Raw genomic sequence first — 115,343 nt, 5'->3', positions numbered from 1 at the left:
ACATCCTGAAATTGATGTGGCGGTCGAGCTTAATTCTGATGAAGATGTATTGGCCTCTGACGAATTGTACGAATTGAATCATGACGAGTTGAATCATCATCAAGGGGCATTTGAGTTCAAGCTGTAAATCCAGTTATTTGCGGCTGAGCTTTATGATGCTTTTGACCTGTCAACAGCCCCTAAATCAAACGAAGCTTTTGATTTTAAAGTACTAATATCGTACTATCATGGGATAGGAACAGCTACTATATAGCTGTTCTATAGATTTGCCTGTACACTCAATTTAAATTTCAATAAATGGCATAAGGATCTTGACTGTGCGCGGAATAAAGGGATGTTTTTTTAAAACAGTGCTCTGTGCCGCTACCTTATTAATTATCTTTTTGTCCAGTGTGCAAGCCGCCAAGCCTTTATGGACTTTTGCCCCGCAAACACCAATCGATCTTACAGTATATAAAGGCAGCAATGCGCAGGTCATCTACACGGTGAAAAATCAATCGACCAGTCCTAAAAATCTGGTGATGAAACAGATTCCAGGAATATCGCAAAGCCAACCCTGCCAGCTTCCTGCTAATGGAACCTGTACATTAATCCTTAACATCAATGGTTCTACTCTGCAAGGTGACGTGCTTGGAGGACCTATTTTATGCCAGCAAGGTAATAACTTGATGTGTTACAGGCCGAGTGAGACTGATGAGTTACGTATTCGTCTGACAAATCAACCGCCATCTCCACCGCCACCACCACCTCCACCGCCTGCTTATTACACCGTGATTCCCTTGGCTGGTGCTAACGGAGTCATTGATCCAGTAGTGGATCAAGTGGTTCTTTCCGGATCAAATATAGCGTTTACTGCAACCCCGGATGCCAATTTTTTAGTCGATCAATGGTTACTGGATGGTAATGTCGTTCAAAATGGCGGTACCAGTTATCAGCTCATTAATATTCAGGCCAATCATACTGTAGAGGTAATTTTTACTCCCGTAAAATACACCATCACACCTTCGGCGGGGACGAACGGAGCCATTTCTCCTGCAGTGCCTCAGTTGGTTAATTACGGATCCAGTATTTCGTTTACCGCAACTCCCGATGCTTATTTTGGCGTTGATCAATGGCTACTTGATGGGAACGTAGTTCAAAATGGCGGCACCACCTACCAGTTGAACACAGTTCAAGCCGATCACACGATTGAGGTGACTTTTAATCAGACCACATTGTCTCCATTAACCTCAAATCTGACCTTATCCATCAACAGTCCCTTACCCACATCTGATCCGGCATTAACCCTTACTCCACGCATCATCCGAATTCGGAATACAGGAAGTATAACTGCTACAAATCTTCAGGTGAGCTCAACCGCATTTCCATCAGGATCTTCAATATCGAGTAATACCTGTACTGGCACTCTGATCTCGAATGCAACCTGCGACATCACGATTACTCCTGGAGCTACTGCAAGTCCTGATGCCACTGCCATTTCTTGCAATACATCACCTGGAAGAACCCCTGTGCCTACTGTAGTGACGGTCAGTGCGGATAATGCCACACCAATCGACATTAATGTATTGATATTGGGCTATGGTTGTATTTATCAGGGAGGATATTTATTCACAGTAGATAATACTACTTCAAATACGGGGAGTATTGGCGGGAAAGTGGCAGCATTACTCGATGAGCCATTCCCATATGCGTGGGCGACATTATTCAACGACACCCTGGCAAACAGTCTTCTGGATGGATTAACCAATTCCAATTCTCTTGTAACTCCAGTTGGTCAATATCCAGCGGCGCAAATCTGTCTCAATAAGATAGACCAAGGATATACAGATTGGTATCTGCCCGCGATTTGTGAGTTGGGTCGTTATGTAGGTATTAATACCAATGCTGGCTGTGGGAATTTCAGACCCAACTTATACGCAACACTGTCTTTGAAAAATTTAGGTGGTTTTGTGACTTCTATTTATTGGAGTTCATCCGAGTATGTTCTTAATGCTCAATTCAGCGCCTGGGCGCAGTACTTTGGCTTTGGAGACCAGTTTTTCAACAGTAAGACCATCAGTAGTAGCGTACGGTGTATTCGGGTTTTTGTCCCTTAAGCTGGTGTTTACTGTATATTGAGGCAGCTTGGCTGCCTCAATATAATTGACAGGACTTTTCTTTTTATCCTTTAATCGAACAGACTGAGTATGAAATCAATGACATTATCTTTGTTTATCTGCTGTGATTCTTGAGCTGACCGTGCCTTGTATTCAACACAATCCTGATCCAGGTTGCGATCGCTGACAACCAGACGATGCGGTATACCAATTAAATCGTTGTCAGCAAAGAGAACGCCAGGTCTTTCATTGCGATCATCCAATAAGACGTCCAAACCTGAATTAGAACACTGTTGGTATAAATACTCTGCATACTCAGATACCTTCTGGGATCTTTGCCCATTTATCGGGATAATGACCAGTTGGAATGGGGCAATGGCTTGGGGCCAGATAATGCCATGTTCATCGTGGTGTTGTTCTATCGCGGCTGCAACCACACGACTAATCCCTAATCCATAACATCCCATCAGCATGGTCTGTAATTGTCCTTGTTCATTAAGTACTGCTGCATTCATGGCTTTGGCGTATTTGTCGCCTAACTGGAATACATGTCCAACCTCTATACCACGGCATGAGTGCAGCTTGCCTTTTCCATCCGGACTTGCATCGCCTTCTTTTACATTGCGTAAATCAAAGGCTTCAGTGCAAGTGGCATCTCTATCCCAGGCTGCGTGGATGTAATGTTTGTCTGTCTGATTGGCACCACAGATGAATGAGCTCATGGCCAAGGCATGGTGATCGGCAATCACGGGTATACTCAGATTCACTGGTCCCAGGGAACCAACCGGAGCATTAAGGGATTTCTGGATCGTTTCTTCATCGATGAAAATCAAAGGTGAGTGCACCATCGGGTGTTTTATTGCCTTCACTTCATTGAGTTCGTCGTCACCTCTTAAAACCAAAGCGACCATAGGATGATCTGTACCTTGGACAATTAATGTTTTAATTGTTTCTTTAGCATCGACTTTTAAAAATTGCGCTACATCCGCTATGGTTTTTTGATTTGGCGTATCAACCAGTTCCATCGATTTGCTTGTAATACCGTTTGTTTTAGCCGGTATTAAACTGGTGGCTTGTTCAATGTTTGCCGCATAATCACTGCTGTCGCTATAAAATATTAAATCTTCGCCTGAATCGGCCAGTACCTGAAATTCGTGGGATGCAGAGCCACCAATAGCTCCAGTATCTGCTTCTACAGCGCGGAATTTTAAGCCCATACGATTAAATATCCGGCTGTAGGCCTGATACATGTTTTCATAGGTAGCCTGCAAACTTTCCATACTCAAATGAAAAGAGTAGGCATCTTTCATAATGAACTCTCGAGCGCGCATAACACCGAATCGTGGTCTGATTTCATCACGAAATTTAGTCTGAATTTGATAAAAATTAGCAGGAAGTTGTTTGTAGGAGCGAAGTTCGTTGCGCATAATATCGGTGATTACTTCCTCATGCGTTGGGCCAAAGCAATACTCCCGTTCATTGCTGTCGCGCATGGTCAGTAATTGACCGCCAAAAGTCTCCCATCGGCCTGTTTCTTGCCATAATTCTGCAGGTTGTACCGCTGGCATCAAGACCTCCATGGCATGAGTTTTGTTCATTTCTTCGCGAACAATATTTTCAATTTTACGCAGTACTTTAAGACCTAATGGCATCCATGTGTAAAGGCCGGAGCCTAGCTTACGAATCATACCTGCTCTGAGCATTAGTTGATGGGATGTGATTTCAGCATCACTTGGCGTCTCTTTTTGGGTCGCTAAAAACCATTGGGATGCACGCATTTCAGCTCCTGGAGTAGTCTAAATTCTATTTGGTGGGTTATTATATACTTATCATGAGATAATTGGCGATATCTATTAGGAATACTGATGAATACCCTGGGATTAATTCATACTTTTTGCAAGGTCGCACAATGTGCCAATTTTAGTGCGGCAGCTAAGGTTTTGAATGTTTCTGCTGCGGCAGTCAGTAAACAAATCAGTTTATTGGAATCCAGCCTCGGGGTAATGCTTCTGCATCGTACAACACGACAGGTATCGCTTACCGAGATCGGTGAAACATACTACCGTGAAGCTCAAAGGGTCCTGCTTGCTGTGGATAAAGCCAATGGGGTGGTTGCTGATGCGAAACAGGAGCCTACCGGTTTATTAAGAGTGAAAAGCTCACGATATTTTGCTGATAAGTACATTCTTCCCCGACTGAAGGAATACAGGAATCGTTACCCTCAGGTTACTATTGATATACAAATTGCGGAACACATTCCCAATCTTTTGGAAGAGGATTTGGATGTGGTCTTTGGTATGTCAGCGCAGGTTGCTTCCAATTCAGTTCAAAAGAAAATAACCTCTACCCGTTATGTCTTTTGTGCGTCGCCAACCTACCTGAACTTAAACAAACATCCTTGCACACCCTCGGACTTATTAAATCATGATTACATCACTCATACCATGAGAAAGCCTAATGATGCCTGGACTTTTCCTACTGGTGAAACGGTGTATCTTATGCCAGTTTTATATCTGAATGATGCTCAGGCTATGCTGGATTGTGCGATTAATGGTTTGGGAATTGTTGCCTTACACCATTATCAGGTAGCGGATTCTTTAGCGTGTGGACAATTGGAAGAGGTTTTGACCCATTTTCGAATGCCAAAGATTCCCGTATTTCTCTATTATCATCCTGGACGTTATATGCAACCTAAAGTGAGAACCTGGGTTGATTTTATGAGTCAGGGGTTGCCTGAAGAGTTGTAATAGTAACAGGTGTTTTTTCTCGTATTGATAAGACGAAATCAATAGTGTTCGACTTTCATGTTGAGACTTTGTATTAAATATTGGGTTGTATTGGAACGAATAATCAATAATGAAAAATCAATGTTTAAATGGAGTTCAGGAAGGTTATAGGATTGATTCACTCTCCAGCATGACTTGAATTGGCAATTATTTTCCTGGGTTACAGTGGGTTTGTTAATCGGTTTGGGATGTACAGTCAATTTATGCGTCTTAATCGCCTGCAGTTCTTTATCAAAAAACAAATTCATGGGTTCCCATGCTGCATGAGAGTAGTACTTTTGAACCTGTTCAATATCTGCTTGTGTGTCTTGATAGCTTGCAGTTAATGACTCCATTAAGACGTGCTCTGTCCATTGTGTTACGGCTGTGTCACTTAAATGATTGTTTGAGCTGTAACTAGCTGTGGACGAAATCAGGGTGAACAGCAGTGCACAATGAAGGGCAAATTTGAATAACATTGTCCAATTCCTTTTGTTAAATAAATAACTTACCTAAATAATAGTTTGAGTAAAAATTAATATCCAGGATGCAATTAAAAAAATGGTGCGATCAGTGGCCAGGTGCTGTGAACGAATTTTTAATATATTGCAAAGACGTCATATTGTCACTTTCACAAAACCTGGGTAACTAGGTGTTAAAAGCAACGAGAATGTAGTTGGTTATTGCGGAGGCTGTTTTAATCTGAATTCAGCAGTTCAAGGCATGAGGAATGTCCGTTCGCTGAATTCAGATCAAAGAGTACTGTTTTCTGAGATTATGCACTCAGTTTAGCTTGTTGAAGAATGCTTTCGCATTTCTCAACTAATATTTGTTCTTCCATGCCTTCCAGTTTAATTAGTTCAGACGCAAAGTTTTTATAATTGACTTTACCACTGTTGACATCGTATACGGCGCCAACGATACCAACCTCTTCGTTGCTTATCATCGTCTTTAAAATATCGCTTTGTGAGTATATGTTGTGCAGTGTATTGGCAATATTCAGCTCAGTCACTCGAGTAACGAACGATGTATTATGGCCAGTGCGATTTTCAGTTGTTTGAGTTTCAGCCTGAATTGCTGGCTTAATTTTTGAAAGCAACTGGGTAATGTGTCCTTTTTCGATGTTATCGCATGCAGATTGGATTGCGCCGCATCGGGTGTGTCCAAGAACGACGATTAATTTAGCACCAACTACATTACAGGCGTATTCGATACTGGCAAGAACGTCATCATTGATGACATTTCCTGCAATTCGGACACAAAATATATCCCCGAAACTCATATCAAAAATAGTTTCCACAGGAACGCGAGAATCAATACAGCCCAGGACAACCGCAATTGGATGCTGCATTTTTGCTGTATGTTTTATGTCGATTCGATTTGACCTGTGTATGCGCGTGTCATGCAGGAAGCGTTGGTTGCCCTCATGCAAGATATTAAGCACCTCTGCTGGCGACAGGTTGGATTGAACATCGTAAGTAGTGACATTAATAAAATCAATGTAGTTATGAATTTTATAATGATCTTTAAAACCGGTCATGTTTAATGCGATATGTTTACTGGGTGCCATATCTTCTTTGTATTCTTTTAAGAATTCCAGAATTTCCTTATCTATGTATTGGGTATATCGGGCATCGATAATCAATTGAGCGTGTTTGGGTATGGAATTCAGTTCGGCTACCAAAGCTGCCTTGTTGAGAAAAGTCATTTGTTGAGGAAGAATAATCCGGCTGGTTATGCCATTGGGGTATATTTCTTTGATAATGTCTATCCGTGTCTGGCTGTTTGATTTTAAGATATAAAACAGAGAGATGGATAAACCGATCAGGATTCCTGCCAGCAAATTAAAGGCAATAATGCTGATTACTGTTACTATAAAAGGGATAAAGCGATCACTTCCCTGGGAGTATATATTACGGTAAATGGAGGGTTTGTTCAGTTTGTATCCGGTATAAATCAGGATGGCGGCAAGTGATGAAAGCGGAATTTTGTTTAATGCTCCTGGTACCAACATTACGGCAAACAAGATAAAAGTACCGTGTAAAATTGTTGACATTTTTGTTTTGGAACCGGCCTGAATATTAATAGATGTTCTTACAATTACCGAAGTAATCGGGATGCCTCCAATAAGGCCAGCAGACATGTTACCCACTCCTTGCGCAATTAATTCGCGATTGGTAGAGGCATGCAATCTTCTTTTATCGATACGTTCTCCTGCTTTTAAATTCAGCAGGGATTCCAATGATGCGACTATTCCTATGATTAATGCATACAGATACACTTTGGGTTCTGTCCAGGAAGACCATTGTGGGTATTGAAGCTGGCTAAAAAATTCATACAGCCCGGTTGTTTCTGGAATGTTCACCAACTGGGGTGAGTTTTGTACCAGGGGAGAGTCAAGCCATTGAAACAGATCGTTTAGAAAAACTCCCGCAACTACCACGACGATCGGGGCTGGAATTTCTTTTAAGAGTTTTATTTTTGTGTATTCGAAGTAAATTAAAATGGACATGGATATTGCGGTAATCAGCATAGCCCCAGTATTAATATGATTCGATAAAGCCAGAAGAGGGCTGAGGGTAATGACGTCTGCAGTCTCCAATAGGTGAGTTTTCAGTTCATCAAAATCAGATGAAAGGGTAAATGCCAAGGGTAATTGTTTGATTATTAATAAAATTCCCACCGCGCAAAGTAAGCCCTGAACAACATTTGTAGGGACGTAATCGGCTACAAAACCCGCTTTAAAACTGCCGATGATGACTTGCAATACACCTGCTAATAGCAGTGCGAGTAAAAAGGAATTAAAATCACCAATTTGAGCTATTGCAGTGACTACAACGGCCGCCATACCAGCAGCAGGTCCACTGACACTTATATGTGAGCCACTGATACAGCCAACGACTATACCGCCGATAATCCCACTTAAAATTCCAGAAAATAGCGGAGCACCAGATGCGAGTGCGATACCCAGGCATAAGGGAATAGCCACGAGAAATACAACGATGGCAGCAACAAAATCAAATTTGAAGTAGCGTTTAGTGTATACACGAAATTTACGCGGATTTATAATTGTTCTATTGATCATCGAAAAGTTCCTGTATCTAATTATAAGCATAAGATTGGGCAAACCAGTCCATTTTATTCGAGGTAATTTGACTACTCATCAAATTGAACACAACTTCATGTACAGCAGGGGTAGGTCGGGCCTTGGCTCGACAATTCCTTATATACAGTCGAAATCAGAATAGTCAACACACACTTTGTATCAGTTAGTCCATTTCAGTCATCACAGGGTATTAAACGAATGCTATGATGATTCATTATGGTTAGCTTGTGCAAATCATATACTATACATTATGTAATATATTTGTAAAGAATGTTACGTATTTTTTTCTTAGGCAGATAAGCAACATTTCTCACACTCTATTACAGTTCTCCCAGACTAAATCTGAGCACAGATTTTTCAAATAATTTCGCTCTGCTCCCTCTCCCGCGCTAGGAGTTTGATGAGTATGAAGATGCTTTTTCGCGGGACGAGGGTTGGGGAGAGGGAATGGAACAATCTATGTTAAGGCCACAAGCCTGCAATTTAGATACAAGTACCTGTTCCTGCTATTAATAGGGCTGTACTTGATGAATCGTGTCGCTGGCATTATTCTCCTTTTTAGGCGCTATTGCCTTGGTATATGCTAGCGACGTTAGGATTATGATTATGCTCAGTCTTCCAGAATCTCAAATTCTTCTGTTTTAAAAACCTCCATCTCTGAACTGTGGTTGGAAGTGATTAACTCCTGCTCAAGATTTTTAAAATTCCACATACTTTGATCCATCAACTGACTTGGTTTTAAACTTTGCAGTGCATGGAGAATATTGCTCGGCACTTTAGGATTTTCTTCGGCCAGTTGATCAATTAAACGCGCTACTTTTTTACGCATCAGATTTTCCTGAGAACCACAAAGGTTACACGGAATGATGGGGAATTCCTGTTCTCCAGCAAAGGTGATAATGTCCTTTTCCTGCACGTAGCACATTGGGCGAATGACTATATGTTTTTTGTTATCACTCAATAATTTGGGGGGCATGGAGCGTATATCGCCATTATATAATATGGACATCATTAAAGTGCGAATCATATCGTCACGATGATGCCCCAGGGCAATCTTATTAAACCCATGTTCCTCTGCGTAGCGGTAAATAATGCCACGGCGTAATCGTGAACAAAGTGAACAATAAGTTTTACCTTCAGGAACTTTTTCCTTGACAATGCTGTAGGTATCACGTGTCAGTATTTCATGTGGAATACTTCGGTCAGCCAGCCATTGACGAAGTATCGAATCATTCCATCCAGGTTGTGCCTGATCGAGGGTAAAAGCGAATAGCTCAAATTTGTTGCCTGACCGGCGTCGTAACTGATCCAGTATGGTCAGCATGGTAAATGAATCTTTACCACCGGACAAACAGACCATTACGCGGTCTCCTCGCTGAATCATGTTAAAATCAGCGATGGCTTTTCCGGTATAGTGCAATAATTTCTTTTCTACTAATATGGGATTGGACGACATATAACAACCTAATCAAATTATTTAGTGGTAGCGCTAGATACTGAAGCTATTCCATTAACCCGTGTAGTCGCTAACCATGAGTTGACCAGCTCAATATCATTTACATTTAAAGTGCCGGCGAGATATTTTAAAGTTAACATAGCATTAATCAAATCGTACTGATCTTTTGCCAATTGTTCCTGAGCCTCAAACAATTTTTGTTGGGCATTCACTACATCCACCATGGTTCGGGTACCGACTTCAAATTGTGCTTCAGTACTTTCCAGGGAGTTCTGTTGTGAAATAATGGTTTGTCTGTCGGCTTTGACTTTACTGATTCCATCCGTAATTGTATTGAATGCGATACGACTGTTTACAACGACGTCTCTGTAGGTTTGCTCCAGCTGTTCACTGCTCGATTGAAAACCATATTGTGCTTGTCGTGTTTGAGATTGTACCAGCCCGCCCTGGAAGACCGGAAAATTCATTGCCAACGCGACATTGGCCTGTGTTTGCTTTGTTGGCGCAAAGAACGAGGTGCTGTCTACAGTATTATGAGTCTGAGCCGCGTTAGTCTGGATGGAAAACACAGGCCAGTTACCAGCCGTTAATGATTTTACATTCTCCTTTGCGACCTCAAGACTGTATTTGGCAGCATATAATTTATAGTTCTGTCTCAGACCTGTATCAATCCATTGATCCACATTGTTGGGTTCAGGTTTTATTAATGGAATTTTACTATCGCGAAGAGGGGCCAATGACTCGTAAACGTGGTTTGTGAGTTTTCGTAAATTTTCACTTTGGTTGATCTGATTGTTACGAGCTGAAATCACGGTTGCAACGGATTGATCATAAGCTGCTTTGGCTTCGTAAACCGAAGTTATGGCATCCAAACCTACCTGAAAGCGTTGAGTTGCTTGGTCAAACTGCCTTTTATTTGCCCGTTTTTTTGCTTCAGCAAAATCCAGAGTGTCTTTGGCAAATAATACATCAAAATAGGCTTTTGCAGTTCTGAGTATCAGATTTTGTGCGGCATCATTAAAATTAGCCTGCGCAGCTTTTACAGAAGCTTTTGCTTGCGCCACTTTGGCCCATGCCTGGTAGTTAAATACTGCCTGGGATGCGGTAACTTGCCAGAGTGTATTGCCATAGGCAAGGTTCGTGCTAAGTCCACCCGCTTGTACGAGCTGAAGATTACGACCGAGTTGACCGTTTATTCCCACTTGAGGAAAAAGTGCAGCTCGAGCCTGGGGGATCGCTTCTGTACTGGACATGTAGGTATCATAAGCATTTTTGAATACGGTATCGTTCTCAAGAGCCTGTTGATAAATATCCATTAGATCGGTTGCATGAGTATGCGCAGACAGACCTAGAGTTAATATACAGAACAGCAACGATCTCTTCATTCGAGCTTTCCCTAGAATACAAATTCTTTTGGTTTTAATTGATCTACAAGCTGAGGAATATCGGTTTCAAAAAGCAGAGCTTCTGTCCAGATATCGTTATGATCAAGATTATATAAACGAGCCTGCATTATAGGCGATTTACCTTCTATAGTGAATAACGCTCCACCCGGCAATATCTGTAGTCTGTGCGTTTCAGTTACTTGTTCTATCGCTCCGGTAAACACCATAACGTCATAGGGTGCGCTTTCCAGCCATCCACGGCATGCATCACCTGTATGTAATTCAACATTTGTACAGTTATGGGCTTCCAACTTCTGTTTGGCATACTGCGTGAATTCAGGATAACAATCGATACTGATTACTTTTTTACATAACTTGCTCAACATTGCAGTAAAAAAACCAGTTCCAGTTCCAACTTCCAGCACTGTTTCGTGACCTTTCAGGTTCAGACCCTGTAAAATTAATCCCTCTTCCAGAGGTGTTAACATTTTTTGGCCATGTGCCAAGGGAATCTGCATGTCTGAATAGGCAAAATGAGTATACAGTTCTGGTACGAATTCATGACGAGGAATGAGATCATACAAATCAAGTATGGATTCGTTTAAAACATCGCCAGTTCTTAATTGTTGTTTGACCATATTAATGCGTGCGCTTTGATTGCTCATTTCTTCTACCGAGTTAATTATCTTTGATAGGTTAAAACTTTGGGCCAATTTTAGCAAGAATTCATCTTATGTGCTAAGCATTAATGTCTTAAAATGAAAGTTCTTATTTTTCTTATCGGTATTTCATGGTGACTATGTCTAAAATTTGTTATTATTTATAACTTTGTCAACAGCCATTGGAGAGAATAGTGCTTGAGCGATTTATTAATCATCTGCAAACTGAACTGGATGGTCTTAAAAATGAAGGTTTATTTAAATCAGAACGCATTATTTCCAGTCAGCAACAAGCTGACGTAAAAGTAAATGAAAAGGAAGTAATCAATCTTTGCGCTAATAATTATTTAGGTTTGGCGAATGATCCTGTGCTTATTGCTGAAGGACAAAAAGCTCTTGAACAATACGGTTATGGTATGGCCTCCGTTCGTTTTATCTGCGGAACTCAAACTCCTCATAAAGTGCTGGAAGAGAAGATAAGCCAGTTTTTGAGTAAAGAAGATACTATTTTATATTCATCCTGTTTTGATGCCAATACCGGCCTTTTTGAAACCTTGCTGGGCGAAGAGGACGCAATAATCAGTGATGCATTAAACCATGCCAGCATTATCGATGGGATCCGATTGTGTAAGGCCGCACGATATCGCTATGCGAATAATGATATGCGCGCGTTGGAAGAACAATTGATCGCGGCTAAAAATGCGCGTTTTCGTTTGATTGCTACAGACGGTGTTTTTTCAATGGACGGTATACTGGCCAATCTACCTGCAATTTGTGACTTGGCAGATAAATACGATGCCATGGTGATGGTTGATGATTCCCATGCTGTTGGATTTATGGGGGCGACAGGAAGAGGAACTCCTGAGCATTTTGGTGTGACTGATCGTATTGATATTGTTACAGGTACGCTTGGCAAAGCCTTGGGGGGTGCTTCAGGCGGATACACTTCCGCAAATAAGGTCATTGTCGAATGGTTGCGTCAACGCTCCAGACCTTATCTGTTTTCCAATACTTTAGCGCCTGTTATAGCCCATACTTCATCCGTAGTGTTGGATAAATTAACTCAAAGTAATTCTTTGGCTGAAAAATTAAAACGCAACAGCCACTATTTCCGGAAAGGAATGACTGAATTGGGATTCAAATTGATTCCCGGCGAACACCCTATTATTCCTGTGATGCTTGGTGATGCCAGTTTGGCAGGGCGTATAGCCAATCGATTGTTGGAATTGGGTATTTATGTTGTTGGATTTTCTTATCCAGTTGTGCCAAAAGGTTTAGCCCGAATTCGAACACAGATGTCAGCCGCTCTTGAATTGCCTCATTTAGACAAGGCATTGCATGCATTTGAAACGGTTGGAAAGGAATTTTCCGTAATTTAATTGGATACTCCAGGACAAAAAGAGACGTTGAATATCATGAATAAAACCGCTCCTGTTGTTTTCAAGCAGGATTAAATTAACTCATTATTATTCTGAGGTACTGAATGAAATCGCTAGTCAAAGCTAAAAGAGAACCCGGAATTTGGATGCAGGATGTACCAGTTCCAGAATACGGTGTAAATGACGTATTAATTAAAATTAAAAAAACGGCAATTTGTGGCACAGACATTCATATTTATAAATGGGATGACTGGGCTCAGGCTACAATTCCTGTGCCTATGACCGTTGGCCATGAATTTTATGGTGAAATTGTTGAAGTGGGTAAGGAAGTTCAAGGCCTAAAAGTTGGTCAAAGGGTTTCGGGTGAAGGTCATATAACCTGTGGCTTTTGCCGTAATTGTCGTGCTGGCAAGAGGCATTTATGCCGTAATACCTTGGGTGTTGGTGTCAACAGGCCAGGATGTTTTGCCGAATATCTGGCTATTCCAGCTACAAACGTTATTGCACTTCCCGATAATATTACAGGTGATCAGGCTTCAATACTGGATCCGCTGGGTAATGCAGCGCATTGCGCCCTGGCATTTGATGTGGTGGGTGAGGATGTATTAATTACCGGCGCTGGCCCAATCGGCATCATGGCTGTAGCAATAGTAAAACACATTGGTGCCCGGCATATAGTCATTACTGATGTGAATGATTATCGTCTGGATCTGGCCCGAAAAATGGGTGCCACTCGCGCAGTGAATGTGAGCAATGAAAAACTGGATGATGTTATTGCCGAGTTAGGTATGGTGGAAGGTTTTGATATTGGTCTGGAAATGTCAGGTAATCCTGCCGCCTTGAATGATATGATGAGAACAATGAACCATGGAGGGCATGTTGCTATCCTGGGGATTCCTCCGCAGGCAACTCCAGTTGATTGGAATCAGGTCATTTTTAAGGGTTTGGTAATTAAAGGAATCTATGGTCGAGAAATGTATGAAACCTGGTATAAAATGATAGCCATGCTACAAAGTGGATTAACTATTGAACCGGTAATGACTCATCATTTTCCGGTAGAACAGTATGAACATGCGTTTCAAATTATGGCATCAGGTCAGTCAGGAAAAGTAATTCTTGATTGGTAATTGAGCCAGATTAAAAGAGGGTTGGAGTATTATGGCACAGTATATTTTCACCATGAATCGGGTGAGCAAAATTGTTGAAAATCAACGATTTATTTTAAAAGATATTTCATTAAGTTTTTACCCTGGGGCTAAAATTGGGGTATTGGGATTAAATGGTTCGGGTAAATCTACTTTATTGCGAATCATGGCGGGCGTTGACACGCAGTTTGAAGGTGAGGCAAGACCTCAACCTGGAATTCGAATTGGGTACCTGGAGCAAGAACCGCAACTTCATCTGGAAAAAACTGTTCGAGAAGTAGTGGAAGAAGGTGTTGCTGAAATCAAAGATAAATTGGCGCGTTTTGATGCGATCAGCATGCGTTTTGCTGAGCCAATGAGTGATGATGAAATGAATACTCTGCTCGCTGAGCAGGGTGAGTTGCAAAATGAAATTGAAGCGTGCGGTGGCTGGGATCTGGATAGAAAACTGGATATTGCTGCTGATGCGCTGAGATTGCCTGAATGGGATGCGATAGTTGGCAAGCTTTCTGGAGGGGAGAGAAGACGGGTGGCTTTATGCCGTTTGTTGCTTTCCAATCCTGATATGTTATTGCTTGATGAACCGACTAACCATTTAGATGCAGAAAGTGTTGCCTGGTTGGAACATTATCTTGAAGGATTCCCAGGTACTGTAGTAGCGATTACCCATGATCGATATTTTCTGGATAATGCAGCAGAATGGATACTTGAGCTGGATAGGGGTGAAGGTATTCCCTACAAAGGTAATTATACTTCCTGGCTTGAACAGAAAGAAGAACGTTTGAATATGGAGAAAAAACAGGAAGATTCACACCAACGCGCAATAAAAGCCGAGTTGGAGTGGGTTCGAACTTCTCCAAAAGGACGACATGCCAAGAATAAGGCTCGACTTGCCCGATTTGAAGAAATGAATTCCAAAGAGTTTCAAAAACGTAATGAAACCAATGAAATTTATATTCCACCAGGTGAGCGTCTTGGCGATTTGGTGTTGGAAGGTGAAAAAATTTGTAAAGCCTTTGGAGACCGTATTCTTATTGATAATCTGGATTTTGTTCTTCCAAAAGGCGGTGTATTGGGCATTATTGGACCTAATGGTGCAGGTAAGTCAACCTTTTTGAAAATGATCACGGGTCAGGAAGAGCCTGATAGCGGCACCATACGCGTCGGAGAAACCGTGCAAATGGCTTATGTGGATCAGATGCGCGATGACTTGAATGCTAACAACTCAGTCTGGCAGGAAATTTCTGATGGTCATGACATCATGCAAGTGGGTAGTTTCCAAATGCCTTCCCGTGCTTATGTTGGGCGATTTAACTTTAAGGGAACGGATCAACAGAAGAAAATGTCCCAATTGTCCGGTGGAGAACGCAATCGGGTGCATCTGGCCAAATTATTGAAAAGTGGTGGTAATGTATTGTTACTTGATGAACCGAGTAATGATTTGGATGTGGAAACTTTAAGAGCTTTGGAAGAAGCAATACTCAATTTTCCGGGTTGCGCTATTGTTATTTCGCATGATAGATGGTTTTTAGATAGAATTTGTACTCACTTGATGGCTTTTGAAGGAGATTCACAAATTACCTTCTTTGAAGGAAACTACAGTGACTATGAAGCCGATAGGAAAAAACGTTTGGGTGATGAGGCAACTCGACCATCGCGGATTAAATACAGACGACTTAAAGATTGATCTTATACCCGCTCAGATGAGCGGGTATACTGTATTTTAAGTTTATCCATCATTCAGGATTATTTGAATTAATTTTTGAATGATTTGGGATTATATAATGGAGAGTAAAATTAAATGAAAAAGCTGTTTTGGTTTGGCATGCTCTTATGCCTTGGTCTCACGTCCTGTGTTGAATACGACGAATCTACATTAATTACCGATGATGCGGGCTATGTGCATAGAACAACCCATTATTTAAGAGACAAGCGGGGACGTGATTATTTTCCAATGCAAATTAAAGCACCTGGAGAGCGTTTGTTTGTCTTCGATCCTAAAGCCTCTGCATGGGCTGCATACGATGAAGAAGGAAACAGGGTCATGACAGGAAGTGGTTCTGCTGGGGTTGATGTGTGTGAGGAAAACTCTAATCAATCGTGCAGAACAATTACCGGTACGTTCCGTGTTTATAATAAACATGGTGCTGAATGTCGTTCTGGAGAATATCCTGTAGACACCAAAGGCGGTGCAAAAATGCCTTATTGCATGTACTTCTATCAGGGATTCACCATTCATGCTGCTTACGAAGTTCCTGATCACCCATCCAGCCATGGTTGTGTGCGCGTTCTTCCCAGTGCTGCAAAATGGTTGAATGAAGAATTTATGCGAATTGGAACCAAGGTCATTATTCTTGCGTATCCAGATCAAAATGGTGTGAATAAGCCAGCGGTAGTAAACCGTTAATTTATTTAGTATCAATAAATTAGGTTTTGTTGGCGGTTATGACTTTGATGCAATGCGCCTTGTTTCCGAGCGAACATCACGTTTTGTATGTTATTCTCGCCAACCGTTTAATCCCTCACTATCGACACCTGATATTATTTAATGCAAGCCTGTATGCTTGCAAACAGGGTGCTTTTTTCTCAAGCACTCTAAATCGAAGTTCAGCTAGTGCTCGTAAAATCCTGGTTGCGAGCAACTGTCTCTTGAACACATCTTGCCCATGACTAGCGGATTTGATCGTAGAACCAGGATGGCCGTGCTAAAACACGGGATCCCGCGGTCACAGCCGCGGGAATTCGCATGATATGTGAGTGCATGCTGCATTTCGAAATCCCGCGGCGAAGACCGCGGGATCCATAAAGTAAAACCGGACTGGTTTGTGAAGATGTGTATAAGATTCAGCTGCGAGCAACCAGGCTTAACTTATCGAATACCCGCGGCGAAGACCGCGGGATCCATAAAGTAAAACCGAACTGGTTTGTGACGATGTGTATAAGATTCAGCTGCGAGCAACCAGGCTTAACTTATCGAATTCCCGCGGCGAAGACCGCGGGATCCATAAAGTAAAACCGGACTGGTTTGTGAAGATGTGTATAAGATTCAGCTGCGAGCAACCAGGCTTAATTTATCGAATTCCCGCGGCGAAGACCGCGGGATCCATAAAGTAAAACCGGACTGGTTTGTGACGATGTGTATAAGATTCAGCTGCGAGCAACCAGGCTTAACTTATCGAATTCCCGCGGCGAAGACCGCGGGATCCATAAAGTAAAACCGGACTGATTTGTGAAGATGTGTATAAGATTCAGCTGCGAGTAACCAGGCTTAACTTATCGAATTCCCGCGGCGAGGACCGCGGGATCCATAAAGTAAAATCGGACTGGTTTGTGAAGATGTGTATAAGATTCAGTTACGAGCAACCAGGCTTAACTTATCGAAATCCCGCGGCGAAGACCGCGGGATCCATAAAGTAAAACCGGACTGGTTTGTGAAGATGTGTATAAGTTTCAGTTGCGAGCAACCAGGCTTAACTTACCGAATTCCCGCGGAGAAGACCGCGGGATCCATAAAGTAAAATCGAACTGGTTTGTGAAGATGTGTATAAGTTTCAGTTGCGAGCAACCAGGCTTAACTTATCGAATTCCCGCGGCGAAGACCGCGGGATCCATGTTGGTGGACTAGCAGCTTAAAAAATTGGATCTCTTGGCCATTGCCGCGGGAATTCGGTTGAGATTTATTTAACCATAGCAACTGCTTATTAATGAAACATATTTGATACAAACAATGCTTTTGATGGGAGAACAGTATTATAAAAGCTTAGGGAGTTGTGCATTAAGCACAGTACCTGAGAAGTTAATTTTTCGTGCGAAACACTCTATGGCAGGCTGTGCCCAAAGGAGTAATGCAGGGTCAATAGACCCTGAATTTATGCTTCAATTTTTATTTTAAGATCCACGACATTAGCGTTGATGTTCACAAATCCTGTAGTGAATGGGACGGAAGCGTTATTTACCATAACCCGGTTCTGAATAGAAGGATAGGAGAATACATGTCCATAAAGCAGTTCGACTGTAGTATTGGCATTGACATGATAGTCTCCAATCAATCCAAGGAAATATTGGGTATCTGAAGGAAAAACAATGGTTCTTAAACTGTCATGTTCAGGCCCATCATCAATCATCCCTGCCAGAGTGATTCCCAATTTCTCAGAAAATTGATTGCGTATTGCAGCTAGATAAGCATAGGATTTGCTGAAATGCATTTCAAAGACAAAGTTACTGAATGGAGGAGGGGCTGCTGTATTGAAAAAACGGGCATATTGATTCACATTCCATTCAGTTTGAAACACTTGAAGATTTATCAGCCAGGTAGGATTGAAAATATGAACATAACTTGCAATCGTGGTTGCTGGCATACTGAAATTGAATGTCAGATTGTTACTATAATTCGAGCCAAGAACACTATAGCCCGTAGTTTTTTGTACAATTCTTGAATAATAAGTCAAACCAAAAAAGTTGGTTTGATTGATGATGTACGTGGCTCCGAGGTTATAACCTAACCCAAAACTGTGAGTTTTATTAACGAGGTTAGAATAGGTTAACGGTCCTGTAGGAAAAGCCCAGTTTATTTCATTATTGAGCAGAAAATTTAAATTTAAACCGCCGCCTAACTGAAGTTTGTCACTGAAGGCGTAGGACATTTTGGGACTAACGTCTACATCATTAAGATAATTTTGCGTAACTGCATATTTTGTAAAGGCATTGTTGCCCCAATTCAGATTTGAATTGAACGGCTCTGTTACATCCAGAGCAAAAACGGTTTTATCATTGAACCGTTTGGCAATACGTCCATAGGGTAAAAGAGTATAAGTTCGTGAATGACCAACACCCGTATCGTATTGAAAGGTATTAAAATTAAGCGCGCTGCCTTTAAATGTTAAGTCACTATAAAAACCAGTTCCACCTAGAATCAAACTTTGATCTTTGATTTTAAACAATTCGGAGGGATTGTTATAACTGATACCTGCAAAGTACTGTATTACGTTTGCATGTGCACTTAATGCCAGAACGCACAAAACTCCTGTAGATAATTTCCTCATAATGTTCCTGTCATCAGAGCAGCATCCAATGTACAGGATGCTGCTTGTTTAATGTCTAGTTTGTTGACCCTGGTGTTGCATTTGTTCCTGATCCAGGATTTTGCAGATTGGAGTCATTGTTTGTTGTGGTCGGTACTGTGTCTGTATTTGCCGGTGCAGTTGGCGTAGTCGTGTTTCCAGGAGTGACCGTAACCGAGTTGGAGTTTGTAGGGGTAGAATTTGTGGTGGATGGATTAACTTGTGTTTCTGAATTGGCAGGTATTGTACCCTGATTTACAGTCGTTGGTGTGGTGGATGTATTGGCTGGATTCGATGTAGCATTAGCATCATTAGATTGTTGCGTAGTGGCAGATGTTCTTGGAGTAGCAATCATTTGAGTGATGCCCAGATCCCCTGAAACTTTACGGCCTATGGTCACATTCACGTTGAGTAATTGCGTCACTTTTTCTTTGCTGTTTTGGTAGACTACTTGTAAAGGCAGGGTAATTTTCCATTCATTTGCAGTTGCTTCAGTCACTTGTGCCTGACCATCCAGTTGACTGCTTACGGTTAAATTTTGTGTTTTAATGGCATCCACATTTCCTGATTTTTGTAATGCGGTATTAAATCCTTGCCATCCCTGATCGGTAAAACATGCTTGCAACTTTTGAAGCTGGGCATCCAGTGAGGCCGGATCAAAATCAAATGCTTGAGTCACTGCCTGTTCAGACCAGGTTAACACCAGAGTTTGGTCTATAACTTTGGTTTCAGCAGGAATTTTATAATCACAATTGATAGGTTGGGAAGTTTGTTGCTGCTCAACCGGTGCCTGTTGAGTTGTTTGGGAATCTCCATTTTGAGCTGGTTGCTGGGAAGTGGATTGCCCAGGCTGGGTAACTTGGGTTTGACTGTTTTGATTTTGTTGTACGTTTTGAGCTGGTTGCTGATTGGTGGTTTGCACCTGCGATGTCGGTTGATTACTTGGGTTCGTCTGAGTAGTTGGTGTGTTTTGATTCACCGCAGGCGTTTGGTTTGCTGTCACAGCGCTATTGGTTGTATCTGGAGTTTGTGGCTGTACCGCTTGTTGGGTTGCTTCCGCATGTAATTGAGTACATAAAAGTGTACACAAAGCACCCCACAGCATCGTTTTCTTCATGAATTATACTCCTTAATTAGTATCTAACAATTCTGCGATAATAAGCGCCGCTAGTCTAGCAGTTTTTTGTTCTTGATCCAGTGGTGGAGAAAGTTCTGCAATGTCCAGACTGATTACTTTACCGCTTTGTATAATGTATTTCAGGAGAGGAAGTATTTGCCATGGAGTGAGTCCCAAGGGTTGTGGCGCACTGACCCCTGGTGCATAGCACTCGGCAAATACATCAAGACAAACAGTCAGATAAATGTGATCCAGATTAAGCATAAAATCATCTAGAAAGGCGATTTGCCAGGCTTGACTTTGTTCATTGAGATCTTCTGCTGAGAGACAGTGGACATTCAATTCATTGGCACGATTGAAGAGAGAAGGGGTGTTGCCAAACTTTTGAATTCCGATGCAGCAGTATTCAAAAGGTTGTTTATTTGCTTTGCAGTGTTCTGCAATTTGCGAAAATGGTGTGCCAGAATTACCGGGTTGGCCTGACTGACAAGGACGAAGATCAAAATGAGCATCAAAATTAATGATGCCTAATTTAGAATAATGGCGCGATAAACCCTGAAAATGGGCCCAGGCAATTTCATGTCCTCCACCCAAGGCAATGGTTTTATGTCCTTGCTTAATACAACGATGGATTAATTCAGAAAATTGAGTTTGAGCAGACTCCAGATCATCATTGACGCAGAGGATATTCCCCAGATCGATAAAATGATGATCGTAGGGGCAAGGTAATTTCGCCAGGTGTTGTTTCAACTGGTCGGGTCCAAATTGTGCTCCTGGTCTGCCAAGATTTCTTTTGATTCCAGCATCACTGGCAAAGCCAAGAAAAATGGTTTTTTTGTCCTCGGTAATCAGTTCGTTTTCATCATTTAAAAATTTAATTTTTTGAAAGAAACGTTCTTCATTGACCGTATCCTTTCTTCCTTGCCAAAGAGAGGGATTTGCTCTTTGATAATTCGGTAGATCTTCAAACATCTACTGCTCCTATGTATTAAATTTATGCCAAGTTAGTTCAATGTCTGGTATTATCTGCGCATATCGTCGAATAGTGAATGAGGATCGCGTGTTTATTATTACTGGTGGAGGAAGTGGCATAGGTAAAGCTTTGGCTTTGAATCTGGCTGAACGCGGTAAATCAGTATTGATAGTAGGCCGACGTGAGTCATTGTTAAAGGAGACGGCTGCCGCATCTGCTTTGATTAAATATGTCTGTGCTGATGTATCCACCAGTGAAGGCCGTGAAATAATTAGAGTCCATTTGAATAATATACCGCAAATAAGTGCTTTGGTTAATAATGCTGGAACACTGGAGCCGCTGGTTCCTATTCAGGATATTCAATTAGCCGATTGGCATCGAACCTTTGCAACAAATCTGGATGCTCCTCTTTTTTTACCGCAATTATTCATCGATAAATTACAACATGGCCGTGTGTTAAATATAGGTTCCGGAGCCGCATATTTTCCAATAAAAGGGTGGACCGCCTATTGCGTCTCCAAAGCAGCGTTGTCTATGCTGACTCGATGTTGCCAACTCGAAACAGACTCGATTTCCTTTGCCAGCGTCATGCCAGGAATTATTGATACGGAAATGCAGGTAATTGCCAGAAATGGCTCCAATATGGACCCAGAGCAAGTTCATTTTTATCAACGCCTAAAACAACACAATCGATTAATTTCTCCAGAGACAGTCGCAGAATTTTTAACCTGGCTTTTATTGGACATTGATAAGGAGACCTATGTCTCTAAAGAATGGGATATCTATGAATCATCGCATCATGCGTCCTGGCTTAAACCACCTCATCAAGTTCTTCATTGGGATTTCTAATGTTTGCCTGCGATAAATTATTAGTGAATGCAACAACGATTACTGCCCAGGGATTGCCTTTACATAATCAGGCGATTGCGATTCAAAATGGCCGGATAAAATGGTGCGGTTCTATGGACGATCTGCCCACTGAATTTATTGAACGAGCAGGCCAACGAGAAGATTGTTCGGGTAAAGTAATCACTCCCGGCCTGATTGACTGTCATACTCATCTGGTTTATGCCGGAAGCAGAGCTTCCGAATTTCAAATGAAGCTTGAAGGGGTGAGTTATGCCGACATTTCCAAATCTGGTGGCGGAATCCTGTCTACAGTAACGCAAACTCGTGCGGCTTCAGAAGAAGAGCTAATTCAGCAATCCTTACCCAGAATATGCGCTCTAAAAAATGAAGGAGTGACTACCGTTGAAATCAAGTCTGGGTATGGTCTGGATTTGGTTAATGAGATGAAAATGCTTAAAGTCGCCAGACGTTTGGGTGAGCTAAGCGGATTGCGTGTAAAAACCACTTTTTTAGGTGCCCATGCGATAGGCCCGGAATATAAGGGAAACAGCCAGGCTTATGTCGATCATCTTTGCCAGGAGATGTTACCAGCAATCACTGAAACGGGATTGGTTGATGCTGTCGATGTTTTTTGTGAATCGATTGCTTTTTCATTAAAACAGACGGAACAGATATTTGCAGCGGCACGTGCATTAAATCTACCGATAAAATGTCATGCAGAACAATTATCCAACCTGGGTGCAAGTATTTTGGCCGCAAACTCAGGCGCATTATCCTGCGATCATCTTGAGTTTCTTGATGAAGCTGGGGCTGCTGCCATGGCAAAATCAGACACCGTAGCCGTTTTGCTTCCGGGGGCGTTTTATTTTTTACGTGAAAAGAGAAAACCTCCTGTTGACTTATTGCGACAAGCAGGTGTTCGTATGGCCATCGCTACTGATTCCAATCCAGGCTCCTCCCCTACGACATCTTTATTGCTAATGATGAGTATGGCCTGCCAGTTTTTTGGAATGTCCATACCTGAAGTCTTGTCTGCCGTCACTACTCAAGCGGCAAAAGCTTTGGGTCTGGAACATGAAACAGGCCTTATTGAGCAGGGTAAGGCAGCAGATTTAGTATTATGGTCTATAACTGATAGTGCATCTCTTTGTTATTATTTTGCATACCCACTTCCCCATAGGACCATGATCGCGGGTGAGTGGTTATCCAATAAAAATATTGATCAGGAGTTAAATAATGATTAATCGAATGAAACGGATAATTAAAACGGGGTTGATTTTAGGCCTTACAGTCAATTCATTGATGGCTTACTCCATCACTCCTATAGTGATTAAACAGGAAACCGCGCAATACATTCTTGATATTAAATATCCTCAGGGTTTTAAATCACCCACAGTGAATGCGTCGATAAAAGAATTTATTGCCAACACTCAAAAAAGCTTTATGGGCGAATTATCAGAAGATGCATCCACTCCTGCTGATGCTCCAGGTAAAACAGGACTCAACATTACTTATTCAGTACCTTATAAAACGCCAACAGCCTTGAGTATTCGTTTTAATATATCCATTTTTCATAAAGGTGCAGCACATCCTTCAAATACGGTTGTCGTGAAAAATTATGTCAATGGAAAAAGCATGAACCTGGCTGATTTATTTGTATCAGGGGCTGATTATTTGACGCCTATTTCCGCTTTGGCTAAAAAGGACATTACCAAAAAGAATATTTCTGATGAACAGTGGATCTCGGAGGGAACCAAACCTACCGCTGAAAACTACTCAGTCTGGTTTTTTACCCATAAAGGCATAGCCGTTATCTTTAACAGCTATCAGGTTGCTGCATACGTTTATGGCGAACAAACTGTAACGATTCCATTGTCATTAATTTCCAGGTTGGTTAAATCTGAAATTGCGCAGTCAGTGTGGGGGAATTAATGTCTGATACCCCTTTTATAGCCGCGGATCAGCAGGTAGCAGAATTAACGCTGAGAGTTATTTTTCTGGCAATAATACTTACTGTTTTATTAGCAATGTCTAACGCTTATCTTGCACTCAAATTAGGTATTTTAACATCAGCATCCATTCCTGCTGCCATTATTTCGATGGGGATTTTGCGCTTTTTTAAGAATTCCACCATTCTTGAAAACAATGCAGTGCAAACTGCTGCTTCTGCCGGTGAGGCGGTTGCTGGCGGTATTGTCTATACAATTCCTGCCCTGATTATTATTGGATTTTGGAACCATTTTGATTATCTGACCAATTTCTTTATTGCTGCCTGCGGCGGCATATTGGGGGTTCTATTCTCAATTCCACTGCGTCGAATTTTAGTAAACGATCACTCTTTAAAATTTCCTGAGGGGCGTGCGATTGCTGAAGTATTGAAATCTTCTGCAGAAAAAGCCGGTATAAAGGATATTTTTATTGGTGGTGCTGTAGGCGCGGTTATAGAATTGCTGCAGATTGGATTTAAACTGGTAGCCAATAGTTGGGGTTATTGGTTTGTAGTAAAAAGGTCCTTGTTCGGACTGGGTGCCGGCTTCTCTGCAACCATGATAGGCGCCGGGTATCTTGTTGGACATGATATGGCCATCAGTATTTTTCTTGGGGCTGTTCTGTCCTGGTTGGTTGCTTTACCCGTAGTCAGCCAGTTTTACCCAGATTTTATAACTCAATATCCTCCAGAGCAGGCGACTACCTTATTATGGAATAGTGAAATGCGCTATTTGGGTATTGGTGCCATGTTGTTTGCAGGAATGTGGACTTTTGTTAAATTAATAAAACCTCTTACCAAAAGCATTAGGGGTTCACTAAGCGCTTTTATTGCGAAGAATAAAGCGGATAAAGAGGTTCTGCGTACAGATAAAGACATCCCTTTGCCTTTTATTTTTATGGGCATAGGAACCGTTGCTGCCATTTTGTTTTTATTTTTTCAGTTTATCTTTCCCTTAGGCCAGGCAGGTCTTGATAACACCTATTCTCCCACCATTGTTTTTTTTGGCGTGGTTTATGTTTTGGTTATTGGATTTTTGTTTTCCGTTATCACTGCCTATTTCTCTGGAATGGTCGGTGTGACAGCAAGCCCTGGCAGCTCGGTAGTTATTTCTGGAATGTTGTTTGCCGCGTGGTTACTGTTAACCGCCATTGATCATGTGTTACCTCTTCCTTTAAGTACTCACCAAATCCAGGCTGCAGAAGCGATTACCATTATTATCGGTTCGGTCGTGACGGGCATTGCAGCAATTGCCAACGACAATACTCAAGATCTGAAAGTAGGGCAATTAGTTGGCGCAACACCCTGGCGGCAGCAAGTAATGTTATTACTGGGAGTAGCCGTTTCAGCTTTAGTTATTCCGCCAGTAATGCAATTATTGTTTAATGTGTATGGAATCGCTGGAGTGATGCCTCATCCGGGTATGGACGTCACTCAGACATTGCCGGCTCCTACTGCAGCATTGATGGCGGCAATTACCGAAGCTGTTTTTAGAAATTCATTGCCATGGAATATGATGTTCTTGGGGGCTTTAATCATTTTATTTGTTATCGTTTTGGAGCGTATATTTAATTTTAAGCGTTATTTGAATTTATCTATTTTGGGAATAGCCATTGGAATGTATTTGCCTTTGTCTTCCTCATTCCCATTATTCATAGGCGGAATGATTGCATTATTTGTGCAAAAACGGTTACAGCGAATGAAGAAAGATCACGAAGAAACGATAACCCGAAAACAAAAAGGCACCTTAATCGCCTGCGGTCTAGTTGCTGGCTCAGCAATAATGGATGTAGTACTCGCCATACCGTTTTCCATTTTCCATAGTCCTGATGCATTGCAATTGGTAGGGCCAGAGTGGAAAGACAAAAGTGTCTATTTAGGGGTGGTCATTACATTTGTTCTGGCATGGTGGATCAGTCAAAGAGTATGCAAACATAAAATCTGAACGCAGGGTGTTGATTTAATATGATGGCATAAAATAGCATTCAGCAGGTAATCAGAACTTATAAAAAATGATAAGATCAAACTTAAACGTGTATAAGGATCCCTTTTTTGTGTACGACCAGGCTCGGCAGTTAGTTTTGTTTAAAAAGATTATTATAGTTTTTTGGGCTATCTGGTGGTTTTTAGCGTTTTGGACTGATTTCATTGGTATGTTCGCGCATATGAAGCTGATTCAGAAAAGCTGGGCTCCGGATGCTAATTACCCATTTCTTGTCGACTCTTTAAAAATGTACCAGGTTTCAGCTCTGATTCCCCAGATATGTTTTGCCGGAATTATGATCTGGACTTTCATCTCTTCAATCGCATTTATCTGGACTTGCTGTGCTTTGAATCAGGATACCCGACGATGGATGAACAGAGCAAATACAGCTTTTATCATTTCCCTCTCTTTTTGGTTAGCGATGTTTCTTGCTGATCAATTGATTATGAAGTTTGATCTGGAAGAAAATCATATGGTACAAGGAGGTTTTCAATTATTAACTTATCTGGCTCTCTATATTTTGCCTTCAGACGCTAAAAGCGATTGATTGTTTAGTCTAGTGTGCTTGGAATTCGTTTGAGATGCGAGTACATGCTGCATTTCGAATTTTCGCAGTTGTGGCCGTGGAGTCGTGAACTGGTTTTTCGATGATGTGTAGAAGATTTAGTCGTCCGAGTTTGACAATGGTTCATACCCCTCCTAGATTTAAAATAACATTGAACGGGGTGCTTTGTAATGAAACTGTGTGTGGCTATCTTATTCTTATGTGGTTCTCTTTTTGTGTATAGTGCTCCAGTATATGTTGGAGTAATTCCTTTTGCCCCTCCATTTTCTACTTCCACGGATGGTGGTAAAAGTTTTTATGGATTTCACATTGATTTAATGAATGCTCTTTGTAAGCGGATTAAATTGAAATGCATGTATAAAGCGACAAAATTATCCGATCAAATACAATTACTGAATCAAGGCACTGTTGATTTGATCTTTTCGCCAACTCCAATAGAAACAACAAGCACAGGAAATTATATTTACAGCTTGCCGTATTTAAATAGTGATGCTCAATTTGTGACATTAAGTACCAATGACACGCTTAATGAGGTCAAAGATATCAAAAATCTGACTATAGGTGTTTTAACGAACACATTATATTATCCTTTTATAAATACTCAATTTAGTACAAAGGATACAATCAAACAGTTCTCAGCCATGTCCGAGATGATTACTGCATTGGTCAATCATGATGTTGATGTCATTATTATGAACAATAATTTGGCCAGATATTTAATTATAAATCATATGAACACATTTAAACTGGTAGGGGATCACATCGCAATAGGTAATGGTTATGGTTTATTAGCTCTGAAAAAGAATAAGAAATTGATCAATAAAATCAATTCAGCTTTATTACAAATGGTCTCTGATGGTTCCTATCTTGCTATTTATAACACCTTTTTCAGTCGCGATATGAAATAAATTATCGATTGGTCTGCTAGAATAATGCATCCATGATTCACATTGAAGCATCTCCATTGATGGCTTTTGGGGTAGATATGAGGCAGCTTCGCTGCCTCAAAAAGGTTAACGTGTTTAAGGAGTAAATGCTCGAATACATCTGACGTAATTACTCAGGGTCTTACCGTCATAATACTGGTCTCCCCAGCCAAAGTATTGCACCCAGGCACTGTAGATAGCATTGCCTGTATACTCCGAAGAACTCCAGTATTTGACATTGGCTAAACCGCCCAAACTTTTCAAATAAAGTGTTGTATACAAATTGGGTCTGTTCGATCCACAGCCTGCATTCGTATTAATACCTACATAGCGTCCCAATTCACAAATCGCTGGCAAGTACCAGTCAGTAAATCCCTGGTCGCTCTTGTTGAGACAGGATTGTGCTGCTGGATATTGACCTACTGGGCTTGCAAGAACATTGGTATTGCTTAAGCCATCGAGGAGACTGTTTGCTGCGGTGTCATTGTATCCTCCTGACCACAGATAGGTTGGACCTGGCTCATCGCTTAATGCTGCAACTTTCCCGCCTATACTGCCCATATTAGAAGTATTATCGTCTACAGAAAACACATATCCTCCCTGATAAACGCAACCATGTCCTAACACCAGAACATTAATATTAGCAGATGGTGCAGTATCGGAAGAGACAGTCACTATAGTCGGTACAGGGGTGGAGCCCGGTGAGGTGTTGCATGGAATATTACTTGCATTAGCACTGGCAGTGCTTCCGGGAGTAATCGTAATGTCGCAGGTTGCTGCTGGGTTAAGAGTGCCCGTGCAGGTATTACTGGTTATTGATGTGCCTGCAGGAAAAGCGGAAGAACTTACCTGAAGATTACTTGCAGGTATAGAGCCGGTATTTTCTATGCGAATAATCCGCGCAGTTCCTGTCAATGAGGGATCTGAGGCGGGATAAGGACTGTTAATCGACAGAGTGAGACCGTCAATCATCGGCGACAAAGTAGCCTGACTGAAAGTCACTGCAATTGTATGATTGGCATTTATATCACTCAATTGGTAGCTGGTGCCGCCATATTGTACTGCGTTGCCATCCAATAACCACTCATTGACCCCAAAGCTGGTATTAGGATTGGCGGTAAACGATAGGCTTGTTCCCTCATTCACTACTTGTGGTGTTTCTGGCGTTATAGTGCCATTAGCATCTGAGGAGGGTGTAATCGTATATTGCTGCACAGGCGGTTGTTCAATCAGATGAATATTTAAAGCATCTGCTGTGCTTGGTCCCTGGCACTTTAATTTATTAGCCAGCTTACATAATATAGGGCCACCTTGCACATCGCCTTGTAAAGTAGAACCGTCTATGATGAGCTTCAGTGTACAGGTTCCTTGGGATGGAGCTTTACAGGGTTCGCTTTGGGTGATGCCTGTAATAGGTTTCATCACCAGATTTTTACTGGTGGAAGTGTAGTTCGTGATAAGATAACTAACTTGAGCTGTTTCCCCTCTTGATATAGTAAGTTCAGTTGGTGTTTGCGGTGTAAAGGTCCACAAACGATTGGCTGCTTGAACACTTGACAGCATCAAACAGGTGAGAACCGATATGAGTATTGCATACTTAATATAATGTCGTTGAATTCTTTGCATAGTCATAATCCTTATGCTTAATAGTGTTGAAATGAATATCAAGGCCATCCTTGCGACATCCGATAAATAGCCTGTCCCCAGCGCACAGTATCTCGCACGCATTTAACTTCATAACCTTATGTCAATTCGGTTGTGATGTTGATACTTTTACATCTAACATTGTTTTGCTATGTTCATTCCTCCACTTTAACCTAATCATTTCTGATATGGCTAAATCAAGCAAAGAAATCAGGTTTAAAAAGACAGCACTATTAACCTTAGTTTCTAATGAGTTTAATAGCAAGTCATTGACCAAGTGTCTCGGGCATGATCTGTCTCCAGCTAATGAGGCAGCTGTGCTGCCTCAATCTATGGCTGAAAGCTTAAGGAATAAACGTCCGAATACACCTGACACTGGCACCGATGTTTTTAGCGTTGAAAAACTGGTCTCCCCAGATAAAGGACTGCATCCAGGCACTTAACGTGGGATTGCCGCTATACTCGGAAGAACTCCAATAGAAGACATTCGCAAACCCCCCTAAACTGTTTAAGCGTAGGGTTATGTATAAGTTGGGTAGGTTCACCGCACATCCCGCATTTGTATTTATTCCTACATAGCGTCCCAACTCACAAATCGCTGGCAAGAACCAATCAGTGAATCCCTGGTCATTTTTGTTGACACAGGTTTGCGCCGCTGGATATTGACCTGGAGGAGCTGCAAGAGCATTGGTATTACTAAATCCATCATTGAGGCTGTCCGCTGTCGTGTTAACGCTTGAGTCAGACCAATGATAGTCTGGCCACTGCTCATCGGTCAATGCTGCTACTTTCCCACCGATACTACCCAAATTAGAAGTAGTATTGTCCACAGAGAACAAATAACCACCCTGATAAATGCACCCATAGCCCAGGATCAGTACGTTAATGTCGGTTGGTGAGGCGTTATCCGCACTCACCGTCACTACAGTCGGCACAGGGGTGCTCCCTGGTGAGGTATTACACGCGATGTTCGTGGTATTGGCACTCGCAGTGCCTCCTGGAGTAATCGTGATGTCGCAGGTTGCATGTGCATTGAGTGTGCCCGAACAGGTATTATTCGTTATTGACGATCCTGCAGGAAATGCGGTGGAGTTCACCTGAAGATTTAGAGCAGGAATATTCCCAGTATTCTCAATACGGATGATGCGCGGAGTGAGTGGCAGGGGTGGATCTAAAGCAGGGCTGTTGATGGATAAGGTCAGATTAGAAGTTAACGGGGATAATGTGGTCTGATTAAAGGTTACTTCAATGGTATGATTGCCCTGAATATTACTTAATTGGTAGACCGTACCGCCATTTTGGACTACGTTACCATCCAGAAACCATTGATCGACGCTAAAATTGGCATTTGGACTTGCAGTAAAGGATATCGAGGATCCTGCATTGACTGCCTGTGGCACTGCTGGAGAAATGGTGCCATTAGCATTTGCTGAGGGTGTAATCGTATATTGCTGCACTGGAGGCTGTTCTGTCAGGTGAATACGTAACCCATCTGTCTGACTTGGGGAGTAGCACATCAAGCTATTACCTCGTTGGCATAAAATAGGGCCACCGATCACGTCTCCTAGTAAGGCGGAACCATTCACGTTAAGCGTCAGAGTACAGATTCCATGAGCAACAAGCTCGCAGGGTTTGACCTGACTTACGCCTGCGACGGGTTTCATCAAGAGGTATTTGGGCTTTGATGAGTGATTGCGAACCGTGTAAATAACTTGCGTGCTATTCCCTTTCGCTATAGTGATGTCAGTGAGAGATTGTGGTGCAAATGTCCATACGGGCTTGGATGCTTTTACACTCGGTAACAGCAGGCAAGAGAATAGGAGGGTTAGCAAGATGTTTCTAAAAATATGCCGTTGCTTTTTTGTCATGGTTTTAAGTCCTTATACTCCAAAAGTTAGATTCAATAATACAACAATGGCATAAAAATGATTCAGGGCTAATCCCGAACTCAAGGTTTGCTCAGAAGTGCGACTTTATTGCCTATCAATCAGTACACTCATAATCAACTTTCATTGCTTTTTAGTCTGGGTGAGGGGCATGTCGTTTGTGCCGATACCTGTACTTATTTGATTGAACATATAATAATAAGCTGGAACTCGTATGGAACACAATTTACTTCTTTGGAAATGGGGTTTAACTCCTTTTATGGAGATTGGTCTGACATTCACAAGCGCAATAATAATCGGTTTACAGAACCAGGGGATGGTTATGAAAGTTATGGTAATTGGCGGTACTGGATTAATTGGCTCTGCAGTGGTTGCAGAATTAAAAACGCGTCATGAAGTCATTTGTGTGGGTCATTCCAGTGGTCAATACACAGTCAATATTGAAGAGCCTGATTCCATTAAAGCACTTTACCAGAAGGTGGGACGAGTCGATGCGGTAGTTCTGAGCACGGGGCGAGTGTCATTTCTTGGTTTATCTGAAATGACTGCCAGCGATTTTTATGTGGGATTAAACAGCAAGCTGATGGGGCAAGTGAATTGTGTCTTAATCGGCTTAAATTATATGAATGATTCGGGATCGTTTACCCTTACAAGCGGGATTTTAAATCACGATCCTATTGCTGCCGGAACTTCTGCTGCAATGGTTAATGGTGGCATCGATGGATTTGTTACGGCTGCAGCAATCGAAATGCCCAGAGGCATTCGAATCAATGCTGTAAGTCCAACGGTAGTAACGGAAGCATTGGATGTCTATGGACCTTATTTTCGAGGCTTTGAACCCGTTCCAGTTCAGCGGGTAGCTCATGCATTTAGTAAAAGTGTTGAGGGATTACAAACGGGCAAGATTTACCAAGCCCGATAATAACGGCATACTGATTGAGTGGGGCGCTCTCCGTCAGACAATCATGAAGGGATCATTGTTGGGATCAGTATTGAGATTATATTCAGCTCTTTTTGCAATATCATCACGTACTGATTCACCAAACAGTCGTGAAATGGTATAGAGACTCATGTCAATGCCTGCTGAAATTCCAGATGAGGTAATGATCTTGCCATCATCTACCCAGCGAGCTTTCTTAATCCATTGTACGTATTGGCTTTGTTTACTTACCCAGTCAAAGGCTAATTTGTTTGTTGTTGCCCTATGCCCATCCAGTACTCCTGCTTTGGCAAGCAAGGCTGCCCCTGTACAGACTGATAAAATCATTTCAGCTTGTTCGCAACGATGTTGGAGCCAATGGATTAACAGTTCATTATGGATTTCTGTTCGTGTTCCTATCCCTCCAGGAATGAGCAGAAGATGTAAATGAGGTGCTTCCTGCCAGCTGTAATCTGAGAGAACTGATTGACCTTGTGCTGATTTAACCAATCCTTTGTGTTCGGAAATTAATATACTGTTCAGCTGATTAGGAAGCATTCCGAACATCTCCAGCGGCCCAAATACATCCAGTGTCTCAAAGTTGTGAAACAGCACTATTCCCAGATTTTTAACTGATGTTGTTTGTGGGTTCATAAGCCAATCCTGATTTGTGTAAAGTCCTATTGGGCATTCAATTTATTGAATACCAAACCAATCAACGTTATCTCCGCTACTCCAACGATCATTATTTTTATAAGCCGAGATTTTATCGGCACAAAGTTGAGTGAAGGTATCCCCTGCATGAATATCTATACCGTTAAAGCCCACAAGTTGGCAAATACTATCCGATAATTCTGTTTATTCATTATAGACCTGGTTGATATGGCAGAGATAGATATTGGGATAAGCTGATAAAGTTATTGTTGATTAAACAACGTTCTAAATTATTTATTATGGTTTTCCCGAACTGAATGGAAGCACGGCTTGTTCAAATTATTCCAATCTACTCCCTCTCCCGCGCCGGGAATTTGAGGCAAAGTGATGATGCCCTTTCGCGGGACGAGGGTTGGGGAGAGGGAAGGCTTCTAATGTTTACTGATAATGAATTTTGGTCTCGATTAGAACAATTGCTTACAGGCATTGTTCATTGCGAACAAAAATCAGTAAATTACGAGCTTGCTGCCTTAACACAGATTGTCCCATTCCCTCTCCCCAGCCCTCGTCCCGCGAAAAGGCATCGTTGTATTATTCAAATTCCCGGCGCGGGAGAGGGAGTAGATTGGAGTAATTTGAACAAGCTGTGCTTTCATTGAGTCTGAAAAAAACATAATACCATTTTAGGGACATTTATCTGCGCTGCTCCAACAATCATTATTTTTATAAGCCGAGATTTTATCGGAATGAAGTTGAGTGAAGATATCGCGACATTGGTTTGTATGCCGTTGAAGGCCTCAGGTTGGCAAATGCTGTTCGATAATTCTGTTTATTGGTTATCTTGGGATAGGCTGATAAAGCTATCTGTTCATTAAGCATCGTTCCTATATTTTATTATGGTTTTCCCGAACTGAATGGAAGCACGGCTTGTTCAAATTATTCCAATCTACTCCCTCTCCCGCGCCGGGAATTTGAGGCAAAGTGATGATGCCCTTTCGCGGGACGAGGGTTGGGGAGAGGGAAGGCTTCTAATGTTTACTGATAATGAATTTTGGTCTCGATTAGAACAATTGCTTACAGGCATTGTTCATTGCGAACAAAAATCAGTAAATTACGAGCTTGTTGCCTTAACACAGATTGTCCCATTCCCTCTCCCCAGCCCTCGTCCCGCGAAAAGGCATCGTTGTATTATTCAAATTCCCGGCGCGGGAGAGGGAGTAATTTGAACAAGCCGTGCTTCCATTCAGTTCGGGAACATCATAATAAAACTTTAGGGACATTGCCTATTGGGAAGCATTATTTTTTGGGAGGAATGTAGCCATGTTTTATCTTCCATGAGGCGTGCGATCATCATACTGCTTACGCTATTGCCTGTTACATTGATCATTGTTGCGAGCGGGTCAATGATAATGCTGATGGCAGCGACAGCTATTAATACGGAGGGAGGAAAACCATAAACATTCAAGATCAATAATTCCCCAAGCATTCCTCCGCTGGGTATTGCGCCCATAACTGTACCCACCAGTAGGGATATGCCTAATGCGGTGAGAATAACTGGTAAGCTCGAAAAATTTAAATGAAAAATCCCAAACAAAAAGGCAATTTTAAACATTCCGCCAATTACTGAACCGTCTTTATGGATGAGGGTACCAAGAGGAACTGCAGTTTCATAAATTTCGGGGGCTACCTTCATTTGTTTTGTCGCTGCTAAATTTGCAGGGATACTGGCAGCGCTGCTGCATGTAGCTAAGGCAGTAATCATCGGTAAAAAGACGTTAGACCAGAATAGTTTGATACCTGGCATTTTTCCAGACAAATAGGCATAAAAGGAAAAGAACACTAAAAAATAGATTAAGCCCGATGCATAATACAATACGGTGATACGAAGGTAACTGTCCAGCAATTGCGTTCCCAACTCACTGACCATTACCGCGAAATAAGCAAAAAATCCAATGGGGGCGTAATACATAATAAGCCCAAAAAACCGCATGAATATTTCTTCACCTGATTGTAAAAAGGATTTAAAAGCCGTGCCTTTTTCTTTAGAGCTGGACACAGCAAGACCGACAAAAATTGAAAACACGATCAATGCAAGAATGTGTTTGTGCGATAACAGATCAGAGAAATCAGATACGGTGAATATATTGGCAATTTGGTCGGAAAAACGGATCGTTTCCACTTTTTCTGGCATAACCAGTTGCAAAGTTACCCCTTCAGCAGGAGGGAATAATTGAACAGTCAGCATCGCATACAGGGCAGCCATGAGTCCTGTAAAAAGAAATACCAGAGCCATATAAACAATGAGTGACTTAAGTTTCTCAATGGAACCTGCACGAGCAATTGCAGACGAGACGCTAAAGAAAATCAGTGGGACTATTGCGGTAAAAATTAAATTAAGAAAAACATCACCAAGAGGTTTTAACTTCTGTGCAGTGTCATAATCAAGACAGGAGCCTGTAAAACCACCCAATGTAACGGATAGAAGCAAAATAATGGGGAATGCATAGGCTTTTACGGTTTTGTGCTGGGTCATCACCTGTCAGGGCTTCCTTTCGTTTTATGAAAACCATGCATTGCCCAAGAGAATCTTGAACCATGCATGGATTTAGTCATTATAAGGTTTCAATCCTGATTTTATGCTGTAACAGTTTGTCTTTGGCAATTTGAGCTTGAGCCAATTTTTCTTGTTCCTTGGCAATAATTTCTGCAGGAGCCTTATCAGTAAATTTGGGATTATTCAATTTGCCCTGAGCAAGAGCAATATCTTTATCCAGCTTGGCTACTTCTTTTGCCAGTCGAACTAATTCAGCTTCCTTATCAATTAAATTGGCCATGGGAATGAGTAATTCAATTTCCCCTAAAACAGCCGTTGCTGAAACCGGGATTTTTTCATCTGCCGCCAAATAATGAATATCCGTCACTTTACTTAATGCTTTAAGCGTTTGCTTATATTTCTCTACGCGCTGTTCTAGTGCAGGAGTTATATTACGAATGGATAACGGGATTAATTTGGCAGGTGAAATAGACATTTCACTTCGAATAGTTCGAATCGCCTGAATTGCTGCTTTGAGCCAATCCAGTTCTTCTTCAATGGTGTCGTTGATAAATTGCTCATCGACCTGAGGATAGCTGCTTAGCATAATGCTATTCCCATTTTCATTGGTAAATTTGGTTGTTCTATGCCAAATTTCTTCTGTAATAAAAGGCATTAACGGATGCAGTAGTTTCAATATCTGATCAAGAACGTGGATGAGCGTTCTTCGCGTTCCTCTTTTCAGAGCACTCAGTGCATTTTCATCCTGTAAAACCGGTTTGGATAACTCCAGATACCAGTCACAATACTCATGCCATACGAATTCATAAAGAGTATTCGCCAATAAATCAAACCGATAGGTTTCAAAATAATGGTGTACTTTCCCTATCGTTCGTTGCAGACGTGAGAGTATCCATTGATCGGCAGGACTGTATTGGAAGGCGCCGTCACCAAAATCAATGTGTTCTTCATCGATATTGAGCAGCACATAGCGGGCAGCATTCCATATTTTGTTACAGAAGTTTCTATAGCCTTCAACGCGGCCTACGTCAAAACGAACGTTACGCCCGGTCGACGCAAGGGAGCAATAGGTAAAACGTAAAGCATCCGTACCGTAGGCATTGATGCCTTCTGGGAATTCTTTTCGAGTCGCTTTAATTATTTTGTCACGCACTGAAGTGAGCATGAGATTGGAAGTTCGTTTCGCAACCAGAGACTCAATGTCTATTCCATCGATTATATCCAGCGGATCAAGGACATTTCCCTTGGATTTGGACATCTTGTGTCCTTCGCTGTCTCGAATTAATCCAGTAATAAAGATGTCTTTAAAGGGAATTTTTCCTGTAAATTTCAAGCCCATCATGATCATACGAGCGACCCAGAAAAATATAATATCAAATCCCGTCACCAGTACTGACGTAGGGTAGAACTGCTCCAGTTCTGGAGTGCGTTCCGGCCAGCCTAGAGTAGAAAAAGGCCACAGTGCAGATGAAAACCAGGTATCGAGAACATCTTCATCCTGTTTCAGGGGGGTGGCATCATCTATTTTGTATTTAAAACGAACATCGTTTTCACTGTACCCTACATAAATGTTTCCATGGTTATCGTACCAGGCAGGTATTCTGTGTCCCCACCACAATTGACGACTGATACACCAGTCTTCAATATTATCCATCCATTGATAATAGGTTTTAGTCCAGGTCTCAGGTATAAAGCGAATATCTCCCTTTTTAACTGCAGCTATGGCGGGTTCAGCTAATGGTTTCGTTTTTACATACCATTGATCGGTTAATAGAGGCTCAATAACAACATTGGATTTTTCACCGCGTGGAACTTTTAATTGATGCGGTTCTGTTTTAACCAATGCCCCTGTTTCCTCCAGATCTTTAATAATTTGTTCTCGGGCAACAAACCGGTCCATGCCCTGATATTTTAATGGGGCATTTTTATTAATTGTTGCCTTTTTTGTTAAAATATTGATGAGCGGTAATTGATGGCGTTTGCCTACTTCATGATCATTAAAATCATGTGCCGGTGTGATTTTGACGCAACCACTACCGAATTCTTTATCGACATACTCATCGGCGATAACGGGTATGGTTCTATCGCAAAGCGGGAGATGAACCTGCTTGCCAACCAAATGCTTGAATCGAGGATCATCAGGGTGAACTGCAACAGCGGAGTCACCAAGAAGGGTCTCAGGTCGCGTGGTTGCTACCACGACAAATTCATTGGAATCGACTACTGGATAACGAATATGCCATAGAGAACCTTCTTCATCTTCAGACAGTACTTCGAGATCAGAAACTGCAGTACCGAGTTTGGGATCCCAGTTTACCAGGCGAGTACCCCGGTAGATTAATCCTTCATCATGGAGCTGAACAAATACTTTCTGAACGGCTGCAGACAAACCTTCATCCATAGTGAATCGTTCACGACTCCAATCCACGGAATCGCCCAAGCGTCTCATCTGCTGGGTAATCGTGTTGCCTGATTCATTCTTCCATTTCCAAACGCAATCCAGAAACTCTTCTCTAGTGAGATCTTTTCTGGAAATTCCTTGGGCCTCTAATTGGCGCTCAACGACCAGTTGAGTTGAAATTCCGGCATGATCAGTCCCCGGCTGCCATAGAGTTTTGTCTCCAAGCATACGATGATAACGAGTTAATGCATCCATAATGGTGTGTTGAAAACCATGTCCCATATGCAAGCTGCCTGTAACATTGGGAGGAGGTAGCATAATGCTAAAGCGTTTTCCATCACCTCGGGGTTGAAAGTAATTTTGACTTTCCCATTTCTTATAGGAAGCCTGTTCTATGGCTTCGGGGGAATAGGTTTTTTCCATGTTTGAGCCTGTACTGGTAAAACGAAGAATATTATCACAGACTAAGGGAGTATGGCCAATATTACGGCGGATAACGTGAGGTTCAAACAGTAGATTTTCGAGTAGAACAGTGCCATCGATATTGACGACACTGTTTTATGTAGTGCTCTAGTTCACTTCAGCCGGCTCATCAGGCTTATGACGATGATCTTCTGCAATATAGGTGTACATAGTTGGAACGACAAACAGAGTAAATCCGGTACCAATCAAGAGTCCAGTTGCAATCACCAGGCCTATATCGAATCGGCTGACCGCACCAGCTCCAGTCGCAATAAGAAGGGGCACAACACCAAAAACCATTGCTGCAGTAGTCATTAATATTGGTCTTAATCTGATTGCGGCGGCCTCTTCTACAGCAGCCCGTTTATCCAGATTTTTTTCTCGCTGAAGATGGTTTGCAAAGTCAACAATCAGAATACCGTGTTTACTGATAAGGCCTATTAAGGTAATCAATCCCACTTGGGTATAAATGTTGATGGTTGCCAGGCCTAAATTCAGTGGAATTAATGCTCCACAGATGGACATGGGCACGCTGATCAAGACAATTAAAGGATCACGGAAGCTTTCATACTGAGCGGAAAGCACTAAAAAGATGATGACGATTGCAAACAGGAATGCAAATATCAGAGCACTTCCTTCCTGCATGAATTGCCTTGATTCACCGCCGTAGTCATAGGTAAATCCTTTGGGTAAAGTTTCATCCGCTGCTTTTTGTAAAAATTGAAGTCCATCCCCCAGAGTTTTTCCAGGCATCATAACCGCTTGAATGGTGGCAGAATTTAATTGCTGGAAGTGTGTTGCCGCATTGGGTTGCGTTTTTTCAACCGGAGTTACTACAGTGGAAAGAGGAACCATAGTACCGTTTGCTGTTTTAACGTAGATCTGTCCTAATTGCTCCGGCGTTAAGCGATATTTTCTATCCAGTTGAGGTATAACCTGATAACTTCGTCCCTCCAGGTTAAAATAATTAATGTAGTTGCCTGAGAGTGCGCTGGTTAAACTGCTCCCTATGGCACGCATATCCAATCCCATTTCTGAAGCTTTGGCGCGATTGATTAAGTATTCAACCTGAGGTTGATTAAACTTGAGTGAGTTATCAATATAGATAAACAACCCGCTTTTTTTAGCACGCTCTGTTAGTTTATTCGAGACATCAAATAAACTTTGGAAGTCATTTGTGGTTTTTATAACAAACTGAACGGCTGGACCGCCGCCTCCGCCAGGAAGGGGAGGGGGAACTATGGCGAACGCATTTAATCCCGCAATACTGGATAATTTATCCTGCAGTGGTTGCTTTAAAGCAAATTGGTTGGTTGATCTTTGATCCCATGGTTTCAGAACCATACCTGAAATGGGTTGAGCCATATTTACGGTAAAATAGTTCTCTGTTTCAGGAAAACTCTTGTAGATTTCATCAAAAGGTTTGGTAAATGCTTCGATGTAATTGAGTGTTGCTGATTGAGGTGCTACTGCCATGACAAAAAAGAACCCTTGATCTTCGTCTGGAGCAGTTTCAGCAGAGGTATTGGTATACAAGTACGGCAGCATTAACAAGATGACCGCAGCAAAAACAAGCATAATCGATCGGGTATTTAATAAACTATGTAGCGCATTCTGATATTTAACTTTAAGGTTATTAAATAAATTATCGAGAAAATGTACAAATTTTCCACTACTGATTTCTTTTGTTAATACTTTAGAGCACATCATGGGTGATAAGGTTAAGGCTATAACCCCTGATATGATTACGGCACAGGCCAAAGTAAAAGCAAATTCTTTAAACAGAGCCCCCGTCAATCCGCCCATAAATCCTATAGGTGCATAAACCGCAGCAAGCGTAATGGTCATCGCGATTACCGGTGTAGCAATTTCCCGCGCTCCTATAATCGCTGCTTCGTAGGGTGATTTTCCTTCTTCAATATGTCTATGGACGTTTTCGACAACCACAATCGCGTCGTCAACCACCAGACCAATAGCCAAAACGAAAGCTAACAGAGTAAGAAGATTCACACTGTACCCAAGTATCAGCATAAGCGTACACACACCAACCAGGGAAAGCGGTATGGTGACTACTGGAATCAACACTGAGCGAATGGAGCCAAGAAATAAAAAGATAACAACAATTACAATCACACCCGCTTCGATAATAGTATGCATGACCTCACTAATGGATGCTCGAATAAAAGCGGTCGCGTCATAGACTATGGTTCCTGTCAGTGATGGAGGGAATTCTTTGACAATAGAGGGCATCAGTTTTCTGGCATCGCTGATCACGGTCAGTGGATTTGCTGTTGGAGTAGGAGTAATTGAGATAAATACGGCTTTTTTACCGTTAAATGTTACTGAACTGTCGTAATTTTGAGAGCCTAGTGTAACATCGGCAATATCTCGAAGCCTTACTATAGAACCATTGGAGCTTCTTACGATGAGTTTGCTGAATTCCTCGGCATCGTTCAAATCGGTTTTTGCGTTCATGTTGATGGCAACGTATTCACTTTTTGTGCTGCCTGCTGCAGTGAGGAAATTGTTACTGGCCAGCACTGAGGCTACATCTGCGGGAGTAACATTTAATGCCGCCATTTTAATGGGATTCATGAAAATCCGCATGGAATAGGTTGCCCCTCCTAATATCTCAGCTTTGGCTACTCCATCAACAGTTTGTAATTGAGGTTGTACCACTCGAGTTGCATAGTCTGTAATTTGTTGAGGAGTCATCTCTTTACTGTCCAGGCTGATGTACATCAAGGCAGTAGAAGAATCTGATTTTTTAAGAATTACAGGTTGCTGTGATTCTTTAGGCAATTGGTTAATCGTTTGTTGAACTTTACTCATTACATCGGTAAACGCGATTTGCGGATCAAAATTTAGTTTTATAGTAAGCGTGATGGTGCTTAAACCTAGATTACTGGTTGAGGTCATGTAGTCTATACCTTCAGCGCTTGCCACAGCACTTTCCAGTGGGGACGTAATAAATCCGGCAATTAATTCAGCGTCAGCACCAGGATAGGCAGTAACGATGGTAATCACTGTATTGTCCATGCGTGGGTATTGACGAATCTGCATTTTATTTATGGAGTTAATTCCAAAAAGAAAAATCAGCATGCTGACTACTATGGAAAGCACTGGGCGCTTGATGTATAAATCTGTAAATTTCATAAGTTATCCTGCAAATAAACCAGCAATTATTAAATTAAAGAGCTTAAAATATGGAGCTCTGTACTTGAAACAGGAGAAATCTCAGGATTTCTATTAGGTTCTGTTGCCAATTGTTCTATAACGCCTACATGTCATTGCTTGTCCTTATCATCCAGAAGAGCGTGACATACCGCGGATGAACCCGGATCAAATCCGGGATCGGTACACCAGTGTTTGCGATTAATGAAACAAGTAAATGACCAACAGACTCTATTGTCCCATGCTGTCCGGATTACTGATATCAGTCAGTTGGACACTGTTATTAATTACAACAGGAGTTCCATTTTGCAGTTTGAGATCTCCAGTGCTGACAACCAGTTGTCCGGCCTTTATTCCTTTTTTTACCACCGTGTAATTTCCCTGTTGTTCACCAGTAGCAACAAATACGCGATTTACTATCAGTTGATCCGAGCCGTCTTTGTTCTTTTTGCCTTCGGAATTTTTTTCAATGATGTAAATTGAGTTTCCATAGAGACTATAAGATATTGCTGTAGAGGGAACTATAACTGTATTGGGTTCTGCCGGTTGAGGAATTTCAATGGAAGAGAACATACCTGGAATAAATACATATTCACTAATATTGTTCTGACGATTAACTTCACTGTTGCAGGTGACTATGAGTTTGCTTCCTCTGACTTCTTTTCGTGTTTTAACCAGAGTTGATTTTGTTGGATCCTTAATTGCCTTGGAAGGGCAGTTAGGCAATGTCGCCTGAATCAGGATGTTATGTGTGTTCAGGTCTATTTTGGAGTTTATTGCGGAAATCGTCCCTTCAAATATCGTATTGGGGAACTCTTCAACTGAAAAATAGATGCTTTGATTCAACTGGATTCGTTTATAAAATTGTTCGGGTATATAGAATTCCAGATACAGCGGATCCAAAGACTGGAGGGAAACAATGGACGTTTGTCCCGGTGTGACGTACTGTCCGAGATTTACTCCACGAATACCCAGGCGTCCAGCAAAAGGTGCTGTGATGTGTTTCTGATTTATCTGGGCTTGTATCTGCTCGACTTTAGCCTGAGCCTGTTGCAAATTCGCTTTGGCTTCATCAACACTTGAACTGGGAGTAGCGCCTCGCTTAAACAGATCGGTTTGCCGTTTATAGTTTAGCTCCTTTAGAGTCAGTTCAGATTGATTAAATTTAAGCAATGCTTGATCAATACTGTCATCGATTGTAATCAGGGGGGCATCTTTATTAACAAATTGACCTGAGTCAAAGTCAATTTTAACCACGTTTCCTGATGCTTCAGAGTTGACATCAACTCCGTTGATTGCAACGAAATTACCAATAGCACTAATGGTAGGCAACCAGTCTACTGATTCGGCTACTGCTGAAGAAACCGTTACAGCAGGGGGCTCATAGCTGGCAAAAAATTGCTTGATCATCATTGCCTTAATCAAATTGAAGGCAATGATTCCACCGAAAACAACCAATAAGGCAATTCCCATGATCATCATACGCTTTTTCATTGTCTTTCCCTGTGGATATTCGCTAAATTTTTTAATTTGCCAAATATAACATAAAGATATACTTTATCACCTTATTGTTTTGATATGTTTCAATTTTTATTTATTTCATGGATATAAAAATATCCTATTGACTAAATTGAAGACTTTGTTACTATGCGGCTTCCATCTTAATAAGGGGGTAAACCATGAAGTTGAAGTCGTTCTTGTTCCTAGTTTGTTTTAGCTTATTTAGTCATGTTTTTGCGGCAAATGTTCATCTTAATCCCAATGCTGATACTAAAGACAAACAATCCATACAAAAAGGCGTAACTTATCCTGGATATTGTCAAATTGAAATCATTAACCAAAGTTACACTGACGTTAATGTCTTCGGAACTTTTGACGATGGTTCTACTGTCGATTTTAATATTTATCGTTATGAATCACCTCACTATATTAGTTTATTCTATAATTTCTACTGCCATAGTGGTATGTACATTACGATTACTTCACCGTTCTACACTATTTACTCCGGTTGGACTAACGTAAACAGTACTATTCGTGTAGTTCCCTTTTTGAAAGAAGCAAAAGCCGAATTATCAACCCGATAAATCACTCAAAAAAGGTCCATCATTGATGGACCTTTTTTAATTCTGAGGAGTTTTTTATGAGATACCTCGTCTCAAGTCTGTTAGCCCTGCCTTTATTGACCTCCTGTACCGTTGTTGAACAGCAATATTATGATCGTGGTTATTCTATTCCTGCTCCAATGGTTGAAGTGAGGCCAGTTAACCCTCATCGTCATTTCCATGCTAATCCTGTATACCGGCCAGCTCAGGCGGGGGGAGTTTATCATGGGCATCCGGATGCCTATGCAAATAAAGTGCTGATATCACCACGTCCTCGTCCAGCCCAGATTGGTGTACAGAATAATGTACATGGCCATGCTGAAACTATTGGAACAGTTCACGGTCATGCTGGGAATTCTGGAACAGTCCATGGTCATGCGGGAAGCGCTGGAACGACTCATGGTCATACACCAACTGATAATCGTGCTGCTTTGCAACATTCTCAAAATCATGGTGTTTCCAATCAAGCCAAGGTTAACCCGTCTGGAACGATTAATCGTGGTAATGCCCAGGTACATAATAAAAATCAGGATGTTCATACTAAATCGCATGGACATAGATAGTGGGCGCAGTTAGTTTTCATTGGTATCGTCTGAAGACTTGCTGTCGCTATCGCGTTATTGTTTCATAATTAACCCTGGAATCTGAGATGAGCGTACAGGGTTTTTGCTTATACAGAATTGAGGGTTAATCACCGTATTTTATGTCCTGTTCAAGGAATAAACCCGCGTGAATACCCCTTCGTATCTGAAGACATTTTGTGGTACTCTAGTAAGGTTTTTTCTTTAAGGAGCCTTTATGATTGACTCACTGAAGATGTTACTGGTGGGAGCTGTTTCCATGATCATTATTGCTTGTGCTGCTTCTCCTCAAGCTGAAAGTACTGGAGAGTATCTTGACAGTACAGCAACAACTACACGAGTGAAAGCAAGTTTGGTTGATCAATTAGGTACAGATGGATTTGCCGTTAAAGTTAAGACATACAAAGATCAGGTACAGCTAAGTGGTTTTGTAGATTCACCACGAATTAAACAAAGAGCCGCAACTATTGCTGCCGGAGTAGGTGGTGTAAAAAGCGTTTGTAATGACATTATTGTTAAATCACGATAGTTATTATCCAGGCTAAGGAATTTCACATGTTTGATGAAAGTTATACCATAGAACATTTTGATGATGCGCTGTTTCAGGCCATTGAAAATGAAAAGCGTCGTCAGGAAGATCATATTGAGCTCATCGCTTCTGAAAATTATGTGAGTCCCAGAGTATTGCAGGCTCAGGGGTCTGTACTTACTAATAAATATGCAGAAGGCTATCCTGGTAAACGTTATTATGGCGGATGTGAGTATGTAGACATCGCTGAAGAGCTGGCTATAGAAAGAGCAAAAAAATTATTCGGCGCGCATTATGTTAATGTCCAGCCGCACTCAGGATCCCAGGCTAATGCCTCTGTCATGATGGCTTTATTATCACCTGGTGATGTTTTTATGGGAATGGCGCTGCCTCATGGCGGTCACCTGACTCACGGTTCGAAAGTCAATTTCTCCGGTAAATTGTATCAGGCAGTAGAATATGGCGTCGATGTCAATACGGGTTTAATTGATTATGATGTTGTAGAACAACTTGCCATACAGCATAAACCCAAGTTAATTATTGCCGGATTTTCAGCTTATTCGAGAACGCTTGATTGGGCAAGATTCAGAGCGATTGCTGATAAAGTAGGTGCTTATTTAATGGCGGATATGGCACACGTCGCCGGTTTGGTTGCTGTTGGACTGTACCCATCTCCCTTACCTTATGCTGATGTTGTTACAACCACCACGCATAAAACGCTAAGAGGCCCTAGAGGTGGTTTGATACTGTGCAAAGAAAATGAAGAAATTGAGAAAAAATTAAATTCTGCAGTGTTTCCAGGCATGCAGGGTGGCCCGTTAATGCACGTTATTGCAGCGAAGGCCGTTGCTTTTGCAGAAGCTTTATTGCCTGAATTTAAAGCCTACCAACAACAGGTTCTCGTCAATGCACGAACCATGTGCGATGTGTTACAAAGCCGAGGCTATAACATTGTTTCAGGTGGAACCGATAATCATTTAGTACTGGTAGATTTGATTAACAAAGATATTACCGGAAAAGAAGCAGATGCTGCTTTAGGCCGAGCTAATATCACTGTTAACAAGAACTCGGTACCCAATGATCCCCGTTCGCCTTTTGTAACCAGTGGGTTACGATTGGGAACACCTGCTGCAACGACACGAGGATTTAAAGAAAAAGAAATAACGCTTCTAACCAATTGGGTGGCAGACATCCTGGACAATATCAATGATGAAACGATCAACGCACGTGTAAAAACTCAGGTTTTGCTTCTGTGTCGTGATTTCCCGGTTTATGGTTAATCATGTACTGCCCTTTTTGTCATGCTGAAGAAACCAAAGTGGTCGATTCTCGTTTAGTCGCTGATGGTGCTCAGGTGCGCAGGAGGCGAGAATGTCTTCTTTGTCATGAGCGGTTTACTACTTTTGAGACTGCTGAATTGATTATGCCCTTAATCATCAAACGTGATGGACGACGGGAACCCTTTAACATCGATAACCTGCGCTCAGGCATGCTTCGCGCTCTGGAAAAAAGACCGGTAAGTGTGGACAGTCTCGAAGCAGCGATTATTTCCATTACTCAGGAAATTCGTCGCAGAGGTGAACGTGAAGTGGATTCTCAACTGATTGGTGAATTGGTAATGAATGAGTTATTCAGGTTGGATCATGTTGCTTATGTGCGATTCGCATCCGTATATAAGCGCTTCAAGGATGTGAGCGATTTTAGACAGACTATAGATCAAATGAAACACGATAAAGAGTGACTGCGTTTATTCCTCAATAAGATATAGAACCCACATATCAAATGAAATGAGGGATATGAGAATGAGTTATTTTTAAAAAGGTAAATTGATTTAATGTCTTTAGGTTTTTATAAGGTCATTATCCTTGCGAAAGAGGGGATCCATCCTCAAAATGAGCACTATACTGCCTGTTTGCATGGATTCTTGCTTTACAAGGATGACGCATAGAAAGTGACGAATGTTCAGGTTCGGGATCTTTAAAGCCCGATCCATTCAAAAGTACGAGGTATAAGTGGAAAAGCAATCAATAAGTGGTAAAAGGAAAGCACGTAAATTAGCATTACAGGCATTGTATCAATGGTTAATGTCAGGTTCTGATCTTCATGAAATTGAAGCACAGTTCCGGGTTATCAATAATATGGATAAAGTAGATGTAGAATATTTTACCCGTTTGCTCCACGGTGTTCCTGCACATGCAGAGGCTTTGGAAGCGAGTTTCTCTCCATTTCTTGACCGGGATGTTAGTGGATTGAATCCTATAGAGTTAACTGTATTACGTATTGGTTCCTTTGAACTCTTTCATTGTCCTGAAATTCCTTATAAGGTCGTACTTGATGAATCCATTTCTCTGACCAAGGAGTTTGGATCGCAGGATGGGCATCGCTATGTCAACGGAGTATTGAATAATCTGGCACAGCAGGTACGTTCAGTAGAAATCAGTCTTGGCAATGAATGAATTTTCTCTAATTGATTTTTATTTTAAGTCTTTTCCTGTTCGGCATAAGGAAGTTCTGTATGGTATAGGTGATGACGCCGCCTGTTTGCATTTACCACGAGGAACTGATTTATTAGTCAGCACAGATACTTTGGTTTCAGGAGTTCATTTTCTTCCCGAATGGGATCCTTATGATATTGCCTGTAAAGCGGTGATGGTTAATGTGAGTGATATGGCCGCGATGGCCGCAGAACCTTGCTATGTGACTTTAGCATTGACACTTCCAGAAATTCAACAACCCTGGCTTGAGGGATTTTCAAAAGGTTTAAGGGACTCGCTAAATCGCTTTAATATTGATTTGATCGGCGGTGATACGACTCATGGTCCTTTATCGATAACATTGACCATAATGGGTCATGCACCGCATCAACAAGCAATCAGACGTTCTGGAGCAAAACCAGGAGATGTCATCCTGGTTTCTGGACTTCTGGGTGCTGCTGCGCTGGGTGTTAAATCGCTGGGCGAGCTCACTATTCCCGCCTATGATAAAACCGAATTAATGCGTCAGTTATTACACCCTAATCCTCGGGTTGATTTGATTCATTTGCTTCGCAAATATGCAACATCTGCTATAGATATTTCAGATGGCTTAAGTGCAGATCTAAATCATCTATGTATTGCCAGTGGCGTTGGAGCCTGTTTAAATAAAAGAGATATTCCCGTTCATCCTTTGGTTAACAAATATTTGAGTGCTCAGGCTGTTGACTTGGCTTTAACAGGGGGCGATGATTATGAGCTATGTTTTACAGTTAATTCCTCACAGTTGGGGCAATTAAAGGATGAGTTGTATGAAATTAACTTAGAGTGTTATCCGATTGGAGTTATAGAAGAACTCCCTGGTTTAAGGATTATAACCTCAAATGATCAGCCGGAAGAATTAAAACCAGTTGGTTATTCTCATTTTTAAATTGGATAAATAGAGTATGAATCAGGTAAATTTGGTTAATCGTGTATGGCAGGATCCTGCTTATTTTATAGCCTTTGGCTTTGGTAGCGGATTGATGCCCGTAGCTCCCGGAACCTGGGGGACTCTTGCCGCAGTTCCACTTTATCTTTTAATGATGAACACCCATTGGGGTATTTATCTGGCTTTGACCGTCCTTGCTTTTATTCTAGGAGTCTGGGTCAGTGATAAAGTATCACGGGATTTGGGATTACATGATTATAAAGGCATCGTCTGGGATGAAGTTGTAGGTTATTTATTGACTATGTTTTTAGCCCCAAAAGGTGTGCTTTGGATGATTCTGGGTTTTATTTTATTTCGTCTTTTCGATATATGGAAACCTCAGCCAATACGGTATATTGATCAAAAAGTACACGGAGGCCTGGGCATCATGCTGGATGATGTCGGGGCTGCAGTTCCTGCCTGGTTGATTATGCAACTTTTAGCCTGGAGCTTTTCGTAATGAATGAAAATCATAAAGAACTCATCAGTATGGGGTTGACGGTTAGCATCGTTATACTCTCCATTTTTATTGTTCATAAATTCATTCCATCAATGATTTGGGCGGCAATTATTGCTATTGCAACCTATCCCTTATATAAAAAATGGTGTTATTTTTTTGGTAAGAAAGATAATGTATCGGCATTATTATTTACTACGCTTATGGGCTTGCTGTTTCTTATTCCTTTAAGCTGGCTTGTCGGGATCCTCATTAAAGAGTCGCAGCTGTTTATTAATTTTTTGCAACAAATTAATAAGGACGGTGGAGCAGCGCCGGAGTTTTTTAAGAATTTCCCTTTGATTGGTAATGATTTGGTACAATACTGGGATGAGAATATTGGCAAACCTGGTAATATAAAAGACTTCTTATCCAATCTTCATGTTACCCTTACTCCAGCAAGTTATTACATTAAGCAAATCGGATTTAATCTGGCCCATAGAAGTTTTCAGGTTGGATTTACTTTATTAACCTTGTTTTTTTTCTATCGTGATGGCGATAAGTTATTGTCGCAAGTTCATCATGTGGGGGAATACTGTCTTGGCACCCGGTGGTTTCGTTATTCGGATCGATTGCCAAGGGCATTGCGTGCAACAGTCAATGGAACCATAGTTGTAGGCATTGGGGTGGGTATCCTGATGGGAATTTGTTATGCTCTTGTCGAGTTTCCCGCACCCACATTGACCGGATTTATTACCGCCTTGGCTGCCATGATTCCTTTTGTCGTGCCTATAGTGTTTATCGCCGTAGCTTTGGTTTTACTTTCTGTAGGCAGTTTGATAAGTGCAATTATAGTTTTGGTCTGGGGCACTTTGGTTATGTTTGTTGCTGATCATTTTGTTAAACCGGTACTGATTGGTGGGGCTATAGAATTGCCATTTTTGGCCGTTTTATTTGGTATCCTGGGTGGAGTTGAGACTTTAGGGCTACTGGGACTATTTTTAGGACCTATGGTCATGGTTTTATTTGTTACCCTGTGGCAAGAGCCTCAGGGTAAACAAAATGAAACAGCTTAAGTCCCGCTTTTATCAAAGGATAAACTGACGGTAAAATTAAGTGAATTAATGGCATACCGCTTATTACCATAATCTTTCAGAGTATTGGTCGTGAGATAGCGGTAATCCATTCCGGCCCAGGTGAAATCATCCATAAAGAGACCTAAGCCAAGAATGCCTTGGGCTGCGCCACTGGTGAACGTTCTGCTTGAGCCACGAGAGGTAACATCCAGGGTGTAATAGTTTCGAATGAAATTACCTCTGCTTGTAAGACGGGCGTAACCAATTCCCAATCCTACATAGGGAAACACACTCGCATTGTCGCTGTCATAATTTATAAAATCCCAAAATACGTTAGCCAAACCGTACATGGTGGCAACACTGCCGTTAAATCCCAGGTTATTCGCCTGAAAATGATCCTGAGGACAAATACCGGTGGGAGTCTGCACAATGGGACTTTGCAGGGTACAATCGCCAATATCTACAGAACCGGATCCATTCCAGTTATAGAGAAATTCCCCCTCAACCCGGAATTGATGGTATCGGTAGCCCAGCATAGCGCCACCGCCGCCGCCAATTCGGTTATTATCTACTTTTCCCACCCAAATCGTTGGATCAGGTGGTTCTATAAAGGCAATTTCATGGTTTGCAGGACCAGTACTCATTTCTCCCAGCAGACCCAGATAAAATCCCTGCTCAGGGTTCACTGCAAAGGCTGTAGTGTTGATTAGCAGGTTTGATAACAATCCCAGTTGAATTAGCTGCTTCATTAAAAATCCTTACTTATAATTAACCTGATCAAAACGATAAACTGCCCCAGCACTCGCAATATGTGCCTGGAATATTTCGCCAAATCCGTTCGGCTTATCCGTTGCTACATAGCGATACGCCAGGTTCACCGCGTAATTTTCCGCAAAGTTATAAGTAATTCCCGCAGTTCCCTGATAGGCAAAAGCACTATCGCTTACTGAGAAAAAGCTTGGAGCGATTGGGCCTGAACTGGAAAGATTTGCTTGAAGATAGGCATAACCAATACCCAATCCTAAATAGGGAGAAATGGCGGGTAACATTTCAGGAAAATCATAGTAGATGTTTGCCATTAAAAAGTTACCGGATGAGTAACCTGATGCATCCCGTTGATTTATATGATCGATATCAAAATGCTTCAGGTTAGCACGAAGATAGGTATATTCCGCTTCATAACGGAGTGGATTACTTTGAAATCCGATACGACCCCCGGCATTATAACCGCTATTATAACCAGCCCGGTCTCGATGAATGTAATCTATTGTATAATTATCAATATTACCAGGTATAAAAGTATATCCACCGAATACGCTGGTATACCAACCGTCAACCGGGGTTGCTGCTGAAGCAATCCCAGTGGCTAATAGAGCCGCTGAAAGTAGTGAAATTCTCATGACATCCCTTTGTTATTATTTTTTAACTAAACCATGTTAGCGATTTACTTTAAATTTGCAAGCCTTCTGTGGTGCTTTACTTCGAGCAGTGCTGAATTTTATTAGCCCCTGGAGGGAGCAGGCTAAAACAAGCAAATTAACGCATAACTCTTTTGAGGTTAAGAATTTTGTTACTTGTATAAAAAAATTATTGAGGTAATATGAAAGATGGACATAAAAAGGAGCTTATATGCCTCTCAAGGATGGTAAGAAGAGATTAGTCATTCTGGATAATTTGGATGTATTCGTTGAAAAATTATTAACTCGAATTGCAGAAGAATCGGAACAAGGTCGTGCTGAACTAATTGAACTGTGTGAAACCGCCAAAAGAAAATACAACCAACCAATTCAATCCTGGTTTATTGGATGGGTTTATCAATATACAAGAGCCAGAGGTCCCGAAGTGGACTTGGCAATCAAGAGCATGGAAGAATTTCATGATACCTTTACTCGCTTGCAGGAAATTAAATTATTAGTCACTAAAGGCAAATGGAATGTTGGCTCATTTAATTATTATCTGCTTGATGGATTAATTGGTAGCGTTCCTGGCTATATGCCTCTCACAGATAAAAACCGTGATGCAGTCATTGAGCGGGTTAGTGAATTAATTATCGATAAAATAGATTCTTTTATAGTTCAATACCGGGCAAATCGTAAATTGATTGAAGCCAAGGAGTTAGAACTGCAAAAAGCGCAGCAAAGCATTAAACAAACTGTGGATAATGTACTTATTGCTAAAAATTTGGAAGATGCTATTCGTTCAGCTAAAGAATCCCCGGACAAAATTCAATTTTCTATCTTTCTGCAAAAAGGCGTTTGGACCTTGCATTGGGTTGATGTTCAGGGCAAAGCATACACCATACAACCGAGTGAAGAATGGATCGTTTTGCTTATTAATAACCAATCAGAGGATTTGGATAAAATAAATCCTGTGCATATGAAGCGCTTGAAGAAGGAATGTGTTAAAGCAAGAGACATGTTCCTTGATAGAGTTCAGGTGTTAGTAAATCCTGTAGATCCCCGTTCTAATGCTGAGATGAGTAATGATACACTGGTGAAAAATGGAAACCTGACTACGTTTGTTTTGCGTGGCAACCCAGGTCATTATTCTCTGCACTGGATCAATTCGTTAGGGGATGTAAAAACTATTGTTTTAGATCAATACCCTCAAATGGCAAGCTGGCTTGAAGAACAAGACACTTTAACTGAGGAGCACATTTATCAGTTGAGAGCTTATTTGATGTATGTTAATACTTCAAAATCGATTGGCATGAGTGAGTTTAAAACTCAGCTCATGAGCTGTCTGGGTAAAAGAATGCAATTAACCACTGATGAGCCGGAGCCTGTTCCTGTTAAAACTCCAGTCGTTGTTAATAAGCTGAACATGGCTCAGTTCGCTGATCTTGAAGCCTGTTTGAGCAAGGGAAATCAAGTACACGATACACAATCCCCGCTTCCTGAAGAAGGGCATTCTTCAAAATTACCTCTACCAGGAAAACTCAATATGAAAATGTTCAGTACTGTTGTCGCCACATTGGGAGGAGAACAGAATACTGAATTAGATGAATACGCGCCTGCTCAATCGTCCACACCCTTATAAAACCATTATTTACCGGATGTAGCCAGTCTTTTCCGAATGCCACTGGGCTGATTTTGATTCCTGGATCAGCCTGGCGGTGGTTGCTATCATTGTGTTTTAATAATTTACTCACATGACAAAAAAGCTGTCTTGCCCGCCCAGGCGGGAAATAGCAATGGGCCTTAAGCATTTCTTGACGAAATGCAAAATCTTTAGTTCCCAATGTTATCGAAATCTCGCTAAAATGTCCTTCTCCCTCAGCCAGGAGGCACGGCTGTCCCATTAAAAATATGACGTCTTTCCGAGCGTAGCGAGGAATCTCCTGTAAGGTTGCACGATCCCATTACAATGCGGCCATTAAAATCATATCAAGAGTTGAGTCTCCCCAGCCAGCCTTTTTCTGCGGGCGCCTAATGCTCATATCCTTAAATTTCTTTTTGGTATTCTGTAACCTGTTCAAAATAATATGCCGAACCATCGCCCTATTTTCAGGAGCATGATCTTTGCATACGCGAGAATCCTCTTCACGTAATGTAACGTCCAAGACCCAATGTAGACTGTTCTCGACAGCCCAGTGACTACGAATAGTCTGAGCAATTTGTTTCGCATTTGCAGCCAAGCTGCTGATAAGGTAATGATAATTAATGCATTAATTTAGATTGTGCCATTTTTCAGGAGATTCCTCGCTACGCTCGGAAAGACGTCATATTTTTAATGGGACAGCCGTGAAGCCCGGAGGGAGAAGGCGATCCTGGTGGGATCTTGATAACCTATTTTTGTGAGGATCTTTGATTTTGCGTGGATTACCTATCAGAAGAGAGGAACGTTCAGCGTCTGCGCGGGTACAGAGATTAAATTGATGACGTTATTGACTCCCTTCCTGGTCTTAAGTCCAGAGGGAAGTCAACTGTCTATTGAACAAGCAACACCAATCTAAGACCCTGGCTTTTGAGGTGTCTCGCTATTGAGGGCTCTGTTTTCAGAGGTTGAGGTGGACGATGAATGCTCGTGACTAAAAAACGAATGAGAGGAGGCCGCAGCGCTTTTTGCTTTTTCAGCATAAGGCTGAAGGATTCGTTGGGATTCCCATTTTACTACTGCGTAGTCCAGTACTGTTTTGTTATTTTTGTCCTTAGCCATCAAGAATTCTGGTATTTTATCTTTTGGCAGGCAGGCCAAAACAAGCTTTAGGGATTCTGGATAACGTGCTGCTTCGTGCAAAAGAGTCATGTCATTTTGGTCTTTAGTCATCACCGCTTCAGCCTGATTGCTTTCTGGAATGCAGGCCAAAGCAAGCTTCAGGGATTCTGGATAACGCGCTGCTTCGTGCAAAATAGTTATGCCATTTTGGTCTTTAGTCATCACCGCTTCAGCCTGGTTGCTTTCTGGAATGCAGGCCAGAAGAAGTTTCAATGATTCTGGATTGCACGCACCATTGTGCAAAATGGTACTGTTATATTGGTCTTTAGTCATCACTGATTCAGCCTGTTCGCTTTCTGGAATGTAGGCTAGAAGGAGTCTTAGTGAATCGGGATTGCCTGCCGCAGCGTGCAGCACGGTTTCTCCATAAATGTTCCTTGCCATCACTTGAGATCTTATTATTGGCTCTGGCAATTCAGCCAGGAAGAGTTTCAGAAATGCTGGCGCATGGGCTGTGACATGCAGTACCGTGTCGTCATTTGCTCTCTTTTCCATCACGATTTTTGCCCGTTCTTCCTCTTTCAGAAAAGTCCAAAGGACTTCTATAGCTTGCAAATAAAGAGGCGCGTAATCGAGTAGAGTCTTACCATCCCTATTTTCTTCTAACAAGGCAGTTGCTCTCATACCTTCGGGAAGGAAGGCTAAAAGATGACTTAGGGAGTTGGGATAGCTCACCGCGCATTGCAATAGATTGTCTCCATGAAAAAAATTTTTCATTTCATTGGGTATAAGTGGATCCAAATATTCTTTTGCAAAATTTTTCTCTAGTATGAACGGTATTTTTATTTCCTCTGGCAGACAGGTTATAAGTGAATATAAGGCTTCCGGATTAGATAGTGCTCGTTGAATAGGGGTCCAACGATACCTATCCCTGTCGTTCTTCAATAAGAGTGCGGCTCTTTGAGCTTTGGGGATACAGTCCATAATGGAGACGAGTATTTGAGGATCATCTGCTACTCTGTGCAGCAAGGAGGTATTATTTCGATTTACCTCCATGAGTGTCTCTGCCCTCGCATCCTCCGGCAAGCATTTAAACAGAGATTCCAGGCATTTTAAATCGGATGCTGCTGCATAAAGGACGGTATTACCTAGATTGTCTTTTATCACTAAAGCAGCAGCTTTATCTTGCTCCGGTAAAAAGTTTAACAAGATTTCCAATGATTTCGGATTCGTTGTCGCGTGAAGCAGGAGGGTATATCCATGCCGGTTTTTTGCACTTAGTGCTGCTGCCCTAATTTCTTCCGATAAGCAGTTCAACAGGAATTCCAGATGACTAGGATCCTTTACTGCTTGATGCAGGATGGTTTGGTCGAAATGGTCTTTTGCCAAAATTGTATTTGCTCTTACTTCCTTCGGTAAATAGTTCAAAATTAATTCCAGATTATTCAGATTTTTTGCTATTTCATGTAGAACGGTACTGCCGTAATTGTTTTTTGCCATCAAGACTTCAGCGCGCTCGTTTTCCGGAATACAGTCCAGAAGGAGTATTAGTGATTCAGGATTATTTGCTGCCTCGTGCAAAACGGTTTCACCATAGACATTCTTTTCCATCACTTGTAATGTTCTTATTTGTTCTGGCAATTCATTCAGAAAGAGATTCAATAATTCGGGATTCCCCGCTTGGATATGCAGTAGAGTGTTATTTTCTGTTCTTTTTTTCGTCACGGCATTTATTCTTTCTTCCATTGGCAGATAAGGCCAAAGAATTCTCAGTGCTCCCGAACAATTAACCGCCTCATCAAGAAGGCTCCTCCCAAAACTGTTCTTTGTTAACACAGCCGCTGCCCTCGTATCCTCGGGAAGACTGGCAAGAAGTTGACCTAAAGAGTCCGGATAGTGTACTGCCCGTCTCAATAGAGTGTCTCCATCAAAATTCTCCTCTAATATGAAAGGTAATCTGGCTTCCTCAGGCAGACAGGCCAGAAGTGTAGCTAAGGCTTTCGAATTAGATAGCGGCGGTTCAATAGGGGTTATGCCATTCCGGTCTTTCGTTATTAAGAGTTCTACTCTTTTGGCTTTTGGGATGCAGTCCAGAAGGGCAATCAGGGATTCGGGGTTATTTGCTGCTTTGCTCAGCACGGTCATATTGTATCTATTTATCTCCAGCACGGCATTTGCCCTTTCTTCCTCCGGTAAGCAACTCAAAAGAAATCCCAGGCATTCCGGCTTCGATGCTGCTTCATGCAGCACGGTCATGCCTTGATTGTCTTTTGCCATTAAGGCTTCCGTGAATTTTTTTTCAGGAAGGCAGTCCCTAAGGAGCGTTAGGGATTCCAGGTTTGTTGCCGCATAGTGCAGCACGTTTTTGCTATAATGGTCTTTCGCCATGATGGCATCAATCTTTACGTGTTCAGGTAAACAGCCTAGAACAATGTTCAGTGTTTTCGTCTTGCTTGCTGCAAAGTGTAGCACCGTGCTTTGATATCTATCTTGACTAAGCAAAGCGACTGCCTTTTGGGCTTCCGGTACATAGGTCAGTACGAGTTCTAAGGATTGAGGGTTTCTTGTTGCTTCATGCAGCAAGGTTTTTTTACCCATATCTTTCGCAAGTATGGCTTCCATTCTTTTGTCTTCGTCCAGGGCGCCAAGGAACCATTGTACAAAAGACAGATGCTCCTGACTTAGCGCTGTGACGAGTGGACGGTAAGAACCAGCTTTCATTGCAAGGTAGTTGGCTCCCCTTGCAAGCAGAGCAGCGGCCAGGGGGATGTGCCCCATTTCCGCAGCAAGATAGAAAGGCGTCACCCCTTCTTCATTGGCAACATCTGGATTGAAATTTGGATGTTCGATGAGGGCTTGAATGACGTCTTCCGGCATGTCCTTGGAACTTGCCAGTAATTGTGCAACATCAAAGCTGGTGGATGGAGCAATATTCCCAGGGGTTACTATTGGCGGTTTGTTTTCTGGTATCACACCGTTAGCAATATTTTCGATGTAGTTAAGGAGCTCATCCGGATAGGAGTCGCGTGCCAGGGCCAACGCACCAACCCCCTGCGCCTCATTAAAGCGATTGCGCAGGAAATTAAGAAGAATACGAAGGTTCATCGTAAACGTTTCTGACCAGGTGTCTTGGGTATAGCATAATGCATGGAGCAGGATACGGTTTATCTGGTACGGTGTAATATCGAGTACGCCGTCTTCGTTCATTCGGCCGGTCCATTCCGAGAGCTTACTGTCGGTGACGCGGATTGCTGGCATGGCATTCTGTACTCTTGCGTTTTCTCGAAAAAAAAGCTCACTAAGTTTGGTGAACAGATTCGCACGCACTGCTAGCCCGGCATCTCCGATTGCGGCATGCCAGTTGGCAAAGTAATTACTGATAAAATCGTGAAAGGACGAATTTTTCCACATCCCCAGTCCATGCTCAAATGCTTTAATAGTGCGCTCTAGTGTTTCGGTGTCAGAGAGAAGCTCCTGAAGGGAAGGGGCTTGGTTTCCGAGGCATCTGGCCATAAAACCTAAGGAATGTTCCCAGGCACGATGGTCTTCTGCATGAATATCACCAATATCCAACAAGGTTTGGTGCGTCTTATACTGATGGAGCGCATCCAGGAGACGAGTCAGCAAATAAACTGTTGCAAAAGGGGCATGCTCATCGTCATTTGCCCTATTCAAGGCTTCAGGCAAGAAGTCAGGGCCTCGGAGCCAGTGGAGCATTTCACGGGCGATTTGCTCAACTCCATTTGTTGGAGTCGTGTGAATGCTTAACGCAGCATTTTTTAATGTTGGATGGTCTAGGGCAGCAAGTAGCGGCGTGAAATTGCAGGGTATGGTTTCCAGGCCTGCCATAGAGCAATAATCTGCAATTTTTTTCATCATGTTTGTATCGGGCAGGGTCTCTATTTCCTGAAAACGTGAAAGCACGAAGCTCTGTGCGCCTTCGGAACCACCAGCGGCTGCTATGGCCTTTTTTACCTGTTTGGGCATGCCCTCGAATACCCATGGCAAAAACAGTGACTGGAACTGCTTGTTGAATTTTTGGCGTTCCTCGCCTACCGGATCTCGCCCTTCGGGGAGGGGAATTCCCATCCGTTCGCCAAGCACTTTCTGAGTCATGAAATCAAACAGCCCTCGAAATAACAGATCATCCGCATTCAGCGGTAGGCGCTTGCCCTCGTAGCCATTGAGTGCCATAAGCCAGGCATGGCGAATTCCGGTGGTACAGATAGGTGGGGTCGAAGCAAGAGCATTATTGATGCGGTCAAATTCTTGAAGACGCAGGGCGCGTTCTTTTTTGGGTGAACTTTCTGGCGGCACTGGCCAGACCTGTTCATCAGTATCAATTAAAGCAGAAAGTACGATAGCATAGATCTCTGGCAGGGGCAGGTACCATTGCTCGGAAATTTCAGTGCCGTCTTTAGTGTGCGTCAGCGTGACCCGGTCAAGTTCTGGATGGAGGCTTTGATCGCTGAGGGTTTTAGTCAGCCAGGATTTGGTGTTTTCTTTGAGTTGCGATGTCTTTTGGCGGCGTTCATATCGCTTCCTGACACTCCTCATCCGATCTTGTGCTGCCCCATTGCCTTCTGCACTAAGTGACATGATCGGTGTTGCTGAGGAGGAAGACGAAGGCGATGAGGATGATGAAGACGATGAGGCCGTAGAAGAACTTGCGCCATTGTGACGAACAAGGTATTTGTGCGCCAGGCGAATGGCGAGCGATGCCGCTGCATTCGATACAATCACGTCGTGCGTGCTTTGCTCATTTCTTGTAGCAAGGGCAATCTGCTGTTCTCTTGGGTCAGCCATAGGATAGTTCCTCAAAATAAATATATTAGACCAATATTAATACAAACTGTACTTGTTGTAAATATATTGACCCATGCAAGATCTTCCGATTTAAAATCGATTCTAACCGCTAGCCTCTTGTTTTATTGATAATTCGTTCTCTGGATTTACTATTTTTGAGTTTATGGCCTGTGATGAATGAGCGTGACTAAAAACGGAAGGGGAACAGAATACTGAATTAGATGAGTGGGCGCCTGCTCAAGCGTCGCCCCTCTAATAAAAACCATTAGTTATCGGATATCGCCAGTCTTTTCCGAATGCCACTGGGCTGATTTTGATTCCTGGAGCAGCCTGGCGGCGTTTGTACTCATTGTGTTTTATTAATTTAATGACTTTATTGACTTCATCTGGTTTAAATCCCTGATTGATAATTTCTCTGGCACTTAATCGTTGTTCCATATAAGCCACTATAATGGCATCGAGAACCGAATATTCTGGCAAGCTGTCCTGGTCCTTTTGATTTTCCCTGAGTTCAGCAGATGGGGCTCGCGTGATGACTCGTTCAGGAATGACGGGTGAGATAGTGTTTCTGTAATGTGCCAGATCATAGACCTGAGTCTTAAGGACATCTTTTAGTACAGAGAAACCACCGGCCATATCGCCATACAATGTGGCATAACCTACAGCGGATTCACTTTTATTGCTGGTGGTCAGTACCATTTTTCCACTTTTGTTGGACATGGCCATTAACAACATTCCACGAATTCTGGCTTGTATGTTTTCTTCAGTAGTATCTGGTGCCAATCCTGTAAAAACGGGTTCAAGCACAGACAGTATGGAGTTAAATATGGGCTCAATGGACAGTGTACTATGAGAAACCTTGAGGATATCCAGTTGCTGCAAGGCATCTTCTTTACTCATTGATGCGGTGTATCGTGAGGGCATCATTATCGCATGGACCTGCTCTGCTCCCAGGGCATCGACCGCTATGCTTAAGGTTAAGGCTGAATCTATGCCTCCAGATAGACCAAGCAGGACGCCTGGAAATTTGTTTTTTCTAACGTAATCTCGTGTGCCGCAGACTAATCCTTTATAAATTAATGCTTCATTTGAGAGAAGAGGGGTCAAAATTCCAGCAACGGTGTCTTTTGAAAGTTCTACAGTAGATAAATGTTCCTCAAAAGCGGGTGCTCGGGCGCACACGGTGCCTGTTTTATCCATGGCAAATGATTGACCATCAAACAATAATTCATCCTGCCCGCCAATCTGGTTCACATAGATCATCGCGACTCCTCTTTTAGCAAAAGATCGCAACAGTTCCACTCGGGCAGAATATTTATGGTAATCGAAGGGAGATGCATTCACGCTTATAATAGCGTCCACTCCTGCTTCAATTAAATCATCTACTGGACCTGGTTGCCACAAGTCCTCGCAAATGCAAATTCCCAATTTGTAATTATTAATCATTAAGGTGCATGGATCGCTTGGACCTGGGGTAAAATAACGCGCCTCATCAAATACATGGTAATTAGGTAATTTCTGTTTGTGATATGTTCTGATTTTTTGTCCCATGTGGAATATGCTTATGCTGTTATAACAGCGCTCGTTATCCATCGCAGGATGACCAATCAGTACATAACAGGCTTTAGTCGCTGACTGAATTCGTTGCAGACTCTCATTAACTGCCTGATAAAAATCATTACGAAACAACAGATCTTCAGGAGGATAGCCCGTGAGTGACAATTCCGGAAAAATGATGACGTCATGCTCCGATTGTTGGGATTCAATGAGTTTAATAATTTGGGTTTCATTGGACTGAATCGCACCAACTGTTGGATTGATTTGCGCCATCAAAAGCTTGAGGTTTTCTTGCATTTCAGTAGGTCAAGTAAGTGGGTTACTTACCATTGTATCGTATTTGGAAACAAAGTTATATTGAGCTTCGTCCTCTTTCCATGGAACTCGTATCTCAATTAAAATGATGAGTGCCATCAAATATATTAACTTCCTTCCTGATCTTCTCTCCAGAGGGAAGTCAACTGTCTATTGCACAAGCAACATCAACCATTTCTTAAAGTTAAGACCGTGGCTTCTGAGGCGTCTCGCTATTGAGCACTACATTTTCGGAGTTTGAGGGGGACGATGAATGCTCATGATTAAAAAACGAATGGGAAGACGCCGCAGTGCTTTTTGATTTTTCAGCATACGGCTGAAGGAGCCGTAGGGATTCCTGGTTTCTTGCTGCATAGTCCAGCACTCTTTTGTTCCATTTGTCCTTATCCATCAAGAGTTCTGTTATTTTGTCCGCTGGCAGGCAGGCCATAACACGCTTTAGGGATTCGTGTTTTTCTGCCGCATAGTGCACCGTGGTCGTGTCATATTTGTTTTTCGCCAACAAGGCTTCAGCCTGTTCGTTTTCCGGAATACAGGCCAGAAGGAGTTTCAGGGATTCTGGATTCTTTGCCGCCTTGTGCAGCACGGTTTCGTCATGAATGTTCTTTGCCATCACCAGTGATGTTCTTGTTTGCTCGGGTAATTCAGCAAGAAAGAGTTCAAGAAATTTCGGCATCATTGCTACGTTATGCAGTAGCGTGTTGTCATCTCTTCTCTTTTCCATTACGGTTTTTATCTTTTCTTCCATGGTCAGATAAGGCCAAAGGATTTTCAGCGCTCCTGAATAACTAAGTGAGTAATCCAGCAGGCTTTCGCCATACCTATTCTTTGCTAAAATGGCCGCTGCCCTTGTATCCTCGGGTAGGCTGGCCAAAAGTTGACTTAGGGAGTCCGGATAGCGTACTGCCCGTTTCAATAGAGTGTCTCCATCAATATTCTCCCCTAATATTAACGGTAATCTGGCTTCCTCTGGCAGACAGGCCAGAAGTGGACTTAAGAGTTCTGTATGATGCAGTACCAGTTCAATAGGGGTTTTTCCTTTCGAGTCCTTCGCCATCAAAAGTTCTGCTCTTTTGGCTTTTGGGATGCAGTCCAGAAGGGCAAGCAGGGATTCAGGGGTATTTGTTGCTTTGCTCAGCACGGTGATATCATATTTATTTATCGTAATCACGGCATTGGCTCTTTCTTCCTCCGGCAAGCAGCTCAAAAGGAATCCCAGGCATTCCGGCCTTGATGCCGCGGCGTGCAGCACGGTCATGCCTTGATCGTCTTTTGCCATTAAGGCTTCCGTGAATTTTATTTCAGGGAGGCACTCTCTAAGGAGCGTTAGGGATTCCAGGTTCCTTATCGCACAGTGCAGCACGTTTTTGCCATAATGGTCTTTCGCCATGATGGCATCAACCTTTACGTGCTCAGGCAAACAGCCCAGAACAATGTTCAGAGATTCTGGGTTGTCTGCTGCATAGTGAATCACCGTGCTTCGATTTCTCTCTTGATTAATCAAGGTTGCTGCCTTTTGAGCTTCCGGTACATAGGTCAGGATGAGTCTCAAGGATTCCGGAGTTGTTGTTGCTTCGTGCAGCAAGGTTAGATGAGCCATACCTTCCACAAGTATGGCCTCCATTCTTTTGTCTTCATCCAGAGCGCCAAGGAACCATTGTACAAAAGACAGATGGCCCATATTCAGCGCTGTACTGAGTGGACGGCCAAAACTGTCTTTCATTACAAGGTAGTTGGCTCCCCTTGCAAGCAGGGCAGCGGCCAGGGGGATGTGACCTTCCTCCGCAGCAAGATAGAAAGGCGTCACCCCATCTTCATTGGCAACATCTGGATTGAAATTTGGATGTTCGATGAGGGCTTGAATGACGTCTTCCGGCGTGTTCCTGGAATTTGCCAGTAATTGTGCAACATCAAAGCTGGTGGATGGAGAAATATTTGCTGGCGTCAATATTGGCGGCATGGTTTCTGGTACCACTCCGTTAGCAATACTTTCGACATAGTCAAGGAGCGTATCCGGATAGGAGTCGCGTGCCAGGGCTAGCGCACCTACGCCTTGCGCCTCATTGAATCGGTTGCGCAGGAATCGCAGAAGGATGCGAAGGTTCATCGTAAACGTTTCTGACCAGGTGTCTTGGGTATAGCATAATGCATGGAGCAGGATACGGTTTATCTGGTACGGTGTAATGTCGAGTACCCCGTCTTCATTCATTTGGCCTGTCCATTCCGAGAGCTTACTGTCCGTGACGCGGATTGCAGGCATGGCATTCTGTACTCTTGCGCTTTCTCGAAAAAAAAGCTCACTAAGTTTGGTGAACAGATTCGCACGCACTGCTAGCCCGGCATCTCCGATTGCGGCATGCCAGTTGGCAAAGTAATTACTGATAAAATCGTGAAAGGACGAATTTTTCCACATCCCCAGTCCGTGCTCAAATGCTTTAATAGTGCGCTCTAGTGTTTCGGTGTCAGAGAGAAGCTCCTGAAGGGAAGGGGCTTGGTTTCCGAGGCATCTGGCCATAAAACCTAAGGAATGTTCCCAGGCACGATGGTCTTCTGCATGAATATCACCAATATCCAACAAGGTTTGGTGCGTCTTATACTGATGGAGCGCATCCAGGAGGCGAGTCAGCAAATAAACTGTTGCAAAAGGGGCATTCTCATCGTCATTTGCCCTATTCAAGGCTTCAGGCAAGAAATCCGGGCCTCGGAGCCAGTGGAGCATTTCACGGGCGATTTGCTCAACTCCATTCGCTGGAGTCGCGTGAATGCTTAACGCAGCATTTTTTAATGTTGGATGGTCTAGGGCAGCAAGAAGTGGCGTGAAATTGCAGGGTATGGTTTCCAGTCCTGCCATAGAGCAATAATTCACGATTTTTTCCATCATGCCTTTGTCGGGCAGGGTCTCTATGTCCTGAAAGCGTGAAAGCACGAAGCTCTGTGCGCCTTCGGAACCACCGGCGGCTGCTATGGCCTTTTTTACCTGTTCGGGCATGCCCTCAAATACCCATGGCAAAAACAGTGACTGGAACTGCTTGTTGAATTGTCGGCGTTCCTCGCCTACCGGATCTCGCCCTTCCGGGAGGGGAATTCCCATCTGTTCGCCAAGCACTTTCTGAGTCATGAAATCAAACAGCCCTCGAAACAACAGATCATCCGCATTCAGCGGCAGGCGCTTGCCCTCGTAGCCATTGAGTGCCATAAGCCAGGCATGGCGAATCCCGGTTTTACAGATGCGTGGGTATGCGGTAGCCAGGGCATTGTTGATGCGATCGAATTCTTGAAGACGCAGGGCGCGTTCTTTTTTGGGTGAACTTCCTGGCGGCACCGGCCAGACCTGTTCATCAGTATCAATTAAAGCAGAAAGCACGATAGCATAGATCTCCGGCAGGGGCAGGTACCATTGCTCGGAAATTTCAGTGCCGTCTTTAGTGTGCGTCAGTGTGACTCGGTCAAGTTCTGGATGGAGGCTTTGATCTCTGAGGGTTTCAGTCAGCCAGGATTTGGTGTTTTCTTTGAGTTGCGATGTTTTTTTGCGGCGTTCGTATCGCTCCTGGACACTCCTCATACGCTCTTGTGCCGCCCCATTTCCTTCAGCACTAAGGGACATGATTGGTGTTGCTGAGGAGGAAGAAGAAGGCGATGAGGATGATGAAGACGATGAGGATGATGAAGACGATGAGGCCGTCGAAGAACTTGCACCATTGTGACGAACAAGGTATTTGTGCGCCAGGCGAATGGCGAGCGATGCCGCTGCATTCGATACAATCACGTCGTGCGTGCTTTGCTCATTTCTTGTAGCAAGGGCAATCTGCTGTTCTCTGGGGTCTGACATAAGGTATTTGCCTTACAAAAAATGATATAGATCAATAATAATACAGTCTGTTTTGTTTGTAAATATATTGACCTATGCAAAGTCTTCCGACTTAAGATCGATTCTAACCGCTAACTCTTTGGTTTTTGCGAAGATTCTCTCTCTGGAGTCGTTATTTCGGAGTTCAGAGCTTGCGGTGAATGATCGTGACTAAAAAACGAATGGGAAGAGGATGCCGCTGAACTTTTTGTTGTTCCAAAATATGCCTTCAGGATCATCCGGGATTCCGGATTTTTTTCCCCTAATTGAAGTACGGTTTCGTTGTTGGTGTTTTTTGCCATCACGGCATTTCTCCTTTCTTCTTCTGTAAGGCAGTCAAGAAGGATTTTCAGGGATTCCGGTGTCTTTGTCGCCTTGTGCAACAGAGTGACTTGACGATAGCTTTTCCCCAACACGGCGGCAGTTAACGATTCTTGCGGTAGGCAGCGCAGTAATATTTTTAGGGATTCGGGATTTTTGATCCCCGCGTACAGCACTGTTTGACCTTTCCAGTTTGTTGTTAACACCGCCTCAGCTCTTCTTTGTTCTGGTATGTAGTCCAGAATAAAATTCAGCGAGTTCGGATTGATTACCACTTGGTGCAGCAATGTGCCGTTTTTGGGGTTCTTTGTCATCACGGCTGCTGCCTTTTTTGCTTCCGGAAGGCAAGACAAAAGGAGTCCCAAAGATTCTGTAGAGTCTACTGCTTCGTACAACACAGTTTCGCCGTAGCAATTCATCTGCATCAAGGCTAATGACTTTTCATCCTCTGTCAGACAGTCAAGAAGAAGTTTTAGTGATAGCGGGTTGCTTGCCGCGTAGAACAGAACAGAGAAGTCGCGCTCATCGTTCATCATTACGGCAGTTGCCTTTGTCGCGTCCGGTATATAGGCCAGAAGAAAACTGAGGTAGTTCGGATTGTTTGCTGCATGGTGCAGCAGGCTTTTGCCATCCCCATCTTTGGCCAATACAGCCTCTATTTTTTTATCATCGGGCAAGTTGCTGAAGAACCATTGCATAAATGATCTATGGCCGTTAAGCAGTGCCGCTCCGAGAGGAAAATACTGTAAATACCTTACGAGGTAGTTTGCACCTTTTGCGAGAAGGGCAGCGGCAAGAGGGATGTGCCCCTGAACTGCCGCAAGGTAAATAGGCGTTAACCCCCAGCGATTCGATGCGAGAGGATTGAAATCAGGATGCTGTATGACCGCTTGAATTATGGTTTGTGGTACGTCGTTGGATACCGCAAGGAATTTTGCGACATCAAGGCTGGTGACCGGGGAAATATTCCCTGGCGTGAATATTGGCGGTATGGTTTCTGGTACCACTCTGTTAGCAATATGTTCGACATAGTCAAGGAGCTTATCCGGATAGGAGGCATGCACCAACGCTAGCGCACCTAAGTCCTGCGCTTCATTGAATCGATTGCGCAAGAATTGCAGAAGGATGCGAAGATTCATACTAAATGTTTCTGACCAGGTGTCCTGTGAATAGCAGAGTGCATGGAGAAGGATACGGTTTATCTGGTAAGGCGTAATATCGAGTACTCCATCTTCACTCATTTGGTCTGTCCACGTCAAAAGCATCCGATCACTGACGTGAATTGCAGGCATGGTGTTCTGTGTTTCGGTATTTTCCTGCAAAAAAAGCTCAAAAAGCCTGGTGAACAGATTCGCACGCACCATTATCTCTGCATCTCCAGTTGTGGCAAACCAGTTGGCAAAGTAGTTGTTAATAAAATCGTGAAAGGCAGAATTTTTCCAAATCCCCAATCTGCGCTCAAATGCCTTCAGATTGCGATCAAGCAGGCTGATGTCAGAAAGAAGATCGTGCAGGGAAGGGGGTTGGTTTGCGATGCATTTGGCCAGAAAATCTATAGACTCGGCCCAGGCATGATGGTCTTCTGCGGGAGTATCGACTATGTTCAGAAGTCTGTGGTGGGTCTGATACTGGTGAAGGGCGTCCAGAAGGCGGAGCAGCAGATACACCTTCGCAAAGGCGTCGGTTGAATTCGTCTCCGCCTCATTCAGTGCTTCGGGCAAGAAATCCGGGCCTCGGAGCCAGCAGATCATTTCTTGAGCTATTTGTTCAGCTCCACTAACTGGAGTAGTGTCTATGTTTAACGCGGCATTCTTTAACTTTGGATGGTCTAACGCAGCAAGAAGTGGCGTGAAATTGCAGGGAATGGTTTCCAGTCCTTCCATTGAGCAATAATTCGCAATTTTTTTCATCATGTCTTGGTCAGGTAGTGTATCAATTTCGTGAAAGCGTGAAAGCACCAAGGTCTGGACGACTTCAGGACCACCGGCGGTTACTATTGCCTCTTTTACCAGTTCGGGCATGCCTCCGAATACCCACGGCAAAAACAGAGACTGGAACTGCATGTTGAATTTTTGGCGCTCCTCTCCCACTGGGTCTCGCCCTTCGGGAAGAGTAATTTCCATCTGTTCGCCAAGCACTTTATGAGTCATGAAATCAAACAGCGCTTGGAATAACAGATCATCTGCATTCAGCGGCAGGCGTTTGCCTTCGTAGCCATTGAGTGCCGTAAGCCAGGCGTGGCGAATCCCGGTGGCGCAGATGGGTGGGTATGCGGTAGCCAGGGCATTGTTGATGCGATCGAATTCCTGAAGACGCTGTCCTCGCTGTTTTCTGGCATTACTTCCAGCTGGCACAGGCCAGACTTGCTCATCGGTATCGATTAAAGCGGAAAGTACTATAGTATAGACCTCTGGCAATGGCATGTACCATTCCTCGGACATTTCCGAACCACCCTCTACACGTGTGAGAGTTACCCGATCTAACTCCGGGTTCAGAGAGCGAGGGCTTAGGGTTGTTGCTAGCCAGCTTTGGGTTGTTTCGGTGAGCAAAATTGATTTTTTACGGCTATTATAACGCCTCATGATATGCTTCATACGCGCTTGCGCTGAAGCATGTCCTTCAGCGCTTAGAGACATGGGTGATGATTGCGATGAGGTAGATGTAGAAGACGTCGAAGAGCTTGCACCGCTGCTATGAAAGAGGTATTTACGTGCAAGACGAATGGCGAGCGATGCCGCTGCATTGGATACAACCACATCATGCGTGCTTTGCTCATAGTTGACTCCACTGGCAATCTGGCGCTCTCTGGGATCAGTCATAGGATGTTTGCCTTCTACAAATATAAAAAATAGTGTAATAATATAAAAAGTTTAATTTGTAAACATTCTGATTCAGGAGAGATTTAAGTCAGCTTCAATCCTTTTTATTAAGGTACTTGAGTAAAAGAGGTTGTTTATCGTAGCCAGTTTTCTATCGCTTCCATTGTTTGTTTATTGATGATAAAAAACTCTTCATAAAGTTTTTGGGGAATTCCGGCTTTTTTATCTTTGAAATAATGTTCCAATGCTTCACAGGCGTAACGCATGCGAATGGTTCCAAAATACAGAGCGCTGCTTTTCATTTTATGGGCGATTTTTTGTACCTGAGTAAAATTTTGTTTTTTCCAGGCTAGATCCATTTCATGGAGATCCTGTTCGGTTTGAGTCAGCAGCATTTTTAATAGCTCGGGAAGAGCGTCTTTGGTTTCTACATGCTCCAGTGCGTTGTTTATATCCAGCAAAGGATGTTGCTCAAAATTAAGGAGTTGGTTAAACGAAGCATGATTGATTTTTTTGGACTTTGTGTCTTTTTTATGGTCTAACACATACTCGTTTAATAAAGCAGCGAGCATATCCTGTCTTATGGGTTTGGTCAGCATTTTGTTAATCCCCGCTTTTAAACCCTCTGGTTCAGCATCGGCTATGGAATGGGCTGTTAAACCAATGATAGGCACGGGATTTTTTCCTGCTTTTTTTTCATATTTACGGCAGAGTTTTGCTAGAGTTGTACCGGAAAAATCGGGCAGACCAATATCGGTTAATACCAGATCAAAGGACTGGGTTTTAAAAAATTTCAGTGCTTTTTTACCCGTTGTTGCTGACTGAAAAGTACAATGGGCATGTTTTAGTGCATTTTCTGCCATTTTGAGCGCAATGGCATTATCTTCTACGAGTAAGATGACCGGGTTGCTTTCATTTAAATTTTTTGAATTATCCCTGTATAATGGTTCCAGAACTTCAGCATCAAAAGACGCGGATATTGATTGATTCCCCCTTGTTGTCTTTTCGTTTTGGTGGAGAGGATTCTGGGCAGGTATGGTCACGGGTATGTTGAGGGTAAAGGTTGAACCAGCTCCAGGAGTTGAGTCTACTGTAATATGGCTGTGAAGGATGTGTGTGTATTGTTTGACTATGTGTAATCCTACACCATGTCCGGCATAAATTCCCTCATAAGAAGGAGTGCCGCGATAAAAGCGGTTGAAAATTTTCTCTTTATCTTCATGTTTAATTCCGGATCCACTGTCTTTTATATAAAAAGACAATATCGTTTTTTCACCAGAAGACTCCTTGAGTTTGACTCCAATTTCAATAAATCCTTTTTCAGTGAACTTCACTGCATTTCCTAATAAATTCAGTAAAATTCGATGCAGTTTGGTTTTATCTGTTTCTATGAACACCGGGACATCATGTTCAATAGTCATTTTTAAATCCAGATTTTTCAGTTTAATGGTCGGTAACTCCAAATCTGCAATATTCTGGATTAACTCGACTACATTAAATACAGACAAGTTTACCTGATTTTCTTTTTCACTGCCGGTTGCAATAATATCCAAAACACTATTGAGCATTGCCAGCAATTGTTCACCACTGATGTTGATCAGATGGGCATGATCCTTTTCTTCCTTGGTACGCACTGATTCCTCCAAAATGGTGGACATACCAATAATTCCACTCAACGGGGTACGAATGTCGTGACTCATATTGCGGATGAATTCATCTTTTGCCTGATTTGCTGCCTCAGCTTTTTCTTTCGCCTGCTTTAAGGCTACCAGCAATTTTTTTTGTTCTGTGATGTCAATTGATGTTCCTACAATACCAATAATCGTTCCGTCGTCATCGCGTAAGGGGGCTTTGATCGCCGTAAAGTATTTGGTTTCTCCGGTTGATATATCCTTGATGACTTCTTCCTGGGATAAAATCATTCCTGTTCTCATGACCTCTTCATTATGGCGTTTGATGTAAGCCGCCATTTCTTCCGGGTACAGTTCAAAAAGGGTTTTACCCACATATGCCTCAGCAAACCGTGCTCCAGTTGCTTTGAAAACGGCTTCATTTCCCCCCAGGAGAACGCTGTTTATGTCTTCCCAATAAATCGGTGCTGGTAGAATGGGAGCTACGATTTCAAGTAGTTGTAGAATGCTTGATTTTGACATGCTCTACCTCCCTTTTAATGTACTTTCGCACGTCTTCATTGGTTACTGTGTCCCATACAAAACCGAGCTGTTTCAGGATTGCTTGTGTTCTGTCCTGAAGTATTTTTATTTGCGTTGTGTAGCGATGCTGCTCGTTTAACCAACGCCTGTGAAGCAAAAAGAGTTCAATCGATTGGTTGTATTCTTTATTTTCTAACTGATTGATTATAGAGGATATAAACTGATTAATGGAGACCTTTTCAACATCAAAACTGCTGTCTTGAGTGAGAATGTCTCCCAAATTATAAGGTTCAGGATTAAAAACATGGAAAATTGAGTTACTTAATGCCTTGATATCAAAAAGTTTTACAATGGCTTGCGCTGTTAAATCGACCGGTGATATCTCTTCCATGCCAATTTCAGGTGCCACCATTTTCAGGTTGATTAAACAGTTCATCCGTGTAAAAAAACCATTGTCTTCAATATTTTCCTGCCCACGATGAGAATTGGCGATAAAGGCTAAATTACCCACACGATATATCGAACCAAGAATCCCATGCTTGCGATATTTCATTACAATTTTTTCGCCTTCATATTTGGTTTTTACATAAATATTGGAGCGATCTTCCATATTATCGCCGTCATCATCTTCTGTAAAAATATGATGATCACAGTTTGGAATGTACCCTTCATTTAACACCGATGAAGTGGAAATATAATGAAACTGTTTTAATTTGGTTAATTTGGACAATTCAAGTAAATGACTTGTTGCCTGAACATTTGCTCGATAGAAGGTATCATATTCCCCATAATGTTTAGTCAGTGCAGCAGAATGAATGATGCTGTCAATTTGTGTAACCAGCATTTGATAGGTTTCTTTTGATATTCCCAGATCTTTTTGTTCCAGATCACCTGCGTAAACAAACAGGCGCTTGTTCAAGAATTGATTTAAATGGTGTTCAAAATAGAATTGATACTGTTTATTGACCCGATCGAAAGCCTGTTCATCAGTCTGTGCTCTAATCAATAAAAAGATACTGTAATTAGTAGATGTTAACAGGGTGTGGAGTAAATTACATCCTAAAAAGCCCGTGGCTCCAGTGAGCAATACATTGCTTAGTGGTGCTTTTTCAAATGGAACATCAAGTTGTCTTATGGATGAATAATAAGAATTCAGTTTGTTTTGAAATCGGCTTTCATTGTAGGAACAAGGGTTTTGTGCTTGTAGTCGATAAGCCTCCTTGATGGCTTCCAGATTTTTTTTCAGATTATCCTTAATAAAAGGGATGTCTCGAGCAATTTTTTTAGGTGTTTTTAAATTAAAGACATCAGTCACGTTAATATTAAAATTGGCTTGTAAATTGGCGACAAGGCTGATGGCGATTATGGAGTTTCCGCCAATCTTGAAGAAATCATCGTCAATACCCACTTGTCTTAAAGACAATACTTTGGCAAAGGCATCACAGACCAGTGATTCTTTGTTATTGGTTGGTGGTGAATAATGATTCATTGGGGCTATTTCAGGAACGGGCAATGCCTGCCTATCGAGTTTTCCATTCGGTGTTACAGGTAAATGGGTCAAATGAACCAATACGCTGGGTTGCATGTAATCGGGTAAGTGTAATGCCAGATATTCCTGAATTTTACGGTCATCAATGGGGTGATTAGCGACATAGTATCCGATTAAATATTTGTTAGGTGTTGGATTGTTTTCGCTATCAATCAGGTGTTGAACCAGTACTACGGCTTGTTGAATATTAGGATAACTGCTTATCGCAGCTTCAATTTCTCCTAGCTCTATGCGATAACCTCTGATTTTTACCTGAAAATCATTACGCCCGATGTATTCTAAATTCCCATCAGGACACCATCGCACCAGATCTCCTGTCTTATACAGACGACTGTTCACATCCTGAATTTGTTCTTCTTCAGATTGGAAAGGGTTAGAAATAAACCGTTCTTCGGTAAGTTCCCTCTGGTTCAAATAGCCTTTGGCTACCCCTTGACCGCCAATGTACAGTTCTCCAGGAACTCCTATTGGTTGAGGCAATTGATCGGCATTTAATACATAGGTTGTTGTATTTAAAATGGGTTTTCCAATCAAGTGAACTTCATTGCTTTGAATCTGTAACCCGGTAGCATAGATGGATGCCTCAGTAGGCCCATAATAATTATATAATTTTGTTTTATTTGACCAATACTGGGCTGTTTCTTTATCACAAGGCTCGCCAGCATAGATAATTGCTTTCAATGACGGGTATTTAATTCTCGGTAAATTAGCCAGCAGTACGGGGGGCAGGTAGACGTAGTTTATTTCATTTTTAATAATGTATTTACTGGTTAATAAGATATCTTGTCGCAAGGTATTGCTTAACAGATGTAATTCATCACCCTGAATTAAGGGAACAAAAAATTCGGAGACGGAAACATCAAAGGCGTAACTGGTAAATGCAGTAATTTTTAATGCAGGGTGATCGGTATCACGTTGGTACACTGCAGCGAGTGCGCGTAGAGTGTTAATTACATTCTTATGTTCTATCATTACCCCTTTAGGTTTACCAGTGGTTCCACTGGTATAAATGACATAAGCAAGGTTTGCACTGGTATCCGCAGTAATGATGTTGGTATCGTCGAATCGTTCCAGCTCCTGTTGAATTTTATAATGATCAATGGCGATGATTTCCAATGGGTCAAAACGGGATTTTGATTCAAAGCCAGGATAGGCCGATTGTGGTTTTATTTTGTCTCTATGATGTTCATTTAATATAATGATGTTTGCTTGAGTATCTTCAAGAATATACTCTATGCGTTCCTGCGGATAGCTGAGATCTATCGGTACGTAAGCCCCTCCAGCTTTTAATATTGCCAGAATTGAGATCACAGTTAATTCATTTCTATCCAGCAGTAAGGCAATCAGATCATCGGGCTTAATCTGGTGGCGGTTTATCAAATAATGAGCCAGTTGATTGGCCTTTTTATTGAGTTGATCGTAAGTTAATTGGGTTTCTTCAAATACCAGAGCGATGTCTTCAGGAGTTTTTTGTACTTGCATTTCAAACAGATCAACAAGGGTTTTATCCTGTGGAAAGTTCTTTGCTGTAAGATTAAATTCATACAAAACCTGTCTTTTTTCTTCGGGAAAAGTGAGGTCAATTTGTGATAGTAATTGGTTGGGATCGTCCAATAATTTATTCACGAAATTAAAATAGCGAGAAAGCAGGGATGAGGCAACCTGTTTCGGGAGCGAATCGGAGAGGATGTCTGCGCTAAAATGGAGAGTATCCTGATGTTCTCTATATTTGATACATAACAGTGAGTTGGCTATTTGTGCATAGGCTTTGCTCGATATCTGTCCTTCTTGCATGATCAGATCAGCCGGTTTGGCGAGATTGGAATTGGAAAAATTTGATACAGGACCCAGGTTCAGTTGATTATGCAATTGTAGGGTGGTCAGGTGTTTAAAAAAAGGCATTTTGTCGCGAAGCATGTTAACGAGCGATAAATAGGTCTCCTCTTCAGAGAAGCTCAGCGGCAAAACCAGGGTATTTATAAAGCAGCCGGGAATGGATTTATTTTTTCGAATATTACAAGGATAATTAACCAGAATGCTCTTTTGATTATTCAGTTTTGCAAAAAAGATACTCCAGGCCAACAAGAGCAAATTGAACAGGCTTATTTGATGGTTCTTGCTTGTACTTAATAATTTGTGCATTAAGTGACTTGGCATTTGCTCTTTGTAGTAAATGACTTCCTGATTTGGCTTGTGTTCAGAATAGTCCATATGCTTTGCAATGTGATTGATTGATTGAATGTAGTGTGTCAGTTCTGCATCCTTACTTTCAGTAACTAACGGTACTTCTTGCTCCAGCAGGGTGATGTATTCTTCCGGAGTGTCTTTTTTGATGGATTGACCTGCAATTAACCGATTGAGATCGTCAATGAAGTGTTCCAGAGTGTTGGCATCCATTAGGATGTGATGAATATTAAATAATGCGATATAACTCATATCATCGGTGATGGTGATGATGTTTAATCGAATGGATGAGTGCATACCAAGTTCGTGGCGTTCTCTTACCAGTGTGTTTTCAACCGTTTCAAGATCTGCTCTTGATGTTGTTACATAGTGTATTTCAGGGGGAAGATTTGTATGAATACGTCCTATGACCTTGTTATGATCTAATTTGAATGTTTGTCTTAAGTACGATTTAGCTTTAACTAGCTCCTGCAATTTTTCAATTAACAGAGTAATTGATTTTTCGTTATGCAATTGATAGGAGAAGCACAGGTTATATCTATTGATCTGCCTATCGATTTCAAGTTGGTGAGCCATCAAGAATGGTAATAAGCTGTTATGTGCAATATATTTTTTCATAAAGTACCTGTTTTTGCATAGAGCATTGGCGATTGAGCTGTGTTAATAGGAATTTTATTTTTTCAAATCGAGTTATCGGCTTTTACGAGAAAATCTTAATGAATTGCATTTATAATGATTTGTTCGTATTGATATTGCGCATAGGACATCTTTTACCCTTGAATACAAAGAAATGATCTTAATTTGCTTTACTGAGTCACAAATAAATCACATTTTATCATAATTTATTTGTATGTATAAATTTTTGTGTGTTAATAAAAGAGCATCGAAGAGGAGTTGATCTTTTTAAGTCAATTGTCATTTTGAAGCAAAATTGAATACAATAGATCCTTTTGTCTGGATAAACCTATTTTATGCTAAATGAAGCAATATCAAAAATGCCTGAAGCTTTTGAATCGAAGATACTGCTCCGGGGATTAGAGTACTTCCAAAATGGCCAGGTACTTAATATTCGCTTGAGTGATGGATTGTTAAAAGGACGAGTTAAAGGCAGTACCAGCCAGATTTACGATATTCACATGGATTTGAAAACATGGCCAGGCAAGCCTGCCCGTTGCTCATGTCCCTATCAGAGTAATTGCAAACATGCGGCCGCCTGTCTTTTTGCATTAAGAGACAGGGAAAAAATGAATCTTCAGTCGCAAACGGCTGGCAAATTGGATAAAAAACTGGATGTTTGGTTGAAAAATCTACGAGCTCAAGAAGATACTGCAGTTAAAAAGCAGGAAGCAACCCATCATTTAAATTATTTAATTTCAGTAAAACTTTCAGGTTATGAACATAAAGTTTCCATCAGACTGGCCTTGGCTAAAATTTTAAAGCGCGGCGGTTATGGGAAGAAGATTGTTTTTAATAGCTTACCGGAATCTAAAAAACAGCACTTTATTGATCAAGACGATGACATCGTCGCACAATTATTGTTCAAATGTGGTGCATCCGGTTGGTTTGATCAGTTAACAATACGTAATACAGAATTATTGGAAAAAATTATTGCTACAGGACGTGCCTTTTTTGTTGAAAATGAAGACCTGCCCATTGAGTTGGGTGAAACAGTTACAGGAACCTGTGAGTGGGTACTGGCTGCTAATGGAAATCAGCGATTACAATTAATGCATGATGGTATCTGTCTTGAACCTTTACTGCTGGATGAAAGTTGGTATTTTGATTATTTCAGATCCGTGATGGGGCGTTTGGTGACCCCTTACCCTGTAAAGCAATTACGTCATTTATTGGAAGCACCGCCTATTCCGATAGAGCAGGCGGAGCTGTTAGCTAGAAAAATGGAAAAAACATGCCCGGAGTTTCCTACACCACACGTATTTCATAGCCGTGAAGTCAAAGAAATCCAGCCAACACCTGTATTGACCCTGGATACAATTAATGAGTTTGATAGCGAATCATCCTGGTTTTATGAACGTGATGAAGACATTAATGCGGTATTCATCGCAAAGGTCTCCTTTGAGTATAATGGTTTGATTATACCTTATGCTGAATCTTGCCTTAATGTTATGCATCAGCAAGATGGTGTGTTGATTGAATATAAGCGGGACAAGGATTTTGAACAACTGAAACTGGAAGAATTACAGCAATCCATTGAATTAAGACCAGCCCATAAATGGGAGGAACTCAATTGGAGTTGTGCTGAGCATGAGTATTTCGTGCTTGAACACGTGACGGCGCCTGCCGATCTTGAATCGCTTTATGCCAGATCATTGCCTTATTTAAAAAATCGGGGTTGGCGGGTTGAGTTTAAAAGCGCGTTATACCAGGAAATAGTCACCGCAGAAGATGTGGAGTGGTATTCTGATATTCAGGAAAGCACTACCGATTTCTTTTCCTACCAATTGGGTATTTTAGTAGAAGGCAGACCGGTCAGCATCGTGCCTTTGGTGGCAGAGTTAATCCAACGATACAGCGGGAATGATCTGGATGGTTTGCCTGATGAACAGCTTGTTAATCTACCTCTGGAAGATGGGCGGGTTTTGCAACTACAAATGGGTCGTATTAAGCCCTTGATTCGTTTGTTGTTTCAATTTGGATTGCGTCAAATAGACGAACAGCATCAATTACAAATCAATAAGTACCAGTTTATATTAATGCAGGAAGCCGAACTGGCACTAGCCGCAACGAAATCACGTTGGCAAGGAGCCGAGTCATTACGAAAAGAACTGAGTCAGTTAATTACATTGACTGATTTACCCGACATTCCAAAACCCTCAGGGCTACAGGCCAGTTTAAGAGATTATCAACAATATGGATTAAACTGGTTGCAGTTTTTACGGGTCAGTAAATTCAGTGGGGTTTTGGCGGATGATATGGGTTTGGGTAAGACAGTTCAGACCTTGGCTCATTTACTCTATGAAAAAGAACAAGGACGATTGACTCAGGCAACCTTAATCGTTGCTCCTACCAGCCTTGTTGGAAATTGGTTGGCAGAAGCCCAACGATTTACCCCTGAGTTGTCTGTTGTTGCCTATCATGGTAGTGACAGGCATCTGGATAATTTTGATGACTATGATTTAGTCATTTCGACTTATGGTTTAATCCAACGAGATAAAGATAAATTCATTAATTACCAGTTTTATTATCTGATTTTGGATGAGGCCCAGTTTATTAAAAATGCACGCACTAAAACTACTCAGATTATTCAACAATTAAACGCAAAGCATCGATTGTGTCTTACAGGAACACCTTTGGAAAATCATTTAGGTGAACTGTGGTCTTTATTCCATTTTCTGATGCCCGGTTTGCTGGGTGATGCAAAACAATTCAGGCTTTGGTTTAGAACCCCTATAGAAAAACACGCAGATTTAGAGCGAAGGGAGTTGTTAGCCAGAAGGGTTAAACCCTTCATGTTAAGGCGAACGAAAAACCAGGTAGCTAGTGAGTTACCGCCTAAAACTGAAATAACACGAACTATAGAAATCGTGGGGCCGCAACGAGATCTATATGAAGCAATTCGTATGAGCATGGAGAAGAAAGTCAGAGACGCAATTGCCAAACAGGGTTTAGGCAAGAGCCATATCTTGTTGTTGGATGCACTATTAAAATTGCGCCAAGTCTGCTGCGATCCCCGATTGTTATCTCTGCCGGAAGCCGCGATTGCTCATGGTACTTCCAGTAAATTAGAGACCTTGATGGAGTTGTTGGATAGTTTGGTTGAAGAGGGGCGGCGAGTATTGGTTTTCTCTCAATTCACCTCAATGTTGCAATTAATCGAAGAGCAATTAAACGAAAGACAATACGATTATTTGAAATTAACGGGACAAACCCAAAACAGACAGGCTTTGGTTGATCAATTTCAAAAAGGCATCATACCAATATTTTTAATCAGTCTAAAAGCCGGTGGAACTGGGCTTAATTTGACACGGGCGGATACCGTAATTCATTACGATCCCTGGTGGAATCCTGCCGTTGAAGATCAGGCAACGGATAGAACGCACAGGATAGGTCAGGAAAATCCGGTTTTTGTTTATAAGTTAATAACTTCTGGGACTGTAGAAGAAGCGATCTTGGGAATGCAGGAGAGAAAACGGTTGTTGGTCGATGGAATTTTGTCTTCGGATGCGTCGAAGACGTTGACTTTGACGGAAGCAGATCTGGATCAGTTTTTCATGCCCCTCACTTGAACGGGCATATTTGGTGCATCTTGCACGATCTCACCCACTAAAAAATGCTCACATCTCAATCGAAATCCCGCGGCGAAGACCGCGGGATCCATGATGGTGGCATTGAAGTATTAGATCCCGCGGTCTTCGCCGCGGGAATTCGTCTTAGATTGATACAATGGCAGCTACCGGATGCTGAGACATTGTTGCTCCATAATGTCGGTGTGCGCTTTTTCATCGGGCGAGATCGTGCAACCTGCACTCAAATCTGCCCGTTCAATACGATTTGGCGGATCGTGTACAATCTCACTCACTAAGAAAAGCTCACATCTCAATCGAAATCCCGCGGCGAAGACCGCGGGATCCATGATGGTGGCATTGAAGTATTAGATCCCGCGGTCTTCGCCGCGGGATTTCGGCTTAGATTGATACAATGGTAGCACCTCTGAATCGAAGCTTATAGTTTGTGCATAAAATCCTGGTTGTGAGCAATCAGGCAGCTTGATACTGATATTTTTATGATGAACCGTATGCTCTTAAATTATTGATAAATATATGAATTAAAAATAATATTGGCAAAGTTGTTAATCATAGCTTATGCTTTTAGTGGTTGCTAATCATGGAGAATAGTTATGAACGTTTGGAAGTCACTTTGTGGTTTTTTGATCGCAGTATGTTACTTGCCTTTAGCCATCGCTGCAGGCTCACCTGCTGGAACCTGGACTACAATTGATGATAAAACAGGTGCCAAGAGAGCTGTAGTTAATTTGTCTATCTCTAATGGTGTTTTAAGTGGATATATAGTTAAAGTTTATCCGCAACCCGGTGATACTGGTATTTGTTCAAAATGCCCTGGAGCATTCAAAGATAAGAAAATTCAGGGAATTGGTTTTATCTGGGGATTAAAAGACGAAGGTAATGGTGTTTGGGGTGGTGGATCAATCCTGGATCCTAAAACGGGTAAAATTTATAAAGCCAAGATGACCCTTCAAGGTAACAAATTGTATGTAAGAGGTTATGTTGGAGTTTCTGTTCTGGGTCGTACTCAAACCTGGGTCAGATAACTCAATTTTAAAAAATAATATAAAAAGGCACACTAAAGTGTGCCTTTTTTATTAAAAGCACATTACAATGATAGACCTGAAAAAGTTTATCTAATTTAACTATTGTGCCGCAACCATGCTAGAGCTTCAAACTTCTAAAAAATCAGTTGATCCCCTGAAAAGGCCACCTCACTCTGCAGAGGCAGAGCAATCTATTATCGGTGGTTTAATGCTGGATAATCAGGTTTGGGACAAAATCAGTACCAAATTATGTGAGGCAGATTTTTATCGTACGGAACATCGAATTTTATTTCGTTCTATTGCCGCTTTAGCCAAAAAGGATCAACCCTTTGATGTCGTGACTCTTCTTGATGCTTTAAAGTCTCATAATGAATTGGATGATGCTGGCGGTGAGGCTTATTTATTTGAATTGGCGAATAATACCCCAAGTGTCGCTAACGTGTCGGCCTATGCAGATATCGTACGAGAAAAATCAGTCCAAAGACAGTTAATCGCTGTAGCGACAGAGATTGCTGATTCAGCATATAATCCCGTAGGAAGGCAAGTACCTGAATTATTGGATTTGGCAGAATCTAAAGTATTTGCCATCGGGGAGCAAACCGGAGGCGATGGTGGTCCTGAAAATATTAAATCGATTTTAGTTCGGGCAGTCGAAAAAATCGATGCTCTGTATCACAGTGGCGATGCAATTACCGGGCTGCCAACGGGACTATCGGATTTAGATGAAATGACATCAGGCTTGCAGCCATCCGATCTCGTTATCGTTGCCGGTCGTCCGTCCATGGGTAAAACAACATTAGTTATGAATATGGCGGAGCATGCTGCGATTAAAGTGGGTAAACCAGTATTGGTTTTTTCTATGGAAATGCCCTCGGATTCACTGGCGATGAGAATGATGTCTTCTCTGGGGCGTATCGATCAGCATCGTATCAGAACCGGTAAACTGGATGATGATGATTGGCCTCGTGTTACCTCTGCCGTACACATGCTTTCTGAAGCGCCGTTTTTTATTGATGATACTCCAGCGTTAAGTCCCGGGGAAATGAGAGCTCGTGCCCGACGCTTGGCAAAAGAGCATGGCGCTTTGGGGTTAATCGTAGTGGATTATTTGCAATTAATGAAAGTACCAGGTTTTGGTGCTGACAACAGAACTGCGGAAATATCTGAAATTTCACGAAGCTTGAAATCTCTGGCCAAGGAATTACAGGTACCTGTAATTGCGTTGTCGCAGTTGAATCGAAGTTTGGAGCAACGTGCTGATAAACGTCCGGTTATGTCTGACTTAAGGGAATCGGGCGCTATTGAGCAGGATGCGGACTTAATCTGCTTTATTTATCGAGACGAGGTCTATAATGAGGATAGTCCTGATAAAGGCACGGCTGAAATTATCATCGCCAAGCAAAGAAATGGACCAATTGGTAAAGTTCGAGTAGCGTTCCTTGGTAAATTTACTCGATTTGAGGATTTGGCTTTCAATGGGTATCAAGGGGTAGATTAAGGTGTCAAGACCTACCAGACTGGTAATAGAACCCAGTGCGCTATTGCATAATTTATTACAGATTCGGCGATTTGCTCCAGGTAAAAAAATAATTGCCATGGTTAAAGCCAATGCCTATGGCTGCGGTATTAAAGCGGTGATCCCAGTACTCGAAGGTCAGGTAGATGGCTTCGGAGTAGCCTGTCTTGAAGAAGCCCTAGCCATCAGAGCAATGGGGAGTCAGACTCAATGCATCCTTTTTCAGGGAGTATTCAGTCCCGATGAATTATTGATCGTCGCTCAAAATCAATTCGGTTGCGTGCTGCATCATCCTCATCAATTAGAATGGCTTATGAATACTCCGTTACCTAGCCCAATTAAACTATGGGTTAAGGTCAATACGGGTATGCATCGATTAGGATTTAAAGTCCAGGAGATTCAGGACATAATGAGTGCCTTGCAATCCTGTCCATGGGTTGATAAGGATATTGGGTTAATGACTCATTTGGCTTGTGCTGATGAATCTCATAGACAAGAGAATCTTCACCAGATTTCTTTATTTGAGAATATAAACGTACCTGGATTCAGTCAGCGCAGTGTTGCTAATTCAGCAGCGATCATTTCATTTCCAGAAACTCATGGTGATGTGGTAAGGCCTGGCATTATGCTTTATGGCGTATCACCGTTTGCACATCAGACGGCTCCGGAATTGGGACTCATTCCGGTAATGCGCTTTATGTCTGCTATTAGTGCCATCCATTACCATCCTGCTCACGCTCAAGTGGGTTATGGCGGCACGTGGAAAAGTGATAAACCTTCAGTGATAGGCATTGTCGCGGCAGGATACGGTGATGGATATCCCAGACATATCACTCCCGGGACACCGGTCTGGGTTTGTGGCAAAGAAGTGGTTATTGTCGGTAGAGTATCCATGGATATGATGGCAGTTGATTTAACGGATCATCCTGAAGTTAAAATAGGTGATCCGGTTGAACTTTGGGGAAATCATATTCTGGTTGAACGAATTGCGCAATCTGCTGGAACTATAGGCTATGAATTGTTATGCCAGATCTCCGAACGGGTGCGTCACGATTAGTGTCTTGATAGGATATTATCTTTGCTGGTTCCTATTTATGGAACTGTAATTTGAGGTGAAATACCAAACTATGGATAATATCTGATCGTGATGGTAGAATGACAACCGATTTGTAACTCATTAATCAGGTGAACTGTAATGAAAAAATTAACTGTTGCATCGTTATCTTTGTCGTTTTTGTTAGTTGGTTGTGCGCCAATAAATAATGAAGGCGTAGGTACAATTTCAGGTGGTGTTGTCGGTGGATTATTAGGCAGTCAATTTGGCGGCGGTTCAGGAAAAGTAATGGCTGCAGCTGGAGGCGCTCTTTTAGGGGCTTACTTAGGCGGTCAAATTGGTAAAACTATGGACAGGCAGGATCGTCTGGAGATGCAGCGCGCTTTAGAAACTGCTCCAACAGGCAGGGCAGTGGTATGGTCTAATCCTGATAATGGAAATCGTTATACGGTACAACCAACAAGAACCTATTATCAAGCACAACAACCTTGTCGTGAATACATAACCAAAGCCTTAATCGGCGGTAAAACACAGCAAATCTACGGTAAGGCATGTCGTCAGGCTGATGGTTCCTGGCGTGTAGTGAATTAATTTGTTGATTATTTTCAAATAATAAATAAATTAGGGGCTGTTGACATTTCATTATTTTCAATTCTACTTTCCGCGACTTGTTCGCGGAATCGATAGATCGTGCGCAAAACAAGAATATATTGCGCCTATAAAGATTGAATTGGATCCCGCGAACAAGTCGCGGGACGTCGAAACTTGAATTGTCAACAGACCCTGGTTTTTATCTTTTTATACAGGGGGCATAATTCTTGCCCCCAATGCTTCCTTTTGACAACTTCAAATATATTTCTTTCTTAAAGTTTCGAGTTATTCGTCTGAGTGTGTAGTCAATTAACCTGATAGGGTATTTCCCTTGTTCAGTGATTAAATAATAAGCAACATTATCTAAAGAGCTCATCTGTTGTGCTATATTTATACAGTAAGTTGGCAATAATGGTACTTTGTACTCATGGAGAGTGAAATGGCTCACTTAATTTACAGTTTGTTACCCATGCCACCACGGAAAATTGTTTACATCCATCCTCACGAAAGTGTAAAAAGATGTATTGATTTAATGGTGGATCAGGATATAGGCGCAGTTGTGGTCGTCGATGAGAATAATCAACTGGTTGGTATTGTTAGTGAACGAGATATTGTGCGATCCTGTTTGCATCGGTGTGTGGATCTCAATACAGGCCGAGTATCTGAAATAGTCTATTCGAATGTCAGCATACTCAGTCCTCATGATACTGTTGAAAAAGCCATGCAAATAATCACCCAGACGAAAAGAAGACATCTTCTGATTCGTGAAAACGAAGAGTTTCTGGCGATATTGTCCATTGGAGATTTGCTTTTGCATTTACTCGATGACAAATCAAGAGTAATAGAGCATCTGGAACAGTACATTCATATGTAAATTGTGTTCTTTCTCAATTGTACAATGAGCGCACTTATATTTGATGCTCATTTGATTCTTGAATTCATTGTAGAGACTTCATTGCTCAAAATGATTCCCGAGTGCTATAGTAAACTTTTGAATTAAATAATTAATCTATGACTACAACATTACGGATCTTTTTTTTGTTTCTGGCGGTATGCATCAATCTTTGTGCAGCTGATACTCCCTCCGTCTGGTATACCTCCAAAGGAGATAAAGAGGTCACTATTAATGTTGAACTGTTCTTATCTACGACGTGTAAGTATTGTCATAAAGCAGATGCGTTTTTTACTGAACTGCAAGCGAACACTCCCTGGTTGCATGTACAGCGTTATGTGATTAATGAAGATAAAAACGCACTGACTCGGTTTAATCAATTACTCTCAGAACAGAATATGTACGATTTTAGTGTGCCTTCTGTATTTTTTTGTAATTCGCGCTGGATTGGATTTGCATCAAATCAGACTACTGGAAAAGATCTGCTCCGAGGATTGACCTACTGTAAAAATGAAATTGAAAAAAAAGGAACATTATCACCAGTTACCGTTAATGTATTAAAACGCTGGGCACATGCTAATTTGTTTGATTCATCGATGATAGAAAAGCCATCTGCAGCCAAATATATTGGAACCATTGCACTAATGGATGCGTTTAATCCTTGCGCTTTCTTTTGCCTTGCTGGATTTTTTGCGCTTCTTTTTCTTCAGGAGGAGAGAAAAAATCAGTTTATGGCCGGGATATTATTTATTTTGACTATTGGGGGCGTACATTATTTCCAACAGGCTCATGCGAGCACTTTTTTTGGATTGTTTTCTTTGCTTCGGGTACCGGCGGTATTAACGGGTTTATTTACCTTTTATCTGGCGGGGCAGTTTTATAGAAAGCGCTCATCAACTCATTTATTCTTTTTACTGACCTTTTTGCTGGCATTTATGATTCAGTCCTATCAACAAACCTGTATCATGAACTGGTCGTATATTTTTGGGCAATGGTTATATAATCAGCAGTTAAATAATGCCCAACTGATAGTATATCAATTAGCATATCAGGGTATTTATTTATTATTTTTGTTTATTACTCTTGTGTTGTACATCCTGCTCATTCGTATGGAATTTTTAGCAAAGTTCCGGAATCAGTTGAATACGATTGGATTATTATACATCATGGCTATAGGATTACTTTTAATCATTTATCCCTTGGCCTTGGCTAACTTGGCACTGTCTTTAATAACGGTACTCGTATTATTTGTATGTGGTTGGATTTTAAGCAGATTCCGAGGGCAGTGAAACGATTGAACAATAAAATAAATGCAGAGTTTTGATCCTTTATGGATTTGTAGAATACACTTAATTATGGATAAGGTCATGATACTGAGTGATGTATAGGGAGGAATTCCTGATATGGATGATTCAAAATACACACATTTATTTCCGATTGCCGTAGAAGTCCAGCAAGGTGAGGAATACTATTGGTGCAGTTGTGGCAGAAGTAATAACCAACCTTTTTGCGATAAACAAGATTGTGGGACTCAATCGGTATATTATTTAGCTGATTTATCAGAAGAAGTTTATTTTTGTAATTGCAAAAAAACTAAAAATCCGCCACTTTGTGATGGATCGCATGCTAAATTATTACTTGAAATAGTAAAAAAACGACAGAAAAAATGACTTAAGAAAAGGATTTCTTAAATGATCGATCAAGAGCTTAAGAAGAAAATAATTAATACCATTGGTCGTTATGAAACAAAATGCGACAAAATGCAATTGCAGATTAATGCATTAAAAAATGCAATCAATCAATTGATCATCACACCCTTGGGTGTTCATTATGATATGGATGAGCAACTTTCTAAATTTCGTGATCAACTAGATGCAGAATTTGATCCTGCTGCATTGGAAAAAAAGGTAAATGCTCTGGTTGAATTATTTACCAAAATAAAAAATAAAAACACTGAAAGCTCCAGGATGATTTCAGGTTTAATTAAACAGGGTGTTGATTCGGTAAGTCGTCTTGCCAATAAATCTCATGATAAAAGAGCCGTGACCAAATTACAAAAAATGCTGGATTCAGAAGTAGAGAATCAGGCTATTCTGGTTCATTTTAATCAAGTACTTACCCAATGTGTATCTTCTGTAATTAAAGACCTTGAGGAGCGCTCCAAGGATTCATCTACACCTCAGACATTACAAATTAAAGAAGGGCAAATTAGTTTAAAAATTAATGATAGCCTGTATCAGTTAATTGATCATTTATCCATTCCTAAGGATTTGGATGCCAAAAGAGAAGAGATAAAAATAATTTTGGAACATCAATTAACCAATGAAGATTTAAATAAAATAATTGATGGATTAACGGATTTGGTTGTTGATGCTTTTAATTTAGAGCAAAACAGATTTAAAGGTTTTCTTTACCAATTAACCAATCAGCTTCATGATTTTGATCTGTATTTAAAGAAGTCTTCAAAAAACAATAAGGATTCCTCGTCTGAATGCCGTCAGTTGGAGCATGGAATTCAAGATAATATTGATCAGATTAAGAATCATTTGGATAATTCAAAAACTATTGAAGAGTTGTCGGCAAAAATTAGTCAAAATCTGGATCATATCGGAGAACGAATAAGAACATTTCGAGAGAATGAACAGCTGCGTGAAAAAGAATTGGAACAGCAGATAGTAACATTACAATCAAAACTGGCCGATTCTGAGCATTATGCAGATGAAATAAAGAATCTTCTCTCTTTTCAAAAATATAAAATAAATCATGATAGTTTAACCTGCTTACCGAATCGTGAAGCTTATGAAGAGCACATTCTGGATTCATTTCAGCGATGGAAAGTTCATTCCAAAGTATTATCCCTGGCTGTAGGAGATATTGATCACTTCAAACACATCAATGATAATTTTGGACATTTGGCTGGGGATAAGGTTCTCAAAAAGGTAGCCATGATTTTGAGATCGTCAGTTCGCAAGCTTGATTTTATTTCTCGATTCGGCGGTGAAGAATTTGTGTTCATTTTTGAAGATACTTCCGGGCATCAGGCTCATTCTGTTTTGGAGAATTTACGAAAACTCGTCGAAGACTGTCAGTTTTATTATCGAGATAAAAAAGTTGATGTGACCATATCTTTTGGTTTAACAACTGTTGTTGACGGTGATGATATTGAAAGTTTATTCATGCGAGCTGATAAGGCGATGTATAAAGCGAAAAACAGTGGGCGAAATCGAATTGAAATACTTTAATGATGCTTGTAAAGAGTGCTTTTGTGCTCGATTAGTCCTTTTGCTTGAAGTAAATTAGACTTGATCTTGTACCCATGATTTGGGATTATCTAAAATCTTGGTTTTTAGGGCAGTACTATGAGTAAACTGATTGATATTCCAGTTGTTGTTGAAAGCGGGCAAAAATATAAAACCTCAAATGGGGTTACCGCAATTAAAGATGGAGTGAAGTCAACCGGTCTCACTCATGAGCGCTTGCCAAAACCCAAATGGTTACGAATTGTAAATCACACCACCCCTGCATACAACCAGGTTAAGGAACAGGTGCAAAAGCATCGTCTGGCCACGGTATGTGAGGAAGCCAAATGCCCTAACATTGCGGAATGTTGGTCGCATGGAACCGCAACTATTATGCTCATGGGAGCCGTTTGTACTCGAGCATGCAAATTTTGTGCTGTTGATACCGGGAATCCTCATGGTTGGCTTGACAAGAATGAGCCTGATAACACAGCAAATACCGTTGCTCTAATGAATCTTGATTATGTTGTTTTAACTTCGGTCAACAGAGATGATTTACCTGATGGTGGGGCAAATCATTATGCCAAAACGATTCAAGCGATCAAACAACGTTCTCCACGAACCAAAGTGGAGGCATTGACGCCAGATTTTCAGGGTATTGAACGCGATGTAGCCATTCTTCTGGATAGCGGTGTTGATGTTTTTGCGCAAAATGTAGAGACGGTAGAGCGTTTGACCCACCCAGTTCGAGATAACCGAGCAGGCTATCATCAAACGTTAAAAGTATTGGCTTTTGCAAAACGATACAGACCTGATGTTTTAACCAAAACCAGTCTGATGCTGGGCTTGGGCGAGACGAATGAAGAAATCATTCAGACCATGGATGATTTGCGAGCCCATCAAGTGGATATCCTAACTTTAGGGCAGTATCTTCAACCGACAAAAAATCATTTGCCAATTGCACGTTATGTAACCCCGGAAACATTTGCCGAATTAAGACAAATTGGCCTGGAAAAAGGCTTTTTTGAAGTAGCATCTGGACCTTTAGTGCGATCCAGTTACAGAGCCGATCGCGTTTTCAAACGAGATAATTTAGGTTTGGAAGAACCTAAGTAATAATTTAAGTAGAGTTTATTATACTTAAATGCCTCATATTCTGGTTCACCTTTTTTAACAAGTGGTTTACAATAAGCCCAATTTGGTTTCATTAGAGACAGTTGTTGAATGACTTTTAAAGAATGGTGTTTTGAGGTCTTGGGTATTGTTGAGTTTACTGAAGGAAAAATCCTCAATTGCGTCCTTATCCCTGCATTAGCTGATCGGACCATAACGATGTCTACAATGGTTGAGGAAGCAGGGGGACGCTGTTTCAACATTTCTTATCACGGCGGAATTATAATCCCTTTCGATAACTATCAATTTCTATTGAATCAGCTGCAGGGGATTTATTGGACAACTAATTTATTGCAGCAATCTTTTGAACTGTGGCTCAATAACTATTTTTTACTTATGGGCGTCGACTTAATTCGTTTGAGAGAATATAAGGATTTCTCATCGATTCATCTCACTTTTAGTTCACCTCAATCACAATTTAATTTTATCTCTCAGTATAATTATCTAGATCCCCTCATTAGCTATAATCCTATATTACAAACTGAATCGCTCCAGGTACCTGCCACAGTGATTTGGCATTTATTAGGTGCATACTATAAGTATCCCAGGGCTGAGATAAAACAAGTACAAAATAAGTCTGTAATGCAGAATCATTTAAATCATTTGCATCGATTAAAACAATTGATTGTGGACTATCGGTTACAAAGCCGATTGGATCAATCCATGATGCTGGCCAGAGATTTTTCCAATCACATTAAAAATGGAATAAAACTTGAAACCCCTCAGGCGGTGAGTGCTTACTCACTTTCATTAAAGATCTATGCAGAAGTTAATCGAGATAATTTAGCTCAATATCAATATGACGGATTAAAATACGCCGCATCTCTTTTAGCTGCTTATACACCAGAAGGGAAATTACAGCAAAGTTTAAAAACTGACGCAAAATTCGTCAAATATCTGGATCAGCAATTGTTGAGTACTTTTTCAAGTCCTATTTTGATGGAATATCCTGTGCTCAGAACATTATCTGAGGAAGTACAATGCCTTGCATTCTCATTAATAGAGCAAAATCTGAATGCAATGTTATATGGTTGTCCCTTTATCTGTGTAAGTGATAACTCTTATATTTCCATGCCCCGATTTTTTCCTGGCAGGGAAATGCAATCTGATACCGATGAGCTTATCTTTCAGGGCGGAGGAATGAGAGGACATTCGTCTGTTTTTAGAATAATCAAGGTTGGTTATTTGGCTGATGGTACTAGAGCTGGATTTAATGAAAAACCATCTTTTTATGAATATTTTAAAATTGAGGATAATTTGGGAATTGGTCCTTACGAAGTTAATCCATTTGAAAAAACATGTACAGGAACCTATGTAACTCAATTAGAGCCATTAACTTTTGAGAATGGTGTTTATAGCAAATCAAAACTCGATCCACGTAGCCAACCATTAGAATATCAACAGGCAATGGAATTTACTTTGAAAGAGTTAATCAGGGTGGAGCGTCAATTAAAACTGTATAGAAAGCCGGCTTTGATGCGCTCTGATACTTCTTTTTCCATTCCAGGCAGCGATGAAGCAAATGAATGGACTCGACTTAATGACCTCAGGCAGTTGCTTAGTGGGATATCATATTCTTTTCCTCTTGAATATTACAGCCAGGATCCTTTAAATCCATCGAAACGTTACCGGCGCACAGTCTGTAATCGAAGGCACTTTTATCAGGAGGGAGGAAGTTGTACTATATTTTCTCTTAAAAGCCTGGTAAACAGTGTGATTGGCAGTGAGCTGATGGCGTTGCACAGTAATTTTATGCAGTTAAGTGATTCTAAACAGCATATCCATTGGATTGATAGTAAAATTGAATTGTTACAATTTTATCTTGCACGCTTTAATAAGTCCCGAAGTGTGGGCAATACTGTTGAAACGAGAGTCACAGAGCGTGAAGAAATACCGGCTCTACCCGATTTGGCAGTTCGAAATCGAGTTTCATTTTTTAATCCAAATCAGTCTGAGTCAGTTCTCTCCAGCGATAAAGAAATAAACGAACCCAGTGTAACTACCTATAGAATATGAATAGAACCTTTTACTATTTCCTCTTTAAATGACTAAAAATTGTTCATGCGAGTTCTATTCCTTTTTTCCTCATGCTCTTTTGTAATAAATAGGCGATAAATAGCATTAAAAGTCCAATACCCAAAGCACAAATTCCCATGATGGAATAGTAGTTTTTATAATAGGGCAGGCTCTCCGTAGCACTTTGAATCTGTTCCGGTATGGCAACCCAGCCAGCAAGCCTTCCTGAAATTGCGTTGGACATGGAGCTTGCCAAATACCAGACTCCCATGGCAAATGCTATAGTGCGTCCATCACAATACAAGCCAATCATGCTTAAACCTATGGCGCTGACCCATAATTCTGCGATTGAAATTAAAATATACGTTAAGGCAATGTAATTACCATTCACTATTCCCTCGGTTGCTTTGGTAGCAGCAAAAGCCATGATCAGTAATGCCAAGCCAGAGAGCATGGTTCCTGCAGCAAATTGATAGGGAATAGTGAAACGGGAAAACATTTGGTAAAACCGGGGAAGCTGACTGCCTATTATTAATATTAATAAAGGATTGAGCATTTGATATTGTGCCGCAGAGACGCTTAACCCTAATAAATTATGATCCGAATTATTTTTGGCGAATAAAACCAGAGTGCTGTTCATTTGATTGTAAATGATAAAAAACACCACCGCTTCTATTATCAATAGCACTGCTATCATTTGTTTATTGCGAGTTTCTCCATTAAGCAGAGCGGTCTGTACTATAAACCAGAAGATTCCAACACTACACCCGACTGCAATCAAGGTGCTGGCCAGGTAAACATGGGAATATGCGTATAAGGTCATTGAATAAATGACGGCAATATACCCTGTTAAACGAAAAATACCTTGTTTTGACAGTCTGGAAGTATCCTTACCCCAGATAACCGATTCATAAATTGAATATCGTTTGGCAAAATTCAATGCTGCTATAGATTTCCCAACAAAAGTCAGCGTCAATACTGACAAAGGCCCGTATCTGCTGTCTAATAATGCCGGTGCGATTAGAGTAGCCAGTAGTGCACCGACATTAATGGCCATATAATAATAAGTCATTGCGGATTTTGCTTTTATCGCATCATCCGAATAAATATGAGATACCATACTGGATGACGTGCCCATTAACAACGAATTGGTAGCCGGAATGAATGCAAAAGCAGCAATAAAAAGCCGATCTCCCAAGGAGCTTGTTGTGTATCCACTGAGCATAACCAGTAAATAAGCACATGCCAGCATGATGCTGCCAATAAGTATGGATCTTCTGATGCCCACAATCGAATCCGCCATGTAACCACCTAATACAGGCATCAAATACCCCATTGCCTGGGTCACACCAATAAATGCATACGCTTTAGCCTGGCTGTAACCTAGACCTTGTGAAAGAATGGGGCGTGTTAGAAATAATATCAATACAGTATTGAGCGCGTAGACTGAGAATTGGCTCCAGAAGGTAATAAAGATAATATTATTGGTTTGTTTTTGTCTTAGACTTAATTCAGGAAGATAATTTTTAATCGCTTCAGATATCAATTTCACACCTCGTCCTTGAAAATACGTATCTAAACTGTTTTATGAGAACAGATTATCACTTCTTTGCAAGGACTACATCTATTATATGAGTATCATGATAAGGGAAAGTGAAAATTTTACTGAACAGTCTTTTCAATCGCTGAATCAAAAAATATTTAGGTAACATGCGTATTGATAAGGTATTGAGAAACCAGGTGCCTTCGATACCAAATAGAGCCAATTCGTCAATGTTATTAAGCGTAATCGGTATTTCCAGACGTTTGTGATCAACAATGTCAAACTGATGTTGCTTAAAGGCGAGCATCAATTCATCGAGATTAGCCGCAACCGTAGTATTTTTGACTATGGATTTATAATAATGACCAACCACACTACTCAATAAAGAGTCCTGGGCTATAAATTCAGCTAATTGCTGTTGCGCGACAGGAAATGAATCATAGGTCGTGGTGATCATTGAATAATGACCTGTAGCCCGTGTTAGCAATTTTGCTTCATCAAATAATACATTGATGGGGATATAGGCATTAATGAAATGAGCAAGAACCAAATCCTGACTGTGCGGAGGCAAGAATTTACTCGCATCAGCGGCACTGGTTTCTATGGTTTTTAACGTTAAGGTTTCACTGGCACGTTTTAACATTTCAGAAGAAACGTCGATACCAGTAAACTCTGCTGACGGCATAATGCTTTGAAGTTTGCGCAGAAAAGCACCGTCGCCAACTCCCAGATCAAGAACTTTATAATTGGGTTTTACACCCAAATGAAATTTCCTCATCTGTTCAATAGCAACATGATGACTCTCACTAATAGCTCCAAAGCGATTAGCGGTAGCATAATTCTCAGCGATTTGGTTATACATGGCCTTCAAGGACATGCAAAATTCCTGTTTAATACTATTTTTCAAGTATATCCTTAAAAAGGGGCAAATGGCGACAGGTGAATGATGAAAATATTTCAACTTCACAATCTTCATTGATTTGATAACGGGATTTGTTTAATAGCCAAGATTTTTATTGTATACTGCCGAAATTATAAAAATTGTACACGCCAGAAAGGAATTGTTATGAGTAAAATTTCTGCACCAAAGTCTATAGATTTATCGAGCTTTCAGCTTCCCGCAGATCAGCTTCAAACGAAATATGGGTTACCTCAAAATGTAGAATTTTGCAGAAGTTGCGTTATTTCAAATCAACGGCCTAATTCTGCAGTTGAGTATGAACACAAAAAGGAATCAAAGAAAAACACCATCCATTTTGATGATCAAGGAATTTGTGATGCATGCCGCGTTGCGGAACGTAAAAAAGCGGGCATCAACTGGGAAGAAAGGGATGCTGAGTTAAGAGAGCTTTGTGACCGATTCAGAAGCAAGGACGGTTCTTATGACTGCGTAGTTCCAGGTTCTGGGGGCAAAGACAGTTTTTATGCCGCACATATACTAAAATACAAATACGGTATGAACCCTCTGACTGTTACCTGGGCACCTCATATGTACACTCCCTGGGGCTGGAGAAATTTCCAATCCTGGTTACACGCCGGTTTTGATAATCATTTATTTACACCGAACGGTCGAGTCCATCGTTTAGTAACTCGATTAGCTGTTGAAAATTTATTCCACCCATTTCAGCCATTTATGATTGGTCAAAAGGCATATGCTCCCAAAATGGCACTGCTGCATAACATTAAACTGGTAGTCTATGGCGAAAATGAAGCTGAATACGGTAATCCAATAGGTGATACTGAATCTGCTAAACGTGACTGGAAATACTTTACCGCTGAAGATAAGAGCAAAGTATTTTTAGGTGGAACATCAGTTCAAGAACTAAAAGAAAATTATGGTTTAGTCAATTGTGATTTGGACGCTTACTTGCCTGCAGATCCTCAGCAAATTGAAGAAAAACAAATTGAGGTGCATTATCTTGGCTATTATTTGAAATGGCATCCTCAAAGCTGTTATTACTACTCTGTAGAACATGGCGGTTTTGAAGCATCACCGGAAAGAACACCTGGAACATACAGCAAATACAACAGTATTGATGATAAAATTGATGATTTTCATTACTTCACTACCTTGACAAAATTTGGTATTGGTAGAGCAACCTACGATGCTTCTCAGGAAATAAGGTCTGGTGATATTACTCGAGAAGAGGGTGTGGCTTTGGTGAAGCGGTTCGATCTGGAGTTCCCTGAGCGATTTGCTGAAGAAATATTTAAATACTTAAGCATCAACTCAAAAGATTTTCCAATAGCTTCTCAAATGTTTGAGCAACCTATTATGGACAGAGCTTATTTTATGGCTTTGGCTGATACATTCAGATCCCCTCATCTTTGGAAGAAAGAGGGTGATCAGTGGCTATTACGACACCAGGTTACCAATCTTGAAAAAACTACAGCGGAATATCTGGAGACAGTTTGATGAGTAATGTCCGACTGATAGCGCGATTGGATATAAAAGGTCCTAATCTCATTAAAGGGATTCATCTCGAAGGTCTGAGGGTGGTTGGTAATCCCAATGAGTTTGCGATGCAGTACTATTCCCAAGGCGCTGATGAACTCATTTATATGGATACAGTTGCTTCTTTGTATGGACGTAATAATCTGTCTGATATTGTAAAAACAACAGCAGAAAATGTATTCATACCGATTACAGTAGGTGGTGGTATTCGTAGTGTTGATGATGTTAAGCAGCTACTACGCTGTGGCGCTGATAAGGTGGCAATCAATACGGCAGCTACTAAAAATCCATCTCTTTTATCTGATGTTGCAAGACGTTTTGGCTCACAATGCGTGGTCTTATCAATCGAGGCCAAGCGGACCACGGACGGCAGATGGGAAGTCCTGACCGATAATGGACGAGAGCATACTGCTATGGACGTGGTTGATTGGGCGAGAAATGGGGAAGAGTTTGGTGCTGGTGAAATATTATTGACCTCTATAGATCAGGAAGGCACACGCAAAGGTTTTGATTTGGAATTGGTGAAGCAAGTGTCAGAAGCTGTTTCAATTCCGGTAATTGCCAGCGGTGGTATGGGACGATTGGAAGATTTAACCGATGTGATTCGTGAAGGCAAGGCTGATGCAGTAGCCATGGCGGATGTATTGCATTACAAAAGATTAAGTTTGTCCGAAATCAGAAATTATGCATTAGATAACGATATTCATGTGAGAACCCTATGAGCTCAGTATCCATTATTGATTATGGCGTAGGTAATTTATTAAGTGTTGCGCGTGCTTTTCAATATTTTGATGCTACCGTCAATATAGTAAGTACACCAGAAGATATATTAAAAGCTGAACGATTGGTGCTGCCCGGTGTGGGTGCATTTGCAGACGGCATGAAGGGATTAACTGAGTTAAATTTTGTTGATCCTGTGAAAGAATTTGCTGCTAGCGGTAAACCGTTTTTAGGAATATGCCTCGGGATGCAAATGATGTTGTCCAGAAGCTGTGAGTTTGGTACACATCAAGGACTGGATTTGATAAGCGGTGACGTAGTTTCTATACCTTTGGAAGGAGTTGATGGAGTACCCCATAAGATTCCTCATATAGGTTGGAATGAATTGATTTCGCTACCTCAAAGTGAGAATTGGTCAGATACTATTTTAAAAAATATTCCCGACAAATCATCAGTGTACTTCGTGCACTCATTTATGGCCGTTCCAGAAACCCCCAAAAATCGATTGGCCGATGTCTTATATAACGGTCAGGCAATTAGCGCGGTCATTAAAAATGATAATGTTTATGGATGCCAGTTTCATCCAGAAAAAAGTGGTGAGGTCGGATTGAAGATTATCCAGCAGTTCTTACAAATTTAGGATTAATTAAGTGAAAGTCTTAGCAATAATACCAGCTAGAGCAGGTTCTAAAAGATTGCCTGGAAAAAATACACGATTGCTTGCTGGAAAACCCTTAATTGCTCATACCATTAATGCTGCTTTTCAATCATCCTGTTGTGATGAGGTCGTTGTATCTACTGACAGTCAGGAAATTGCTGATGTATCCATGAATTATGGTGCTTCTGTTCCCTGGCTTAGGCCTAATGATTTAGCACAAGACTCTTCAGAGGTTATTTCTGCCGTTATAGATCTTCTAGACCGATATGCCCAAATCAATCGGCATTTTGATAGTGTTTTATTATTGCAACCTACTTCTCCATTCAGAAAAGCAGAGACGATAAGAAAAGCAGTAGAAATGCATAGAGAAACTGGTGATAGCGTGGTATCAGTGAATAAAGTATCTTTTAAACCATCCTGGTATCGAGCTATAGATGCAGAAGGTAATTTAGCCCGAGTTGAAGTATTTATTAATAATGATGCTACTAAAGAAGACTCTCCGATATACAGGCTGAATGGTTCAATTTACATTGCAAGTACAGAGCATATTATTAAAAATAAGACATTTTATAGTGAACCAACAAAAGCTTTACTGATTGACAGTGCCAGTGAATCTATAGATATCGATACTTCTCTGGACTGGGCTTTAGTAGAAAAATTATTAGAATTGAAGGAAGAGGTTCTTGTATGAGTTGTTTTATAATCGCCGAAGCTGGCGTAAATCATAACGGTGATATTCAGCTGGCGAAAGATCTGGTTTATGCCGCAAAGAAAGCTGGAGCTGATGCAGTCAAATTTCAAACGTTTAAAGCAGATACCCTGGTCAACAAAACGGTTGGAAAAGCAGAATATCAAAAAAATAACGCTCCTGATTCAACTACTCAATACGAAATGCTTAAGGCTCTTGAACTGAGTGATGAGGATCACTATCTTTTGAGTGAGCTGGCTCAGTCAATTGGCATAGAATTTATGTCAACTGGTTTTGATAATCAGACTATAGATTTTCTGGTTTCTCTGGGAGTAAAACGCCTTAAGATTCCTTCTGGCGAGATAACCAACATCCCTTATTTGCATCATTGTGCCAGCAAAAAGCTTCCTTTAATTATATCGACTGGCATGTGCGATTTGGATGAGGTGCGCGCAGCAATTGAGGTCGTAAAGCCTTACTATGGTAACGCTTATGCACAAAATCTCGTATTATTGCATTGTACCTCCAATTACCCTGCTGCATATCAGGACGTTAATTTAAAAGCCATGCAGACATTAGCCCAAGAGTTTAATTTGCCAGTTGGATATTCTGATCATACTTTGGGAACTCTGATTCCTACTTTGGCTATAGGGATGGGCGCTTGCGTGATTGAAAAGCATTTTACTATGGATAAGACGCTTTCGGGCCCCGATCATCTAGCTTCAATGAGTCCTGATGAATTGAAAACTATGGTCAGCTCCATTCGAGATGCGGAATCGGCTTTAGGCAATGGCGTGAAAAAACCATCTGAAAATGAAATTCCGATAAGAGCTTTGGTCAGAAGAAGCGTTACTTTAAAGCATGATTTGTCAAAGGGCGATCAAATTAGTAGTGATGATTTAATTTTATTAAGACCGGGCACAGGGATTAGCCCTTCGGAATTACCGAATGTTGTAGGAGCTCGATTGAGCTTGAATCTGCCAGCAGGTAGTACCTTATTATGGGAACATATTGACTCGTGATGGGAAGAAAAATTATTTATGTTACAGGCACTCGAGCAGATTATGGCTTAATGTGTGAAGTGTTAAAAAAATTGAATTCTGATGAAGATTTGGAGTTATACCTCTGTGTGACTGGGATGCATCTCTCAAGCCTTTATGGACATACTGTAAAGGAAATTGAACATGATGGATTTCAAATCTGTGGCACTATCCCCGTTGAGGTTGAACAGACAAATCACAGTACTATGGCTAAAGCTGTAGGTTATGAACTCATTGGTTTCACTGAAGTTTTTGAACGAGAACTACCCGATATCGTTCTCTTGTTGGGAGATAGAGGTGAAATGCTGGCGGCAGCCATTGCTGCGGTTCATTTAAATATTCCTATCGTGCACTTGCATGGTGGTGAGCGGTCGGGAACTGTAGATGAGATGATTCGCCATGCTATTTCCAAATTGTCGCATGTTCATTTAGTTGCTACTGAAGCATCCAGGGAACGTCTGATCAAAATGGGAGAAAAAGAGGACTCCATTTACGTAGTCGGGGCACCAGGATTGGATGAAATAAAACATTTTAATACTTCAAGCAGAATCAGCTTTTGCCAACGCTATGGTTTTATACCAGAACAGAAAATTGCATTATTAATTTATCATCCTGTAGTTCAAGAATATCAAGAGATCAAAACTCAGTTTCGGAATGTAATTCAGGCAACTTTAAGTGCTGGGTTGCAAATTATTTGTCTTGAACCAAATTCTGATGCAGGTGGTCAGTTAATTAGAGAGGCAATTAAAGAATATGAGCATCATCCTGATATCCGAATCATTAAACATCTTCACCGCTCTGAGTTTATTGATTGCCTTGCTAATTCGGATGTGATGGTGGGTAATTCCAGTAGTGGAATTATTGAAGCTGCTTCGTTCAAACTGGCCGTTGTTAATGTTGGTACCAGGCAAAATTTACGAGAACGTAGCAACAATGTTATTGATGTCAACACTGACTTTGAAGCAGTATTGTCCGGATTAAAGGGTGCATTAAATCAATCCAAAGACAATATTATAAATTGCTATGGAGATGGGAACACGAGCGAACGTTGTTATCAAATTTTAAAGACAATGACATTAGATTCTCAAATATTAAATAAAAGCAATGCATACTAAATTAAAAATAATAGGTTGTGGTGGGCACAGTAAAGTAGTTTTAGATGCTTTATCTTTGTGCGATAAGACATTTGAAATTTCTCTTTGTGATAGTAATAAGGATTTATTAGGCAAGGAACTGAGTGGTCATTTGATTGATTCTACTATGGACGATCTGCCAGAGTATACTGGATTAGCGCATGTTGCTATAGGCAACAATCAGATTCGATTCAATATTATTCAAGCAATTTCTAAAAAGGCTTCATTGTACACTATTGTCCATCCTGCCGCGATTATTGCCAAATCATCACACATAGAATCAGGAACGTTTATCGCTGCGCAAGCGATATTAGGGCCTGACAGCTATATCGGAGAGGGATCAATTATTAATCATAGTGCAGTTGTGGATCATGAGGTGATAGTCGGTTCGTGTTCACATATTGCACCAAATAGTACATTAGGCGGTAAGGTAACGATAGGAAGTCGAGTATTAATAGGTGCCGGGGCAGTAATTTTGCCCGGTGTTTCTATAGGTGATGGAGCAGTAATAGGTGCTGGATCAGTAGTAGTTAAAGATGTACAACCAAACACTATTGTTAAAGGTGTCCCTGCAGTATAAAAGGAATAAAATGATTACTATCAAAGATTTATATGTAAATAAACAGTTTAGCTTGAAAATGGCTTTGAGCAAACTGGATGAGACAGGACAGGGAGTATTGTTTTTAGTAGATAGTGAAGATGGCTTTATCCGAACTATAACTGATGGTGATATCAGGAGATTATTATTAAAGGATTGTACTCTGGAGTCTACGCTTGATCAGCTATCTGATCATTCATCCAAATCACTACCCGCATCAGCAACCATCCAGGATGCTTATCATTTGATGACAGAATTCGCATTGGATCATATTCCCGTATTGGATGAACACAACAGGCCCATACGATTAATTCACCGAAGAGAACTGTCTTCCAATATATTACTGTCTTCACCTCATATTGGAGAACATGAACAACAATACGTTCAGGAGGCATTTGCAACCAACTGGGTTGCCCCACTAGGACCTAATGTTGATTCATTTGAAAAAGAAGTAGCTAATTACATTAACGTAAAATCTGCAGTCGCCCTGAGTTCAGGTACAGCTGCTATTCATCTGGCTCTGGTTTTATTAGGGGTCGGTCCGGGAGATACCGTTTTCGCATCCAGTTTTACTTTTGTCGCTACAGTTAATCCCATACTTTATCAGGGCGCAACTCCAGTGTTTATCGATTCTGATCTCGACAGCTGGAATATGTCCCCAATTGCGCTTGCCAGAGCTTTAAAAGAAAGTAAAGAAAAGAATAAATTACCGAAGGCAGTAGTTATCGTCAACTTATACGGCCAAAGCGCGAATTATGAGGCGTTGTGTGCGATCTGTGAGGAATACAATGTACCTATAGTAGAGGATGCCGCTGAATCCCTGGGTGCAACATACAACGGAAAGCACAGTGGCACCTTTGGTAAGTTAGGCGTGTTCTCGTTTAATGGAAATAAAATCATAACCACCTCTGGCGGTGGTATGCTGGTTTCAGACGATAAGCAATTAATTGAACGTGCCCGGTTTTTAGCAACTCAGGCACGTGATCCAGCACCTCACTATGAGCACAGCGTTGTAGGTTATAATTATCGGATGAGTAATGTCCTGGCTGGAATAGGACGAGGGCAGTTAAAAGTTTTAGAGAAACGGGTAAAAGCTCGAAGAGCTGTTTTTAATCAATATAAAGAAGCATTTGAATCCTTGCCTTTTATCGAAATGATGCCAGAGATTAAAAATGGGTTTACTACACGTTGGTTATCTACCATGATTATTAAACCGGAACAGTGCGCTATTAGACCAGAATCAGTTATAGAACAATTGAAACCTTATAACATTGAAGCAAGAAGAACCTGGAAACCGATGCATAGACAACCCTTGTTTTCTGGTACTGCTTATTATCCTCATGATGAGAATTTCAGTGTATCTGATTATTTATTTGATCAAGGGATTTGCCTTCCTTCGGGATCTAATTTAAGCTCCCGTGACATAGACAGAGTCATACATTGTTTGAATGATATTTTCAAATGCAAGCAAAACACAGTCGAGGTGGTTTAAGTATCATGAGCGAAAATAAACCTTTGAAGGAAACAGTGATTAAAGCAGGTGATATTCAGCCGTTAAAAACTTATCTCCTGGATATATGGCGATATAGAATGTTGCTTTGGGTCTTTACTGCAAGAGATATTAAGGTACGTTATTCTCAGACAGTATTGGGCTTTGGTTGGATAGTTTTATCACCCTTGATTACAGTAGGGGTATTTACTTTTGTTTTTGGATTTATGATTAAAATCCCTACAGATGGATTGCCCTATCTTTTATTTTATCTTGTGGCGATTATTCCCTGGTATGCTTTTATGGCGATGATTAACCTGACCATGGGGTCTGTGGAAGGGAATGCCGGGTTAGTTAATAAGATATATTTTCCACGACTTTTATTAGGTGGAACTTATACCCTCTCTGCGGGAGTAGATTACGTTGTTGGGTTTGGGCTTATTGTAATCTGCGCGTGTATTTACCATAGACTCGATTATCATTTATTTGTACTCTTTCCCTTGTTATTTTTAATTCAAGCGATGTTTGCAATGGGTTTGGGTTTGTTATTGGCGCCATTTAGTACACGATACAGGGACTTAAAATTATTTGTACCATTAGCATTACAATTCTATTATTTTGCTAATCCAATTTTATATCCAATATCTGCTTCACCTCGATGGTTACGTCTATGGTACGAGTTTAATCCTATGAGTATGGTTATTTGTGGATTCCGTGATGCGCTAAAGGGAAGTTGGCCAAATCCAGAGCAATTCGTATTCGGATTTTCTGCAGCAATTATAATATTCGTGGTAGGTTTTACTACCTTTAGAAAACATGAACAATCTTTAGTAGATGCATTATGAACTGGATATTAAGAGTAGATAACTTAGGCAAAGTATATAGGTTGGGTGCAGGAGCTTCCGAACATGGCACTCTTTATGAACAATTATCTAGGAAAGTTAAGAAAAAACTGTTCGGTACGGCCAAGTCGCCAGTTAGTGATATTGAAGAATTACAAAACACATCTTCCAAGGTTGTTGTTTCTAATGAACAAACTGAAGGGCTTCCCCCCGGTTTTTTCTGGGCTTTAAAAGACATTAACTTTCAAATAAGTCCCGGGGAGCGAGTTGGTTTAATCGGACAGAATGGTTCGGGTAAGAGTACCTTATTAAAAATTCTTTCTCGAATTACGGCTCCCAGTCACGGAGAGTTTCGTTATCGGGGACACTTAATCAGTTTATTGGAAGTGGGAACTGGTTTCCATCCTGAATTATCTGGACGGGAAAATATTTATTTAAATGCTGCAATTAATGGTTTGACCCGCCAACAGATTAATTCAATTTTTAAAAACATTGTTGAATTTTCAGAGTTGGGCGGTCAGATTGACACCCCTGTGAAGCGGTATTCTTCAGGTATGTATATGAGGCTTGCATTCTCTGTTGCTGCGTTTCTGGAGTCCGAAATATTATTGATAGATGAGGTATTGGCAGTAGGTGATGTAGATTTCCAAAAGAAATGTAAAGAAAAAATGATGGAAGTAGCCAATGATGGCCGTTCGGTTATTTTTGTAAGCCATGACATGATTGCTATTGAATCAATTTGTAAAAGAGTAATCGAAGTGTCTCATGGCCGTATTATTGATACTCGAAGTATTGCACCCAAAACTGAATCTGAACCAAATCAGGAAAGAATTGAAATACCTTCAGCTCCTGAATTGATAGTTCCAGCAGCTGCGGAACTTGTGCTACCCCCTGAACCAGCTATTACGCCTGTTGAAACTGTTAGAAAGTTTGTCCTGTGCGCAGAACAAAATTGGGAACATGATTTAGCTAATGCTCCTCAGATACCGAGCACTGTGACCCTTCATTCATTGAAACTTCTGAATGATGATGGTCAGACTCAGGAGAAATTTACAGTCAATGAAAACGTACATTTGAAAATTAAGTTTAATGTATTGCAGAATAATGCCAGGTTAAATGTACGAGTTGATTTATCGTCATTTGAGGGCGCAAAACTTTTTACCATCATGGATCATGCAGCTTTAGCGCAACATCCAATGCGAGAAGAAGGTTTGTATACAGAAACTGTTATTATTCCTAAAGAATTTTTAAATGAAGGTCAATTCATGATTTCTGTTGTATTAAGCGAACTGGATAATAATCAGAATGAAATTAAATGCATTGAATGTTTATCCATGAAAATTATCGATGATCAATTGCCTGTCGGTGTTCGTTCCAATTGGACTGGTGACTGGCCAGATGGTCTTTTAAGACCCAAGCTGGTTTGGAATATTGAACATATAAAAAGTAAAGAATTTCAAATAGAAACTGAAATTAATTCAGCAGTTGAAGAAAGTTAATTGGCTATTATTTAATGGAACAATAAGTTTGGAACACTGCATTTTGGGTGAGTGAGAGAACTTCAGAAAATGGTATAGTGCCTGCATTTGGAGATCCTTCACTACGCTCAGGATGATGGGATACCAACTTAAATTCAAGTTTAGCGCTGTATTAAAGATCCCGAATCATTCAGCTGTACGATCGCTTAGGAACGCATTTACTTAAATGAAGACTAATGATACTCAAAGAAATACGCTGTTATACGTGCATATCTCAACACATTTTAAAGAAATAATCCGTGTTGCACGCGTTATGAAAAATAGTAAGATGTATCATCCGATTATTTTCTTTGATGTAAAATATGAAGGAGTAGAACATCATATCGCTATATGCCAGGCAGAAGGCATACAATACATTTGTTATTTTGACATCAATAATTTCGATCCCAATAAATCCGTAAAAATAAAATTGTGGTTTCGAATTGTGAGACGATTTTTTATTCTTTTGTTGTGGTTTTTTGAAATTATTAAATACCTCTTGCTGCCCTTCGCTTTTATCGTTAAATCACTTTTTGCTGTGTATCACCGTTTATTTGCAAAGAAAATGAGTAACTCAAATGCCAAGTCCAAGATAGGCTTTTTTGATTTCACCTCAAAAACGTTTATTGATTTTTATAATAAATTATTTAAACCAACATCGCCTGGCTCACCGATGAACTCGCAGCGAAAGCTATCTAATTTATTACTCTCAGGGTATTCTTTTGTCTGGAACAAATTGCCTTATTTTCTACCGGCAATTTCTCGATTAGCTCATCGATATTGTGAATACATTCCAGGAATATTGAAACAATACGATATAAAACTGATGGTATTTCCTGAACATAATTTATTTTATTTTACTCAGTTATTTGTGTATATAGGAAAGAAACAGGGGATAGCATCCATTATTGTTCCGTTTACAATCGCGAATACTTTGGAATGGTCTGAAGCCTTTTATAAGGAAAAATCACGATCTTTATCTAATTTGTACAATAAAGTGTGTGCCTTCGCTTTTCCTCATTGGATTCATACCTATAAAGACAGGCAATTGCTGTTGCCCGTGGAGTTGGTTTTGTTTCATGAAATGTTGCAAATCAGCCCGAAAAATCCCTGGCTATTAAATAGTGGTGATATTGATTTTCTGGCTTTGGAAAGCAATGCAATGAAAGAATATTATATATCAGCAGGCATTGAAGAAAAGTATCTACGGGCTACAGGAGCTTTGTATAATGATGAGCTCTATTTTAAATTACAAAATTCAAATGAAAACAGAGAGCAATTATACAAATCGCTGAATATGCAACCAGGAAAGCCATTGCTGTTATGTGCACTACCTCCAAATCAATGCACTGGTCGCAAGGATGAGCTGGAATTTTCAGATTATGAGGAAATAGTACGTTTTGTTATGTCGGAATTATCGAAGTATGCGACTGATTATAATATTGTAGTTAATTTGCACCCACGTATTAAACCTGAATCGGTTGAATATATTAATGAATATCCCATAACTATTTTTAAAGGTGACATTGCTGAAGTAATTCCTTTAAGCTCAATTTATGTTGCTACCTGTTCCGCAACAATCAGGATGGCAGTAAGTTGTGGAATTCCCGTAATTAATTATGATCTGTATCGCTACCGTTATGATGATTACAATCAATTAGATGGTGTACTTACCTTGTTTGATCGCGATGAGTTTTCAACTCAACTGAGGCATCTATTAGTCGAAAAAGAGTTTTATAAACAGCTTCAATCTGCTCAAATTAAAGACAGCAACAAATGGGGCACCCTGGATGGTAAAGCAGGAGCAAATTTACTTAATGAAATTGATTTGTTGTTTGTTTAGAAATCTTTTAAGTTGATGCAGATAATGGGTATGTGTATGAAAATAATCGATACAAAAATTCCTGAAATCAAAATAATAGAACCGCGAATTTTTGGTGATGAACGTGGTTTTTTTTATGAAACCTTTCAGGTCAAAAGATATGAGGAATTGCTTGGTATTCAGGATGCATTTGTCCAGGATAATTTTTCACGCTCCCAAAAAGGTGTTTTGCGAGGTCTTCACTACCAAAGTCAGAAAACTCAAGGCAAGCTGGTTTCTGTTTTAGCAGGTGAAGTTTTTGATGTGGCCGTGGATGTACGAATAGGATCTCCTACTTATGGTATGTGGGTCGGGGTTATTCTCTCAGCTGAAAACAGGCGGCAATTTTGGGTTCCCAAAGGGTTTGCGCATGGGTTCTACGTCCTGAGCCCTATGGCGGATTTTGTTTACAAATGTACCGATTATTATCATCCTGAAAGCGAGCTTTCAATCAGTTATCTTGATCCTGAACTGGCTATAGACTGGCCGTTGGAGGGGGAAATACAACTTTCAGCAAAGGATAGCGCAGCGAAAACGTTAAACAGTATTGATACACAACTTTTACCAAGATATAGAGATTAGATGAAGATACTCATTACAGGGGCAAATGGTCAGGTGGGTTCAGAACTTGTAGCAGCATTTGCTCGTACTCATCATGAAATTATAGCCACCACACGACAGGAGCTGGATTGCTCCAGGATTCATGATGTAAATACTTTTTTAACGGCTAAACGACCTGATTTAATCATCAACGCAGCTGCTTATACCGCAGTTGATAAAGCAGAGGAGGAATCCTGTTTAGCGGAAACGGTAAATGCGGATTTTGTAAAAGAATTGGCTGCTTATTGTCAGCTCTGGAATATACCCTTGATACATTTGTCTACTGATTACGTTTTTGATGGATTAAAACAGGATTCCTATAATGAGTTGGATACTACCAATCCACAGGGGGTCTATGCACAATCAAAACTGCATGGAGAACAAGCAATAACATCGATGTTAACCCAATACCTTATTTTACGGGTTAGTTGGGTTTTTGGAGTGTCGGGAAGCAATTTCGTAAAAACAATAGTGAATTTGGCTTCATCACGAGAAGAGTTAAATATAGTTGCGGATCAAAAAGGACGCCCAACAGCGGCCCGGGATATTGCCAGAGTAATTATTGAGCTTGTTGATATAATTTCAAGCGAGTCATTTACTCAGTGGGGAATTTACCATTATGCTGGACAAGGTGAGACGAATTGGTATGAATTTGCTCGGGTATTTATTGACCTGGTAAACAGCAGGAATACCTGTTTGAAATTGGCTCGTTTGAATCCAATTGCTACTGAACAGTACCCAACGAAAGCCAAGCGTCCGAAGAACTCTGTACTGAATACTTCCCGAATTGAACAGACCTTGGGAATTGCATGTCATGAATGGAAAAAATATCTGCCTGAAGTGATAGACAGTATCATTAATAAAGAAGAATCATATGAATTATCACGTTAAAAATTTATTAGTCACTGGCGCAGCCGGATTTATTGGCTCTAACTTTGTACGTTACATGTTTGCTCATCATCCTGAAATTAGAATTGTAAGTCTGGATAAATTAACTTATGCAGGTAATCTGGACAATTTATCTGCTGTAGAACAGGAAAAGAACCATATTTTTGTTCAAGGTGATATTACGGATAAAGATCTCGTTTTGAATTTATTAAGACAGCATCAAATAGACACCATAGTGCATTTTGCAGCAGAGTCTCATGTTGATAATTCGATTCATAATCCTAAACTGTTTCTTGAAACTAATATTATCGGAACCTTTACCTTGCTTGAAGCGGCAAGGAATTATTGGTTAGACGAAAACAGATGGGATAAAACCCAGTGCAGATTCCATCATGTATCTACAGATGAAGTATATGGCTCGTTAGAAGAGTATGAGCCTGCATTTACAGAACAGCATATGTATCAGCCTAATTCGCCCTATTCTGCTTCAAAGGCGGGTTCCGATCACATTGTCAGGGCTTATTTTCATACCTACGGATTGCCTGTTACTACATCTAATTGCTCGAATAATTATGGACCTAATCAACATAAAGAGAAATTAATCCCCAAAGTGATTCAAGCTTGCCTTAACCAACATCCAATCACTGTGTATGGAAATGGAAAAAATATACGTGACTGGCTGTATGTAGAGGATCACTGTGAGGCCATTAACGTTATTATTCAGAAGGGAACGCTAGGTGAGGTTTATAACATTGGTGGAAAGAATGAGCTGGATAATTTGAGTTTAATCCGGACTATTTGTCACCTGATGGATGATATAAAACCCACTTCTGATTCTTATGAGTCTTTAATTGTATTTGTAGATGATAGAAAGGGACATGACAAACGATACGCTATAGATAACAATAAAATTCAAACCCAGTTGGGATGGACTCCACAGGGTAATTTTATTGAAAAATTGATAAGTACCATTCGATTTTATATGAGCGTCTGTTGACAATTGCTTCCTTTGCCTACGAACTGGATTTTATGCGTGGAATTGAGTACTGGTGGTATTTAAAGTAGGAATATTTTTGTTCTCCCGCCTAGATTATCCGCATAAAGCGCGGGAAGTAGGGGGGGAGATGAAATCTTAACAGATTCTGGATAAATTCAGCAAAATTGTTAAAGTTTGAGTTCGAGAATGTATGATAACGGAGTGGGTAGCAAATGTTGATTAATGGTGTTGCGTTCAGTTTGGAAAAGGATATCCATGTATACATACAATTCTGTTCTGTCTACAACATATTTTCTGGTTTTTAGTTTTAGCTCTTCATTCTGTTTGGCACAGCACTGTATTCCAATTACCAGTATTCCGTTCCTTATCAGCAAACCCGGCCATTATTGTTTGGTTAAAAATTTTTACTACAGTGGCGAAACTCACGCAATCACGATTAATTCATCGCATGTAACTTTGGATCTCAATCAACATAAAATTAAATTGATTTCTCGAAACCCATCAAATGAAATTTACGGTATTTATTCTTTAAATTCGCATGATCTTATCATTAAAAATGGAACGGTAAGTGGATTTATGTATGGAGTTTATCTTGCTGATTCGAAAGGTTCTTATACAAGCATAAACAGCATATCAGGAAACTATCTGATAGAACATTTGGTTTTGACGAATAATTTGTTCCGAGGCATTCGAGTGGAAGGAGCTAATCATCTCGTTATAAATAATACGATAATCCATACTGGCGGGAGTACCGTTTATGAAAATGCCTTTGCGATGGGAATAGAAATTATAGGTCCAAAAGCTCGAATTGAACACAATAGAATTATGGATACTCACGCAACCGGCACTGGAGAAAGCATTGCTATTTCATTTTCCAATAATTGCAAACAGTCTGTGGCTTTAGGTAATCTGATTTTTAATCATTATGGCTTTTTTGAGCAAAGAGCCCGTCATCGAGGCAATTCAGGACATAGTTTTGGAATTTGGGTTGGTGGCAATCCAGAGTATCCCTCTGATGTAGTGATTCAAAACAACAGAATCAAGAACTATTTCTACGGTGTTGTATATTCATCACCTACAAAAGGGGAGGTGAGTAATAACAAATTCTTCGACGTTGATCGGGATTTGTATTTAAATGGCTCGGTACGATCCACGGCTGTCCCATTAACAATGTGACGTCTTTCCGAGCGTAGCGAGGAATCTCCTGCAAATTGGCACAATTTGAATTAATGCATTAATTATCATTATCTTATCAGCAGTTTGGCTGCAAATGCGAAACAAATTGCTCAGACTATTCGTAGTCACTGGGCTGTCGAGAACAGTCTACATTGGGTCTTGGACGTTACATTACGTGAAGAGGATTCTCGCGTACGCCAAGATCATGCTCCTGAAAATATGGCGATGGTTCGGCATATTATTTTGAACAGGTTACAAAATACCAAAAAGAAATTTAAGGATATGAGCATTAGGCGCCTGCAGAAAAAGGCTGGCTCGGGAGACTCAACTCCTGATATGATTTTAATGGCTGCATTGTAATGGGATCGTGCAACCTTGCAGGAGATTCCTCGCTACGCTCGGAAAGACGTCATATTTTTAATGGGACAGCCGTGCGGTACGATCTGCTGACAATTGACTTTTTCAATAACTCGTACCCCGCAGGGGTTATAGAGCAATTGTTAACAATCCTGGTGATTAATTCTTTGTACATGACAAAACAAACTGTCATGCCCGCGCAGGTAGGCATCCATCCATCAAAATATACCGAGTACATGACAGTTTATTTTTCATGTACAGACAGATTAATTAAACAATAGGAAAAATACAGTAAAAATGGTACCTTATTCCGATCCCAATTAATATTACATATATGAAGCAACTTACTGACAGCGCACTCTGGAATGAGCTCCAAAAACAGGCATCGCATATCCGTTTGCTAACAGGAACGGGTTTGCGGGAGTTGACTTTGGCCCATGGTAGCCAATACAGAAAACAACTTGGCAGCGTCACGTTTGATTTTAGCAGACAACGAGTTTCTGAACCGATTATTGATTTGTTGATTCAATTGGCTAATGAAGCAGGATTACCAGAAAAAATTGATGGCTTGATGAACGGCTTTAAAGTGAATGTCAGTGAGAATAAGGCTGCTCTTCATACCGCACTTCGGGACTTTAGGAATAATCCAGTCTATGTCGATGGATTTAATATTATGAAAGAAGTGATGGATACCCGAGAAAAAATAAAAATAATTTCTGATTCCGTACGAAACAGACAATGGCTTGGGTATTCCGGTAAACCCATTACCGACATTGTTAATATTGGTATGGGAGGATCGGATTTAGGACCTCGTTTATGTATTAATGCACTTTCAACGTACAGTACTGCTTCATTAAACTTTCATTTTATTTCAGATGTTGATCCGGATAGTTTCAACCAAGTGGTCGCACGAATTAATCCTCAGACTACCTTGTTTATCATTTCGTCCAAGTCGTTTACAACAAAAGAAACCTTATTAAATGCATCTAAAGCGATAAAGCTGTATGCTAGCGGGCAAGCCGTTGATCATCATTTTATTGCTATCACAGCACATCCTCTCAGAGCGCACCAGATGGGTATTAAAACGGTTTTATCTATTTGGGAGTGGGTTGGTGGCCGCTATTCATTTTGTTCAGCAGTGAATTTAATTACAGCTATAGCTATTGGCTATGAACAGTTTTCAGAATTACTAGCAGGTGCCAATAGTATCGATAAGCACTTGAAGAGTACTGACTTTAAAGAAAACGTTCCCGTTCTGATGGGCTTGCTTGGTATCTGGAATAATAATTTTTTGAATATTCATAATTTACTTATCCTGGCCTATTCAAAAAGATTGGAATATTTTATTCCTTATGCACAGCAGCTTGATATGGAGAGTAATGGTAAATCAATAGACCTTAATGGGCGGGTAGTTAATTATGCTACCGGGCCTATAGTATGGGGTGGATTGGGTAATCAGGCTCAACACAGCTATTTACAGTTATTATGTCAGGGAACACATAATTGCGCCGCAGATTTTATCACTTTGCAGACTCATGATAATCATATTCTAAATGACATGTGCGATTACAAAATGAAAGTGTTAAGCGAAGGTATTGAGTCCATTGAAAATCCAAATGGTTATATTCCTGGTAAAATGCCTTTGAGTCATATCAGTTTATCGGATTGTTCTCCATATTCCCTTGGTGCTTTGGTTGCTTTATATGAACATAAAGTATTTGTGCAAAGCGTGATTTGGAACATTAATCCATTTGATCAGCCTGGTGTGGAGAGTGCAAAATCAGTGAGTGATGTGTTTTCTGTATTAAATGAAACATAATGATAAATTACTCATCGAACATGCACTAATTTAATGTAATAGATGAATAAAATTGGTAAGATCCCTGCATAATTTAATATGTACCCAGGTTTCTTGACAATTTTTCAGTAACCTCTACGTGGTGTGCCTTGTCTGCGCCATCCGGAATAAATCTGGATATCGTGCACAATTCACAGGATGTGGGTGTTTATGAATGATTATTTAAGTGAATTGTCAACAGGCCCAGGTAAGCGCTGAGAGAACTTTATCGAATGAAAGGTATTATCCTGGCGGGTGGCTCTGGAACGAGACTTCATCCCCTTACTAAGGCTATAAGCAAGCATATCATTCCAGTTTATGATAAGCCAATGATTTATTACGCTATTTCTACTCTGATGTTGGCGGAAATCCGGGAAATACTCATTATTTCAACAGAAGAACATCTTCCCCTGTATCAGCTATTATTGGGTGATGGATCTCAATGGGGCGTTTCGTTTTCCTATGTGGTACAAAATGAACCCAAGGGCATTGCTGAGGCATTTATCTTAGGTGAGTCGTTTATTGGTACTGATCCGGTATGTCTGGTTTTGGGCGATAACATCCATCAAGGCAGAGGGTTATCAGAATTATTAAAAAACGCCAAAAATAATTTAAATGGAGCTACAGTATTTGCATATTATGTGGACAAACCTCAGGCTTATGGTGTTGTTGAGTTTAATGATAAAAATCAAGCGATTTCCATAGTAGAAAAACCTGCGGAGCCAAAGTCAAATTATGCAGTAACTGGCTTGTATTTTTATGATAATCAGGTAATAGAAGTTGCCCGGAATTTAAAACCTTCAGGACGAGGCGAGCTGGAAATAACAGACGTTAATCAATTTTATTTATATGAAAATAAACTGGACGTCCAGGTTCTAGGCAGAGGGTTTGTCTGGCTGGATATGGGTACACCAGAGACTCTGTTATCAGCAAGTAATTACATACATATGATCGAACAACGCCAGGGATTAAAAATTGGATGTCCGGAAGAAATAGCCTGGCGAATGAAGTTTATAAGCGATGAAGAACTGTTACAGCGAGCTAAGGAACTGAATAAAAGCAATTATGGACAATATCTCTCAGGCTTGTTAAATCACAAACGTTATTAATTGAAATAGGTTAGATAGTGTCCAAAATTTTAATTACCGGTGCTACAGGATTTATAGGGCGAAGTCTGGTGCCCGCTCTAGTATCTGCGGGCCATGATGTTCGCTGCGCTGTTTGGCAAAAAGTTGATGGTCTGAACGCGGAACAAGTAGAAATCAATAAGCTGGAAGAGCAGATTGATTGGTCCGAAGCTTTGGAAGGCATTGAAATCGTAATTCATCTGGCTGCCCGAGTGCATATATTGAAGGAAAATGCACAATCTTCTTTGGATGAATATTGTAAAGTGAACAGTATTGCTACCAAAAATTTTGCAGAGCAGGCAGCTCGTCACCAAGTAAAACGTTTTGTATTTTTAAGTTCCATTAAAGTAAATGGCGAGTCTACCAGGGCTCATTCACCATTTTGTGAAGAGAACATTGCCCAACCAGAAGATCCTTATGCTAAAAGCAAACTTTACGCAGAGCACTATTTGCAGGACATTAGCAAACGAACAGGAATGCAAATCGTTATTTTAAGACCTCCTTTGGTTTACGGTCCTGGCGTAAAGGCTAATTTTTTAAAAATGTTAGATATGGTTAAGAAAGGGTGGCCATTGCCCTTTGCCAATATTCCTAATAAAAGAAGCTTCATTTTCATTGATAATTTGATTTCAGCAATAGTTGCTGTAATGGAACATCCCGATGCAGCCAATCAGTTGTATCTGGTCTCTGATAATGATGCCTGGTCATTGACTGAATTATTAATTATTCTATCTCAGGAGATGAAAGTTAATTTAAAATTGTTTAATATTCCATTAACATTTCTTATTTTTATCTTTAAATTAATTGGCTTAAAAAATTTAAATTCCCGTTTATTTGGCTCTCTGGAAGTATGCAATAATAAGATTAAGTCTCAATTGGGATGGATGCCTCCGGTTACATCGCAAGAAGGGTTGAGGATAACTGCAGCATGGTATCAAAATGATCATAATTCTTAGTTGTATTTTTTTATTGCTTTCCTATGCGTGTACCAAATTATTTTGTAAATTGGCGCAAAATTCAAGATTGATCGACAGACCTAATGACAGAACGTTACATCTTAAACCAACTGTTCGAGGCGGTGGTTTGGTTTTTATTGGTTTGGCTCTAATTTCTCTCCCCTATTTGTGTTATTTAAATGCGGTATCTCTTGTAGATTGGGCAGGTTTGCTGATTGGAGTGATACTTTTAGCGGCAATCAGTTTTTTAGATGATCTGAATCATTTATCTGTAACAATTCGATTTGCTGTCCAATGTGTTGTTGCTTTAGTCATTTCAGTTTTTTTCAGACCTGAACATCTTGATTTCATTATTTTCTCTCTGAGTAATGATTACGTTATTTTTGTTTTTGTTTTCTTCACGGTGATCTGGGCTATCAATCATTTTAATTTTATGGATGGATTGGATGGCTTTTGTGCTCTGCAAGCGATGTTTTTGCTGGCTTGCTATTTTATATTATTTTATTTTTATCAGGCTACGGTTTATCAGGACTTTTGTTTCATATTAATTTCCGCGTTATTTGCATTTTTAATTTTTAATTTTCCACCCGCAAAATTATTTATGGGGGATATTGGTAGTGCTTCATTAGGACTCATTATTTTTTCTTTGGCATTGATAGGACAGCAAAAATATCAGATTCCATTATTGTATTGGTTTTTGTTAAATGGTTTGTTTCTTTTTGATTCAACAATTACTCTAGTACGAAGGATAGCCAATAAGGAGCGATGGTTTGCTCCACATAGAAAACATGCTTATCAACGATTAAAACAATATGGTATGGATACTCGGTTTATTTTATTAGGGCAGTTGATAATCAATGTTATTATCGGATTTTTGGTTCTTTATTCTGTAAATCACAGCATTAATAGTGTGTTGCTGATAGTGGTGGTGTTGCTTTTATTGAATAGTGCTTATTATGCTATTGAAAAAATATACCCTATGAATGATTGTCATTAGGTTAAGTTATAGTAGCCTTTATTGAGGGCTGCTAAAAATTCATCCTACTGATTTCTTGTATTTCGGCTGGAACGGATGTTTATATATCCGATAATACTCCAATTAGGTGAGGATGAATCCATATATATTGCCCTATAATTAACTGGTTTTTGAGGGCGCATTTAAATTTTGTCTTAGTTCCCTTACTTGATCTTGATGTTCCTTTTCCCAGTGAGATAAATCTGTCCTGTTTAACTGCAATTCTGAGGATAAGTTATTGGGAGTCAAACGAGTAGAAAAATTACTTGCTTGAGATTCATCTCTATTGTTCAGGATGGTTTCTAATATCAAATTTCCCAAATCATTTTTGAAATGATAAGGATCCCAAAACCAACGCATGGTTGTTTTTATATCATCTTTTTCGGGAAGTTGTTCTGTAGTAATGGTGTTTATTTTATTAAAACTCCACAATTGATATGGAGCATCAGGATGCTTTGCATTATGGCTGGCTATTATGTCAACCAGTTCTTTTTGCCACTGTTCATACCGTTTCCATAAACCGAGTTGTTTATAGGTTTCCAAAAGTCTAATATGCTCAGGCGCGATAACCACAACTAACTGAGTGTTGTTTTTCTCACAGATAGTGATAATGTTTTGCATGTACTGCAAAGTATTAATCTGTTTTTCATTATTAACGAAATCAAACAATTCATGAGGAAGTGGTATCAGCGATGATTTATTATAGCTTTCTGTATAGAGAAAATTGTTTCTATAACCTTTTAATTGACTGACCTGCTCCTCTCGATAATTTAGAACCAATTGCCCATTGCTTTGGAATGCATTTTTTTTATTTTGGCTGTTTACGGTTTCCCAACTGGCTTTTATGGCATCATAGGATAGTAGGGTAGTGAACAGGTTATTGAGAGCAAGTGAATTGTTGTTTCCTTGCGCATCGACTTTTAAAATGGATTCATCAAAATCATCCCTATTGGCAACATAGGCGTTAAACATAAAAAAATTAACTGCCAGGATCACTTTTTTAACGGGTTTAACAGCTTCCGCATGCTGCAGATAACGCATTACTTCATAGATATTGGCGCCACTTAAACCGAGATTATAAACTCGGGAATTATTCCAGGCTGGGAATTGTGGATTCAAGCCTGTTTCCGCTGTAGAGGATCCCAGTATTAGAACATCAGGTTTGTTCCACTCGACTGCCATGGCTTTTGCCAGTCTAAGATGAGAGGTTACAACGGGTTTTTGGCTAAATTGTTTTATGGGTAGCGATTTATAAATGTTATAAGGATTGACCAACCAGTTGCATAAAACGATGAGTGAACAGAATAAGACAAGAAAGAAAAAATAATATATTGAGAATTTTTTAAAATAATTCAATTCAACTCATCCTAGAATTTATAATACAAAAATTCACTTATTTGGCCAAAAGCCAATAAGGATAACAAGGTCATAATGGCACAAAAAGCCGCAGTAAATGCGTTGGGTCTCCAGTGCAACCAACGGTATGAATAAGGTTCAATTTCTCCCGGATATGTCTCCAGTGCGGGTTTGTATTGGTAAAGAAGTTGTTGGGAGTTTGGGGCTACAAACACGATGAAACCGGTAATGCCCAAAAGAACAAATAAAGTGTGCAAGGATGAGGGTGTATAGAGTTGACTTGTTAGAGATAAGTCGATGCTCACTAGGGATTTTAAAATATGATTACTTGTGCTGAATGATTCGGCTCGAAAAAATACCCAGGCAATGGCTACTGCTAAAAAAGTTAGGCTACGAGCTATCAAGGTATTGATAAACGCATTCAGGGTAAATAAAGATCCCGAAATGCGTTTTTTTATAGAAAGCCATAAATGATTTATGATCAAATAGAGGCCATGCAGGAAGCCCCAGACAATGAACGTCCATGCTGCTCCGTGCCAGATTCCTCCAATAAGCATGGTAATCATCAGATTGGTATATCGGCTGGTACTGCCTTTGCGATTACCCCCTAGCGGAATATATACATAATCTCTTAAAAATCGGGATAAAGTCATATGCCAACGGCGCCAAAAACTAATGATGTTATTCGCCTTATAAGGCGAGTTAAAATTTAAAGGGAACATAATCCCAAAAATACGGGCCAGTCCAATAGCCATATCTGAGTAACCGGAAAAATCAAAATAAAGTTGGAAAGAATAGGAAAGGGTCCCACACCATGCTTCCACAAAAGTCACTGAACCCTTTGACGCGGCATCGAACATGGCATTTGCATAAGGAGCTAAAGAGTCTGCAATCATGGTTTTTTTAAATAAGCCTATAGAAAACAGTGTTAAACCTATGGATATGTTTTCCCAACTGAGTAATTTCTTTTGATCAAATTGTGGCATTATTTCTTTATGATGCAGTATGGGGCCCGCCATCAAATGAGGAAAAAAAGTAACAAACAGACCATAGTTTCCAATTTTTGGAGGATGAATCTCTTTTCGATAACAATCAGTGAGATAAGCTATTTGAGTAAAAGTAAAGAAGGAAATTCCTAAAGGTAAATCCCCATCTAATAGTTCTATAGGTTGATTAAATAAGACATACAAATTAGATACAAGAAACACGCTGTATTTAAAATAGATAAGAAGAGCAAGGTTTCCGAAAATTCCCAAGCTAAAAAACAACAAACTTTTTCGTGTCATGAGCAAGCTGATGCAATAATTAAATCCAATGGAGGTCATCAGTATAGGTAAATAGGCGGGATTCCAATAACCATAAAATATAATTGAGGCAACAAACAGATAGAGTATGGAGTAAGTCCCTTTGAAAACAGTTTGCACGACCAGAAACAGTGCGAAGCTAATAGGAAAAAAAATAAATAAAAAAGAGTACGAATTAAATAGCATTATTTTAAGTCAACCATGATGCTGCCGCTTGAGAAGGCTGATTATACAGCGTCGGACTGTCAAAATAAAATGAACCTTGTTATCTCATGTGATGTTGAAAATGGATCGTGAAACAGGTTATACAGATCACGTTTATTTTCATGAGCAAATGAAAAATAAGCAAGCTCTGCTAACTTGATTGCTTTGTCTTTACAATATTTTGAATTCGT

At 40.9% G+C, this 115,343-nt stretch carries 86 protein-coding genes (1 of these 86 only partly in view); 57 read left to right on the top strand and 29 right to left on the bottom strand.

The features are described from left to right. Both ELY21_RS02030 and ELY21_RS02025 read left to right on the top strand, forming a co-directional pair. Positions 1–127: the 3' portion of a hypothetical protein gene (locus ELY21_RS02030; protein ID WP_127106421.1), read on the top strand. It extends 4,136 nt beyond the left edge of the window; the window shows 127 of its 4,263 coding nt (coding positions 4,137–4,263); its start codon lies off the left edge, out of view; its stop codon occupies positions 125–127. A gap of 190 nt (positions 128–317) precedes the next feature. Further along, the gene (locus tag ELY21_RS02025) at positions 318–2,096 is read left to right on the top strand and encodes a DUF1566 domain-containing protein (protein ID WP_233588635.1); all 1,779 of its coding nucleotides are present in this window, start codon (positions 318–320) and stop codon (positions 2,094–2,096) included. Between the two features lie 71 nt (positions 2,097–2,167). Here ELY21_RS02025 and ELY21_RS02020 read toward each other — a convergent pair whose 3' ends face one another. After that, positions 2,168–3,874: a proline--tRNA ligase gene (locus ELY21_RS02020; protein ID WP_127106419.1), complete on the bottom strand. Its 1,707-nt coding sequence runs from the start codon at positions 3,872–3,874 to the stop codon at positions 2,168–2,170. 87 nt (positions 3,875–3,961) lie between these two features. Here ELY21_RS02020 and ELY21_RS02015 point away from each other — a divergent pair, with 87 nt between their 5' ends. Then, positions 3,962–4,843 carry a LysR family transcriptional regulator gene (locus ELY21_RS02015; RefSeq protein ID WP_127106417.1) on the top strand — a complete coding sequence of 294 codons (882 nt, stop codon included), beginning with the start codon at positions 3,962–3,964 and terminating at the stop codon, positions 4,841–4,843. Positions 4,844–4,881: 38 nt separating this feature from the next. Here ELY21_RS02015 and ELY21_RS02010 read toward each other — a convergent pair whose 3' ends face one another. From ELY21_RS02010 to ELY21_RS01990, 5 genes are all read right to left on the bottom strand, one after another. Continuing rightward, positions 4,882–5,340, bottom strand: coding sequence for a DotI/IcmL/TraM family protein (locus ELY21_RS02010; protein WP_127106415.1), 459 nt, complete (start codon positions 5,338–5,340; stop codon positions 4,882–4,884). A 296-nt stretch (positions 5,341–5,636) separates the two neighbouring features. Further along, positions 5,637–7,946: a bifunctional SulP family inorganic anion transporter/carbonic anhydrase gene (locus ELY21_RS02005; RefSeq protein ID WP_127106413.1), complete on the bottom strand. Its 2,310-nt coding sequence runs from the start codon at positions 7,944–7,946 to the stop codon at positions 5,637–5,639. A gap of 631 nt (positions 7,947–8,577) precedes the next feature. After that, positions 8,578–9,423 carry a tRNA 2-thiocytidine(32) synthetase TtcA gene (ttcA, locus tag ELY21_RS02000; RefSeq protein WP_127106411.1) on the bottom strand — a complete coding sequence of 282 codons (846 nt, stop codon included), beginning with the start codon at positions 9,421–9,423 and terminating at the stop codon, positions 8,578–8,580. Positions 9,424–9,440: 17 nt separating this feature from the next. After that, the gene (locus ELY21_RS01995) at positions 9,441–10,808 is read right to left on the bottom strand and encodes a TolC family outer membrane protein (RefSeq protein ID WP_127106409.1); all 1,368 of its coding nucleotides are present in this window, start codon (positions 10,806–10,808) and stop codon (positions 9,441–9,443) included. Positions 10,809–10,819: 11 nt separating this feature from the next. Then, the gene (locus tag ELY21_RS01990; RefSeq protein WP_127106407.1) at positions 10,820–11,473 is read right to left on the bottom strand and encodes a protein-L-isoaspartate O-methyltransferase; all 654 of its coding nucleotides are present in this window, start codon (positions 11,471–11,473) and stop codon (positions 10,820–10,822) included. Positions 11,474–11,661: 188 nt separating this feature from the next. On the opposite strand from ELY21_RS01990, the gene ELY21_RS01985 reads away from it, so the two are divergent. From ELY21_RS01985 to ELY21_RS01970, 4 genes are all read left to right on the top strand, one after another. Beyond that, positions 11,662–12,846 carry a glycine C-acetyltransferase gene (locus ELY21_RS01985; RefSeq protein ID WP_127106405.1) on the top strand — a complete coding sequence of 395 codons (1,185 nt, stop codon included), beginning with the start codon at positions 11,662–11,664 and terminating at the stop codon, positions 12,844–12,846. Positions 12,847–12,950: 104 nt separating this feature from the next. Next, the gene (tdh, locus tag ELY21_RS01980; protein ID WP_127106403.1) at positions 12,951–13,973 is read left to right on the top strand and encodes an L-threonine 3-dehydrogenase; all 1,023 of its coding nucleotides are present in this window, start codon (positions 12,951–12,953) and stop codon (positions 13,971–13,973) included. A gap of 31 nt (positions 13,974–14,004) precedes the next feature. Continuing rightward, on the top strand, positions 14,005–15,678 hold the full coding sequence (gene ettA, locus ELY21_RS01975) for an energy-dependent translational throttle protein EttA (RefSeq protein ID WP_127106400.1): 1,674 nt from the start codon (positions 14,005–14,007) through the stop codon (positions 15,676–15,678). Between the two features lie 114 nt (positions 15,679–15,792). Then, positions 15,793–16,398 (top strand): L,D-transpeptidase, encoded by a 606-nt coding sequence (locus ELY21_RS01970; RefSeq protein ID WP_127106397.1) that lies wholly within the window; start codon positions 15,793–15,795, stop codon positions 16,396–16,398. Positions 16,399–17,860: 1,462 nt separating this feature from the next. On the opposite strand, the gene ELY21_RS01965 is transcribed toward ELY21_RS01970, so the two are convergent. The 3 genes from ELY21_RS01965 to hutG are packed head-to-tail and all read right to left on the bottom strand — an operon-like array spanning position 17,861 to position 21,140. Next, the gene (locus ELY21_RS01965; protein WP_127106394.1) at positions 17,861–19,033 is read right to left on the bottom strand and encodes an OmpP1/FadL family transporter; all 1,173 of its coding nucleotides are present in this window, start codon (positions 19,031–19,033) and stop codon (positions 17,861–17,863) included. A gap of 55 nt (positions 19,034–19,088) precedes the next feature. Then, entirely contained in the window at positions 19,089–20,168 is a 1,080-nt protein-coding gene (locus ELY21_RS01960) for a DotI/IcmL family type IV secretion protein (protein WP_127106392.1), read from the bottom strand. Positions 20,169–20,180: 12 nt separating this feature from the next. Further along, the gene (hutG, locus tag ELY21_RS01955; RefSeq protein WP_127106390.1) at positions 20,181–21,140 is read right to left on the bottom strand and encodes a formimidoylglutamase; all 960 of its coding nucleotides are present in this window, start codon (positions 21,138–21,140) and stop codon (positions 20,181–20,183) included. Between the two features lie 40 nt (positions 21,141–21,180). On the opposite strand from hutG, the gene ELY21_RS01950 reads away from it, so the two are divergent. The 6 genes from ELY21_RS01950 to ELY21_RS01925 all read left to right on the top strand — a co-directional run bounded on the left by ELY21_RS01950 (position 21,181) and on the right by ELY21_RS01925 (position 27,434). Then, positions 21,181–21,990, top strand: coding sequence for an SDR family NAD(P)-dependent oxidoreductase (locus ELY21_RS01950; protein WP_199741611.1), 810 nt, complete (start codon positions 21,181–21,183; stop codon positions 21,988–21,990). Then, entirely contained in the window at positions 21,990–23,234 is a 1,245-nt protein-coding gene (hutI, locus tag ELY21_RS01945; RefSeq protein WP_127106386.1) for an imidazolonepropionase, read from the top strand. The genes ELY21_RS01950 and hutI overlap by 1 nt, the downstream gene beginning before the upstream one ends. Continuing rightward, a complete protein-coding gene (locus ELY21_RS01940; protein ID WP_127106384.1) occupies positions 23,227–23,922 on the top strand; it encodes a DUF3298 and DUF4163 domain-containing protein in 696 nt (231 codons plus the stop codon). The genes hutI and ELY21_RS01940 overlap by 8 nt, the downstream gene beginning before the upstream one ends. Next, on the top strand, positions 23,922–25,922 hold the full coding sequence (locus ELY21_RS01935) for an OPT family oligopeptide transporter (protein ID WP_127106382.1): 2,001 nt from the start codon (positions 23,922–23,924) through the stop codon (positions 25,920–25,922). Before ELY21_RS01940 ends, ELY21_RS01935 begins: the two co-directional genes overlap by 1 nt. Before the next feature lie 67 nt (positions 25,923–25,989). Next, on the top strand, positions 25,990–26,508 hold the full coding sequence (locus ELY21_RS01930; protein WP_127106380.1) for a hypothetical protein: 519 nt from the start codon (positions 25,990–25,992) through the stop codon (positions 26,506–26,508). 188 nt (positions 26,509–26,696) lie between these two features. Then, positions 26,697–27,434, top strand: coding sequence for a transporter substrate-binding domain-containing protein (locus ELY21_RS01925; RefSeq protein WP_127106378.1), 738 nt, complete (start codon positions 26,697–26,699; stop codon positions 27,432–27,434). A 114-nt stretch (positions 27,435–27,548) separates the two neighbouring features. On the opposite strand, the gene ELY21_RS01920 is transcribed toward ELY21_RS01925, so the two are convergent. Continuing rightward, complete coding sequence (locus tag ELY21_RS01920; RefSeq protein WP_127106376.1) at positions 27,549–29,078, bottom strand: DUF1566 domain-containing protein; 1,530 nt, start codon at positions 29,076–29,078, stop codon at positions 27,549–27,551. Positions 29,079–29,440: 362 nt separating this feature from the next. Beyond that, positions 29,441–30,964: a DUF1566 domain-containing protein gene (locus tag ELY21_RS01915; RefSeq protein ID WP_127106373.1), complete on the bottom strand. Its 1,524-nt coding sequence runs from the start codon at positions 30,962–30,964 to the stop codon at positions 29,441–29,443. Positions 30,965–31,304: 340 nt separating this feature from the next. Here ELY21_RS01915 and ELY21_RS01910 point away from each other — a divergent pair, with 340 nt between their 5' ends. After that, on the top strand, positions 31,305–31,904 hold the full coding sequence (locus ELY21_RS01910; protein ID WP_127106371.1) for a short chain dehydrogenase: 600 nt from the start codon (positions 31,305–31,307) through the stop codon (positions 31,902–31,904). Positions 31,905–31,937: 33 nt separating this feature from the next. On the opposite strand, the gene ELY21_RS01905 is transcribed toward ELY21_RS01910, so the two are convergent. Next, the gene (locus ELY21_RS01905) at positions 31,938–32,555 is read right to left on the bottom strand and encodes a DJ-1/PfpI family protein (RefSeq protein WP_127106369.1); all 618 of its coding nucleotides are present in this window, start codon (positions 32,553–32,555) and stop codon (positions 31,938–31,940) included. A 434-nt stretch (positions 32,556–32,989) separates the two neighbouring features. Between ELY21_RS01905 and ELY21_RS01900 the strand changes: the two genes are divergently transcribed. Together ELY21_RS01900 and ELY21_RS01895 are read left to right on the top strand one after the other, a co-directional pair. Further along, a complete protein-coding gene (locus tag ELY21_RS01900) occupies positions 32,990–33,214 on the top strand; it encodes a hypothetical protein (protein WP_127106367.1) in 225 nt (74 codons plus the stop codon). A 372-nt stretch (positions 33,215–33,586) separates the two neighbouring features. Then, complete coding sequence (locus tag ELY21_RS01895; RefSeq protein ID WP_127106365.1) at positions 33,587–33,781, top strand: hypothetical protein; 195 nt, start codon at positions 33,587–33,589, stop codon at positions 33,779–33,781. A 44-nt stretch (positions 33,782–33,825) separates the two neighbouring features. Here the strand turns inward: ELY21_RS01895 and ELY21_RS01890 are convergent, their stop codons facing one another. The 4 genes from ELY21_RS01890 to ELY21_RS01875 all read right to left on the bottom strand — a co-directional run bounded on the left by ELY21_RS01890 (position 33,826) and on the right by ELY21_RS01875 (position 42,640). Then, the gene (locus ELY21_RS01890) at positions 33,826–35,091 is read right to left on the bottom strand and encodes a dicarboxylate/amino acid:cation symporter (protein WP_199741610.1); all 1,266 of its coding nucleotides are present in this window, start codon (positions 35,089–35,091) and stop codon (positions 33,826–33,828) included. Positions 35,092–35,167: 76 nt separating this feature from the next. After that, the gene (locus tag ELY21_RS01885) at positions 35,168–37,933 is read right to left on the bottom strand and encodes a valine--tRNA ligase (protein WP_127106361.1); all 2,766 of its coding nucleotides are present in this window, start codon (positions 37,931–37,933) and stop codon (positions 35,168–35,170) included. Between the two features lie 147 nt (positions 37,934–38,080). Next, on the bottom strand, positions 38,081–41,128 hold the full coding sequence (locus ELY21_RS01880; RefSeq protein ID WP_127106359.1) for an efflux RND transporter permease subunit: 3,048 nt from the start codon (positions 41,126–41,128) through the stop codon (positions 38,081–38,083). A 249-nt stretch (positions 41,129–41,377) separates the two neighbouring features. Beyond that, the gene (locus ELY21_RS01875) at positions 41,378–42,640 is read right to left on the bottom strand and encodes an efflux RND transporter periplasmic adaptor subunit (RefSeq protein WP_127106357.1); all 1,263 of its coding nucleotides are present in this window, start codon (positions 42,638–42,640) and stop codon (positions 41,378–41,380) included. A gap of 185 nt (positions 42,641–42,825) precedes the next feature. Here ELY21_RS01875 and ELY21_RS01870 point away from each other — a divergent pair, with 185 nt between their 5' ends. The 9 genes from ELY21_RS01870 (at position 42,826) to ELY21_RS01830 (ending at position 49,311) form a co-directional block, all read left to right on the top strand. Then, a complete protein-coding gene (locus tag ELY21_RS01870; protein ID WP_028384742.1) occupies positions 42,826–43,230 on the top strand; it encodes a hypothetical protein in 405 nt (134 codons plus the stop codon). Between the two features lie 56 nt (positions 43,231–43,286). Beyond that, entirely contained in the window at positions 43,287–43,811 is a 525-nt protein-coding gene (locus ELY21_RS01865) for a hypothetical protein (RefSeq protein ID WP_127106355.1), read from the top strand. Between the two features lie 235 nt (positions 43,812–44,046). After that, positions 44,047–44,358: a BON domain-containing protein gene (locus ELY21_RS01860; protein WP_127106353.1), complete on the top strand. Its 312-nt coding sequence runs from the start codon at positions 44,047–44,049 to the stop codon at positions 44,356–44,358. Between the two features lie 26 nt (positions 44,359–44,384). Beyond that, on the top strand, positions 44,385–45,638 hold the full coding sequence (glyA, locus tag ELY21_RS01855) for a serine hydroxymethyltransferase (RefSeq protein WP_028384740.1): 1,254 nt from the start codon (positions 44,385–44,387) through the stop codon (positions 45,636–45,638). A 2-nt stretch (positions 45,639–45,640) separates the two neighbouring features. Beyond that, on the top strand, positions 45,641–46,099 hold the full coding sequence (nrdR, locus tag ELY21_RS01850) for a transcriptional regulator NrdR (protein WP_028384739.1): 459 nt from the start codon (positions 45,641–45,643) through the stop codon (positions 46,097–46,099). A 271-nt stretch (positions 46,100–46,370) separates the two neighbouring features. Beyond that, positions 46,371–46,814, top strand: coding sequence for a transcription antitermination factor NusB (gene nusB, locus ELY21_RS01845; protein WP_127106351.1), 444 nt, complete (start codon positions 46,371–46,373; stop codon positions 46,812–46,814). Next, on the top strand, positions 46,807–47,760 hold the full coding sequence (gene thiL, locus ELY21_RS01840) for a thiamine-phosphate kinase (RefSeq protein WP_127106350.1): 954 nt from the start codon (positions 46,807–46,809) through the stop codon (positions 47,758–47,760). Before nusB ends, thiL begins: the two co-directional genes overlap by 8 nt. A gap of 16 nt (positions 47,761–47,776) precedes the next feature. Then, a complete protein-coding gene (locus tag ELY21_RS01835; RefSeq protein ID WP_127106349.1) occupies positions 47,777–48,259 on the top strand; it encodes a phosphatidylglycerophosphatase A in 483 nt (160 codons plus the stop codon). Further along, positions 48,259–49,311 (top strand): AI-2E family transporter, encoded by a 1,053-nt coding sequence (locus ELY21_RS01830; RefSeq protein ID WP_028384735.1) that lies wholly within the window; start codon positions 48,259–48,261, stop codon positions 49,309–49,311. The genes ELY21_RS01835 and ELY21_RS01830 overlap by 1 nt, the downstream gene beginning before the upstream one ends. On the opposite strand, the gene ELY21_RS01825 is transcribed toward ELY21_RS01830, so the two are convergent. Both ELY21_RS01825 and ELY21_RS01820 read right to left on the bottom strand, forming a co-directional pair. Beyond that, positions 49,308–50,060: an outer membrane beta-barrel protein gene (locus tag ELY21_RS01825; protein WP_127106348.1), complete on the bottom strand. Its 753-nt coding sequence runs from the start codon at positions 50,058–50,060 to the stop codon at positions 49,308–49,310. The genes ELY21_RS01830 and ELY21_RS01825 overlap by 4 nt on opposite strands. Before the next feature lie 9 nt (positions 50,061–50,069). Next, on the bottom strand, positions 50,070–50,711 hold the full coding sequence (locus tag ELY21_RS01820; protein WP_028384733.1) for an outer membrane protein: 642 nt from the start codon (positions 50,709–50,711) through the stop codon (positions 50,070–50,072). Between the two features lie 229 nt (positions 50,712–50,940). Here ELY21_RS01820 and ELY21_RS01815 point away from each other — a divergent pair, with 229 nt between their 5' ends. Further along, on the top strand, positions 50,941–52,350 hold the full coding sequence (locus tag ELY21_RS01815) for a hypothetical protein (protein ID WP_127106347.1): 1,410 nt from the start codon (positions 50,941–50,943) through the stop codon (positions 52,348–52,350). A gap of 322 nt (positions 52,351–52,672) precedes the next feature. Here the strand turns inward: ELY21_RS01815 and ELY21_RS01810 are convergent, their stop codons facing one another. The 7 genes from ELY21_RS01810 to ELY21_RS01780 all read right to left on the bottom strand — a co-directional run bounded on the left by ELY21_RS01810 (position 52,673) and on the right by ELY21_RS01780 (position 73,638). After that, complete coding sequence (locus tag ELY21_RS01810) at positions 52,673–52,975, bottom strand: ISAs1 family transposase (RefSeq protein WP_127106346.1); 303 nt, start codon at positions 52,973–52,975, stop codon at positions 52,673–52,675. A gap of 287 nt (positions 52,976–53,262) precedes the next feature. Beyond that, positions 53,263–58,275: an ankyrin repeat domain-containing protein gene (locus ELY21_RS01805; protein ID WP_127106345.1), complete on the bottom strand. Its 5,013-nt coding sequence runs from the start codon at positions 58,273–58,275 to the stop codon at positions 53,263–53,265. 252 nt (positions 58,276–58,527) lie between these two features. Next, positions 58,528–60,129 carry an NAD+ synthase gene (locus tag ELY21_RS01800; RefSeq protein ID WP_127106344.1) on the bottom strand — a complete coding sequence of 534 codons (1,602 nt, stop codon included), beginning with the start codon at positions 60,127–60,129 and terminating at the stop codon, positions 58,528–58,530. A 202-nt stretch (positions 60,130–60,331) separates the two neighbouring features. After that, on the bottom strand, positions 60,332–63,976 hold the full coding sequence (locus tag ELY21_RS15685; RefSeq protein ID WP_199741609.1) for an ankyrin repeat domain-containing protein: 3,645 nt from the start codon (positions 63,974–63,976) through the stop codon (positions 60,332–60,334). A gap of 110 nt (positions 63,977–64,086) precedes the next feature. Continuing rightward, positions 64,087–67,134: an ankyrin repeat domain-containing protein gene (locus tag ELY21_RS01790; RefSeq protein WP_127106343.1), complete on the bottom strand. Its 3,048-nt coding sequence runs from the start codon at positions 67,132–67,134 to the stop codon at positions 64,087–64,089. 134 nt (positions 67,135–67,268) lie between these two features. After that, a complete protein-coding gene (locus ELY21_RS01785) occupies positions 67,269–69,287 on the bottom strand; it encodes an ATP-binding protein (RefSeq protein ID WP_127106342.1) in 2,019 nt (672 codons plus the stop codon). Beyond that, entirely contained in the window at positions 69,256–73,638 is a 4,383-nt protein-coding gene (locus ELY21_RS01780; RefSeq protein ID WP_127106340.1) for a non-ribosomal peptide synthetase, read from the bottom strand. The genes ELY21_RS01785 and ELY21_RS01780 overlap by 32 nt, the downstream gene beginning before the upstream one ends. 353 nt (positions 73,639–73,991) lie before the next feature. Here ELY21_RS01780 and ELY21_RS01775 point away from each other — a divergent pair, with 353 nt between their 5' ends. From ELY21_RS01775 to ELY21_RS01725, 11 genes are all read left to right on the top strand, one after another. Beyond that, positions 73,992–77,267 carry a DEAD/DEAH box helicase gene (locus ELY21_RS01775; protein WP_127106338.1) on the top strand — a complete coding sequence of 1,092 codons (3,276 nt, stop codon included), beginning with the start codon at positions 73,992–73,994 and terminating at the stop codon, positions 77,265–77,267. A gap of 611 nt (positions 77,268–77,878) precedes the next feature. Further along, a complete protein-coding gene (locus ELY21_RS01770; protein ID WP_127106336.1) occupies positions 77,879–78,310 on the top strand; it encodes a DUF2147 domain-containing protein in 432 nt (143 codons plus the stop codon). Positions 78,311–78,425: 115 nt separating this feature from the next. Continuing rightward, positions 78,426–79,808 (top strand): replicative DNA helicase, encoded by a 1,383-nt coding sequence (gene dnaB, locus ELY21_RS01765; protein ID WP_127106334.1) that lies wholly within the window; start codon positions 78,426–78,428, stop codon positions 79,806–79,808. A 1-nt stretch (position 79,809) separates the two neighbouring features. Continuing rightward, the gene (gene alr / locus ELY21_RS01760; protein WP_127106332.1) at positions 79,810–80,883 is read left to right on the top strand and encodes an alanine racemase; all 1,074 of its coding nucleotides are present in this window, start codon (positions 79,810–79,812) and stop codon (positions 80,881–80,883) included. A 138-nt stretch (positions 80,884–81,021) separates the two neighbouring features. Next, the gene (locus ELY21_RS01755; RefSeq protein ID WP_028385048.1) at positions 81,022–81,471 is read left to right on the top strand and encodes an RT0821/Lpp0805 family surface protein; all 450 of its coding nucleotides are present in this window, start codon (positions 81,022–81,024) and stop codon (positions 81,469–81,471) included. A 439-nt stretch (positions 81,472–81,910) separates the two neighbouring features. Continuing rightward, the gene (locus tag ELY21_RS01750) at positions 81,911–82,345 is read left to right on the top strand and encodes a CBS domain-containing protein (protein ID WP_127106330.1); all 435 of its coding nucleotides are present in this window, start codon (positions 81,911–81,913) and stop codon (positions 82,343–82,345) included. 137 nt (positions 82,346–82,482) lie between these two features. Further along, positions 82,483–83,652: a hypothetical protein gene (locus tag ELY21_RS01745; RefSeq protein WP_127106328.1), complete on the top strand. Its 1,170-nt coding sequence runs from the start codon at positions 82,483–82,485 to the stop codon at positions 83,650–83,652. Positions 83,653–83,766: 114 nt separating this feature from the next. Next, positions 83,767–84,033, top strand: a complete 267-nt coding sequence (locus ELY21_RS01740; RefSeq protein WP_127106326.1) for a CDGSH iron-sulfur domain-containing protein — start codon at positions 83,767–83,769, stop codon at positions 84,031–84,033. 21 nt (positions 84,034–84,054) lie between these two features. Further along, positions 84,055–85,605, top strand: coding sequence for a GGDEF domain-containing protein (locus ELY21_RS01735; protein WP_127106324.1), 1,551 nt, complete (start codon positions 84,055–84,057; stop codon positions 85,603–85,605). 117 nt (positions 85,606–85,722) lie between these two features. Then, positions 85,723–86,718 carry a lipoyl synthase gene (gene lipA / locus ELY21_RS01730; protein WP_127106322.1) on the top strand — a complete coding sequence of 332 codons (996 nt, stop codon included), beginning with the start codon at positions 85,723–85,725 and terminating at the stop codon, positions 86,716–86,718. A gap of 108 nt (positions 86,719–86,826) precedes the next feature. Further along, positions 86,827–88,791 carry a hypothetical protein gene (locus tag ELY21_RS01725; protein ID WP_127106320.1) on the top strand — a complete coding sequence of 655 codons (1,965 nt, stop codon included), beginning with the start codon at positions 86,827–86,829 and terminating at the stop codon, positions 88,789–88,791. A gap of 43 nt (positions 88,792–88,834) precedes the next feature. Here ELY21_RS01725 and ELY21_RS01720 read toward each other — a convergent pair whose 3' ends face one another. Together ELY21_RS01720 and ELY21_RS01715 are read right to left on the bottom strand one after the other, a co-directional pair. Next, positions 88,835–90,343 (bottom strand): peptide MFS transporter, encoded by a 1,509-nt coding sequence (locus ELY21_RS01720; protein ID WP_127106318.1) that lies wholly within the window; start codon positions 90,341–90,343, stop codon positions 88,835–88,837. Positions 90,344–90,392: 49 nt separating this feature from the next. Beyond that, a complete protein-coding gene (locus ELY21_RS01715) occupies positions 90,393–91,211 on the bottom strand; it encodes a methyltransferase domain-containing protein (RefSeq protein ID WP_028385056.1) in 819 nt (272 codons plus the stop codon). A 189-nt stretch (positions 91,212–91,400) separates the two neighbouring features. Here ELY21_RS01715 and ELY21_RS01710 point away from each other — a divergent pair, with 189 nt between their 5' ends. The 20 genes from ELY21_RS01710 to ELY21_RS01615 all read left to right on the top strand — a co-directional run bounded on the left by ELY21_RS01710 (position 91,401) and on the right by ELY21_RS01615 (position 112,270). Continuing rightward, positions 91,401–92,750 (top strand): N-acetyl sugar amidotransferase, encoded by a 1,350-nt coding sequence (locus ELY21_RS01710; protein ID WP_127106316.1) that lies wholly within the window; start codon positions 91,401–91,403, stop codon positions 92,748–92,750. Further along, positions 92,750–93,511 (top strand): glycosyl amidation-associated protein WbuZ, encoded by a 762-nt coding sequence (gene wbuZ, locus ELY21_RS01705; protein ID WP_199741608.1) that lies wholly within the window; start codon positions 92,750–92,752, stop codon positions 93,509–93,511. The genes ELY21_RS01710 and wbuZ overlap by 1 nt, the downstream gene beginning before the upstream one ends. Further along, a complete protein-coding gene (gene hisH / locus ELY21_RS01700; protein ID WP_127106312.1) occupies positions 93,508–94,149 on the top strand; it encodes an imidazole glycerol phosphate synthase subunit HisH in 642 nt (213 codons plus the stop codon). Before wbuZ ends, hisH begins: the two co-directional genes overlap by 4 nt. 10 nt (positions 94,150–94,159) lie before the next feature. Then, positions 94,160–94,858: a cytidylyltransferase domain-containing protein gene (locus ELY21_RS01695; protein WP_127106310.1), complete on the top strand. Its 699-nt coding sequence runs from the start codon at positions 94,160–94,162 to the stop codon at positions 94,856–94,858. Beyond that, the gene (neuB, locus tag ELY21_RS01690) at positions 94,855–95,877 is read left to right on the top strand and encodes an N-acetylneuraminate synthase (RefSeq protein WP_127106308.1); all 1,023 of its coding nucleotides are present in this window, start codon (positions 94,855–94,857) and stop codon (positions 95,875–95,877) included. The genes ELY21_RS01695 and neuB overlap by 4 nt, the downstream gene beginning before the upstream one ends. Beyond that, positions 95,877–97,010, top strand: a complete 1,134-nt coding sequence (neuC, locus tag ELY21_RS01685) for a UDP-N-acetylglucosamine 2-epimerase (protein ID WP_127106306.1) — start codon at positions 95,877–95,879, stop codon at positions 97,008–97,010. Before neuB ends, neuC begins: the two co-directional genes overlap by 1 nt. After that, a complete protein-coding gene (locus ELY21_RS01680) occupies positions 97,000–97,608 on the top strand; it encodes an acetyltransferase (RefSeq protein ID WP_127106304.1) in 609 nt (202 codons plus the stop codon). Before neuC ends, ELY21_RS01680 begins: the two co-directional genes overlap by 11 nt. A gap of 10 nt (positions 97,609–97,618) precedes the next feature. Continuing rightward, complete coding sequence (locus tag ELY21_RS01675) at positions 97,619–99,118, top strand: aminotransferase class I/II-fold pyridoxal phosphate-dependent enzyme (protein ID WP_127106302.1); 1,500 nt, start codon at positions 97,619–97,621, stop codon at positions 99,116–99,118. A gap of 5 nt (positions 99,119–99,123) precedes the next feature. Continuing rightward, a complete protein-coding gene (locus tag ELY21_RS01670) occupies positions 99,124–99,960 on the top strand; it encodes an ABC transporter permease (protein ID WP_127106300.1) in 837 nt (278 codons plus the stop codon). Continuing rightward, complete coding sequence (locus ELY21_RS01665; protein WP_127106298.1) at positions 99,957–101,456, top strand: polysaccharide ABC transporter ATP-binding protein; 1,500 nt, start codon at positions 99,957–99,959, stop codon at positions 101,454–101,456. The genes ELY21_RS01670 and ELY21_RS01665 overlap by 4 nt, the downstream gene beginning before the upstream one ends. 205 nt (positions 101,457–101,661) lie before the next feature. Next, positions 101,662–103,317, top strand: a complete 1,656-nt coding sequence (locus ELY21_RS01660; protein ID WP_127106296.1) for a hypothetical protein — start codon at positions 101,662–101,664, stop codon at positions 103,315–103,317. A gap of 36 nt (positions 103,318–103,353) precedes the next feature. Next, the gene (gene rfbC, locus ELY21_RS01655) at positions 103,354–103,917 is read left to right on the top strand and encodes a dTDP-4-dehydrorhamnose 3,5-epimerase (RefSeq protein WP_127106294.1); all 564 of its coding nucleotides are present in this window, start codon (positions 103,354–103,356) and stop codon (positions 103,915–103,917) included. Continuing rightward, positions 103,918–104,826 carry a dTDP-4-dehydrorhamnose reductase gene (gene rfbD, locus ELY21_RS01650; RefSeq protein ID WP_127106292.1) on the top strand — a complete coding sequence of 303 codons (909 nt, stop codon included), beginning with the start codon at positions 103,918–103,920 and terminating at the stop codon, positions 104,824–104,826. It abuts the gene before it with no gap. Beyond that, entirely contained in the window at positions 104,810–105,820 is a 1,011-nt protein-coding gene (gene rfbB, locus ELY21_RS01645) for a dTDP-glucose 4,6-dehydratase (RefSeq protein WP_127106290.1), read from the top strand. Before rfbD ends, rfbB begins: the two co-directional genes overlap by 17 nt. A gap of 255 nt (positions 105,821–106,075) precedes the next feature. Beyond that, positions 106,076–106,996: a right-handed parallel beta-helix repeat-containing protein gene (locus ELY21_RS01640; RefSeq protein ID WP_127106288.1), complete on the top strand. Its 921-nt coding sequence runs from the start codon at positions 106,076–106,078 to the stop codon at positions 106,994–106,996. 57 nt (positions 106,997–107,053) lie between these two features. Next, complete coding sequence (locus tag ELY21_RS15900; RefSeq protein ID WP_127106286.1) at positions 107,054–107,356, top strand: ISAs1 family transposase; 303 nt, start codon at positions 107,054–107,056, stop codon at positions 107,354–107,356. 331 nt (positions 107,357–107,687) lie between these two features. Next, positions 107,688–109,172 (top strand): glucose-6-phosphate isomerase, encoded by a 1,485-nt coding sequence (gene pgi / locus ELY21_RS01630; RefSeq protein ID WP_127106284.1) that lies wholly within the window; start codon positions 107,688–107,690, stop codon positions 109,170–109,172. Positions 109,173–109,423: 251 nt separating this feature from the next. Then, entirely contained in the window at positions 109,424–110,299 is an 876-nt protein-coding gene (gene rfbA, locus ELY21_RS01625) for a glucose-1-phosphate thymidylyltransferase RfbA (RefSeq protein WP_127106282.1), read from the top strand. Between the two features lie 17 nt (positions 110,300–110,316). Further along, positions 110,317–111,273, top strand: coding sequence for an NAD-dependent epimerase/dehydratase family protein (locus tag ELY21_RS01620; protein WP_127106280.1), 957 nt, complete (start codon positions 110,317–110,319; stop codon positions 111,271–111,273). Further along, entirely contained in the window at positions 111,257–112,270 is a 1,014-nt protein-coding gene (locus ELY21_RS01615) for a glycosyltransferase family 4 protein (protein WP_127106278.1), read from the top strand. The genes ELY21_RS01620 and ELY21_RS01615 overlap by 17 nt, the downstream gene beginning before the upstream one ends. A 138-nt stretch (positions 112,271–112,408) precedes the next feature. Here the strand turns inward: ELY21_RS01615 and ELY21_RS01610 are convergent, their stop codons facing one another. Further along, positions 112,409–113,644 (bottom strand): hypothetical protein, encoded by a 1,236-nt coding sequence (locus ELY21_RS01610; RefSeq protein ID WP_127106276.1) that lies wholly within the window; start codon positions 113,642–113,644, stop codon positions 112,409–112,411. A gap of 11 nt (positions 113,645–113,655) precedes the next feature. Beyond that, on the bottom strand, positions 113,656–115,134 hold the full coding sequence (locus ELY21_RS01605; RefSeq protein WP_127106274.1) for an MBOAT family protein: 1,479 nt from the start codon (positions 115,132–115,134) through the stop codon (positions 113,656–113,658). Positions 115,135–115,343: the final 209 nt, after the last annotated feature.

The sequence above is a fragment of the Legionella sp. km535 genome (assembly GCF_003990085.1).
GTDB lineage: Bacteria > Pseudomonadota > Gammaproteobacteria > Legionellales > Legionellaceae > Legionella > Legionella moravica.
The sequence above is the reverse complement of the archived record's forward strand: the minus strand, read 5'-3'. Positions and strand labels throughout refer to the sequence as shown.

What these genes read in the sequence shown, in the direction of transcription:
- ELY21_RS02020 (WP_127106419.1), bottom strand. Translation starts at nt 3,874, where the DNA reads ATGCGTGCATCCCAATGGTTTTTAGCGACCCAAAAAGAGACGCCAAGT.
- ELY21_RS02015 (WP_127106417.1), top strand. Translation starts at nt 3,962, where the DNA reads ATGAATACCCTGGGATTAATTCATACTTTTTGCAAGGTCGCACAATGT.
- ELY21_RS02010 (WP_127106415.1), bottom strand. Translation starts at nt 5,340, where the DNA reads ATGTTATTCAAATTTGCCCTTCATTGTGCACTGCTGTTCACCCTGATT.
- ELY21_RS02005 (WP_127106413.1), bottom strand. Translation starts at nt 7,946, where the DNA reads ATGATCAATAGAACAATTATAAATCCGCGTAAATTTCGTGTATACACT.
- ttcA (WP_127106411.1), bottom strand. Translation starts at nt 9,423, where the DNA reads ATGTCGTCCAATCCCATATTAGTAGAAAAGAAATTATTGCACTATACC.
- ELY21_RS01995 (WP_127106409.1), bottom strand. Translation starts at nt 10,808, where the DNA reads ATGAAGAGATCGTTGCTGTTCTGTATATTAACTCTAGGTCTGTCTGCG.
- ELY21_RS01990 (WP_127106407.1), bottom strand. Translation starts at nt 11,473, where the DNA reads ATGAGCAATCAAAGCGCACGCATTAATATGGTCAAACAACAATTAAGA.
- tdh (WP_127106403.1), top strand. Translation starts at nt 12,951, where the DNA reads ATGAAATCGCTAGTCAAAGCTAAAAGAGAACCCGGAATTTGGATGCAG.
- ettA (WP_127106400.1), top strand. Translation starts at nt 14,005, where the DNA reads ATGGCACAGTATATTTTCACCATGAATCGGGTGAGCAAAATTGTTGAA.
- ELY21_RS01970 (WP_127106397.1), top strand. Translation starts at nt 15,793, where the DNA reads ATGAAAAAGCTGTTTTGGTTTGGCATGCTCTTATGCCTTGGTCTCACG.
- ELY21_RS01965 (WP_127106394.1), bottom strand. Translation starts at nt 19,033, where the DNA reads ATGAGGAAATTATCTACAGGAGTTTTGTGCGTTCTGGCATTAAGTGCA.
- ELY21_RS01960 (WP_127106392.1), bottom strand. Translation starts at nt 20,168, where the DNA reads ATGAAGAAAACGATGCTGTGGGGTGCTTTGTGTACACTTTTATGTACT.
- hutG (WP_127106390.1), bottom strand. Translation starts at nt 21,140, where the DNA reads ATGTTTGAAGATCTACCGAATTATCAAAGAGCAAATCCCTCTCTTTGG.
- ELY21_RS01950 (WP_199741611.1), top strand. Translation starts at nt 21,181, where the DNA reads ATGTCTGGTATTATCTGCGCATATCGTCGAATAGTGAATGAGGATCGC.
- hutI (WP_127106386.1), top strand. Translation starts at nt 21,990, where the DNA reads ATGTTTGCCTGCGATAAATTATTAGTGAATGCAACAACGATTACTGCC.
- ELY21_RS01940 (WP_127106384.1), top strand. Translation starts at nt 23,227, where the DNA reads ATGATTAATCGAATGAAACGGATAATTAAAACGGGGTTGATTTTAGGC.
- ELY21_RS01935 (WP_127106382.1), top strand. Translation starts at nt 23,922, where the DNA reads ATGTCTGATACCCCTTTTATAGCCGCGGATCAGCAGGTAGCAGAATTA.
- ELY21_RS01930 (WP_127106380.1), top strand. Translation starts at nt 25,990, where the DNA reads ATGATAAGATCAAACTTAAACGTGTATAAGGATCCCTTTTTTGTGTAC.
- ELY21_RS01925 (WP_127106378.1), top strand. Translation starts at nt 26,697, where the DNA reads ATGAAACTGTGTGTGGCTATCTTATTCTTATGTGGTTCTCTTTTTGTG.
- ELY21_RS01920 (WP_127106376.1), bottom strand. Translation starts at nt 29,078, where the DNA reads ATGCAAAGAATTCAACGACATTATATTAAGTATGCAATACTCATATCG.
- ELY21_RS01915 (WP_127106373.1), bottom strand. Translation starts at nt 30,964, where the DNA reads ATGACAAAAAAGCAACGGCATATTTTTAGAAACATCTTGCTAACCCTC.
- ELY21_RS01910 (WP_127106371.1), top strand. Translation starts at nt 31,305, where the DNA reads ATGAAAGTTATGGTAATTGGCGGTACTGGATTAATTGGCTCTGCAGTG.
- ELY21_RS01905 (WP_127106369.1), bottom strand. Translation starts at nt 32,555, where the DNA reads ATGAACCCACAAACAACATCAGTTAAAAATCTGGGAATAGTGCTGTTT.
- ELY21_RS01900 (WP_127106367.1), top strand. Translation starts at nt 32,990, where the DNA reads ATGTTTACTGATAATGAATTTTGGTCTCGATTAGAACAATTGCTTACA.
- ELY21_RS01895 (WP_127106365.1), top strand. Translation starts at nt 33,587, where the DNA reads ATGTTTACTGATAATGAATTTTGGTCTCGATTAGAACAATTGCTTACA.
- ELY21_RS01885 (WP_127106361.1), bottom strand. Translation starts at nt 37,933, where the DNA reads ATGGAAAAAACCTATTCCCCCGAAGCCATAGAACAGGCTTCCTATAAG.
- ELY21_RS01880 (WP_127106359.1), bottom strand. Translation starts at nt 41,128, where the DNA reads ATGAAATTTACAGATTTATACATCAAGCGCCCAGTGCTTTCCATAGTA.
- ELY21_RS01875 (WP_127106357.1), bottom strand. Translation starts at nt 42,640, where the DNA reads ATGAAAAAGCGTATGATGATCATGGGAATTGCCTTATTGGTTGTTTTC.
- ELY21_RS01870 (WP_028384742.1), top strand. Translation starts at nt 42,826, where the DNA reads ATGAAGTTGAAGTCGTTCTTGTTCCTAGTTTGTTTTAGCTTATTTAGT.
- ELY21_RS01865 (WP_127106355.1), top strand. Translation starts at nt 43,287, where the DNA reads ATGAGATACCTCGTCTCAAGTCTGTTAGCCCTGCCTTTATTGACCTCC.
- ELY21_RS01860 (WP_127106353.1), top strand. Translation starts at nt 44,047, where the DNA reads ATGATTGACTCACTGAAGATGTTACTGGTGGGAGCTGTTTCCATGATC.
- glyA (WP_028384740.1), top strand. Translation starts at nt 44,385, where the DNA reads ATGTTTGATGAAAGTTATACCATAGAACATTTTGATGATGCGCTGTTT.
- nrdR (WP_028384739.1), top strand. Translation starts at nt 45,641, where the DNA reads ATGTACTGCCCTTTTTGTCATGCTGAAGAAACCAAAGTGGTCGATTCT.
- thiL (WP_127106350.1), top strand. Translation starts at nt 46,807, where the DNA reads ATGAATGAATTTTCTCTAATTGATTTTTATTTTAAGTCTTTTCCTGTT.
- ELY21_RS01835 (WP_127106349.1), top strand. Translation starts at nt 47,777, where the DNA reads ATGAATCAGGTAAATTTGGTTAATCGTGTATGGCAGGATCCTGCTTAT.
- ELY21_RS01830 (WP_028384735.1), top strand. Translation starts at nt 48,259, where the DNA reads ATGAATGAAAATCATAAAGAACTCATCAGTATGGGGTTGACGGTTAGC.
- ELY21_RS01825 (WP_127106348.1), bottom strand. Translation starts at nt 50,060, where the DNA reads ATGAAGCAGCTAATTCAACTGGGATTGTTATCAAACCTGCTAATCAAC.
- ELY21_RS01820 (WP_028384733.1), bottom strand. Translation starts at nt 50,711, where the DNA reads ATGAGAATTTCACTACTTTCAGCGGCTCTATTAGCCACTGGGATTGCT.
- ELY21_RS01815 (WP_127106347.1), top strand. Translation starts at nt 50,941, where the DNA reads ATGCCTCTCAAGGATGGTAAGAAGAGATTAGTCATTCTGGATAATTTG.
- ELY21_RS01805 (WP_127106345.1), bottom strand. Translation starts at nt 58,275, where the DNA reads ATGGCTGACCCAAGAGAACAGCAGATTGCCCTTGCTACAAGAAATGAG.
- ELY21_RS01800 (WP_127106344.1), bottom strand. Translation starts at nt 60,129, where the DNA reads ATGCAAGAAAACCTCAAGCTTTTGATGGCGCAAATCAATCCAACAGTT.
- ELY21_RS15685 (WP_199741609.1), bottom strand. Translation starts at nt 63,976, where the DNA reads ATGTCAGACCCCAGAGAACAGCAGATTGCCCTTGCTACAAGAAATGAG.
- ELY21_RS01790 (WP_127106343.1), bottom strand. Translation starts at nt 67,134, where the DNA reads ATGACTGATCCCAGAGAGCGCCAGATTGCCAGTGGAGTCAACTATGAG.
- ELY21_RS01785 (WP_127106342.1), bottom strand. Translation starts at nt 69,287, where the DNA reads ATGTCAAAATCAAGCATTCTACAACTACTTGAAATCGTAGCTCCCATT.
- ELY21_RS01780 (WP_127106340.1), bottom strand. Translation starts at nt 73,638, where the DNA reads ATGAAAAAATATATTGCACATAACAGCTTATTACCATTCTTGATGGCT.
- ELY21_RS01775 (WP_127106338.1), top strand. Translation starts at nt 73,992, where the DNA reads ATGCTAAATGAAGCAATATCAAAAATGCCTGAAGCTTTTGAATCGAAG.
- ELY21_RS01770 (WP_127106336.1), top strand. Translation starts at nt 77,879, where the DNA reads ATGAACGTTTGGAAGTCACTTTGTGGTTTTTTGATCGCAGTATGTTAC.
- dnaB (WP_127106334.1), top strand. Translation starts at nt 78,426, where the DNA reads ATGCTAGAGCTTCAAACTTCTAAAAAATCAGTTGATCCCCTGAAAAGG.
- ELY21_RS01755 (WP_028385048.1), top strand. Translation starts at nt 81,022, where the DNA reads ATGAAAAAATTAACTGTTGCATCGTTATCTTTGTCGTTTTTGTTAGTT.
- ELY21_RS01750 (WP_127106330.1), top strand. Translation starts at nt 81,911, where the DNA reads ATGGCTCACTTAATTTACAGTTTGTTACCCATGCCACCACGGAAAATT.
- ELY21_RS01745 (WP_127106328.1), top strand. Translation starts at nt 82,483, where the DNA reads ATGACTACAACATTACGGATCTTTTTTTTGTTTCTGGCGGTATGCATC.
- ELY21_RS01740 (WP_127106326.1), top strand. Translation starts at nt 83,767, where the DNA reads ATGGATGATTCAAAATACACACATTTATTTCCGATTGCCGTAGAAGTC.
- ELY21_RS01735 (WP_127106324.1), top strand. Translation starts at nt 84,055, where the DNA reads ATGATCGATCAAGAGCTTAAGAAGAAAATAATTAATACCATTGGTCGT.
- lipA (WP_127106322.1), top strand. Translation starts at nt 85,723, where the DNA reads ATGAGTAAACTGATTGATATTCCAGTTGTTGTTGAAAGCGGGCAAAAA.
- ELY21_RS01725 (WP_127106320.1), top strand. Translation starts at nt 86,827, where the DNA reads ATGACTTTTAAAGAATGGTGTTTTGAGGTCTTGGGTATTGTTGAGTTT.
- ELY21_RS01715 (WP_028385056.1), bottom strand. Translation starts at nt 91,211, where the DNA reads ATGTCCTTGAAGGCCATGTATAACCAAATCGCTGAGAATTATGCTACC.
- ELY21_RS01710 (WP_127106316.1), top strand. Translation starts at nt 91,401, where the DNA reads ATGAGTAAAATTTCTGCACCAAAGTCTATAGATTTATCGAGCTTTCAG.
- wbuZ (WP_199741608.1), top strand. Translation starts at nt 92,750, where the DNA reads ATGAGTAATGTCCGACTGATAGCGCGATTGGATATAAAAGGTCCTAAT.
- hisH (WP_127106312.1), top strand. Translation starts at nt 93,508, where the DNA reads ATGAGCTCAGTATCCATTATTGATTATGGCGTAGGTAATTTATTAAGT.
- neuB (WP_127106308.1), top strand. Translation starts at nt 94,855, where the DNA reads ATGAGTTGTTTTATAATCGCCGAAGCTGGCGTAAATCATAACGGTGAT.
- neuC (WP_127106306.1), top strand. Translation starts at nt 95,877, where the DNA reads ATGGGAAGAAAAATTATTTATGTTACAGGCACTCGAGCAGATTATGGC.
- ELY21_RS01680 (WP_127106304.1), top strand. Translation starts at nt 97,000, where the DNA reads ATGCATACTAAATTAAAAATAATAGGTTGTGGTGGGCACAGTAAAGTA.
- ELY21_RS01675 (WP_127106302.1), top strand. Translation starts at nt 97,619, where the DNA reads ATGATTACTATCAAAGATTTATATGTAAATAAACAGTTTAGCTTGAAA.
- ELY21_RS01670 (WP_127106300.1), top strand. Translation starts at nt 99,124, where the DNA reads ATGAGCGAAAATAAACCTTTGAAGGAAACAGTGATTAAAGCAGGTGAT.
- ELY21_RS01665 (WP_127106298.1), top strand. Translation starts at nt 99,957, where the DNA reads ATGAACTGGATATTAAGAGTAGATAACTTAGGCAAAGTATATAGGTTG.
- ELY21_RS01660 (WP_127106296.1), top strand. Translation starts at nt 101,662, where the DNA reads ATGAAGACTAATGATACTCAAAGAAATACGCTGTTATACGTGCATATC.
- rfbC (WP_127106294.1), top strand. Translation starts at nt 103,354, where the DNA reads ATGAAAATAATCGATACAAAAATTCCTGAAATCAAAATAATAGAACCG.
- rfbD (WP_127106292.1), top strand. Translation starts at nt 103,918, where the DNA reads ATGAAGATACTCATTACAGGGGCAAATGGTCAGGTGGGTTCAGAACTT.
- rfbB (WP_127106290.1), top strand. Translation starts at nt 104,810, where the DNA reads ATGAATTATCACGTTAAAAATTTATTAGTCACTGGCGCAGCCGGATTT.
- ELY21_RS01640 (WP_127106288.1), top strand. Translation starts at nt 106,076, where the DNA reads ATGTATACATACAATTCTGTTCTGTCTACAACATATTTTCTGGTTTTT.
- pgi (WP_127106284.1), top strand. Translation starts at nt 107,688, where the DNA reads ATGAAGCAACTTACTGACAGCGCACTCTGGAATGAGCTCCAAAAACAG.
- rfbA (WP_127106282.1), top strand. Translation starts at nt 109,424, where the DNA reads ATGAAAGGTATTATCCTGGCGGGTGGCTCTGGAACGAGACTTCATCCC.
- ELY21_RS01615 (WP_127106278.1), top strand. Translation starts at nt 111,257, where the DNA reads ATGATCATAATTCTTAGTTGTATTTTTTTATTGCTTTCCTATGCGTGT.
- ELY21_RS01605 (WP_127106274.1), bottom strand. Translation starts at nt 115,134, where the DNA reads ATGCTATTTAATTCGTACTCTTTTTTATTTATTTTTTTTCCTATTAGC.